122 protein-coding genes and 1 tRNA gene (2 of these 123 only partly in view) are annotated in these 111,269 nt (G+C 56.7%); 68 read left to right on the top strand and 55 right to left on the bottom strand.

Annotated elements, in window-relative coordinates; translation table 11 throughout:
• Positions 1–73: the 3' portion of a DUF1328 domain-containing protein gene (locus SADFL11_RS18925; protein ID WP_040451105.1), read on the top strand. It extends 98 nt beyond the left edge of the window; 73 of the gene's 171 nt are visible here — the last part of the coding sequence; its start codon lies off the left edge, out of view; it ends in the stop codon at positions 71–73.
• Between the two features lie 49 nt (positions 74–122).
• On the opposite strand, the gene SADFL11_RS18920 is transcribed toward SADFL11_RS18925, so the two are convergent.
• From SADFL11_RS18920 to SADFL11_RS18905, 4 genes are read right to left on the bottom strand one after another with little or no spacing between them, the layout of a single operon-like run.
• The gene (locus SADFL11_RS18920) at positions 123–1,424 is read right to left on the bottom strand and encodes a DUF2254 domain-containing protein (protein WP_008196768.1); all 1,302 of its coding nucleotides are present in this window, start codon (positions 1,422–1,424) and stop codon (positions 123–125) included.
• Positions 1,425–1,441: 17 nt separating this feature from the next.
• Entirely contained in the window at positions 1,442–2,323 is an 882-nt protein-coding gene (locus SADFL11_RS18915) for a formate/nitrite transporter family protein (RefSeq protein WP_008189079.1), read from the bottom strand.
• 47 nt (positions 2,324–2,370) lie between these two features.
• On the bottom strand, positions 2,371–2,931 hold the full coding sequence (locus SADFL11_RS18910; RefSeq protein ID WP_008191501.1) for a sigma-70 family RNA polymerase sigma factor: 561 nt from the start codon (positions 2,929–2,931) through the stop codon (positions 2,371–2,373).
• On the bottom strand, positions 2,928–3,149 hold the full coding sequence (locus tag SADFL11_RS18905; RefSeq protein WP_040451106.1) for a NepR family anti-sigma factor: 222 nt from the start codon (positions 3,147–3,149) through the stop codon (positions 2,928–2,930). Before SADFL11_RS18905 ends, SADFL11_RS18910 begins: the two co-directional genes overlap by 4 nt.
• Before the next feature lie 179 nt (positions 3,150–3,328).
• Between SADFL11_RS18905 and SADFL11_RS18900 the strand changes: the two genes are divergently transcribed.
• Positions 3,329–4,132, top strand: coding sequence for a response regulator (locus SADFL11_RS18900; protein ID WP_008193302.1), 804 nt, complete (start codon positions 3,329–3,331; stop codon positions 4,130–4,132).
• 53 nt (positions 4,133–4,185) lie between these two features.
• Here the strand turns inward: SADFL11_RS18900 and SADFL11_RS18895 are convergent, their stop codons facing one another.
• Positions 4,186–4,383 carry a CsbD family protein gene (locus tag SADFL11_RS18895; RefSeq protein WP_008189145.1) on the bottom strand — a complete coding sequence of 66 codons (198 nt, stop codon included), beginning with the start codon at positions 4,381–4,383 and terminating at the stop codon, positions 4,186–4,188.
• 172 nt (positions 4,384–4,555) lie between these two features.
• Here SADFL11_RS18895 and SADFL11_RS18890 point away from each other — a divergent pair, with 172 nt between their 5' ends.
• On the top strand, positions 4,556–6,358 hold the full coding sequence (locus SADFL11_RS18890; RefSeq protein WP_008193896.1) for a sensor histidine kinase: 1,803 nt from the start codon (positions 4,556–4,558) through the stop codon (positions 6,356–6,358).
• 50 nt (positions 6,359–6,408) lie between these two features.
• On the opposite strand, the gene SADFL11_RS18885 is transcribed toward SADFL11_RS18890, so the two are convergent.
• The 3 genes from SADFL11_RS18885 to SADFL11_RS18875 form a co-directional block, all read right to left on the bottom strand.
• Complete coding sequence (locus SADFL11_RS18885; protein ID WP_040451107.1) at positions 6,409–6,615, bottom strand: hypothetical protein; 207 nt, start codon at positions 6,613–6,615, stop codon at positions 6,409–6,411.
• 97 nt (positions 6,616–6,712) lie between these two features.
• Positions 6,713–7,222 carry a Dps family protein gene (locus tag SADFL11_RS18880; RefSeq protein WP_008197215.1) on the bottom strand — a complete coding sequence of 170 codons (510 nt, stop codon included), beginning with the start codon at positions 7,220–7,222 and terminating at the stop codon, positions 6,713–6,715.
• A gap of 54 nt (positions 7,223–7,276) precedes the next feature.
• A complete protein-coding gene (locus tag SADFL11_RS18875; protein WP_040451108.1) occupies positions 7,277–7,462 on the bottom strand; it encodes a hypothetical protein in 186 nt (61 codons plus the stop codon).
• Positions 7,463–7,705: 243 nt separating this feature from the next.
• Here SADFL11_RS18875 and gdhA point away from each other — a divergent pair, with 243 nt between their 5' ends.
• The 7 genes from gdhA (at position 7,706) to SADFL11_RS18840 (ending at position 12,514) form a co-directional block, all read left to right on the top strand.
• Positions 7,706–9,037: an NADP-specific glutamate dehydrogenase gene (gene gdhA / locus SADFL11_RS18870; RefSeq protein WP_228198221.1), complete on the top strand. Its 1,332-nt coding sequence runs from the start codon at positions 7,706–7,708 to the stop codon at positions 9,035–9,037.
• A gap of 32 nt (positions 9,038–9,069) precedes the next feature.
• Positions 9,070–9,315: a hypervirulence associated TUDOR domain-containing protein gene (locus tag SADFL11_RS18865; RefSeq protein WP_008194153.1), complete on the top strand. Its 246-nt coding sequence runs from the start codon at positions 9,070–9,072 to the stop codon at positions 9,313–9,315.
• On the top strand, positions 9,312–9,572 hold the full coding sequence (locus SADFL11_RS18860) for a DUF7218 family protein (RefSeq protein WP_008193915.1): 261 nt from the start codon (positions 9,312–9,314) through the stop codon (positions 9,570–9,572). The genes SADFL11_RS18865 and SADFL11_RS18860 overlap by 4 nt, the downstream gene beginning before the upstream one ends.
• A gap of 184 nt (positions 9,573–9,756) precedes the next feature.
• The gene (locus tag SADFL11_RS18855; RefSeq protein WP_008190377.1) at positions 9,757–10,101 is read left to right on the top strand and encodes an ElaB/YgaM/YqjD family protein; all 345 of its coding nucleotides are present in this window, start codon (positions 9,757–9,759) and stop codon (positions 10,099–10,101) included.
• A 2-nt stretch (positions 10,102–10,103) separates the two neighbouring features.
• Positions 10,104–10,523, top strand: coding sequence for a hypothetical protein (locus tag SADFL11_RS18850; RefSeq protein ID WP_008195700.1), 420 nt, complete (start codon positions 10,104–10,106; stop codon positions 10,521–10,523).
• Positions 10,510–11,595, top strand: coding sequence for an AI-2E family transporter (locus SADFL11_RS18845; RefSeq protein ID WP_209002654.1), 1,086 nt, complete (start codon positions 10,510–10,512; stop codon positions 11,593–11,595). Before SADFL11_RS18850 ends, SADFL11_RS18845 begins: the two co-directional genes overlap by 14 nt.
• Positions 11,596–12,145: 550 nt before the next feature.
• Positions 12,146–12,514, top strand: a complete 369-nt coding sequence (locus SADFL11_RS18840; RefSeq protein ID WP_008196080.1) for a response regulator — start codon at positions 12,146–12,148, stop codon at positions 12,512–12,514.
• A 24-nt stretch (positions 12,515–12,538) separates the two neighbouring features.
• On the opposite strand, the gene SADFL11_RS18835 is transcribed toward SADFL11_RS18840, so the two are convergent.
• Positions 12,539–13,285, bottom strand: coding sequence for a Crp/Fnr family transcriptional regulator (locus SADFL11_RS18835; protein WP_008193037.1), 747 nt, complete (start codon positions 13,283–13,285; stop codon positions 12,539–12,541).
• A 254-nt stretch (positions 13,286–13,539) separates the two neighbouring features.
• Here SADFL11_RS18835 and SADFL11_RS18830 point away from each other — a divergent pair, with 254 nt between their 5' ends.
• The 3 genes from SADFL11_RS18830 to SADFL11_RS18820 all read left to right on the top strand — a co-directional run bounded on the left by SADFL11_RS18830 (position 13,540) and on the right by SADFL11_RS18820 (position 15,956).
• Positions 13,540–14,502, top strand: coding sequence for an amidoligase family protein (locus SADFL11_RS18830; RefSeq protein WP_167579001.1), 963 nt, complete (start codon positions 13,540–13,542; stop codon positions 14,500–14,502).
• Entirely contained in the window at positions 14,499–15,197 is a 699-nt protein-coding gene (locus tag SADFL11_RS18825; protein WP_008193631.1) for a gamma-glutamyl-gamma-aminobutyrate hydrolase family protein, read from the top strand. Before SADFL11_RS18830 ends, SADFL11_RS18825 begins: the two co-directional genes overlap by 4 nt.
• Before the next feature lie 93 nt (positions 15,198–15,290).
• Entirely contained in the window at positions 15,291–15,956 is a 666-nt protein-coding gene (locus tag SADFL11_RS18820; RefSeq protein ID WP_008189530.1) for an FAD-binding oxidoreductase, read from the top strand.
• 151 nt (positions 15,957–16,107) lie between these two features.
• Here SADFL11_RS18820 and SADFL11_RS18815 read toward each other — a convergent pair whose 3' ends face one another.
• Positions 16,108–18,117, bottom strand: a complete 2,010-nt coding sequence (locus SADFL11_RS18815) for a metallophosphoesterase family protein (RefSeq protein ID WP_008194126.1) — start codon at positions 18,115–18,117, stop codon at positions 16,108–16,110.
• A 135-nt stretch (positions 18,118–18,252) separates the two neighbouring features.
• A complete protein-coding gene (locus SADFL11_RS18810) occupies positions 18,253–19,248 on the bottom strand; it encodes a LacI family DNA-binding transcriptional regulator (RefSeq protein ID WP_228198220.1) in 996 nt (331 codons plus the stop codon).
• Between the two features lie 175 nt (positions 19,249–19,423).
• Here SADFL11_RS18810 and SADFL11_RS25330 point away from each other — a divergent pair, with 175 nt between their 5' ends.
• The 12 genes from SADFL11_RS25330 to SADFL11_RS18755 all read left to right on the top strand — a co-directional run bounded on the left by SADFL11_RS25330 (position 19,424) and on the right by SADFL11_RS18755 (position 29,619).
• Positions 19,424–19,591: a hypothetical protein gene (locus SADFL11_RS25330; protein WP_008189389.1), complete on the top strand. Its 168-nt coding sequence runs from the start codon at positions 19,424–19,426 to the stop codon at positions 19,589–19,591.
• Between the two features lie 42 nt (positions 19,592–19,633).
• The gene (locus SADFL11_RS18805; RefSeq protein WP_040451112.1) at positions 19,634–20,776 is read left to right on the top strand and encodes a TRAP transporter substrate-binding protein; all 1,143 of its coding nucleotides are present in this window, start codon (positions 19,634–19,636) and stop codon (positions 20,774–20,776) included.
• A gap of 123 nt (positions 20,777–20,899) precedes the next feature.
• Positions 20,900–21,415, top strand: a complete 516-nt coding sequence (locus tag SADFL11_RS18800) for a TRAP transporter small permease (RefSeq protein WP_008191393.1) — start codon at positions 20,900–20,902, stop codon at positions 21,413–21,415.
• A 10-nt stretch (positions 21,416–21,425) separates the two neighbouring features.
• A complete protein-coding gene (locus SADFL11_RS18795; RefSeq protein WP_040451113.1) occupies positions 21,426–22,757 on the top strand; it encodes a TRAP transporter large permease in 1,332 nt (443 codons plus the stop codon).
• Positions 22,758–22,765: 8 nt separating this feature from the next.
• Positions 22,766–24,079 (top strand): histidinol dehydrogenase, encoded by a 1,314-nt coding sequence (hisD, locus tag SADFL11_RS18790; RefSeq protein WP_008191179.1) that lies wholly within the window; start codon positions 22,766–22,768, stop codon positions 24,077–24,079.
• 4 nt (positions 24,080–24,083) lie between these two features.
• Positions 24,084–24,836, top strand: coding sequence for an SDR family NAD(P)-dependent oxidoreductase (locus SADFL11_RS18785; RefSeq protein WP_008193920.1), 753 nt, complete (start codon positions 24,084–24,086; stop codon positions 24,834–24,836).
• Entirely contained in the window at positions 24,833–25,828 is a 996-nt protein-coding gene (locus SADFL11_RS18780) for a zinc-dependent alcohol dehydrogenase (RefSeq protein ID WP_008189460.1), read from the top strand. Before SADFL11_RS18785 ends, SADFL11_RS18780 begins: the two co-directional genes overlap by 4 nt.
• Positions 25,829–25,838: 10 nt before the next feature.
• Complete coding sequence (locus SADFL11_RS18775) at positions 25,839–26,129, top strand: UxaA family hydrolase (RefSeq protein WP_008197157.1); 291 nt, start codon at positions 25,839–25,841, stop codon at positions 26,127–26,129.
• Positions 26,130–26,142: 13 nt separating this feature from the next.
• Positions 26,143–27,324, top strand: coding sequence for a UxaA family hydrolase (locus tag SADFL11_RS18770; protein ID WP_040451114.1), 1,182 nt, complete (start codon positions 26,143–26,145; stop codon positions 27,322–27,324).
• A gap of 107 nt (positions 27,325–27,431) precedes the next feature.
• On the top strand, positions 27,432–28,460 hold the full coding sequence (locus tag SADFL11_RS18765) for an Ldh family oxidoreductase (RefSeq protein WP_228198219.1): 1,029 nt from the start codon (positions 27,432–27,434) through the stop codon (positions 28,458–28,460).
• A gap of 64 nt (positions 28,461–28,524) precedes the next feature.
• Positions 28,525–28,935 carry a universal stress protein gene (locus SADFL11_RS18760; protein WP_008197179.1) on the top strand — a complete coding sequence of 137 codons (411 nt, stop codon included), beginning with the start codon at positions 28,525–28,527 and terminating at the stop codon, positions 28,933–28,935.
• Positions 28,936–29,028: 93 nt separating this feature from the next.
• The gene (locus tag SADFL11_RS18755) at positions 29,029–29,619 is read left to right on the top strand and encodes a glutathione peroxidase (protein WP_008192548.1); all 591 of its coding nucleotides are present in this window, start codon (positions 29,029–29,031) and stop codon (positions 29,617–29,619) included.
• A gap of 7 nt (positions 29,620–29,626) precedes the next feature.
• On the opposite strand, the gene SADFL11_RS18750 is transcribed toward SADFL11_RS18755, so the two are convergent.
• From SADFL11_RS18750 to SADFL11_RS18740, 3 genes are all read right to left on the bottom strand, one after another.
• On the bottom strand, positions 29,627–29,995 hold the full coding sequence (locus tag SADFL11_RS18750) for a thiol-disulfide oxidoreductase DCC family protein (protein WP_040451117.1): 369 nt from the start codon (positions 29,993–29,995) through the stop codon (positions 29,627–29,629).
• A 95-nt stretch (positions 29,996–30,090) separates the two neighbouring features.
• A complete protein-coding gene (locus tag SADFL11_RS18745; RefSeq protein ID WP_134853082.1) occupies positions 30,091–31,056 on the bottom strand; it encodes an isopenicillin N synthase family dioxygenase in 966 nt (321 codons plus the stop codon).
• A 92-nt stretch (positions 31,057–31,148) separates the two neighbouring features.
• On the bottom strand, positions 31,149–31,886 hold the full coding sequence (locus SADFL11_RS18740) for a FadR/GntR family transcriptional regulator (protein WP_134853081.1): 738 nt from the start codon (positions 31,884–31,886) through the stop codon (positions 31,149–31,151).
• A 162-nt stretch (positions 31,887–32,048) separates the two neighbouring features.
• Here SADFL11_RS18740 and SADFL11_RS18735 point away from each other — a divergent pair, with 162 nt between their 5' ends.
• From SADFL11_RS18735 to SADFL11_RS18715, 5 genes are read left to right on the top strand one after another with little or no spacing between them, the layout of a single operon-like run.
• Positions 32,049–32,837 carry a DUF2182 domain-containing protein gene (locus tag SADFL11_RS18735; protein WP_209002651.1) on the top strand — a complete coding sequence of 263 codons (789 nt, stop codon included), beginning with the start codon at positions 32,049–32,051 and terminating at the stop codon, positions 32,835–32,837.
• An 11-nt stretch (positions 32,838–32,848) separates the two neighbouring features.
• Complete coding sequence (locus tag SADFL11_RS18730) at positions 32,849–33,475, top strand: DUF1326 domain-containing protein (RefSeq protein ID WP_008190577.1); 627 nt, start codon at positions 32,849–32,851, stop codon at positions 33,473–33,475.
• Positions 33,476–33,487: 12 nt separating this feature from the next.
• Entirely contained in the window at positions 33,488–34,615 is a 1,128-nt protein-coding gene (locus SADFL11_RS18725; RefSeq protein WP_008197071.1) for a dimethylsulfoniopropionate demethylase, read from the top strand.
• Positions 34,612–36,246, top strand: coding sequence for an acyl-CoA synthetase (locus SADFL11_RS18720; RefSeq protein ID WP_008194388.1), 1,635 nt, complete (start codon positions 34,612–34,614; stop codon positions 36,244–36,246). The genes SADFL11_RS18725 and SADFL11_RS18720 overlap by 4 nt, the downstream gene beginning before the upstream one ends.
• Positions 36,247–36,260: 14 nt before the next feature.
• The gene (locus tag SADFL11_RS18715; RefSeq protein WP_008190280.1) at positions 36,261–37,253 is read left to right on the top strand and encodes an MDR family oxidoreductase; all 993 of its coding nucleotides are present in this window, start codon (positions 36,261–36,263) and stop codon (positions 37,251–37,253) included.
• 371 nt (positions 37,254–37,624) lie between these two features.
• On the opposite strand, the gene SADFL11_RS18705 is transcribed toward SADFL11_RS18715, so the two are convergent.
• A complete protein-coding gene (locus SADFL11_RS18705) occupies positions 37,625–38,254 on the bottom strand; it encodes a hypothetical protein (protein WP_008194249.1) in 630 nt (209 codons plus the stop codon).
• Between the two features lie 472 nt (positions 38,255–38,726).
• On the opposite strand from SADFL11_RS18705, the gene rpmI reads away from it, so the two are divergent.
• Positions 38,727–38,924, top strand: coding sequence for a 50S ribosomal protein L35 (gene rpmI / locus SADFL11_RS18700; protein ID WP_040452644.1), 198 nt, complete (start codon positions 38,727–38,729; stop codon positions 38,922–38,924).
• A gap of 26 nt (positions 38,925–38,950) precedes the next feature.
• Entirely contained in the window at positions 38,951–39,310 is a 360-nt protein-coding gene (gene rplT / locus SADFL11_RS18695; RefSeq protein ID WP_008190886.1) for a 50S ribosomal protein L20, read from the top strand.
• A gap of 178 nt (positions 39,311–39,488) precedes the next feature.
• Here rplT and cysK read toward each other — a convergent pair whose 3' ends face one another.
• From cysK to dut, 3 genes are all read right to left on the bottom strand, one after another.
• On the bottom strand, positions 39,489–40,448 hold the full coding sequence (cysK, locus tag SADFL11_RS18690; RefSeq protein ID WP_008191271.1) for a cysteine synthase A: 960 nt from the start codon (positions 40,446–40,448) through the stop codon (positions 39,489–39,491).
• A gap of 142 nt (positions 40,449–40,590) precedes the next feature.
• Positions 40,591–41,250 (bottom strand): HAD family hydrolase, encoded by a 660-nt coding sequence (locus tag SADFL11_RS18685; RefSeq protein ID WP_008189468.1) that lies wholly within the window; start codon positions 41,248–41,250, stop codon positions 40,591–40,593.
• 24 nt (positions 41,251–41,274) lie between these two features.
• Positions 41,275–41,724: a dUTP diphosphatase gene (gene dut / locus SADFL11_RS18680; RefSeq protein ID WP_008193513.1), complete on the bottom strand. Its 450-nt coding sequence runs from the start codon at positions 41,722–41,724 to the stop codon at positions 41,275–41,277.
• A gap of 174 nt (positions 41,725–41,898) precedes the next feature.
• On the opposite strand from dut, the gene SADFL11_RS18675 reads away from it, so the two are divergent.
• From SADFL11_RS18675 to SADFL11_RS18660, 4 genes are all read left to right on the top strand, one after another.
• Positions 41,899–42,318, top strand: coding sequence for a hypothetical protein (locus SADFL11_RS18675; RefSeq protein ID WP_208981284.1), 420 nt, complete (start codon positions 41,899–41,901; stop codon positions 42,316–42,318).
• A gap of 21 nt (positions 42,319–42,339) precedes the next feature.
• Complete coding sequence (locus SADFL11_RS18670) at positions 42,340–42,921, top strand: OmpA family protein (protein WP_008189386.1); 582 nt, start codon at positions 42,340–42,342, stop codon at positions 42,919–42,921.
• A 204-nt stretch (positions 42,922–43,125) separates the two neighbouring features.
• Positions 43,126–43,911, top strand: coding sequence for a DODA-type extradiol aromatic ring-opening family dioxygenase (locus tag SADFL11_RS18665; protein WP_008189089.1), 786 nt, complete (start codon positions 43,126–43,128; stop codon positions 43,909–43,911).
• A gap of 86 nt (positions 43,912–43,997) precedes the next feature.
• Entirely contained in the window at positions 43,998–44,552 is a 555-nt protein-coding gene (locus SADFL11_RS18660; RefSeq protein WP_008193672.1) for an AAA family ATPase, read from the top strand.
• Between the two features lie 9 nt (positions 44,553–44,561).
• Here SADFL11_RS18660 and coaBC read toward each other — a convergent pair whose 3' ends face one another.
• Entirely contained in the window at positions 44,562–45,794 is a 1,233-nt protein-coding gene (gene coaBC / locus SADFL11_RS18655) for a bifunctional phosphopantothenoylcysteine decarboxylase/phosphopantothenate--cysteine ligase CoaBC (RefSeq protein WP_008191022.1), read from the bottom strand.
• A 30-nt stretch (positions 45,795–45,824) separates the two neighbouring features.
• Entirely contained in the window at positions 45,825–47,042 is a 1,218-nt protein-coding gene (locus SADFL11_RS18650; protein ID WP_134853080.1) for a penicillin-binding protein activator, read from the bottom strand.
• Between the two features lie 191 nt (positions 47,043–47,233).
• On the opposite strand from SADFL11_RS18650, the gene rsmI reads away from it, so the two are divergent.
• The 3 genes from rsmI to gshB all read left to right on the top strand — a co-directional run bounded on the left by rsmI (position 47,234) and on the right by gshB (position 49,588).
• Complete coding sequence (gene rsmI / locus SADFL11_RS18645) at positions 47,234–48,145, top strand: 16S rRNA (cytidine(1402)-2'-O)-methyltransferase (RefSeq protein WP_040451120.1); 912 nt, start codon at positions 47,234–47,236, stop codon at positions 48,143–48,145.
• Positions 48,146–48,147: 2 nt separating this feature from the next.
• The gene (locus tag SADFL11_RS18640; RefSeq protein ID WP_008190595.1) at positions 48,148–48,534 is read left to right on the top strand and encodes a YraN family protein; all 387 of its coding nucleotides are present in this window, start codon (positions 48,148–48,150) and stop codon (positions 48,532–48,534) included.
• Between the two features lie 109 nt (positions 48,535–48,643).
• On the top strand, positions 48,644–49,588 hold the full coding sequence (gene gshB, locus SADFL11_RS18635) for a glutathione synthase (RefSeq protein WP_008190200.1): 945 nt from the start codon (positions 48,644–48,646) through the stop codon (positions 49,586–49,588).
• Between the two features lie 89 nt (positions 49,589–49,677).
• Here the strand turns inward: gshB and hppD are convergent, their stop codons facing one another.
• Positions 49,678–50,790 carry a 4-hydroxyphenylpyruvate dioxygenase gene (hppD, locus tag SADFL11_RS18630; RefSeq protein ID WP_040451146.1) on the bottom strand — a complete coding sequence of 371 codons (1,113 nt, stop codon included), beginning with the start codon at positions 50,788–50,790 and terminating at the stop codon, positions 49,678–49,680.
• Between the two features lie 127 nt (positions 50,791–50,917).
• Here hppD and SADFL11_RS18625 point away from each other — a divergent pair, with 127 nt between their 5' ends.
• Entirely contained in the window at positions 50,918–51,385 is a 468-nt protein-coding gene (locus SADFL11_RS18625; RefSeq protein ID WP_008197323.1) for an Lrp/AsnC family transcriptional regulator, read from the top strand.
• 136 nt (positions 51,386–51,521) lie between these two features.
• Complete coding sequence (locus SADFL11_RS18620; RefSeq protein ID WP_008196490.1) at positions 51,522–52,277, top strand: tellurite resistance TerB family protein; 756 nt, start codon at positions 51,522–51,524, stop codon at positions 52,275–52,277.
• Between the two features lie 33 nt (positions 52,278–52,310).
• Here the strand turns inward: SADFL11_RS18620 and SADFL11_RS18615 are convergent, their stop codons facing one another.
• The 3 genes from SADFL11_RS18615 to gloB all read right to left on the bottom strand — a co-directional run bounded on the left by SADFL11_RS18615 (position 52,311) and on the right by gloB (position 53,986).
• On the bottom strand, positions 52,311–52,754 hold the full coding sequence (locus SADFL11_RS18615; RefSeq protein ID WP_008195422.1) for a cupin domain-containing protein: 444 nt from the start codon (positions 52,752–52,754) through the stop codon (positions 52,311–52,313).
• Between the two features lie 90 nt (positions 52,755–52,844).
• Positions 52,845–53,063, bottom strand: coding sequence for a hypothetical protein (locus tag SADFL11_RS18610; protein WP_008194329.1), 219 nt, complete (start codon positions 53,061–53,063; stop codon positions 52,845–52,847).
• A 140-nt stretch (positions 53,064–53,203) separates the two neighbouring features.
• Positions 53,204–53,986, bottom strand: a complete 783-nt coding sequence (gene gloB, locus SADFL11_RS18605) for a hydroxyacylglutathione hydrolase (protein ID WP_008193618.1) — start codon at positions 53,984–53,986, stop codon at positions 53,204–53,206.
• Between the two features lie 160 nt (positions 53,987–54,146).
• Here gloB and SADFL11_RS18600 point away from each other — a divergent pair, with 160 nt between their 5' ends.
• From SADFL11_RS18600 to SADFL11_RS18585, 4 genes are all read left to right on the top strand, one after another.
• Positions 54,147–54,914, top strand: a complete 768-nt coding sequence (locus SADFL11_RS18600; protein ID WP_008194810.1) for a class I SAM-dependent methyltransferase — start codon at positions 54,147–54,149, stop codon at positions 54,912–54,914.
• An 89-nt stretch (positions 54,915–55,003) separates the two neighbouring features.
• Positions 55,004–55,876, top strand: a complete 873-nt coding sequence (locus SADFL11_RS18595; protein WP_008188663.1) for a chorismate mutase — start codon at positions 55,004–55,006, stop codon at positions 55,874–55,876.
• Positions 55,873–57,015: a histidinol-phosphate transaminase gene (hisC, locus tag SADFL11_RS18590; RefSeq protein ID WP_008192169.1), complete on the top strand. Its 1,143-nt coding sequence runs from the start codon at positions 55,873–55,875 to the stop codon at positions 57,013–57,015. Before SADFL11_RS18595 ends, hisC begins: the two co-directional genes overlap by 4 nt.
• A gap of 14 nt (positions 57,016–57,029) precedes the next feature.
• Positions 57,030–57,953, top strand: a complete 924-nt coding sequence (locus tag SADFL11_RS18585; protein ID WP_040451148.1) for a prephenate/arogenate dehydrogenase family protein — start codon at positions 57,030–57,032, stop codon at positions 57,951–57,953.
• A gap of 11 nt (positions 57,954–57,964) precedes the next feature.
• On the opposite strand, the gene SADFL11_RS18580 is transcribed toward SADFL11_RS18585, so the two are convergent.
• Positions 57,965–58,870, bottom strand: coding sequence for a polyprenyl synthetase family protein (locus tag SADFL11_RS18580; protein WP_008193606.1), 906 nt, complete (start codon positions 58,868–58,870; stop codon positions 57,965–57,967).
• Between the two features lie 144 nt (positions 58,871–59,014).
• On the opposite strand from SADFL11_RS18580, the gene SADFL11_RS18575 reads away from it, so the two are divergent.
• The 4 genes from SADFL11_RS18575 to SADFL11_RS18560 all read left to right on the top strand — a co-directional run bounded on the left by SADFL11_RS18575 (position 59,015) and on the right by SADFL11_RS18560 (position 62,184).
• Positions 59,015–60,235, top strand: a complete 1,221-nt coding sequence (locus tag SADFL11_RS18575; protein ID WP_040451150.1) for an SAM-dependent methyltransferase — start codon at positions 59,015–59,017, stop codon at positions 60,233–60,235.
• The gene (mtgA, locus tag SADFL11_RS18570; protein WP_008196931.1) at positions 60,222–60,953 is read left to right on the top strand and encodes a monofunctional biosynthetic peptidoglycan transglycosylase; all 732 of its coding nucleotides are present in this window, start codon (positions 60,222–60,224) and stop codon (positions 60,951–60,953) included. The genes SADFL11_RS18575 and mtgA overlap by 14 nt, the downstream gene beginning before the upstream one ends.
• 181 nt (positions 60,954–61,134) lie before the next feature.
• Positions 61,135–61,320: a 50S ribosomal protein L32 gene (gene rpmF / locus SADFL11_RS18565; RefSeq protein WP_008193743.1), complete on the top strand. Its 186-nt coding sequence runs from the start codon at positions 61,135–61,137 to the stop codon at positions 61,318–61,320.
• A gap of 441 nt (positions 61,321–61,761) precedes the next feature.
• Positions 61,762–62,184 carry a hypothetical protein gene (locus SADFL11_RS18560; protein WP_008188924.1) on the top strand — a complete coding sequence of 141 codons (423 nt, stop codon included), beginning with the start codon at positions 61,762–61,764 and terminating at the stop codon, positions 62,182–62,184.
• A 36-nt stretch (positions 62,185–62,220) separates the two neighbouring features.
• On the opposite strand, the gene SADFL11_RS18555 is transcribed toward SADFL11_RS18560, so the two are convergent.
• Both SADFL11_RS18555 and SADFL11_RS18550 read right to left on the bottom strand, forming a co-directional pair.
• The gene (locus SADFL11_RS18555) at positions 62,221–62,862 is read right to left on the bottom strand and encodes a septation protein A (protein WP_008194357.1); all 642 of its coding nucleotides are present in this window, start codon (positions 62,860–62,862) and stop codon (positions 62,221–62,223) included.
• Positions 62,863–62,968: 106 nt separating this feature from the next.
• Entirely contained in the window at positions 62,969–63,793 is an 825-nt protein-coding gene (locus tag SADFL11_RS18550; RefSeq protein WP_008190422.1) for a methyltransferase domain-containing protein, read from the bottom strand.
• Positions 63,794–63,868: 75 nt separating this feature from the next.
• Here SADFL11_RS18550 and SADFL11_RS18545 point away from each other — a divergent pair, with 75 nt between their 5' ends.
• The gene (locus SADFL11_RS18545) at positions 63,869–64,612 is read left to right on the top strand and encodes a DUF3299 domain-containing protein (protein WP_040451151.1); all 744 of its coding nucleotides are present in this window, start codon (positions 63,869–63,871) and stop codon (positions 64,610–64,612) included.
• Positions 64,613–64,668: 56 nt separating this feature from the next.
• On the opposite strand, the gene phbB is transcribed toward SADFL11_RS18545, so the two are convergent.
• Both phbB and SADFL11_RS18535 read right to left on the bottom strand, forming a co-directional pair.
• Positions 64,669–65,391, bottom strand: coding sequence for an acetoacetyl-CoA reductase (gene phbB / locus SADFL11_RS18540; RefSeq protein WP_008197257.1), 723 nt, complete (start codon positions 65,389–65,391; stop codon positions 64,669–64,671).
• 157 nt (positions 65,392–65,548) lie between these two features.
• Entirely contained in the window at positions 65,549–66,730 is a 1,182-nt protein-coding gene (locus SADFL11_RS18535) for an acetyl-CoA C-acetyltransferase (protein ID WP_008192106.1), read from the bottom strand.
• A 314-nt stretch (positions 66,731–67,044) separates the two neighbouring features.
• Here SADFL11_RS18535 and phaR point away from each other — a divergent pair, with 314 nt between their 5' ends.
• Complete coding sequence (gene phaR / locus SADFL11_RS18530) at positions 67,045–67,629, top strand: polyhydroxyalkanoate synthesis repressor PhaR (protein ID WP_050776162.1); 585 nt, start codon at positions 67,045–67,047, stop codon at positions 67,627–67,629.
• Between the two features lie 64 nt (positions 67,630–67,693).
• On the opposite strand, the gene SADFL11_RS18525 is transcribed toward phaR, so the two are convergent.
• Positions 67,694–68,125 (bottom strand): GlcG/HbpS family heme-binding protein, encoded by a 432-nt coding sequence (locus SADFL11_RS18525; RefSeq protein WP_008193308.1) that lies wholly within the window; start codon positions 68,123–68,125, stop codon positions 67,694–67,696.
• Between the two features lie 136 nt (positions 68,126–68,261).
• Here SADFL11_RS18525 and ggt (SADFL11_RS18520) point away from each other — a divergent pair, with 136 nt between their 5' ends.
• Together ggt (SADFL11_RS18520) and SADFL11_RS18515 are read left to right on the top strand one after the other, a co-directional pair.
• Entirely contained in the window at positions 68,262–69,857 is a 1,596-nt protein-coding gene (gene ggt / locus SADFL11_RS18520) for a gamma-glutamyltransferase (protein ID WP_008190779.1), read from the top strand.
• A gap of 108 nt (positions 69,858–69,965) precedes the next feature.
• Positions 69,966–71,351, top strand: coding sequence for a multicopper oxidase family protein (locus SADFL11_RS18515; protein ID WP_008195019.1), 1,386 nt, complete (start codon positions 69,966–69,968; stop codon positions 71,349–71,351).
• A 12-nt stretch (positions 71,352–71,363) separates the two neighbouring features.
• On the opposite strand, the gene SADFL11_RS18510 is transcribed toward SADFL11_RS18515, so the two are convergent.
• The 3 genes from SADFL11_RS18510 to SADFL11_RS18500 all read right to left on the bottom strand — a co-directional run bounded on the left by SADFL11_RS18510 (position 71,364) and on the right by SADFL11_RS18500 (position 73,506).
• Positions 71,364–71,678, bottom strand: a complete 315-nt coding sequence (locus tag SADFL11_RS18510) for a hypothetical protein (RefSeq protein WP_008193111.1) — start codon at positions 71,676–71,678, stop codon at positions 71,364–71,366.
• Between the two features lie 225 nt (positions 71,679–71,903).
• Positions 71,904–72,236: a hypothetical protein gene (locus SADFL11_RS18505; protein ID WP_209002649.1), complete on the bottom strand. Its 333-nt coding sequence runs from the start codon at positions 72,234–72,236 to the stop codon at positions 71,904–71,906.
• A 313-nt stretch (positions 72,237–72,549) separates the two neighbouring features.
• Entirely contained in the window at positions 72,550–73,506 is a 957-nt protein-coding gene (locus SADFL11_RS18500) for a GlxA family transcriptional regulator (protein ID WP_008196871.1), read from the bottom strand.
• 79 nt (positions 73,507–73,585) lie between these two features.
• Here SADFL11_RS18500 and SADFL11_RS18495 point away from each other — a divergent pair, with 79 nt between their 5' ends.
• Together SADFL11_RS18495 and SADFL11_RS18490 are read left to right on the top strand one after the other, a co-directional pair.
• A complete protein-coding gene (locus tag SADFL11_RS18495; protein ID WP_040452648.1) occupies positions 73,586–74,254 on the top strand; it encodes a DJ-1/PfpI family protein in 669 nt (222 codons plus the stop codon).
• 537 nt (positions 74,255–74,791) lie between these two features.
• Positions 74,792–75,619, top strand: a complete 828-nt coding sequence (locus SADFL11_RS18490) for a lytic murein transglycosylase (protein WP_040452649.1) — start codon at positions 74,792–74,794, stop codon at positions 75,617–75,619.
• 120 nt (positions 75,620–75,739) lie between these two features.
• Here the strand turns inward: SADFL11_RS18490 and acnA are convergent, their stop codons facing one another.
• Both acnA and trmD read right to left on the bottom strand, forming a co-directional pair.
• A complete protein-coding gene (gene acnA, locus SADFL11_RS18485; protein WP_008195505.1) occupies positions 75,740–78,484 on the bottom strand; it encodes an aconitate hydratase AcnA in 2,745 nt (914 codons plus the stop codon).
• A gap of 394 nt (positions 78,485–78,878) precedes the next feature.
• On the bottom strand, positions 78,879–79,589 hold the full coding sequence (gene trmD / locus SADFL11_RS18480; RefSeq protein ID WP_008193612.1) for a tRNA (guanosine(37)-N1)-methyltransferase TrmD: 711 nt from the start codon (positions 79,587–79,589) through the stop codon (positions 78,879–78,881).
• Positions 79,590–79,763: 174 nt separating this feature from the next.
• Here trmD and SADFL11_RS18475 point away from each other — a divergent pair, with 174 nt between their 5' ends.
• Positions 79,764–80,288, top strand: a complete 525-nt coding sequence (locus tag SADFL11_RS18475) for a VanZ family protein (protein WP_040451154.1) — start codon at positions 79,764–79,766, stop codon at positions 80,286–80,288.
• On the opposite strand, the gene rimM is transcribed toward SADFL11_RS18475, so the two are convergent.
• From rimM to rplS, 5 genes are all read right to left on the bottom strand, one after another.
• On the bottom strand, positions 80,231–80,791 hold the full coding sequence (gene rimM / locus SADFL11_RS18470) for a ribosome maturation factor RimM (protein ID WP_008196803.1): 561 nt from the start codon (positions 80,789–80,791) through the stop codon (positions 80,231–80,233). The genes SADFL11_RS18475 and rimM overlap by 58 nt on opposite strands.
• 44 nt (positions 80,792–80,835) lie before the next feature.
• Positions 80,836–81,222 carry a 30S ribosomal protein S16 gene (rpsP, locus tag SADFL11_RS18465; RefSeq protein ID WP_008196794.1) on the bottom strand — a complete coding sequence of 129 codons (387 nt, stop codon included), beginning with the start codon at positions 81,220–81,222 and terminating at the stop codon, positions 80,836–80,838.
• A 19-nt stretch (positions 81,223–81,241) separates the two neighbouring features.
• Positions 81,242–81,565 carry a chorismate mutase gene (locus SADFL11_RS18460; RefSeq protein ID WP_008192608.1) on the bottom strand — a complete coding sequence of 108 codons (324 nt, stop codon included), beginning with the start codon at positions 81,563–81,565 and terminating at the stop codon, positions 81,242–81,244.
• Positions 81,562–83,097: a signal recognition particle protein gene (gene ffh / locus SADFL11_RS18455; protein WP_008188932.1), complete on the bottom strand. Its 1,536-nt coding sequence runs from the start codon at positions 83,095–83,097 to the stop codon at positions 81,562–81,564. The genes SADFL11_RS18460 and ffh overlap by 4 nt, the downstream gene beginning before the upstream one ends.
• Before the next feature lie 412 nt (positions 83,098–83,509).
• Positions 83,510–83,986 (bottom strand): 50S ribosomal protein L19, encoded by a 477-nt coding sequence (rplS, locus tag SADFL11_RS18450; RefSeq protein WP_008194724.1) that lies wholly within the window; start codon positions 83,984–83,986, stop codon positions 83,510–83,512.
• Between the two features lie 528 nt (positions 83,987–84,514).
• On the opposite strand from rplS, the gene SADFL11_RS18445 reads away from it, so the two are divergent.
• From SADFL11_RS18445 to SADFL11_RS18435, 3 genes are read left to right on the top strand one after another with little or no spacing between them, the layout of a single operon-like run.
• Complete coding sequence (locus SADFL11_RS18445; protein ID WP_008195512.1) at positions 84,515–85,504, top strand: ImuA family protein; 990 nt, start codon at positions 84,515–84,517, stop codon at positions 85,502–85,504.
• Entirely contained in the window at positions 85,386–87,092 is a 1,707-nt protein-coding gene (locus SADFL11_RS18440) for a Y-family DNA polymerase (protein WP_081450521.1), read from the top strand. Before SADFL11_RS18445 ends, SADFL11_RS18440 begins: the two co-directional genes overlap by 119 nt.
• The gene (locus tag SADFL11_RS18435) at positions 87,089–90,481 is read left to right on the top strand and encodes an error-prone DNA polymerase (protein ID WP_008189181.1); all 3,393 of its coding nucleotides are present in this window, start codon (positions 87,089–87,091) and stop codon (positions 90,479–90,481) included. Before SADFL11_RS18440 ends, SADFL11_RS18435 begins: the two co-directional genes overlap by 4 nt.
• Position 90,482: 1 nt before the next feature.
• Here SADFL11_RS18435 and SADFL11_RS18430 read toward each other — a convergent pair whose 3' ends face one another.
• The 3 genes from SADFL11_RS18430 to SADFL11_RS18420 form a co-directional block, all read right to left on the bottom strand.
• Positions 90,483–93,626: an efflux RND transporter permease subunit gene (locus SADFL11_RS18430; RefSeq protein WP_008188997.1), complete on the bottom strand. Its 3,144-nt coding sequence runs from the start codon at positions 93,624–93,626 to the stop codon at positions 90,483–90,485.
• Between the two features lie 14 nt (positions 93,627–93,640).
• On the bottom strand, positions 93,641–94,735 hold the full coding sequence (locus SADFL11_RS18425; protein WP_008197212.1) for an efflux RND transporter periplasmic adaptor subunit: 1,095 nt from the start codon (positions 94,733–94,735) through the stop codon (positions 93,641–93,643).
• 123 nt (positions 94,736–94,858) lie between these two features.
• Positions 94,859–95,422 carry a TetR/AcrR family transcriptional regulator gene (locus tag SADFL11_RS18420; protein WP_040451155.1) on the bottom strand — a complete coding sequence of 188 codons (564 nt, stop codon included), beginning with the start codon at positions 95,420–95,422 and terminating at the stop codon, positions 94,859–94,861.
• A gap of 115 nt (positions 95,423–95,537) precedes the next feature.
• Here SADFL11_RS18420 and SADFL11_RS18415 point away from each other — a divergent pair, with 115 nt between their 5' ends.
• Positions 95,538–96,305, top strand: a complete 768-nt coding sequence (locus tag SADFL11_RS18415; RefSeq protein WP_008195702.1) for an SDR family NAD(P)-dependent oxidoreductase — start codon at positions 95,538–95,540, stop codon at positions 96,303–96,305.
• Between the two features lie 47 nt (positions 96,306–96,352).
• Here SADFL11_RS18415 and SADFL11_RS18410 read toward each other — a convergent pair whose 3' ends face one another.
• The gene (locus SADFL11_RS18410; protein WP_040451156.1) at positions 96,353–96,745 is read right to left on the bottom strand and encodes a YchJ family protein; all 393 of its coding nucleotides are present in this window, start codon (positions 96,743–96,745) and stop codon (positions 96,353–96,355) included.
• Positions 96,746–96,850: 105 nt separating this feature from the next.
• On the opposite strand from SADFL11_RS18410, the gene SADFL11_RS18405 reads away from it, so the two are divergent.
• Positions 96,851–97,825: an endonuclease/exonuclease/phosphatase family protein gene (locus SADFL11_RS18405; protein ID WP_008197127.1), complete on the top strand. Its 975-nt coding sequence runs from the start codon at positions 96,851–96,853 to the stop codon at positions 97,823–97,825.
• 9 nt (positions 97,826–97,834) lie between these two features.
• Here the strand turns inward: SADFL11_RS18405 and SADFL11_RS18400 are convergent, their stop codons facing one another.
• Positions 97,835–98,182, bottom strand: coding sequence for a c-type cytochrome (locus tag SADFL11_RS18400; RefSeq protein ID WP_228198218.1), 348 nt, complete (start codon positions 98,180–98,182; stop codon positions 97,835–97,837).
• A 183-nt stretch (positions 98,183–98,365) separates the two neighbouring features.
• Here SADFL11_RS18400 and ggt (SADFL11_RS18395) point away from each other — a divergent pair, with 183 nt between their 5' ends.
• Positions 98,366–100,114 carry a gamma-glutamyltransferase gene (ggt, locus tag SADFL11_RS18395; RefSeq protein WP_008192935.1) on the top strand — a complete coding sequence of 583 codons (1,749 nt, stop codon included), beginning with the start codon at positions 98,366–98,368 and terminating at the stop codon, positions 100,112–100,114.
• Positions 100,115–100,183: 69 nt separating this feature from the next.
• On the opposite strand, the gene SADFL11_RS18390 is transcribed toward ggt (SADFL11_RS18395), so the two are convergent.
• The 4 genes from SADFL11_RS18390 to SADFL11_RS18375 all read right to left on the bottom strand — a co-directional run bounded on the left by SADFL11_RS18390 (position 100,184) and on the right by SADFL11_RS18375 (position 102,177).
• Positions 100,184–100,693 (bottom strand): hypothetical protein, encoded by a 510-nt coding sequence (locus SADFL11_RS18390; protein WP_008189889.1) that lies wholly within the window; start codon positions 100,691–100,693, stop codon positions 100,184–100,186.
• Between the two features lie 131 nt (positions 100,694–100,824).
• A complete protein-coding gene (locus SADFL11_RS18385; RefSeq protein ID WP_008191176.1) occupies positions 100,825–101,385 on the bottom strand; it encodes a TetR/AcrR family transcriptional regulator in 561 nt (186 codons plus the stop codon).
• Entirely contained in the window at positions 101,382–101,753 is a 372-nt protein-coding gene (locus SADFL11_RS18380; protein WP_040451158.1) for a hypothetical protein, read from the bottom strand. The genes SADFL11_RS18385 and SADFL11_RS18380 overlap by 4 nt, the downstream gene beginning before the upstream one ends.
• A gap of 349 nt (positions 101,754–102,102) precedes the next feature.
• Positions 102,103–102,177: transfer RNA gene (locus tag SADFL11_RS18375), tRNA-Gly, on the bottom strand.
• A 241-nt stretch (positions 102,178–102,418) separates the two neighbouring features.
• Here SADFL11_RS18375 and SADFL11_RS18370 point away from each other — a divergent pair.
• From SADFL11_RS18370 to SADFL11_RS18355, 4 genes are all read left to right on the top strand, one after another.
• Positions 102,419–102,946, top strand: coding sequence for a prolyl-tRNA synthetase associated domain-containing protein (locus SADFL11_RS18370; protein WP_008192597.1), 528 nt, complete (start codon positions 102,419–102,421; stop codon positions 102,944–102,946).
• Positions 102,947–103,107: 161 nt separating this feature from the next.
• On the top strand, positions 103,108–104,052 hold the full coding sequence (trxA, locus tag SADFL11_RS18365; protein WP_008189844.1) for a thioredoxin: 945 nt from the start codon (positions 103,108–103,110) through the stop codon (positions 104,050–104,052).
• Between the two features lie 88 nt (positions 104,053–104,140).
• Positions 104,141–104,818 (top strand): LON peptidase substrate-binding domain-containing protein, encoded by a 678-nt coding sequence (locus SADFL11_RS18360; protein ID WP_008191472.1) that lies wholly within the window; start codon positions 104,141–104,143, stop codon positions 104,816–104,818.
• A gap of 25 nt (positions 104,819–104,843) precedes the next feature.
• Entirely contained in the window at positions 104,844–105,035 is a 192-nt protein-coding gene (locus SADFL11_RS18355; protein WP_008195305.1) for a Trm112 family protein, read from the top strand.
• Between the two features lie 42 nt (positions 105,036–105,077).
• On the opposite strand, the gene SADFL11_RS18350 is transcribed toward SADFL11_RS18355, so the two are convergent.
• On the bottom strand, positions 105,078–105,374 hold the full coding sequence (locus tag SADFL11_RS18350; protein ID WP_040451160.1) for a YggT family protein: 297 nt from the start codon (positions 105,372–105,374) through the stop codon (positions 105,078–105,080).
• A gap of 226 nt (positions 105,375–105,600) precedes the next feature.
• On the opposite strand from SADFL11_RS18350, the gene SADFL11_RS18345 reads away from it, so the two are divergent.
• Complete coding sequence (locus tag SADFL11_RS18345; protein ID WP_040451161.1) at positions 105,601–106,404, top strand: MipA/OmpV family protein; 804 nt, start codon at positions 105,601–105,603, stop codon at positions 106,402–106,404.
• Positions 106,405–106,629: 225 nt separating this feature from the next.
• Complete coding sequence (locus tag SADFL11_RS18340) at positions 106,630–106,911, top strand: SCP2 sterol-binding domain-containing protein (protein WP_008190927.1); 282 nt, start codon at positions 106,630–106,632, stop codon at positions 106,909–106,911.
• A 100-nt stretch (positions 106,912–107,011) separates the two neighbouring features.
• Here SADFL11_RS18340 and SADFL11_RS18335 read toward each other — a convergent pair whose 3' ends face one another.
• From SADFL11_RS18335 to modC, 5 genes are all read right to left on the bottom strand, one after another.
• Complete coding sequence (locus tag SADFL11_RS18335; RefSeq protein ID WP_040451163.1) at positions 107,012–107,659, bottom strand: MSMEG_1061 family FMN-dependent PPOX-type flavoprotein; 648 nt, start codon at positions 107,657–107,659, stop codon at positions 107,012–107,014.
• A 101-nt stretch (positions 107,660–107,760) separates the two neighbouring features.
• Positions 107,761–108,768 carry a DctP family TRAP transporter solute-binding subunit gene (locus SADFL11_RS18330; RefSeq protein WP_008191414.1) on the bottom strand — a complete coding sequence of 336 codons (1,008 nt, stop codon included), beginning with the start codon at positions 108,766–108,768 and terminating at the stop codon, positions 107,761–107,763.
• Positions 108,769–108,887: 119 nt separating this feature from the next.
• On the bottom strand, positions 108,888–109,811 hold the full coding sequence (sigJ, locus tag SADFL11_RS18325) for an RNA polymerase sigma factor SigJ (RefSeq protein ID WP_008190994.1): 924 nt from the start codon (positions 109,809–109,811) through the stop codon (positions 108,888–108,890).
• A gap of 1 nt (position 109,812) precedes the next feature.
• Positions 109,813–110,247 carry a carboxymuconolactone decarboxylase family protein gene (locus SADFL11_RS18320; protein ID WP_040452654.1) on the bottom strand — a complete coding sequence of 145 codons (435 nt, stop codon included), beginning with the start codon at positions 110,245–110,247 and terminating at the stop codon, positions 109,813–109,815.
• A 124-nt stretch (positions 110,248–110,371) separates the two neighbouring features.
• Positions 110,372–111,269, bottom strand: partial view of a molybdenum ABC transporter ATP-binding protein gene (gene modC, locus SADFL11_RS18315; RefSeq protein ID WP_008188654.1) — the 3' portion only. It continues 194 nt past the right edge of the window; the window shows 898 of its 1,092 coding nt (coding positions 195–1,092); its start codon lies beyond the right edge, outside the window; it ends in the stop codon at positions 110,372–110,374.

Genomic DNA, 111,269 nt, shown 5'->3' with positions numbered 1-111,269 from the left:
TATATTCTTTGTTGCGATCGCACTATTTGTGATCTCCGCGATCATGCACGTGGTTCGCGGCAGAAGCGTTTAAGCAAAAACTGGGCGTCAATGGCGCCCTTTTTTGTGCCGTTTTATGATCCTCAAGAAACACTCTGGCTGAGCTGCTGTGCTCGCCAGAGGCTGTTTGCAATCTGGGATCTGTCGGCAGGGCTGCTCAACTCAAGATTTGCATCCCGGGCAATATCATAGAGCTGGCTCTTGATGAGAGCCTTGTGCTCTGGACGGCAGACGATAGCCATTTTCCCAAGCGCTGAAATGAGATGGTCCAGAACCAGGACGTTGGATCTTGCGCATTGGCGCAGCGGGGCCATCGCAGTGTGCAGGATGTCCTTCACCGAAATCAGATCCAGCCACACACGCGGAGCGCCATCCTCATCGCATAAAAGGGAACTTGGGGCACCGCGTTGCAGGATACGCGCAAAACTCGCCGACAAGTGGTCGATCGCGCTGATTGCCGTGTAGGAATCATTGATGCCGGGAGACAACGCCCTCAGGCCAATTTCCACCAACAAATGAACTGAGAACTGAATATCTCCCTCCGGGGCCCGGGCTTTGGCGAATTGAAACGCCAAAAGAACGGGATCGGTGTCACAGCCGTCCTCCTGACATCTCACCTCGGCGATCGGCATGCCCTCGATCACAAATGCTCCGGGCGTCACAAGCACCTCAATGAACCCATCGTAATGCTTGGCTGTTTCGATCAGATAATCGATGTCAATCGCAGTCACATAACCGCTTCGTTTGCCGTGCACCTTGGTCACCGGCAAGTCCGGGATTTCCTGACGGTCTGATGGTTTTTCAGGTGGCTCATGGGCAAGAAGAGCGTCAATGGACTGGCGCAACGATGTTTGAATACGCCCAATCTCGGCATCCACCCGGATGCGGCCTGCCACGTCATTTACAAAGTAAACCAGCCAGAAAAAGCTCGCCGCCGCCAGGAAAATTGACACACCGACGGAAAATCGAACTTCTTTTCCATCCTCAACAACGAATAGTACAAGCAAGGCGTACAAAAAGGTAGCGCCCAGAAGACCGATGGTGATCTGGGTTGTGCGGTTGCTGGCAAATGTCTCCAGCAAGCGGGGGGCAATGTTGCCGGCCGCCAGTGTGAAGACCACCAGGGTCAGCGAATAGACCAAGCTGATGACCGACATCATCGCGCCGGCAATTGTCGAAAGAACGCTCCGCGCTCCTTCGACACTCAGTGTATTGTACCGGAGACTATCGAAGACTTTGGCAAGCAGCTCGTTATCGTCGATAAACAAGGTGATTGGGGCAAGCACTGCGCCCAGAAGTGCAATGCAGACCGGTATGAAAAGAAACCCTTTGATCAGGCGATAAAGCGCCTGCTCCTTCGCGTTATTCTGGTAAGCAAGCGCCAAGCGATGTGCTCCTGATGTCAGATTTCTTTTCGGACCTGCGCATGCGCAATCAAGGCAAAGAGCGCTGTTCCACCAACGATGTTACCCAAGAGCGTCGGGATCAGGAAAGCTGCAACATCCAAAACACTGGAATGACCGATCCAGACGGCAAACACTGCCTCCACCGATCCGGCGACCACGTGTGTGAGATCAAGGGCTGCGATCAGCCATGCCATGAGAAGGATGATGGCGACCTGCGAGTTTTCAGCGCTTGGCAGCAGCCAGACCAAGGTTGCGACAATCCACCCGGCCAGTATGCCACGCAGGAACATTTCATGGTGCGGGATTTCCATCATGTGTATGGAAAGAGATCCAACCGCGTCATAAACCTCGGGCGGCAGAAAAAAGCGGCTTGCGATCGCGGAGCCGAAGACAAAGGTCCCGATCATATTCGCACAGAATACGATGGCCCACAGACGAGCAACGCACAGATAGGTGTGACGTTTGCCTGTGCTGATTGCCGGCAGGACCGCAGTTAGCGTGTTTTCGGTAAAGAGTTGCTGTCTGGCGAGGATAACGATTAGAAATCCAACGCCATACCCGAGATTTTCGACCAAATGGCGCCAAGGAGAATCAGGCAGATAGGCCCGGAACAATGCTTCGCCGAGCACGGAAAACCCGATCGAGAGTCCGGCTGCAATGCCCGACCACCACAGACTTTTCGGTCCGCGCGCGAGCTCTTCTTCGCCTTCTTGACGGATAATTTCGTAAACAACGGCGGCTTTCAAACGAAGCCGGTCATCTACCTCGGCAAGATCGTCCGAGGTGAGCCGCGTGCCTTCGTTGTCGAGCCTCTCTTCGGTAATCGGGCTTTTATTGTCTGCCTTTTCGCCGGCAACACGCTCCGGTTGGCGAGCCATAGCTTTCCTCCTGTCCGTAGCGCGAAACTGAGAGAATTTTTTTGAAGTTAGGGTTGGGCCGAGAGAGCGTTTTGGATCAGTTCGGCAGATTCAGCGACCGCGAGCTCCGAGCGCTCAAAGCTCTCCTGACCGCTCATCAGTTCCTCTAACCGAGCACGTGCCCGTGAGACCCGGCTTTTGACTGTGCCTGGCTTCACACCCAAGATGTCCGCCGCTTCTTCATATGAGAAGCCGCTCGCCCCAATCAGAATGAGGGCCTCGCGCTGATCATCGGGCAGGACCTGCAATGCACTCAGGAAGTCCTTCATCTCCAAATGGCCTGCCTGCTGCGGCTTTGATTCAAGGCTTGCGGCATGTTCGCCATCGGGATCAGCGACCTCGCGCTGCATTTTCCGGCCAACCGAATAATACTGGTTGCGCAAGATGGTAATCAGCCAAGCCGTCAGGTTCGTGCCTTCGGTGAACTTGTCTTTGTTGGCAATCGCTTTGGCCAGAGTTTCCTGGACCAGGTCGTCTGCGCGGTCCCGGTTGCCACTGATGGAACGGGCAAACGCTCTGAGGCGCGGAATAGTGTCAACCAGGTCCTGTTTGAACTTTGCATTGTTCATCCCTGCGCCTCCCCACCGGAGTTGCCATCAGACTGATCGGCATCATCAAGCGCGGACAGGAGCTCAAGCATGTCATCGGGAACGTCTTCCGAAAGGGCTTCGTCGTAGACCTGTTTCAGCTGATTACCGATCCAGTCTTCCTTGGTCTTTGCGCCCATGTTCGGCCGGATGATACCAGAGCCGGCAAGCGCCTGATCCGGTAAGTTTTTGGTTGGCATGGCTAATTCCCGATATTTGCAGCTTCAGTGGCATGTGAATTGTAGCAGAAACGTGTCAGGCAAAAAAAAGTTCCATCTGGCTGGAACTTTTTTTTGCCTGGCGCATTTTCTGGTTAAGGGGACGGTCCACGTCATCTGGATGGCCGCGCAGATGCGGCATTTCATTAAGGAAAAAATGAATGGCCACGAGTCTTTCTCAAGATGTTGCACCTTTGCTGCCCTACCTCCGCCGCTATGCTCGCGCGCTCGCAGGAACCCAGCAAAGCGGAGATGCTTATGTTCGCGCATGCTTGCAGGCATTGGTTTCGGATCAAAACATCATCGACACAGGTGATGGCGTGAAGATTGGCCTCTACAGGCTGTTCCATGTTCTTTGGAATGCGTCCGTCGTTCCGCCTCCAACCACAGACGGCGCGGCATCAATTTTCGAACAGACCGCACAACAGCGCCTTGCCAGCATGGCGCCGGAAAGCCGGCAGACCTTGTTATTGACAACACTCGAGGGTTTCTCGGTGCCCGAAGCCGCGCGGATTATTCAGAAAAGCCCGGAAGAGGTCACTGAACTGATTAAAGACGCCGTTGCTGAAATTGATCGGCAAACGAAAACAAATGTCTTGATTATTGAAGACGAGCCTTTGATCTCGATGGACCTCACCCAGATCGTTGAGTCGCTTGGCCACACTGTCCAAGGTGTTTCGCGGACCGCAGACGACGCCATAAAGGCAGCGAAGGCCAACGCTCCGGGGTTGGTGCTTGCCGATATTCAGTTGGCGGATGGCTCGTCCGGGATTGATGCGGTCAAGGCCATCCTGGGCGAGATGTCGGTCCCGGTTATCTTCATTACATCGTTCCCTGAACGCCTGTTGACCGGAGAACGGCCGGAGCCGACGTTCCTCATTACCAAGCCGTTTAATCCCAATACCGTGAAAGCGGGCATCAGCCAGGCTCTGTTTTTCAAAGGAACAGATGCGGTTGCAGCCTAGGGCGGAATTTATGGAAGACAAAGGCGGGGAGTGTCCCCGCCTTGTCGAAGGGCTCAGTGCTTGGACATCCATTGGTCGACTTCGCGCTCAGCCTCTTCCCGTGTTTTGCCGTACTTCTGCTGAATCAGACCTGCCAATTCGGTTCGACGGCCGTCAACCCGGTCAATCTCGTCATCGGTCAGCTTGCCCCACTGAGCTTGAGCCTTCCCTTTAAATTCTTTCCAATTGCCTTCGATTTGATCCCAATTCATCTTTTGAAACTCCTTTTGGTGTCAGACAACTAGAAAACGAATTTCAGCTTGGTTGGTTCCCGAAGAAATCTGCCAACTGCTCCAAAACAGCACATGGCTGCGGCCGGTGTAGATCAAAAAGTTCACAAGCCGGCGCTCCAGAAACATCCGGTGAATAAAACGGAAGCCCGACATGCAGGACATCATCAACTATCTTTTTGGGGCCGCATCCTTCATGCCTCATGGATATTGCCTCTTATGGCGGCCTGACCTGGTCGCACTGCATGCGATTTCCGATGGTCTGATCGCCTTGGCCTATATCGCTATTCCAATGGCGATTTTGACGTTCTTGCGGCAACGGCCGGATATCATGGGAACACCGCGCAAAACCGCCTATCTCTTCGTTGCGTTTATCTTGGCCTGCGCACTGACACATCTCACCGCTCTGGCAACGCTTTGGGTTCCGGCCTATGGCGCTCAAGGGCTCATAAAAGCGACAACAGCCATCATTTCCGTAGCGACAGCATTTGTAGTGTGGCGTTTGCTGAGCCAGTTGATCGACATGCCCTCGGTCAAACTGCTGGAACAAGCAAACGAACTGCTCGCAAAAGAAAATCGAGCACTCAACACTGCCGTCGGCCGGACTAAGGCTGAGATTGCCCGAACCAACGAGCTCTTCGAAACGGCACTTACCGGAAGCAATATCTCGGTTTTCTCCCAGGACCGGGACCTCAAGTATACGTGGATCCACAATCCGCGTTTCGGGCTTGAGAAGTCCGACATTCTTGGCAAATCAGATGTTGATGTGTTGCCGGATGCAGCTGCCGACCAAGTCGTGCCCGTAAAACGCCGGGTCGTCGAAACAGGCGAACCCTCTTCAACCTATATCGGCATAGAGCGGGAAGACACTGAGCCCCTTTACTTCGACCTGATCGTCCACCCAACCTTTGGTGAGGACGGCAAAGTAGACGGCGTGTTGTGCACGGCCGTGGACATGACAGAGAAGAATTTTTACGAGATCCGGCTTGCGTCCATGGCCGCGCAATTGGCGGAAGCAAATAAACGGTTCGAAACAGCCTTGGATGGCTCAATCATCACCGTTTTCGAGCAGGATCGCGACCTCAAGTACGTTCATATGGTCAATCCACCGAACGGATTGAAAGAAGACGTTTTCATCGGCAAGACAGATGACGAGATCTTCAACGAAGACGATCAGCTCAAACTTATTCCGGTCAAGAAAAAGGTGCTGGAAACCGGAGAAAGCGCCGTTGTTGAAGTTGATATCGCGATGAACGGAACCGCGAAGTTCTACAATGTACGCTTCGATCCGGCGCGGGATGCAGAAGGAACAATAACGGGCGTGATCGGCACAGCCGTCGACCTGACCTACAAGAGGGACAATGAACGCCAGATGCACTTGGTCATGCGGGAGTTGACTCACCGGTCCAAGAACCTGCTTGCCGTCATTCAGGCGATGGCCCGGCAAACTGCCGCGAGATCCGATAATCCTGACGAATTCGTCGAAGTGTTCTCTGCGCGCCTTCAGGCCATGGCCGCAAGCCACGATCTATTGGTTTCACAGTCCTGGTATGGGGCGGATTTGAAAGAATTGATTGTCGCGCATCTTTCTCAATCCATAGATCCGCAAAGCCCGCAAATAATTCTTGAAGGCCCTGGAAAATCCATTACGGCGGATGCCGCTCAAAATCTGGGATTGGCCCTGCACGAACTAACCACAAATGCTGCGAAATACGGAGCTTTGTCAGTGCTGGATGGGAAGCTGAAAGTGACCTGGGCTGAAAATGACGGTGTGGTCGAACTCAAATGGGAAGAGACTGGCGGCCCGGAAGTTGTGCCCCCAAAGCGGAATGGGTTCGGCCGTATGCTGCTGGAACAACTCGTTGGGCCTGCGCTGGATGGGGAAGTTAAAGTCGAGTTTGCCCCGGACGGTGTAAAATGCACCATCACCTTCCCTGCCAAACAACTTGTCAATTGAAGTAACGAGCCGATTATGCTGACGCTGACGGCTTGGGCCGACTTACAGACCTACGTCTTCAGCTGCTGAAGCGCGTCCTCGATATCGTGCAGTTTTGCCTGACGGTCTGCGGCACCTTCAGTCATGTTGGGGGATTGCAGGAGTCGGGTCCGCCAAGACAAAAGCGCTGATTTCTTTTGCGCTCGGTTCAATCCCGGATCGTTCAGAAGGCCTTCGACAGACCGGAAACCGGCGAAACGTTGGGGAACTGAATTCATAACATCGCACATTTGTTTGCAGTTCTAAACCGGGCCTGCCGCCACCCGGAAAACGGATGGCGGCAGCGTTTTGACTCGTTCTATCTGAACGCACAGTTTATTCGGTGATGAGTGCCCTCAGCATCCAAGCCGCCTTTTCGTGGAACGTAATCCGCTCCGTTAGAAGGTCTTCAGTGACAACATCACCATTGTCGCCGGCGTAAGCCGCCATATCCCGCATCTCCGCGGAGATCGTTTCATGGCTCTCGACAAGGTCGGCGATCATGTCATGAGCGTTTGGCATACCGCCTGATGGCAACTGAATGGTGAGTTTTAGTTTGCCATCCTGCACATTAACCGGTGCCCGGTGCCCAAGCGCACGGACCCTTTCGGCGAGCTCGTCGGTGGCCGCAAACATGTTTTCGTAGTGGTCTTCCGTTAGGTCGTGGATTGACTTGAAGAGGGGACCGACAACGTTCCAGTGATAAAGATGAGACTTCACGGTCAGCATGTAAGTTTCCGCCAGCATTACAGACAAATGTTTGGCAAGTTGAGCGCGTACGTCAGCGGAAACGCCGGTTTTGATGGGTTCGCTCTTCGGTGTTTCAACTTTCAATACGTTAGACATTAGATTTCCTTTTGAATTTCAGTGTTCAAATCAAGACCGAAGCGTTTATGCGCCTTAGTATTTTTCGGGCGACTCAATGGCGCCGATTGTCGGAACCACACCCGCGGTCTGAAGAATCCCAAGTCCGGCAAACGCCACAACAGCCAGGAATAGGCTTACGGCGAGCACTTTCACGACCGGCCGCCCGCGTTCACCCTGACGGGCTTCTTCTGCAGTTCGCTTTGTGTTTTCTGTGACCATCTCGATCACCTCCTACGCGTAAATTTCAAGAATGGGCTCGAGGTGTAAATGCAAAGACACGAAAAGCGTTCCGGAAAAAATCTGAAGTGTTCTTAAATTCATATGAAAAAATATAGCTAGTTCGCATCGAAAGAAGACGGTATCAGCTGCGAATTACACAACATAGACGCCGTCTCATTTAATGGAGATACGGAACCGGAAACAACTTCGCGCGTTCTTATATTCAAACGCATGGAGGTTAGATTGACGAAAAACAGTGTGATTGATGATTTGTTAGATGAAATTACTAGCGCAAATCCTGACCAGCCAGAGTTTCTGCAGGCTATAGACGAGATGGCTCAGTCCATCGGTGGCTGGTACGGAAAGCAAAAAGACTTTCGAAAATCACGAGTCTTTCAACGGCTCGCGGAACCGGACCGCGTCATTTCGTTTCGCGTTTCCTGGCGCGATGACAAAGGCGTGCTCCAGCATAACAGGGGCTGGCGTGTCCAGTTTTCTCATATTCTCGGCCCCTATAAGGGCGGATTGCGGTTCGCGCCGAGCGTTACGGAAAGTGTTCTGAAGTTTCTCGGCTACGAGCAAATTTTTAAGAACGCCTTGACCGGTCTGCCAATGGGTGGGGCGAAGGGCGGCTCAAACTTCGATCCCAAAGGAAAAAACCCGGCCGAAATCGAACGTTTCTGCCAATCCTTCATGACGGAGCTATCACGTCACATCGGCCCGGACATCGATGTGCCGGCGGGCGATATCGGCGTAGGTCAACGGGAAATTAGCCTGCTCTACGGCCACTATCTCCGCCTTTCCAACACATGGCATGGCGCTTTGACTGGGAAAGGCTGCAATTTCGGCGGTAGCGCTGTTCGAACGGAAGCGACAGGCTACGGCTGTGTCTACTTTTGCTGTGAGATGCTGTCCCACAACGATATGGAAATCGAGGGCAAGAGGATAGCCATCAGTGGCTCTGGCAACGTCGCGCTTCATGCTGCGGAAAAGGCCATCGATATGGACGCCACGGTATTGAGTGTGAGCGACTCCGATGGGGTGCTGGAATTCAAGGACGGCCTGACAAAAAAAGATCTCGGCAAGGTCAAAACCCTCAAAGGCAAGGGTGGACACTTGTCGGATCTGTCTATTGGCCAGTTCCACAAAGGCAAAACACCTTGGAACCTTGAATGCGACATTGCCATGCCCTGCGCAACACAGAACGAGTTGGACGAAGACGCGGCCAAAACACTCGTAGAGGCCGGCGTTTCAGCTGTCTGCGAAGGTGCCAACATGCCTTTGACTGCAAAAGCTTCGGAGATCTTTCGACAAAAACGAATCCTCCACGCGCCAGGCAAGGCAGCAAACGCGGGCGGTGTCGCCGTCAGTGGTTTGGAGCAGAGCCAGAATGCGATGCGGCAAAGCTGGAGCGCGGAAAAGGTCGATCAGGAGCTTCGGGACATCATGAAAAAGATCCACAGCGAGATCGTTTCTGCAGACACGGGCAAAAAGCAGCTCAGCTACGTCGACGGAGCCAATCTGGCTGCATTCAAACGTGTCGCACATGCGTTCCATTCATTCGGAAGTTTCTGACCCGGTGCTGCTGTGAAAAGGAGAGTGAAAAAATGACTGAAAAGCGAGAACCGTTCAGCAAGGGAGACCGGGTCGCTTGGAACTGGGGTGAGGGAACGGGTGAGGCCACGGTGGTCGACACGCACACTGAGGACGTCAGTCTCAACATCAAGGGCACGGATGTAAAGCGCCTCGCAACCCCGGAAGACCCCGCCTACACGCTGCGACAGGATGATGGGGACAGGGTCCTCAAATCCGCGAGTGAACTGACGCTGATCAAGACAGGAAATGGAAAATGAGCAGCAAGGATCGGCCGAGTATCAAGGACGAAGAAACCTATGACGCCTTGCGGCGTGAGGGCTACGGAAAGTCAAAAGCGGCTCGTATCGCCAACGCACAGGCGAATGAAGACCAATCGCCTTCGAAAAAAGATGGGTCGCAGCCACCTTATGAGGATTGGACCAAGGAGGAGCTCTACGAGCGGGCGAGAGAACTGGAAATCGAAGGCCGGTCAGAAATGTCCAAAGACGAATTGACTGGCGCCCTTCGGGACTGATTGGTGTTTCCAGTTGAATTTTCCTAAGTGCCGGGAACTTTTGTCTGCCTTTCAAGTTTACAGAGCGTTGGACCCATTCGCTCCAGCCCCAATCGAGCAGCACGGAGCTGCTTCTATACAACACTTTCAACCGGCGGTTCGGGGATATCCCCTCGGGTTCTCCGGAGCATATTGGAGGCATTTCATGGCGACTGCCAAAAGCACTTCCACTTCTTCGACCAAGGCTGCAAATGACGCGATGAATGCCAGTGATATTGAAGCCGACATTCAGCGCATCCGCGAGGACATTGCCGCGCTTGCCGGCTCACTCAAAAATTACGGGTCTGGTAAAAGTCAGGAATACAAATCGCGTGCGACCGCGGCAGGTGAAGATCTGACGCAAATGTCTCAGGACGCGCTCGATGATTTAACCCGCGAATTGAAAACTTACGAGCGGGCCCTGACCGATGAGGTCCGCCGCCACCCCTTGCAGTCCCTGGGAATTGCAGCCGGCGTCGGCTTCCTTATTGCAGCATTGATCCGCCGTTGATCATGCGGTCTGTCCCCCTTGCCGTCTCGGCGGCATCCCGCGATCTGCGCGGGATGGTTCGCCGGACGAAGCGCAACATCGTTTTAATCGCGATTGCTGCCGCGTCTTTTGGCACAGCCTATCTGGCAGGTCTTGCAGCACTTGGCATTTATCTTTCTGAACAGCTCGGAGCCTTGGGCGCTGCTTTGGTCATCGCCCTGGGAATGATTGGCGTCGGTCTCGGACTTCTCATTGTTTTAGCGGTCTTGAAGAAAATCGATGAACGGCGCAGCGCGAAACGCCGCGCGGCTCAAAGGCTGGCCATAGCAGCAGCAGTTTCAGTCCTCCCACAACTGACCAATCGAAAGAGCATCATCGCCCTTGCCGCACTTGGCGGACTTGCGTTTTTTGCAGCGCGGGGCGGCGGAGATGACGGGACCTGATATGGCACACCACGCTCCACCCGAAGCTCACGTAAGTGTATCAACCTCACCAATAGCGATTGCAGATCCAGCCACGCGTATGTCCCTCGTCATACTTGCGTGTCTGGCTCTTGTGTTTGCGCTAGATGTGGGCAAGGTCATTCTTGCGCCGGTCTGTTTGTCGATCGTGGTCGGTTCTTTGTTCGGACCTGCGGCGGATCGTCTTGGCCGTCTTGGCATACCGTCATGGGTGTCGGCGGCCTTAATGGTGGTTTTGTTTATCTTGCTCATCACGACCGCCGGCGCAGCATTTATGGTACCGTTGTCTGACTGGCTCGATAAACTGCCGTTGATCTGGGCCAAACTGCAAAGCCAGCTCGTTTCCTGGCAGGGGTTGTTTGCCTCCATCAGCAGTCTGCAGGAAGAACTCCGCAATGCGATGGGCCAATCCGGAAACATGCAGGTTAGCGTCGATGAAACGTCGCCGGTGGAGAGCGTTTTCTACTTCGCCCCGACATTCATGGCACAGATAATATTGTTTCTCGCCAGCCTTTATTTCTTCGTCCTGACCCGGCCGCGAGTTTTCCGATCGACTGTCGATTGGTCAACTCCGGCAACAAAACGGTATCGCATGGCAATTGCGTTTCAACGGATCGAAAAGCGGCTCTCGACCTACCTGTTATCCATTACTTGCGTGAATGTCGGTCTGGCAGCCGCCGTTTCAGCGGCTCTTTGGCTGATCGGTGTGCCGTCACCGATCTTGTGGGGCGTTTTGGCAGGTGTGCTTAACTATGTAGTTTACATCGGCCCGGCCATCATGGTGCTGATCATGACAGGTGTGGGGCTGTCAATCGGCAACTCGATTCCGGAAATTCTCCTGCCGCCACTGGTTTATCTGCTCCTCAATCTTTTTGAGGCGCAGTTCGTCACGCCAACGGTTCTCGGCCGGACAACGACGCTCAACCCGTTTCTCGTATTTTTGACAATCGCATTTTGGATTTGGCTTTGGGGTCCAATCGGCGCGTTCATTGCCGTTCCGGCCCTTTTGGCAGGGGTAACGCTATATGAAATTTCGAATGATGCGTCTGATTGACGGGCGGGTCGTTGCGATAAAAAAAAAGCCGCCCGGACTTATCCGGGCGGCTGTTTTTATGCGGTGTGCCCGCAAATCAATCTGAGTTTAGCGCAATCATACCATTTGCAAGCGGCCAGCCGGTACATGTTGTCTGCTGCATGCTGGACACACAGCGGACCGGGCGTTTGTGAACATCGTCGAGGGACATCTTCAAGTCACCTTTCCCGCTAGAGAACGTGTCTTGCACCTCTGCAACTGCCGTAACTGGCTTTGTATCGACACCCTCGTCCTCATACAGATATTCTGTAGCAGCAAGAGCACTGGTGAATAGAGTTCCCACGATAATTACAGGTGTACTGAGCGTAAGAACTCGCTTGCGAAAAGTAATCATATCACTACCTCCGCTTAGTAAACGCACAACTTAAGAAAAAGTTTCACTCAGATCACTCTGACACGCCATAAGTGGAAAAGAGGTGATTTATCAAGCGCATATAACTTATGTTAATGCGCGATATGAGGCATTGTGCAACGTTGCTGTCTTGGTAGCGGGCGTATGGCGAGCACATGAATGACCAATGAAATGATAGCACCTGACGTAAAGCCGAGCGGTGCAGCGTTGATTGTTGAAGACAATCCAATCATCGCGCTCGACACCCAAATGATGCTGGAAGAAATCGGCTTTGCGCCTGTGGTTGTGTTGAATAAATTGTCTGATGGATTGGACGCGCTGACAGGCAACCTTTTCAGCTTCGTTATCCTTGACGTGCGTATGGGCGACGAAACGAGCCTAAAATTCGCCCGGCTATTGATTGAACGCGGGACGCGATTTGTTTTCGCCAGCGGCTACGGCGATACTGATACTCTGCCACATGAGTTCAAAAGCCACGCTCTTCTCAGCAAGCCCTACACAAAGGAACAAATTCTGGAATTGCTGTAGGGGAAAGCTACTCGGGCCATTATGTTAAATCAACGGCCGGAGTGTTTTGACATCGCGTTCATAGGCAGCAAGATCCTCCAAGCCTTCCCTGTTCAGAATACGGATCCGGTTCTGTTTCCAGCTGAAATAGTTTTCGCTTTGTAATGTTCGGATGGTTCTGTTGGTGTGGACCGGTGTAATACCGAGTGCATCTGAAAGGTGTGCCTGCGTAAAGGGTGCATCAAACGACTGGTTCTGAGCGTATCCGACTGTTTCTGCACGGTCGTGGAGATGCAGGAGCAAATAGGCGAGCCGTTCTTGAGCGTTGCGGCGACCAAGGCTCAGAAGGTGGCCGTCAATCAGCTGTTCTTCGCGCGATGCCATCCAGGTCATGGAAAATGCAAGGCCGGGATAATCCTTGAAAACCGACCAGACCTTGTCCTTTTGAAAGACACACAATGTCGTGTCAGTCAGCGCTGTAACCGTGTGCTGCATTTCATTCAATACAGCGAGCTGTAGTCCGAGAAGGTCACCTGGCAGGGCAAAGTTCAACACTTGGCGCCGTCCGTCTGCAAGCGATGTGTGGCGGAAGGCCCACCCTTCAAGGAGGGTGTATATGTGGGGCGTCTTGTTGTCTTCCAAAATGATGGTTGAACCGGCCTCGACCTGAAGTTCACCCGTTTTGAACTTGGCTACGAAGTCAAGTTCTCTATCTTCGAATTGCCGGAAAACGTCTTTCTGCCTGAGCGGGCATGCATGGCACTTTGTTTTAAAATTCATGCTGTCCGTCATTGGTTGGTCTCCGCTTCCCGTGTGTCGCGCCCCCACACCTGTTTAAGAACCTTGACGGGTGTACGGCGCAGCCGGGATTGCGAATGGTTGAGTTAAACACCTGAAGAAACGGTCGGAAAGCATAACCGTTCCGAATTTATTCATCGGCAATACCCAAAGGCCACACCTTTGACACCGCATAAATCCAAGTCTCTTTGGAACCGAAGCCGTACTCGCACGTTATCATTCATATGACGAAAGCGATGATGACAGATATGCAAAACCAAGATGTTCATGACGCACGGGCTGTTTTTTCCGAGTTAAATGCATCTGACCGCCGGGTCGGTGTTGAGATTGAGTTCGGTGGCTTGTCGGCTTCAAAGGCTGCGAGCGTGGTTCACGAGATTGTCGGTGGAGAGACTAAAGAAGTCGATGCTCATCGATACAAAATCCACGGAACGTCTCTCGGCAGCGTCACAATCGAACTCGACAGCAAGTATGTTCACACCGACAACGACGATACGGACGTTCAGAAAAAGGCGCGCCAGATCGCTGGCGACCTCGGCGCGTCAATTGTGCCGACTGAGCTTATAACCGCGCCCATTTTTCTGTCCGATTTGGGCACCGTGGATACGCTTGTACGGGCTCTCGCAGACGCCGGCGCGATTGGGAATGAACAGCCCCATCTGGCTTGCGGCTTGCACCTGAATATCGAATGGAAGAGCAAATCCATCGACGCCATCTTGAGGGTCCTGCAAGCATACCTGCTTATGGCCCCGAAGTTGCGCGACGAGATTGAGCCGGATCCGACCCGGAAGCTTTTGCCGTTCATTGCGAGGTTCCCGTCTGACTATGAGCGGACTGTTCTTGATCCGGCGTATGAGCCGGATTCGAAAACATTCATTCGTGACTACTGTTCGGCCAATCCCAACAAAAACAGAGAGTTGGATCTTTTACCGCTGCTGGCTTCGCTTGATAGCGACTGCGTTGAAGAAGCACTTGGAAAACATCCCGGTGCTGTCCGTCCAGCATTCCACTACCGGTTGCCTGATGCACGCATCGAAGACGCCTCATGGTCCGTAGCCGAGGAGTGGAAACGATGGGAACGCGTCGAAGACCTCGCAGCCAACCCGAAGGAACTCTTGGACCAAATCGAAAATTGGCGCGCCAACAACGAGCGGCCGGAAGGGCTTCTGGGGGCGGCAAAACGATTGATCAACCGGGTGAAGAGCTCATGAAACCACTGATCGGCGTATCGACATCAGCAACCGGCGGCTGGCGGTCTTACCTTGCCATTTCCTTCGCGATACGGCGGGCCGGCGGGCGGTCTCGGCGTATCACACCGAAAACCGGGTATTCGATCACAGAGCTGGACGGCGTGATTGCCGGTGGCGGCGATGACATCAGCGCCTCTGTCTATGGTGGAGAATTGCTTCCGAATGTGCGGCTTGATCCGGAACGCGACGCTTTGGAGACAGAGCTCATCCCCGAGGCTGTGAGACTGGAGATCCCGATCCTTGGCATTTGCCGCGGCGCGCAAATGATCAATGTGAGCCTGGGCGGGACACTGCATACCGACATTTGGGAAGTATTCGAGAATGCTCCCAAACTCCGTACTGTGCTGCCTCGGAAGGAAATTCGTGTTGCGGCAGATGCGTGGCTTTCATCGGTCCTTCAAACGCGGAAGTGCCGGGTCAATGCGCTCCATCATCAGTCCATCAAGGAAACAGGTCGTAGTCTGCGGGTTTCTGCCTTGGACGACCACGAGATCGTGCAAGCGATCGAAACCAGATCCGGAAAGCCAGTTCTTGGTGTCCAATGGCATCCGGAATTGATGCCGTTTTCAAAAACACAGCAACGGCTGTTCCAATGGCTCGTTGAGGCCGCAAAGAACCGGAAAGATACCGGCGAATATTTCGAACTCGCGGCCTGACAGGCGTGCTTTATCTGCCGGCAAACCATCTGAAACGAAACAAACACCTGCCTGGACCAGACCCAATCTGGCCCGGCACAGAAGGGGAAATTAATGACCGACAAGGTTGAAATCCTGGAGAAAACCAAAGTCACTCATGATGTTTGGGCAATCACGACAGCCCGCCCTGATGGGTTCTCATTTGAACCCGGTCAGGCGACGGAAGTGCGGATTGACCGGGAAAAATGGCGGCAAGAACCGCGGCCGTTCACCTTCACCTCCTTGCCGGATGACGACGTTCTGGAATTCACAATCAAGGCGTACCGGGACCATGATGGTGTGACCAACAAGCTGGATGAAGTAAAGGTCGGTGAAACACTCCTGGTTGATGACCCATGGGGCGCAATTACCTACAAGGGGCCGGGGACATTCATTGCTGGCGGGGCAGGAATTACACCGTTCCTGGCGATCCTCCGGGACCTAAAGAAAAAGGGCCAACTGTCCGGCCATCGTCTGTTGTTCGGCAACAAGACGTCCGATGATATCATCTTGAGGGATGAACTGGATGATATGGCCGGTCTTGAGATCATTTATGCCCTGAGTGACGAGAACAAAGACGGCATGCGTGAAGGGCACTTTGATAATGCCGCCTTGAAGGACATCCTGGGAACCACGGATCAAGTGTTCTATGTCTGCGGCCCTCAAAAAATGGTCGACGGCGTTATCAAAAACTTGAAAGCACTCGGCGTCTCCGCTGACATGATCGTCACAGAAGACTGACGGTCGGCCGCTGCGATATTGCTTGGCTAATAACGCGCTGCCGCCAGAGCACTTGCTTGTCGGCCAGAGCTTCTGATCTGCTGAGGTAAATTGCACAAATCGTTGGTAGCAATATAAAATCCGGTCGCTAGCTGAGGCAAAGTGTTTTGCCTCAGCCGTAATGCACTTCGTCTTCCCGCCGTTCAAAATTGTAGATTTCGCCAGTTGAGGCCAGCTGGCTGATCCGAACCGGCGCCCCGTCGTCACTGAGTTCTACCAAACCGATCCCAGGGGCGTTCAAAATGCGGCGCCCGTGCGGTGTTCCTTCCGGCTTGCGCGGGATGATGCGCATGCCTCGGCGCTTTGTCAGCCAGTTGAGGGGTGAGCGCGGTGCAAACGCCCAGCGGTTTCCATGATCCAGGACCGCCAGAAGCCGGTCCGGCCATTTGTTCTTGATCCCGCTGGAACAGATTTGCCAGATCTCCGGGTTCTGACCGGATTGCCGGGTGCGCGATTGCCGCCCGTTGCGCAACTCCACGTCATAGACAAACGAGTAGTGAACATCTCCGGACAGAATGACGAAATGTTTCGGCGTGTTCCGATGCTGAAAAATATTGAGGATCGCGCTCGCCGTCCCTGGATGGGCCATCCAGTATTCCGCATCCACCATCAGCGGTTTGCCGAGGAGCGTAAACAGTTTTTGGACGGATTCGATCAGTTTCACCCCGAAGATCGGCGCAGCCGACACGAGCAACACCGCATCCTTGTTCCGAAGCCGGGCCTGCAATTCCGTCGCCGCTTCCCAGTCGAGAAGACCGGACGGGAAATGGCTGTTGCGTTCAGACCGCCATCTGCGGGTCCGCGTATCCAGCGCGATCAAGGGCGGATCGGTCGGCCACTCGAAATCCCACTTCTCATAATCCAGAATATGGTCGATTGCAGCTTCATGGTCTTCGGACCCAGGCCGCTGCAGGGCAGCTTCGAATACGGTCTTCAGATCTTCCCGAATGGTTTTCGGTCGATTGCCCCAGCCCTGATTGATGCCATAGGCAATGAGCGCATTGCCGATCACCCGGCGCGCCAGCGGATGCCCGTAGGCCGCCTCTTCCCAGGCAAGCGAGAGGTTCCAGTCGTCTGTGACATCGTGATCGTCGAAAATCATGGCTGTCGGAATGTGGGCCAGCAATCGGCGAACGTTGGCAAGCCCGCTTACAAATTCATCAATATCCGGGACTTCCCGGTCATACATCCGCTGGTCTTTGTCTGAGAGATCGCCCGGTGCCTTGCGCTCCGGCAGAACAGCCCAACAGGCCGGTGACCAGACAAGCAGGTACATCGCCAGCATTTCAGCCAGGGTCATCAGGTGATTTCTGGCGTGCAGGGATGTGAAGATCGGTTTTTGCGTCCCGCCAAACATGACATCGAAGACCGAGGCATTCTGATCGATCTTCGGCAAGAGCTGGTCCCGCTTGTACAAAAAGCCGCCGGCATCCCGCAATGCTGTTCCACTTGCCGGCGCCCCATGCTCTATCCCGGGCAGGTTCTCATCCGGGAGGCCCAAGACGTCTACCAGCGCGGTGATTGCCTGCACCATCGGACCAGCAGCATCGTCCACATAGACCTGGTCTCCGCTCAGGACCAGCAACTCCGGCATGGGGTGTTGCGCCTCGTTGTCAGAAATCGCCTGCTCGACAGCCCGGTCGGCAGCAACCAGCCCGTCAGCACAGGAGCTGTGCGGCTTCCTGCATGAGCCGTGCATGACCGAAGAGACTTTCTTCGGGATCCGAATGAACGGGAGATCACGGCCGGGATAACAAAGATCCTTTGCCCAATGCGTGTGGTCTTCCCATCGACCCCCGTCCCCCACTGGCTTTTCAACAAAAAGGCTTAGCCGGTAGGGTATCAACACCTCTTCCGGCAAGGGGTCAGACAGGACGAGATCGACAAGAAGATAACTGAGTTGTTCTCCGGCCCTCAGCCAAAGCAACTCTGGTGCTGTCGGGTCCAACTCGATGCTTCGCGCGTCCATCTCTGGCGGGAAAAGCTCAAGTCTGACCGGGCCCTGCACCCGAACTGCGAGCCAGATCGCCAAACGGTCTGATTGAATACGGCGGATGATGGGTCCGGCTAATACCGTGGGAAGCACATCAGATTTTTGCGACTTCGGATCGCTCAACAACATTCTCCAAACTGGCCGCCATTCCGTTTGCAACGCGCTGGCACGTTCTACACACAGACTGGACAGTTAGGGCTGCAGGCAAGGTTTTACAAATGCCAGCATAACTATTTGGAAACACGTGAGATTTGCTAACCGGAGTTACAAGGTGTTGCGATGGCGGACTTCCGTCGGCAGTTCGACGCTCTCCGGCGACCGGCCGTGTAATGCTTCAATCAGCGCGCGGGCCGCCAATTGTCCCATTCGCCGATGCGGGACATGGACTGTGGTTAGCGGGACGGGTGCAACGAAAGCCAGCTCGATGTTATCAAAGCCTGTGATTGCGACATCATCGGGAACCTTAAGCCCAAGGTCGGCAGCGGCCCTTAGGGCGCCAACAGCCAAAACATCGTTGCCGCACATAACCGCGGTCGGAGGATTGGCGCCGGACATCAATTGTTGAAACGCCGCCTCGCCGTTTTCGATCGAATATGCCGTCTCGACAACTTGCAGAGTGTCTGGCTCAAGACCGGCATCCCGCATTGCGGCCCAAATGCCTTCCACGCGCTCCCGTGCCCTGTCGTTGGTCGCGGTATCTGCAGATATGCAGCCGATTGTCCGGTGCCCCTTGCCAATGACGTCTGTGGCAAGCTCCTTCATGGCCTTGCGGTTGTCAAAGCCGACGGACAGAAAATTCTGCGAAGGCTCAGATGCCCAGGTCAGAACGGCCGGAATTTTGCGCTTTTTCAAAAACTCGTAGATCTGCGGGTCCCGCTGATAACCGATCAAAAGCAAGGCGTCCGCGCCACGGGCGGTCAGTGTCCGGATTTGCTCTTCTTCAAGATCTTGTCTGTAGGAAGAGCTGGCAACGAGAAGCGTGCAACCGTTCTTTTGCAGCTCTTCCTGAAAGGCCTGGATGCCACGCGCAAAAATGGCGTTTTCCATTGTCGGTATGATAGCGCCGATCATATTTGTCCGGCCGGCAGCGAGTGCCCGGGCACTGTAGTTCGGCGCATAGCCAAGGTGATTTACGGCATCCATGACAGTTTTGAGCGTCTTTTCCGTAACGCGGTCCGGTGTGTTCAGGCACCGGGAGACGGTCGCAGTCGACACGCCGGCTCTCGCTGCAACATCGGCAAGCGTGGGCACGTCAGACACAGGCGATTTTGATATTTCTTCCATTGGTCGAAGCGCTCGGAAACCGTTTGGCCATTGAACCTTGGAACCGCCTTACAAGGCTTCCAGATTAAACAAAACCATTTTTATGCTTGCAATGGAAAATGTAAGCGCTTACATTTTCCAAACCGAGTGAACTGATCGTTGGGAGGTGATCATGCTTTTGGCTTTGGCAGGCGGTCTCTTTGCCGTCTTCGTGATCAATGTGTCGATCGGTTCCTTTGGCGGAACACCTTTTTTCGGAAATGTCGGAGAAATGCTTTGCTTGTTCGCTGTTTCGGCAGCGTTCACCGCGGCTGTGCTCAAAAGGGAAGCAAAAAAGTAGCCGGCATCATTGGATCCATACCGGATTTCTTGGGAGGAAATCATGAAAAAGACCGAAGACTTGGCCTCACATGAGCGCCGTAATTTCTTGAAATTGACCAGCAAGGGTGCTTTCACGGCAGCCGTCGTGGCCGGTGCAGCCGGAACCCTTTGGTCTGACGAGGCCGTTGCCCAGACCGCGCAGGAAGAACGGGCGCGTGAGCAGGCTGCTGACCACACCATGACCCTGGCGACCGCTTACGTACTGGGTGCATCCCGCAGCTATCCGATCATGCAGCTGGACCTGAAAGAAAACATCCAGAACGCTACGAACGGCAAAGTCTACGTCAAACTCGCACCTGGCGGACAGCTCGGCGCCGGTGGGGCACTCGCCCAGGCAGTTCAGGGTGGGACCATTCAGGCAGCTCAGCACTCCCTATCCAACTTTGCACCGTTTGCATCCGCCGTTGACCTGATCAACATGCCGTATTTCTGCGGTTCCAATCAGCGCTTCACCAATCTCGTGACGTCGGACGCCTGGAAAAAGGAAGTCCACCCGAAGATCGAAGCATCCGGCTTCAAGGCCCTTTTCTACGTGGTCATTGACCCGCGCGTTGTTGCAGTCCGCAAGGGTGGAAACAAAGTCATCACACCGGCTGATCTCGATGGCGTGAAATTCCGCGTACCGGGATCCGCAATGCTGCAGCAATATTACCGCATGGTTGGCGCCAACCCGACACCGGTTGCCTGGGGTGAGACACCATCTGCGATCAAGCAGGGCGTGGCAGATGCACTCGATCCGTCCGTCGGTGCGCTCTATGTGTTCGGCTTCAAGGACATTTTGAGCCATGTGACGTTCACACAGGCCGTGCCGGACAGTCAGGTCTACTCCATGAACCTCGAGTGGTTTAACTCCTTGCCTGCCGATGTTCAGCAGGGCATCGAGTTCGCAGGCGAAATCACGGCTCAGCAGAACCTTGCGAAAGTTCCAGCCGCACGCTCCTATGCGATGGCAGAACTGGCCAAATCCGGCGTGGAATTCCACTCGCTCACGGACGACCAGCTAGCCGAATGGCAGGCTGCCGGCGGATATCAGCGCGAGGAATGGGACCAGTTCAAGGTTGAGCTGGCGGGGTCCATGGACGCCTTTGGCCGTCTCGAAGAAGCGGCCAACACACAGGGCCGACTTTACGTTCACGACGCCTAAGTTAAGAAAGCCGGCCGGCGCCACCAAGAGCGCCGGCGGCCCACACTGTGCGCTTTCCAACTCCCTGTTCACGCGACCACCGCATCAGGCATGCCGTCTGATGGGAACGGTCGAGGAGTGCCAATGTCATCTGTCCTTCAAGCTGTAGACAAGAACGGCGAACGCTGGCTGCTTCTTCTGTTCTACGTCATGCTGGTGCTGACCATGTTCATCGAAGTGGTCCGGCGCGAAGTCTTCGCCTACTCGTCGATCTGGGGCGAGGAGATTGTTCGCTATTCCTTCATTTACCTCGCCTGGATCGGTGCGGCGGCTGCGGTCAAGGAACGCGGACACATCCGGATCGACGTCCTGATGCAGTATGTCGGCCCGAAAGCGAAGGCATTGCTCTACATTCTCGGCGATATTGTCATGGCTGTCGTGGCAGTCATTGCGTTCTATTGGTCGCTCGAAACCGTACTTGTCTCTGCGAAGTTCGGATCGGTGACCCACGGTCTGCGCATCTCGCAAGTCTGGTTCCTCAGTGCTGTACCTCTTGGCTTCGCGCTGATCCTTTTCCGTCTCGCCCAGTCGTTCCTGCGCGATATCCGCGATCTTCGTGACGGCAAACCCGTCTACGAAGGCGACAAACTGTTCGACTAAGGGGGCGGCTATGCTTTGGCAACATATGCAACCGCAAACAATTGAGCTTGGTTGGGATTTTTACGGCCCGGTTCTGCTGTTTGTACTACTTGTGGCGCTTGCAGTGCCGGTTTGGGCGGCCATCGGCGCTGCCGCGAGCCTCATGCTTGTCTGGTCCGGCGCGCTTCCGCTGTCGCTGGTCGGCGAAAAGCTATTCAGCGGCATCGACGCCTTCGCACTGACCGCTGTGCCGCTGTTTATTTTGACCGGCGATGCGCTCGTTCGAACGGGTCTCAGTCGAAAATTTCTCGACGTGGCGGAAGCGCTCACGCAGTTCGCCAAGGGTGGCTTTGGCTCCGCCACCGTTCTTGTTTGCGGCATGTTTGCAGCCATTTCAGGCTCGGATGCAGCGGGCGCAGCCGCTGTCGGCCGGATGACCATCGACCGTTTGGTGGAAAGCGGCTACCCGCGTCCCTATGCATGTGCGCTTGTCGCAGCTGGTGCCTGTACCGGCATCCTGATCCCGCCTTCGATCGCCTACATCATTATTGGATTGGTGCTGGGCATCTCCGCATCGACCCTGTTCCTGGCGGCCGTTATCCCGGGGATCGCCATCCTTGTGTCGATCCTCGCGACGAACATCATCATGAACCGGCTCTATGGCTGGGAAGGCGGTGGCAACATCAGCATGGGTGAATACTTCTCCCAGCTTTGGGTTGCCATCAAATCGGGTTGGTACGCCTTCATCGTTCCAATAATCATCTTCTACGGCATCTTTTCCGGCCGTTTGACCCCAACGGAAGCCGGCGCCACCGCTGTCGTGGTGACAATCGCCATGGGCTTTATCCTGGGGACTATGAGGCTGTCAGACTTCCCGGCCATGCTGGTAAGTTCAGCCAAGGTCAATGGTGTGATCATCCCGATCATCGCGTTTTCGATACCCTTGGCCGAAGCCCTTGCCATCATTGGTGTGCCGCAAGGTTTTGTGGCCGTCGCCACCGGCATCAGCGATGAGCCGTGGGTGCTCATCATGATGATGATCCTGGTCTTGATCGCGGCAGGCTGCGTCATGGAAACCACACCGAACATCGTGATCCTGGCGCCAATCCTGAAACCACTCGCCGACAACATCGGCATGAACGAGATCCAGTTCTGCATCATGATGATCACCGCACTCGGTGTCGGTTTCATCACGCCGCCGCTCGGTCTCAATCTGTTCGTCGTCTCAGGCCTGACGGGTGAATCGATATTGAAAATCGCCGCCCGGGCCATTCCTTTCGTCCTCTTCATGCTCGCCGTGACCTTGCTGATTGCCTATGTGCCGGCAATCTCGACCACGCTGCTGCCTGAAATTTACAAGTAGGCTCTGCCATGACTGTTGAATATCTGAAGAAAGCAGATCTGACCTCCAAGACCGATGCGTCCGAGACCACAAAGGTCGTTCAGGAGATCCTCGATACGATTGAAGCCGGTGGCGACGCCGCTGCGATGGAGTATGCCGCCAAGTTCGACAAGTATGACGGCGAAATCATCCTGAACGATGCCGAGATCGAGGCCGCAAGCGCCAAGGTTCCCGAAAAACTGAAGCGCGACATCGAGTTTGCCCACGCCAACGTCAGGCGCTTTGCCGAGGCCCAACGCGAGACCTGCCAGAACATCGAGGTTGAGGTCGTTCCGGGCCTCATCGCCGGCCAAAAGAGCATCCCCGTTAATACAGCCGGCTGCTACATCCCCGGCGGCCGCTATAGCCACATCGCCAGCGCAATCATGACTGTTACCACCGCCAAGGTGGCGGGCTGTGAGAACATTGTTGCCTGCTCGCCGCCAAGGCCTGGCATTGGCATCAACCCGGCAATCATTTATGCGGCCCATGTCTGCGGCGCCGACAAGATCGTCGCCATGGGCGGGGTCCAGGGTGTGGCCGCCATGACATTCGGTCTGTTCGACCTGCCAAAAGCCAACATTCTTGTCGGTCCGGGCAACCAGTTCGTCGCCGAAGCCAAACGCATTTTGTTCGGCCGCGTCGGGATTGACATGTTCGCAGGGCCTACCGACAGCTTGATCCTTGCCGACAAGACAGCGGATCCGGAAGTGGTCGCTGCCGATCTCGTTGGTCAGGCGGAGCACGGTTACAATTCACCGGTCTGGCTCGTCACCGACACCCGGTCACTGGCTGAAGAAGTCATGGCACTCGTGCCAAAACTCATTGACGATCTGCCGGAGGTGAACAGTCAAAACGCAGCTGCGGCCTGGCGTGACTATGCCGAGGTGATCCTTTGCGACACCCGAGAGGAGATGGCGGCTACATCTGACGCCTACGCACCCGAGCATTTAACTGTTCAGGCCGAAGATCTGGATTGGTGGCTGAACCGCTTGTCCTGCTACGGGTCCCTCTTCCTCGGAGAAGAAACAACTGTTGCCTTCGGCGACAAGGCCTCGGGCACCAACCATGTGCTGCCGACATCCGGAGCTGCGTCCTACACAGGCGGCTTGTCGGTCCACAAATTCATGAAGATCGTCACCTGGCAGCGGGCCACCCGCGACGGCGCCAAGCCTGTCGCCGAAGCAACGGCGCGTATCTCCCGCCTGGAAGGCATGGAAGGGCACGCCCGCACCGCCGACATCCGGCTGCGGAAGTATTTCCCCGGTGAAAACTTCGACTTGAGCGCAGAGGCGGCAGAGTAAGGCCATGTCCGGTCTGTTTGATGTATCCGGAAAAGTTGCTTGCGTGACCGGGGCCAGTTCAGGTCTCGGGCGGCGCGCTGCCACGGTACTCGCTCAGGCGGGAGCGTCCGTGGTCGGCGTTGCCCGCCGTGCGGCTGACCTTGATGAGTGGCAGCAGGAGGCCGGCGGCTCGACCGCAGCCGTGGCGGCCGATTTGAGCGATCGCGAGCGTCTTGCCAGCATTGTAGAGAGTATCGCCGAGCCATTCGGCCCACCTCAAATTCTGATACATGCGGCCGGGATCAACACTCGGGAACCCGCAGATGATGTGACGGATGCCGGTTGGGACATCACCATGTTGCTCAATCTGACGGTGCCGTTTTTCCTGAGCAAGGCCTTTGCGCCTGCCATGAAAGAGAAAGGTTGGGGCCGGATCGTCAATTTCGCTTCGCTTCAGACAACACGGGCGTTCCCGGGCGGTATTGCTTACGGAGCCTCCAAGGGCGGTATCGGTCAATTGACCCGAGCCATGGCCGAGGCCTGGTCGAAGGACGGCATCACGGCAAACGCAATCGGCCCGGGCTTCTTCCCGACAGAGCTTACAGCTGCCGTCTTTGGCGATGAAGAACGGGCGCAGCGCAACGCTGCCCAGACCTGTATCGGCCGCAACGGAGCGCTTGACGATATTGACGGACCAATCCTGTTCCTGTGTTCCGATGCGTCCCGCTATGTCACGGGCCAAGTCCTCATGGTCGACGGAGGGTTCACTGCAAAATGAAAGCCCTTGTTTACACCGGCCCGGAAACGCAGGCTTACAGGGAAGTTGCTGATCCAAATCCTTCGGCAAACGATGCGCTCATCAAGGTGGCCCATACCGGGATCTGCGGTTCCGACATGCACGCCTTTCTCGGCCATGACGAACGGCGCCCGGCACCACTTATTCTCGGACATGAAGTTGCAGGAACCGTTGTATCGGGCCCGCTCGAGGGAAAAAGGGTGACCGTCAACCCGCTGGTCACGTGCGGCACATGTGAGGCCTGCCGGTCTGGCCGGGACAATCTTTGCCCGGACCGGCAAATCATCTCCATGCCGCCGCGCGAAGGCGGGTTTGCCGACTATCTTGCAATGCCGGAGGGCAATCTGGTCGTAGTGCCGGACAACATTACCGATGCCCAGGCCGCCCTTGCCGAACCGATTGCCTGTGGTTGGCATGCCGTGCGGCTAGCCAAACGGGCCCTCATGTCCGACCCGGCCGAAGCACGGGCGCTTGTCATCGGCGGCGGAGCAATCGGCCTCGGTGCGGCTCTTTCCTTGAAGGCACAAGGGATCCAGCACGTTCGCCTGGTCGAACCCAATCAGGAACGCGCGCAATTTCTCAAGTCCTCCTGTGGGATCGAGGTCCTGACACCGGATCAGGCGGAGACGAGCGGGCAGTATGATCTGATCGTCGACGGCGTCGGTTATGCCGCAACACGGGCAACGGCAACCAAACTGGCCAAGCCAGGGGGGGTTATCAGCCATATTGGACTTGGGTCCTCTGATGGCGGTCTGGATATCCGGCGTATGACGCTGCAGGAAATCACCTTCATCGGGACCTACACATACACCGCCGAAGATTTCCGCGAGACAGCCAAGGCCATGTTCGATGGCCGGTTGGGCGCGCTGGACTGGACCGAAATCCGGCCGCTGTCCGACGGCCTCAAAGCTTTCAACGACTTGCGCAAAGGCGCGGTTGCTGTTCCGAAAATTCTACTCACACCAGATACTTGAGGAGACAATTATGTCTGAAATTCCCCATCTTCTCGTCCACGAACATGCCGACAATGTCGGTGTGGTGGTTGTGGAAGGGCTGACTGCCGGCACCGACATGCTGTGCTGTGTCACCCATGACAATTCCACATTCCGTCTTACAGCCGGAGCAGATGTGCCGATCGGTCACAAGATCGCACTGAAAGACCTCGCAGATGGCGACACGGCCATCAAATATGGCGAGGACATCGGCAAAATTATCGCCGAAATTCCGAAGGGCGCCCACGTCCACACGCACAATTGCAAAACCAAGCGCTGGTAAGGAGCTGCCCGAAATGTCTACCAAATATTCAAATATGACGGTGAAGGCCTACCGGCGCGAAAACGGCAGGGTCGGGGTCCGCAACCACGTACTCATTCTGCCCGTCGACGATATTTCCAACGCGGCCTGTGAGGCTGTTGCCAACAACGTCAAGGGCACGCTGGCCATCCCACATGCCTATGGCCGTCTGCAATTCGGTGAAGATCTTGAGCTGCATTTCCGCACTATGATCGGTACCGGGGCAAACCCGAATGTCGCGGCGGTCGTTGTTATCGGCATCGAGCCGGGCTGGACCAAACGGATTGCCGATGGCATTCGCGAAACGGGTAAGCCTGTTGCCGAGTTCTCTATCGAACAGAACGGTGATTTTGAAACCATCCGCCGCGCATCCTGGGCCGCGAAGGACTTCGTTCACAAGACTTCGGAATACCAACGCGAAGAGTGCTCCATCTCCGAGCTCTGGGTCTCCACCAAATGCGGTGAGAGCGACACAACCACCGGTCTCGGCTCCTGCCCGACTGTCGGCAACATGTACGACAAGCTGCTGCCGGAAGGCATCACCGGGTTCTTCGGTGAAACGTCTGAAATCACCGGTGCGGAACACATCTGCCAAAAACGTGCGATCAACGAGGAAGTCGGCGAACGCTGGTACAAAATGTGGAAGGCTTATCAGGATGATGTGATCTTCGCGCACCAGACCGATGACCTGTCCGACAGCCAGCCGACCAAGGGCAACATCGAGGGTGGTCTCACCACCATCGAGGAAAAGGCCCTCGGGAACCTGGAAAAAATCGGCCGGACATCGCAGTACATCGATATTCTCGATCCTGCCGAAGCGCCGAAGTCGGGCAATGGCCTCTATTTCATGGACTCATCGTCCGCAGCCGCGGAATGCGTGACCTTGATGGCCGCCGGCGGAGCCGTGATCCACACCTTCCCGACAGGACAGGGCAATGTGGTTGGCAACCCGATTGTGCCGGTGATCAAGATCACGGCCAATCCGCGCACGGTTCGCACGATGAGTGAACACGTGGACGTTGATGTCTCCGGCATTTTGCGCCGGGAAATGACCATCGATGAGGCCGGCGATGCGTTGATTGAAATGATCTGCCGCACCGCCAATGGCCGGAACACGGCTGCGGAAGCACTTGGTCACCGTGAATTCTCGATGACCAAACTCTACCGTAGCGCTTAAAACCAACTGGTCTGGTGGCTGGAAACCAGCCACCAGATACTCAGCCTTACAGCTAGGGCATCGCCAAGCCCCAAAATTTGAAATAAGTGTCGGCGATCTGTTGTCTTTTGAAAGCACACACACCGATGGAAGCGACCGAACGCCTCAGCCTTTGTAATGCAGAACTTTTGATCAAGTCCGCCTTCCTGGCCGTGGGAGTGCCAGACCTAGCCGCGCAGTCCGTTGCAAATGCCCTTGTGGCCGCAGAAGCGGAAGGTCAGGTAGGGCACGGATTTTCGCGGGTGGAGGACTACGCCGCTCAAGTCCAGTCCGGCAAAATCGCTGCCGCGGCAGAAGTTATAATTTCTCACAAGGGAATAAGCAGCCTCCTCGCAGATGCCGGTTTCGGATTTGCCTATCCCGCACTTGATGCGGTCATTGAGAAAGGCTCTGAAGTCGCGCTGGAACACGGCTGCGCAACCATGGGCATTACGCGGTCGCATCACTGCGGCGCGCTCTCGGTTCAGGTCGAAAAGCTCGCCAAACAGGGATTGATGGCGATCATGGTGGCCAACGCACCGGCGGCGATGGCACCGTTCGGGGCCAAGGATCCCGTTTTTGGAACCAACCCGATTGCCTTTGCAGCGCCCCGGCCCGGTAAGGATCCGCTTGTGGTGGATCTCTCCCTGTCACGGGTGGCCCGCGGCAAGGTAATGAATGCACGCAAAGCCGGTAAAGACATCCCAGAGGGCTGGGCGCTCGACAAAGACGGCAACCCGACCACAAGTGCCGAAGCTGCGCTCGAAGGCACAATGCTGCCGATTGGCGAAGCCAAGGGCACAGCGCTGGCACTGATGGTGGAGATCCTGGCCTCGGTCATGACGGGCGCATCTAAAAGCACCGAAGCATCCTCGTTCTTTTCCGCCGATGGACCACCTCCCGGAGTTGGTCAATTCCTGATCGCCATGAAGCCGATGGATACGGAGCATTTCGCTGCTCGCATCGACACTCTGCTCAGCCTTATCGAAACAATGGAGGGCGCGCGCCTGCCCGGCAGCCGCCGCGCTGCCACAATCGCCAAGGCCAGAGTGGAAGGCATTGATGTACCGGTCCGCTATGTCGATGCGGTCCGAAAGCTTGCAGAAGGTCATGCCTGACGCCGAGTGATAACCGGGCAAGGCGCGGCCAGATGAGTTTCAAAATTGGGAGGATTTAGATCCGATGTACAAACATGTCCTGATACCGGTCGCTCTTGATCATGAAACATTGATCGCCCGAAAGCTGGAAAACGCCCGCCACCTTATCGCAGGCGGAGGCCGGATCACCTTGCTGACCGTTCTTGAAAGCATCCCGGGTTTTGTGTCCGAATTCGTCACCATGAAAGTCGACAATCATCTGACAACAAAGGTCGAAAACAAGCTGCGCGAAGCGGCTGGTGGCGATGACAGCATCCAGTGCAAGGTTGTGAGCGGAAAGCCGGGGGTGCAGATTGCAGCCTTTGCCGAAGACAATGGTGTCGATCTCATCATTGTCGGCTCCCACCACCCGAGCGCCCAGGATTACTTCCTCGGATCAACCGCATCGCGCGTCGTGCGCCGGGCCGGATGTTCCGTCTTTGTGGTTCGCGATTAGGGTGCCCGCAACGTCAGACCGGCAAGCTGAACAGTGAACTGTTAAACGATCACCTCCGTAAACAACAAAAGCAAATTGCTTCGGAGATCTGTAATGACGCGTTTCGCTCCTGCCGCTGTTTTCATTTCCGGTATCCTCGCGGCAACCGGCCAAGCTGTCGCCGCTGATCCTGCGACACAGACGGGCAGCGCCCATGATTTCAGCTTTGAACTCGCAAACGGCCTTTCCCTGCCAATGAAGGAATACGAGGGCAAGGTGGTCCTTGTGGTGAATACGGCAACGGCCTGCGGGTTCAGTGGCCAGTTGTCCGGACTTCAAGAGCTGCATGAGAGATACGCTGAACAAGGCCTTGTCGTGCTCGGCGTTCCATCAAATGACTTTGGCGGTCAGGAACCACGCAAAGACGGCGAAATTGCCGCCTATTGTGAAGCTAAATACGGCGCAACCTTCCAGATGACCGCGAAGACGTCCGTGCGTGGGGACACTGCCCACCCGTTCTATCAATGGGCTGTTGAGGAATTTGGCTCGCTCGCGCGGCCGAACTGGAACTTCCACAAGTACCTCGTTGGGCCGGACGGGTCCTTAGTGTCCTGGTTTGGAACTCCGGCCAAACCGACGTCCAAGGCCGTCGTGGCCGAAATCGAGAAGTATCTCGACCAACTGCCGGCTGATCAAAGTTCCTAACGCCGGGTCACGCTTCTTCCAAACTCGCTTGGCAATGCGGGTAACGGTTGAAGCGCACCTTTGCAAACATGCGATAAAGCAGGCCCGCAAGCTGGTATATCCCCGGAAGGGAAACAAACCAGCTGAGGAGCGACCACCCGGAGAATTGGCGCCAAAGTGCGATAAAGGCGTCAACTTCTGTCCGCATCACCCCCTCCGCATCTCGAACGTGCATGAACATCAGGGCTTCTGCCTGGGAAACGCCCGTGCCTTCCAGCTGCGCAGGATCGTTGGCGATGTCGTGCCACAAGATTGGATGCTTCGGGGTCCGCCGCTTGAAGAAATTGATTTCCTTGGAACACAATCCGCATTTGCCGTCGTAATAGACCGAGATCACCAAACCACTCCTTGTTTCTGGCTGATCTGTCTACGAGCGGAAAAACGGGATGGATTGGGTTTGGCACGGGGCTCCGCCACCTGTGCGGATTCGTCTCAGCTGCCCTTCTTTGCCTGTTCGTAGGTGGCATCCAGACGAGACCAGAGATACTCAGCGCCGGAAACCGGCGCGTACCGGGGTGCCCTGTCTGCGCTCACGCACCCGGGAAGACAAGAGACTTCGGCATCCGGGTTCGGGTCGAGGAAGAACGCGATCGAATACCGCTCGCGGCCACTGTCGTTCACGACGCGATGCGGCGTAGAGACATAAACGTCGTTGGTCCAGCGCATCAAGCAGTCGCCAATATTGCAGATGAACGTGCCGTCAACAGTTGGGGCTTGGATCCATTCACCGTCTCGGCGCCGAACCTCCAGTCCGCCAACCTCGTCAGGGAGCAAAATGGTGATGTTGCCATAGTCTGTATGGGTTCCAGCCCCAATTTGACCTGCCGCCGCATTGGCAGGCTGGGGCGGATAATGAAGCAGGCGCAGGGTTGCCATTGGCGCGTCAAGCTTGTCTTCGAAAAAATCGGGTGCTGCTTTCAGATCAAGCGCGATGGCCCTGTGAATCGTCCGGCCAAGCCCCCAAACAGCATTGAAGTATTTGAGGACCGTGTCCCGCCATCCCGGTATATGCGGCCATTGGTTTAGTGCTCGGAACGGTTCTCCCGCCAAAATGCGCGGATCATCCGAAGCAAGTTCAAGGCCGACATTAAAAGCTTCCTTCAGATCCGCCGGTTTGGATGGATCAAGGTTTTCCCCCTCCATCGGAACATAGCCACGGTTGGTCGTGTGGAAGTCCTTCGTCAGTGCCAGTTTATCGACGTCAGGCAAAGCAAAAACGGCGTGGGCAGCCACATTGATTGCGGCAATCAGGTCCGCATCAATGCCATGGTTCTTTAAATAGAAGAACCCGGCCTCGCGTGCAGCTTCGCCGATCTTTTGTGCGGCTTGTTCAAGCCCGCCGGGCGCACCTCCCACCAAACCGCCCAAGTCGATGATTGGAATATGCGCGTTGCCCAAGAGAACGTCCTTTCAGGAAATCGGCATGCCGGCGGCACGTCCCGTTCCCTGAACTTCCAACTCTGGCTCAACCTTCGTCAAGGGTATTCCGGTCAGTTTGCCGGATCTTCCTTTGGAGCGCGGCGCAGCTCCGCCAGCTGGCGCGTGTAGGCAGCGATTTCCTCCAATACCGTCTGCGCCGCCACACTATCCCGATGGCCCAGCGCTTCGCGAAGGCGGTCATGAAGGCCGGCAATGTGCTTTTTGTCTCGAAGCCGGTAGACCAGCATGTTCATCAAAGGCTGCATGGCCTCGATCGCACCCGAGACCTGAAACATTAGCAACGGGTTTCCGGTTGCCTTGGCAATGACCGAGTGAAACCGGACATCAGAATCGCAGAAGTGTTCGTCCGACAGATCCCCGCTTTGAAGGCTGATCTCCCGGGCCATCGCCGTCAGATCGTCTTCGCTGCGGTTTTCGCAAGCAAGTGCAAGACATGAGGATTCAAGCAGGTAACGGGCTTCGATGGCATCTTCGAACGGGATGTTGTTCATGCCGATGAGAAGCCGGGTCGTGCCCACCAGATCGCCGCGAGCTTCATCAAACGTGATGCGGTTGACGAAAGCGCCGCCGGACGCGCCCCTTTCTGAGCGAATGAGGTTCTGGGCCGCAAGACGCTTCATCGCTTCGCGCACGGTTGCCCGGGACACACCGAACCGATCAGCGAGCTCTGTTTCACTCGGCAAACGCTCTTCAACGCTCAACGCGCCATCGAGAATGGCCTTACGGATCGCATTGGCAATCTGGGTCGACAAACCCTCCTTGCGGATCGCCTGATACTCGATTGCCAATGGTGTCCCCTTTGCACGCACCCGTCCCTGACGCCTCTCTATAAGACTAGGCTCGGCTCTGGAACAGGGTCAATGCAAATATTTTAAATGTCAGACAATTAATTATTTGACTTTTTCAACAGATGCGCCCAGCCTTTTCCCAACGATATGGGAGGACATTGGGTGCAGATCGCCCTTCAATTAATTGACCGGCGCCAGGCCGCCTGGATCGCGTTCTTTGCCGCGGTTCTTGGCGCGTGGACTGCTCTGTTCCTGATGCAACCGGATCTCGATCTGCCTGCAGGATGGCAGGCGCTCGGCCTCGATTACCTTGCATCCCTCTGCCGTCCGGCCGCAGACGCAAGCCTTGCCGGATTGATCGCAATGTGGGGCTTGATGTCCCTTGCCATGATGGCACCGACCATTGCACCCGCGTTGAAAACCTATCTCGATCTTACCCACACGCAAGGCGCCACAATCGCCGGTTTCTCGGCCCTTCTTGCAGGATATCTGCTCGTCTGGATCGGCTTTTCGGTTCCCGCAGCCGTTCTGCAGGCGGCACTGGACACGCAAGGCTGGCTGGACCCCTTCGGCCGCAGTTCCGAAGTCTATTTGACCGCGGGCATTTTGGCGCTCGCCGGAGCATATCAATTCAGCAGACTGAAAGAAGCCTGTCTCAACCAATGCCAGAGCCCGCTGATCTTCTTCATGGGCCAATGGCAAGACGGGCTGTCGGGCTCCTTCCGGATGGGGCTGCACCTCGGCGCGATCTGCCTCGGCTGCTGCTGGGCCCTCATGCTGTTGGCCTTTGTGGCCGGCACTATGAACCTCGCCTTCATGGGCCTCGCGATGGTGCTGATGACCTTTGAAAAACTCCCACAGCTCGGCCGTTACCTGACCATGCCTGTCGGTTTTGCGCTTCTGGGATCTGCCGCTGCAATCCTCATTATCGAACTCATAAAACATCTATAACGGAGACAAGAATGACTGGATGGGCCATCCGTGGGGAATTGATCCTCAACTGCAATTGCACCGTTTTCTGCCCGTGCGTCGTTTCGCTTGGCAAACACGCGCCGACAGAGGGCTACTGCCAGGCCTGGGCCGGTGTCCGGATCGATAAAGGTCATTATATGGGCGAAGACCTGTCCGGTTTGAATGTCGGCCTGGTCCTCGAAATCCCAGGTCTGATGGCCCGCGGGAATTGGAAAGCCGCTGCCTACATCGACGAACGCGCCTCGGAAGCCGCCTATGATGGCCTTTTGAAAATCTTCTCCGGCCAGGCGAAGGGGACAACAGGCCTCTTCAAAGTCCTCGTGAGCGAGTTCCTTGGCGCTGAACGCGCACCGGTGTCTTACGAAAACGAAGGCAAGAAACGCCGCCTGATTGTAGGCAAGGCGATCAAGGGCGAGGTGGTTCCGGTCGGCGGGTCTGATCCGGACCAGGATATCGTGGTCACAAACACCGAATACTGGATGGGCTCGGATATCACGGTCGCCACCGCCACTCAGGGCCGTGTGCGTGCCTATGGCCGTGTTTGGGACTTTGACGGCCGCAGCGCCGAAATCTGTCAGATCGACTGGTCCGGTCCAGCCGCTGAACAGGCCGCATAGGGAGGGCCCGGCATGCAGGTCCCGTCTCTGTCCATCTCCCGGCGCACGCGCAAGACACCCTTCTCGCGCCGTGTCCAGGAAGCCGGTGTCAAAGCCTACACCGTCTACAACCATATGCTTCTTCCGACAGTGTTTGAGTCGGTGGAAGAGGACTATAAGCATCTGAAATCCAAAGTTCAGATCTGGGACGTGTCCTGCGAACGCCAGGTCGAACTCTGGGGACCGGATGCCGGGCGTCTGGCACAAATGCTGACGCCTCGGGACCTGTCGGACATGGCACTCAACCGGTGCTACTACACACCGATGGTCGATGAGACCGGCGGAATGTTGAACGATCCGGTGACGACCAAACTTGCGGAAGACAAGTATTGGGTTTCGGTTGCCGACAGCGACCTGCTTTTCTGGATCAAGGGCCTTGCGCACGCGTTTCGCTTGGAAGTTGATGTCGATGAGCCGGACGTTTCCCCTTTTGCCATCCAGGGCCCTCAAGCTGAGGACCTGGTCGCCCGGGTCTTCGGCGAACGCATACGGTCTATCCGGTTCTTTCACTATGACTATGTGGAATTTGAGGGGCAGCGCATGGTGCTGGCGCGCTCCGGATACTCGAAGCAGGGTGGATTTGAGCTTTATGTCGACGGCAGCAAATGGGGCGAACCCGTCTGGGATGCCTTCATGGAGGCCGGAGCAGACATGGATGTCCGGGCCGGGTGTCCCAACCTGATTGAGCGGATCGAGGGGCAATTGCTGTCCTACGGCAACGATATGACCCGCAACAACACGCCGCACGAGTGTGGACTCGGCAAGTTCTGTCAGACACAGCAAGCGATCGGTTGTGTCGGCCGGGACGCGCTGCTCCGTGTTGCGGTCGAAGGACCTGTCCGCCAGATCCGCAGTGTGGCGATCGATGGCGATCCCGTCCCGCCCTGCAACGAGTTATGGCCCATCATCGGCGGTGGCCGGCAGGTTGGAACCATCAGCTCGGCTGCATACTCACCGGATTTCAGAACCAATGTCGCCATCGGCATGGTCCGCATGACACATTGGGACGACGGTACGAAGGTCCAGGTCGACACACCGCACGGTATGCGCAGCGCAACCGTTTGGGAAACCCCGTTCTGCAACCAGGGGGGGCCAGAGTGAGAGACCATTACGAGGCTCTGCCGCCGCAAACCGCCAACCACGTGCCGCTATCACCGCTCTCTTTTCTGGAGCGGACAGCGGCACTGTTCCCGGACCGGCTGGCTGTTGTCTATAATGAGCGCCACTACACCTGGTCCAACGTTCTGGAGCGGGTGCGCCGGATCGCTTCGAGCCTCAAACAGCGTGGCATCGGGCCTGGCGACACGGTTTCTGTGATGGCGGCGAACACACCGGAACTGTTTGAGCTTCACTATGCGGTTCCGCTGACCGGCGCGGTACTCAACACGATCAACACCCGCCTCGAACCGGAGACGGTCGCCTACATCCTTGAGCACAGTGATGCCAAACTGGTGATCGCGGACACCGCCTTTTCCGGCGTGATCTCTCAAGCATTCGACATCAACGGCAAGCCTCTGCCGGTCATCAACATTGCCGACCCAGACGGCCCCGGCGGCAATCTGATCGGCGACGAGGTATTCGAAGGTCTGGTGAGCAGCGGCGATCCTGACTTTCCCTGGCAAGGGCCAGCAGATGAATGGCAAGCCCTCGCGCTGAACTATACCTCCGGCACGTCAGGCCGGCCGAAGGGCGTCGTCTATCACCATCGCGGCGCTTATCTCATGGCGATGGGTACGCCAATCGCGTGGGAGCTACCGCGCCATCCGGTCTATCTCTATTCCGTGCCCATGTTCCACTGCAACGGCTGGTGTCATGCCTGGACGATGACCTTGATGGCCGGCACGATCATTTGCATCCGGCAGGTGACTGGCGCCGCCGTGTTCGACCTCATCGCCAAGCATCAGGTGACCCATTTGGGCGGTGCGCCCATCGTGCTCTCCATGCTGGTCAACACGCCAGAGGCAGACCGTACATCTTCGCCGGGCAAAGTTAAGATCATGACTGCAGGTGCGCCGCCGCCGGCAGCCGTTCTGGCGGCAACAAAGGCGCTCGGTTTTGAAGTGATGCAGGTCTATGGCCTTACCGAAACCTACGGCCATGTTGCCCAATGCCTGTGGCGCGAGGAATGGGACGACCTTTCCGCCGACGAGCAGGCCGAGCTTCAGTCCTGGCAAGGCGTTGGCTTCCCAATGACCGAGAGCGTTGATGTGATCGACCGGGAAAGCGGCGAGCCTGTGCCCTGGGATGGTGAAACGCAGGGCGAGATCGTCATTCGCGGCAACACCGTCATGAAAGGCTACTACAAAAACCGGGAAGCTACAGATGAAGCGTTTTCCGGTGGCCACTTCCAATCAGGCGACGCGGCTGTTCGGCACGAAAACGGATATGTACAGATCCGCGACCGGCTGAAGGATGTCATCATTTCAGGCGGTGAAAACATCTCTTCCGTAGAGGTTGAGGGGGTGCTGCACCGCCACCCGGATGTAGTCCTCGCCGCCGTGGTCGCCCTGCCCGACGAAAAGTGGGGCGAAGTCCCTTGCGCCTTTGTCGAGCTCAAAGAAGGCAGCCAGGAAACCGAAGACAGCCTGATCGCCTTCTGCCGGCAGAACATGGCCGGTTTCAAGCGGCCGAAGAAAATCGTCTTTACCGAGCTGCCAAAAACGGCAACCGGCAAAATCCAGAAATTCGTCCTGCGGCAAGAGGCCCGGACACTCTCAAGTGAAACCGCATAACAGGGATATTTCACATGACTTTCAAAGCACTTGTTGTCGACAAGAACGAAGAAGGCAAAACCAGCGCCGCCGTCAAGGAAATCGACGAAAACCAGTTGCCGGACGGCAATGTTACGGTTGCGGTTGAATACTCGACCTTGAACTACAAGGACGGCCTTTGTGTTGGACCGGGTGGCGGTCTGGTCAAGGACTATCCGCATGTCCCCGGCATCGATTTCGCCGGCACCGTCGATGAGTCCTCTGACGAATGGTACAAGCCGGGCGATAAGGTCGTTTTAACCGGCTGGCGCGTCGGAGAAGTCTGGTGGGGCGGCTATGCCCAGAAGGCAAGCGTCAAGGGCGAATGGCTTGTGCCGTTGCCGGATGGCCTCACCACACGCGATGCAATGGCGGTCGGTACAGCCGGTTTCACAGCGATGCTTGCCGTTATGGCACTTGAAGATCATGGCTTGAAACCGGAAAACGGTCCGGTTCTGGTCACAGGTGCTGCGGGCGGTGTTGGCTCAGTCGCCGTCGCCATTCTCGCAAACCTTGGCTATGAGGTGCATGCAGTCACCGGCCGCGAAAGCACTTGGGACTACCTGAAATCCTTGGGCGCCCGTGCCATCGTTCCGCGGGATGACGTTGCCGAAACCATCAAGCGTCCACTGGAGAAAGAGGTCTGGGCCGGCGCGATTGATGCCGTTGGCGGTGACATGCTCGCCCGCATCCTCGGACAGATGAAGTACGGCTGCTCGGTCGCCACTATCGGTCTTGCCGGTGGAGCGAACCTTCCAGCCAGCGTCATCCCGTTCATCCTGCGCGGCGTGAACCTCCTCGGCATCGACAGCGTCATGCGTCCTTATGACGACCGTGTCCGTGCGTGGCAGCGGATCGCCAAGGACCTGCCGCTCGACAAGCTGCACGGCATGATCCACCCGGCGACCCTCGAAGACCTGCCAGGCCTTGGCAAGGACATCCTGAAAGGCCAGGTCAAAGGCCGTGTTGTCGTCGACGTGAACGCCTAAACGACATCGGGCGGCTAGCTTACTGGCCGCCCATATTTCTCCCTTAGAAAGTCGATCATCGCCCGAACCTTTTGCGGCAGGTACGAGCGGCTCGGGTAAACCAACCAGGCCGCGGTTTCAAAAGATGCTGCCGCGCAAGCATAGTCAGGAAATAGATCAATTAGGCTCCCGCGCTTCAAATCTCTTGCAACGAGCACTCCCGGCGATGTCGAAGACCGATTGAACAACGCCAAGATGCCACGCAGCGTACTGTCTAAAACCCAAGCTGGTCTCAGGTCTGCAACAATTCTTCACAGTAATTGCTTCTTTTTGGAAAGTCGCAGGAATAAGAGCAAACTCTCAGTTTCCTGCTGACGTCTAGCCCTTTCACCTCAGGCGGCAAGTTTTTGAGTATCCATGAATTCGTCATATGGTTTCGGCCGATACCCAAAGAAGAAATAGTCAGCTTTGAAGTGGTTCACTAGATACCAGTACAGATCTTCTTCAAGCTCAACCAGCTCTGAGTTCTTGCCCGAATTTTCCCAAGGGAAGGGATCGGAAATGCTAAAACGGTCGGCGATCTCGCTTACATCCAGATCTTCGACTCGCAAAACATAGTCTGGCTCTTTGTTCGATCCAAAATGATGAGTGTACTTGTATTGCTTGGCTAGAAACAGTCGCTGACGGGCCATAATCGTGGTGAAAAAAGTTAGCGGATCATAGGAATGGATGTCAGGGAACGCTTTCAACATTGTTCCCTGATACGATTCATGCGTCATAAATTTATAGAGTGACAATGCACGTTTTATCGGTTCACGGACGCATACAATAACTGTGTATTCGTCCCAAAGATTGACCGGTGTGTCATAACTCGGAAACCCATGATTTATTCGGCCCTCAAAGCCCAACCACTTTCGAAAACTTTTCCCCGCGGCCTTCGGGTTATGGACAAAAATCAGTTTTCGTTTGTCACAGATGTTTGGATTTCGGAGTGATTTAAAAGCAAGTGTTGGTTGCGACATATCTATGAAACACCGATTTGATCAACATGCGTATAAAATACAGTTAAACTCTACTCATGATAGATTTTTACGGCAATATAAACAACTTATAGAGGAAAAAATATTCTAATATTGATATTAATAGCAATATCACTAAATATCTGTAAGCTCGTTCTTTTCAACTATGTGTAGATTTCTACTTTCCGATTTGGCTATCGCCAGTCTCTTTCTATGAATAGTTCGGGCCGGGGTACCTGACTGCGATGGTTTAAAAAGTCGTCACCGGACTTGCGAAAACAGCACCCCTTTCCGGTTGCTTTTGCCCAAAACCTCCCATATAAGCGCCCGGTCCAGAGTCGTCCGGCTCGTTTTGGACTGGATTTTTGCGTTCCGGCGCAGGACCATTCAAAACAACCAAGGGCATGCCGTGTCGGCTCTGAATGCACCAACAATGAAGTGCCCGCTTGCGGGCACGCCAAAGAAAGGATGCAAAATGCCCAAGCTGAAGACGAAATCCGGCGCTAAAAAGCGCTTTAAAGTGACTGCAGGCGGCAAGGTGAAATGCGCCCAGGCCGGCAAGCGTCATGGCATGATCAAACGCTCGAACAAGTTCATCCGCAACGCCCGTGGCACAACCACGTTGAGCGATCAGGATGCCAAGGTCGTGAAACAGTTCCTGCCCTACGCATAACGCCAGCCCCTTAAGGAGATCACCTAATGTCACGCGTCAAAAGGGGCGTTACCGCCCACGCTCGTCACAAGAAAGTTTTGAAGGCTGCCAAAGGTTACTATGGCCGCCGCAAGAACACTATCCGCGTTGCCAAGCAGGCCGTCGAAAAAGCGGGTCAATACGCTTATCGCGACCGCAAGGCCAAGAAGCGTAATTTCCGCTCTTTGTGGATCCAGCGCATCAACGCGGCAACCCGCCAGCACGGCATGACCTACGGCACCTTCATCAACGGCCTGAACAAGGCCGGTATCGAAGTCGACCGCAAGGTTCTGTCCGACCTCGCCATCAGCCAGCCGGATGCGTTCAAGGCTCTGGTTGACCAGGCGCAAGGTGCCCTGGCTGCTTAAGTTCTTCTGAACTTAACCGGAATTAAAAAAGCGCGGTCTTTCGGGACCGCGCTTTTCTTTTGAGGATCAGTCTCATTCCGGTCCGCGCCATCCTCGTCTTTAGGTCATGGGCACATGTTTTGGATAACTTATGGACCTTCGGAACAAGTCCGAACATGACGCCGAGACGGAACTACGCTCAAAGCCCTTCAAAAAGCGCAGTTGAGAGATAGCGTTCTGCAAATGAGGGGATGATGACAACAATGGTTTTGCCCGCCATCTCATCCCGCTGACCAGCCTTGATCGCTGCAGAGAGAGCCGCGCCAGAAGAGATGCCGACGGGAATTCCCTCTGTTTTCGCAACTTCGCGCGCCATGGCAAAGGCATCTTCATTGCTCACTTTGGCAATTTCATCGAAGACACCTGTATCCAGCACACCCGGTACAAATCCCGCACCGATGCCCTGGATCTTGTGCGGACCCGGCTGGCCTCCGGAGAGAATCGGGCTGTCTTCCGGCTCAACAGCCACCACATGCAGGTCCGGCTTGCGGTCTTTCAAAACCTGCGAAACGCCGGTGATGGTGCCACCAGTTCCAATGCCGGATACAAACACATCAACTGCACCGCTGGTATCGTTCCAGATCTCTTCCGCTGTGGTGTTGCGGTGAATTTCCGGATTGGCCGGGTTTTCAAACTGTTGTGGCATCACGGCGCCGTCAATCTCGCCAAGAAGCGCTTCTGCACGGGCGATCGCGCCCTTCATGCCCTTGGCCCCTTCCGTCAGTTCCAGCTCTGCACCCAGGATCTTGAACATCTTGCGGCGTTCCACGGACATCGTTTCCGGCATAACAAGAATGAGGCGATATCCCTTGGCCGCCGCCACAAAGGCGAGCGCGATCCCGGTGTTGCCGGATGTCGGCTCCACAAGGGTCGTCTTGCCCGCTTCAATCTTGCCGTCACGTTCCATGGCATCGATCATGGCAACGCCAATACGGTCCTTGACGCTTGCGATCGGATTGAAGAATTCAAGCTTGCCGAGAAGGGTCGCTTTCACACCATGAGCATTCGCCAGACGATCCAAACGAACCAGTGGTGTATCGCCAATGGTGTCCGTGATCGAGGAGTAGATCTTGCCGCGCCCGTGCGTCTTGATTGTCATTGAAGTCTCCCAGCTAAAACGAATGCAGTGCCAATCGCACCTTTCTAAATTGTGACTTCAAGATAGTACGGCACCGCGGGAGATATAAGGGGAAGAACCCCTAGAGAGCGCGCCCTTCGTAAAATGCCTTTTCGCAAAATGCTCAAGGCTTAGAAAACAGCAAACCTGGTAACGCAGCCATATTGTCAAAGAGGTATGCACCCGCATCTGCAAGCGCTTCACGGTCGCAGGCCGGATCTTCGACATACGCATAAACAGCCATACCGGCAGACCGCGCAGCCTGCACCCCGGGCAGACTGTCTTCAATGACCGTACAGTCTTCCGGCCGATATCCCATCGACTTGGCAGCGAGAAGAAAAACGTCGGGCGCCGGCTTGCCATTGGCGCAGTCTTCTGCAGAGAAAAGCTTGCCCTGAAGGCGAGGCAGCAAGCCCGAGCTGCCAAGTGTAGTCCGCATCTTGGCGTACTTGCCGGACGAACCGACACAATAAGGCACGTTGCGCCGGTCAAGTTCATCCAAAACATCAGCAATGCCAGTAATGGCGGGTACGCCAGCTGCGAACACTTCCAGATCGCGTTTCCGAACCTGATCCGGCCAGTCGTTCGGAAGGGTCCGGCCGGTCAACGCCTCGACCATCTCTTTAACGTTTTCGAGGGTCCGGCCCATGAAGCGCTGCTGACACTCTGGCCCAGCGATTGGATAGCCGAGCTCAGTCACCATTTCTGCGAGACTGGCATTGACCATCCGTTCGGTGTCCACCAGAACGCCGTCGCAATCGAAAATGACAAGTTTCGGATCCATAGAAAAACCCTTTGTGCTCAGGCCTTAGCGCTGTCCAGTAGATCCAAACCCGCCGGTTCCCCGGCTTGTTTCAGACAGGATTTCGACTTCCTCGATCTCAGCCTGCAGCACCGGCGCAATCACCATCTGGGCAATGCGATCGCCACGGGAGATTTCAAAGGCCGTATCACCGAGATTAATCAGGATCACTTTAACTTCGCCGCGATAGTCCGCATCGATCGTACCAGGCGTATTAAGCACTGTGACGCCGTGTTTCGCGGCAAGGCCCGAACGCGGCCGCACTTGGGCCTCGTAACCTGCCGGCAACGCCATCGCCAAGCCGGTAGGCACCAGCGCCCGGCTTCCAGGTTGCAGCGTCAGACCGTCGTCCACAGCTGCAAGCAGATCGAGGCCTGCGGCCAAATCGCTTTGGTAGGCAGGCAAAGGCAAGTCGCGCCCATTGTCGAGGCGTTTGAGTTCAAGTTTGATGGTCATAAGGCCGTCCCGGTCCGTTTTAGAACGGTTGACGACATTCGAGAGAACCTGTCAAGCGCAACGCGGCCATGAACCGGATATGCGAAAAATATCAAAAGGCTACTTGCAGCAGCCACGTTGTCCTGAAACTATCTGCCGTATCGGAAAGTTCTTCGAGCTGGGAGACCCTAAGAAATGAAATATTTGCTAAGCGCTGTTGCGGCGGGAATGATTTTCGCTGCCGGCATGACGGCACAGGCGCAGACCGTCGGGTTTGCCGATGCCATCAAGATCCTCGCAGGGAGTTGCGGTTCAGACATCGACAAGTATTGCAAATCAGCCACTCTCGCCAATAACGGCATTGGTCAGTGCCTCGATCAAAACCAGGCCAAGGTTTCGCAGAAATGCAATGCAGACCGCGTCGTTGTAGCAAACTTGATTGCCGAACGTCTCGCAGCTCAAAAGGCAGCGCCGGATCTGTGCGCTCGAGACGCCACCCAATTCTGCAAAGGCGTCAAACCTGGTGCCGGTCACATCCTGCGATGCCTCCTGAAGGCGCAGCCGTCGGTCAGCGCAAAATGCAACACTGCGATTGACCTCGCTGGATACCGCTAAGCCGGGTTAAGGAGACTTTTTATGAAAAACCTGTTTTTTGCCAGCGCTGCCGCATGTGCACTTTGCTTCTCTACAACACTTGCCAGCGCCCAAACTGAACTGAGCCGCAATCAGATCATCAACTCACTACAAGGCGCTCAGGAAAAAGTGGAAGTAAGCGCGGATGCGCTGCAGCGCGCCGCTCTGGAAAACATTCAGAAGTATCCGGGCGCCGATTCGCCGCAAACCATTCCGATGTATCAGCAGCTCGCGTCCTTGCGCCAGTTCAACATCGAAATCACGTTTGACTTCGATTCAGCGCGCATCCGGCCAGAGTCCTATGAAGCCGTTGGCTTGATCGCCGATGCACTTCACACACCCTACCTTCAAGGCCAGACGTTCTTCATCGTCGGTCATACCGACGCCAAGGGAGACCGGACATACAATCTGGAACTGTCGCAACGGCGCGCCCAAGCCATTCGTGAGGCCCTGGTGACGACTTTCCAGGTGCCGGGCTCCACCCTCTTCTCGGTTGGTCTTGGCGAAGAGCAATTGCGCGATCCGGCCGACCCGTTTGCCGCCGTAAACCGTCGGGTACAACTCATCAATATGGGCTATAACTAAGTTATTGTGGTGCGGGTGCTGAGCGCCCGCACTACCATGTGTCACACGTCAGATTACGTCACCCAAAATAGCCAATTTTGATATGTTCGCACTCGTTGTTTAACCTCATTGAACAATGTGTCAAACAGCTCTGATCTTCAGAAAAACCCCGAACGGTTTATTTCTATGATGAGGCCCACTTGGCCGTAAGCATGGAGTAGACCAATGCCGGATCATCAAACGCCAATTCCTCCTGTTTTCTTTGCCCATGGCGCGCCGACACTGGCCGTGCGGGACACACCGGCGAGCCGTTTTTTGAAACATTTCGGCAAGGATATGGAGCAGCCACGCTTCATTTTGATCTTGTCCGCTCATTGGGAAACAGAAGGACTGAAGATCTCGGCTCCAGGCCCTTTGCGCACATATCACGACTTCCGAGGTTTCCCAGACGAACTCTATGAAATCTCCTACCCCGCTTCGGCAGACGCAAGTGCAGTTCAAGAGGTGGTTTCAATTCTAAGCGCTGCCGGACTGGATCCTGAACAAGATGCTGACTGGGGTCTTGATCATGGGGCCTGGGTGCCTTTGTCACTGGCCTTCCCGGACGCAGACATCCCGGTTGTTCAAATTTCGCTCCCAAACAACAGCTCTCCGGAAACGATCTACGCACTCGGAGCAGCTGTGGCACCGTTGTCGGAAAAAGGTGTCCTGATCGCCGGCTCTGGCAGCACCACCCACAATTTAAGAGCCATTGGGCCGGATGGATCGCAAGTTCCGGCCTGGGCAACGGGGTTCGATGCCTGGCTAGACACGGGACTGGACACTGGGCAACTGAACTACTTCGACAACCTGGAAGCTGCCCCCGACTTTCGCCAGAACCACCCGACAGAAGAGCACCTGTTGCCGCTGTTCTTTCCCTTTGGCGCTGCAGGCAGTGGGAAAAAGCCCGAGCTCCTGCACCGGAGCTACGAATACGGCTCAATAAGCATGAGTTACTATCGGTTCCAGTAACTGCCTCTGACTGCTGTGCGTGTCACTCACCGCTGGACCAAAGGCCGTGTCTTTGATATCGCGCTTTTGTTGGCAGAGGGCACAAAATGCGAATTGCAGTGACCGGAACACATGGAACCGGCAAGACAACACTCATCGAAGATTTCGCTGCCCTGAAGCCGGAGTACCATCCTGTTCCGGAGCCCTACTTCGAGCTTCTTCAGAAAGGGCATAGCTTTTCGGACCCGCCAACGATCGACGACTTTTCAAGCCAGCTCGATCAAAACATCCGTACGGTGCTCGAGACAAAATCTGACGACAAAGTGCTCTTCGACCGCTGCCCATTTGATCTGATCGCATATTTGGAGGTCTTGAGTGAACAGGGCGGCGAAGAGTGGGTGCCATCAGGACGCTTGCTTCAAAAGATTGAAGCGGCTCTCCAGTCTCTGGATCTGATCGTATTTCTTCCTATCGGCTCACCCGATGGGACGGGGCAAAATGCAGAAATGCAACAGCTGCGGAGCGCGGTCGACGAACAATTGAAACAGATCCTGCAAGAGGATTCTCTGGGATTGATTACAGAGGCGCTGGCCATTCTGGAACTGACAGGCTCACCACAGGACCGGCTTCAGGCACTCGCCGGCCACTGCACGCACCGGTGAGACGGGCTGTTACGATTTATCTCTGCTGAGCATCTCTGCAGCCCGGGCAATCAGTTGGCGGGCAACGTCTTTCTTGTCCATCGCAGGCCAGTCTTCCACGCCATTGGCGCTGACCAGCCTTATGGTGTTGGCGTCGCCGCCCATGATGCCCGTTGCAGGGCTTACATCGTTGGCGACAATCCAGTCGGCCCGTTTTCGCTCCAACTTCGCGGCCGCATTTTTGATGAGGTCCTGAGTTTCGGCGGCAAAGCCGATCAGGAGAGATGGTCTCAGTGTTTTGTGGTGGCCGATGGTTCTTAGAATGTCTGGATTCTCGGTGAGTTCCAAGCCAGGCGGTTTGCCGCTGCCGTCTTTCTTGATCTTCTGATCACCTTCCGAGACAACGCGCCAGTCAGCAACAGCTGCGGCCATGATTGCGATATCCGCGGGCAGGTTCTGCTCAACAGCTGCCATCATCTCTGCCGCAGATTCAACGTGGATCGTCGTGACATGGTCCGGGTCGGGGATCGTCACCGGACCGGAAACCAGTGTCACCCGCGCACCCGCCGCAAACGCTGCTTCGGCAAGGGCATGGCCTTGCTTGCCGGAAGACCGGTTGGCGATATAGCGCACCGGGTCGATCGGCTCATGGGTCGGACCGGATGTGATCAAGACATGCTTCCCGGCCATCGGCAGCTTCCCTGCTGCTATCGCCTGATCCCGCAAAAGGCGTTCGGCTGCCCCGGCAATGTCCAAAGGCTCGCTCATGCGGCCAACCCCGGCTTCGCCTTTTTCCGCCATTTCACCGCTGGCAGGCCCGATGAATGCAATGCCGCGCTGACGCAAGATGTCCAAATTTTTCAGTGTTGCCGGGTTTTGCCACATCTTCGGATTCATTGCCGGGGCCAGCAGAACCGGTTTGTCAGTTGCAAGCAAAACGGCCGTCGCAAGATCATCGGCAATGCCATGGGCCATCTTGGCCATCAGATTGGCCGTTGCAGGCGCGACAAGGATCAGATCATGATCCCGGGCAAGGCGGATGTGACCCACATCATGCTCCGCTTCCCGGTCGAACAGGTTGGTGAACACCTTTTCAGCGCTCAAGGCACCCACCGCCAGCGGCGTGATGAACTCCTGTGCACCATCCGTCATGATCGGGACAACCCGTGCGCCCCGTTCCTTGAGCCGCCGGATCAGGTCCAGAGATTTGTAAGCAGCGATGCCGCCGCTAATGATCAGGACAATCTCTTTGCCGGCAAGCATCGGAAATATACTCCCAAGAGGCGATGGAGGTCAGAAACCGGAACGGAAATCGCGCGGAGCAGCGGACACAACCTGACTGCCGGAGCCCGTGACCTGATACACCGCAAGTCCGCGTTCATTGAGACCATTCGGCTTGAAGCGGAACAAGCCGTCAATTCCAAGGAATCCATCGCGGTTGGTCAAAATGCTCTGTTGGAACCTTTGAGGTCCGGCGGAGCGGATCAGGCCGGCTGCCAGTGTAACGCCGTCATAAACAAGGCTGGCATTGCGCGGCGGAGGCGCACCATAAGTTTGTTGATAGCGCTGCGCAAACCCGCGGAACCCACTGTCTTCGGGACCTGCGAACCAAGAGCCTGTCAGGGTCGGATTGTTCTTCACCTGCGGCGTGTCCCACTGACCCGAGCCGAGCAGCTTGATGTTGCCGATCTCGGCATTCAGCCCCATCAAGGTTTGCATCACGAGGCCAGGCACAGGTCCGCCAGCGGGGACAAACAAAGCGTCGATGCTGGTCAAAGACGACTGAAGCGCATTGGCCTTGACCACCAGGTCGGACGTGTCCGAACCACTGACGTTATAGCGCTGAATAGTTGCGATCCGTCCGCCCGTACGGCCGACTTCCTGACGGAACGCGGCCTCAACCACACTGCCATAAGAATCGTTCGGAAGGAGAGCAGCGTAGGATCGCTTCTGCTGGCTGCTCGCATATCCGATGATGCGCTTCACATCGCTTTCCGGAAGGAAGCTCAACAGGTAGATGCCGCGTGCGGCGACAGATGTATCGGTCGAAAACGCTATCACCGGAACACCTGCCGCCCTTGCAGCTGAACCGGCGCCCGATACTGCCGGGGCAAAGACAGGTCCGAGGATCAGCTCGGCGCCTTCAGAGATCGCCTGCTGCGCGGCCGCACGGCCCCCTTCCGTGGTCCCTCCGGTGTCTTTCACCAGAAGCTGCACATCCGAATTTGGAAAGTTTTGAAGCGCCAGCGCAGCGGAGTTTTTGAAAACGGTTCCGATCGACGCATTGCCCCCACTTGAAGAAAGCGGAAGCATAAGTCCGACCCGAACCGCCCCTGTGCCGATTGTTTCACCGGTCACCTGCGGTTGGGCGCCCGGCTGGATCTGTTCGCCAGGCATCGTTCCAAGGGATGAGCCCAGGCAGCCCCCAAGCGCCAGCGTACTGGCACCGGCCAAAGCGGTTTTCAAGAATGTGCGTCTTCGATGCCGAACAATGGCGTCCGTTTCGTCCATGTGTCTGATTTCCATCCACCCTTTGCCCCAGACTTAAGGATTAACGAATGCGCTGTCCAGTTTTCAGCCGCGCAACGCGGCATGAATAGTGGATTTGCCTTGCATTGCGTCTTTCTGACAGGTAGCGCAAGAAAATCGGGACGTCCTTGAGATCGGAACCGAGGATTTGAATTGAGGTGAAGGGATCCGTGATGACAGAGCCAAGCGGCGAACAGACAGGTTCCAAAAACCGTTACAGCTTGTCGGAACACGCCTTTACGGCGCCCAATCTGGAACCCGCGCTCTATATTGTCTCCACGCCGATCGGAAACCTCGGCGACATCACCGTGCGCGCGCTGGAAACGCTCGCGGCCGCGAGCATGATCGCGTGTGAAGATACGCGGATAACATCAACGCTTACGCAGAAATTCGGCCTCAAGACCCCGCTTCTTCCTTACCACGAACACAACGCGGATAAGCAGCGGCCAAAAATTCTCGGAGAACTCGAAGCCGGCAATGCGGTTGCCCTTGTATCCGATGCCGGCACGCCGCTGGTGTCTGATCCGGGCTACAGGCTGGTCCGGGACGTTGTGGCAGCCGGATACAAGGTGTTCCCGATCCCTGGCGCCTCCGCCCCGCTCGCAGGTCTGGTTGCGTCCGGGCTTCCCAGCGACACGGTTTTGTTTGCCGGATTTCTGCCGCAAAAGGGTGGCCCCAAGACCAAGCGTCTTGAAGAACTCGCCAAAATTCCGGCCACGCTGATTTTCTTTGAATCGCCTCATCGGACAGCGGCAACCCTGGAACTTATGGCAGCGGTTTTTGGCGAAACGCGAGAAGCCGTGGTCGCCCGCGAGCTCACCAAACGATTCGAGACATTCGAGCGGGGAACGCTGGCAGAACTCAGCAACCGGTTCGCAGATCAAACGGTGAAGGGCGAAATTGTCATCCTGGTGGAGCCGCCCGAAGAAAAACCGGAAGCAGATGCGAAAGACCTCGACACCCTGCTTCGGGAAGCGCTGTCAGATATGCCCGTCAGCGCAGCCGCAAAACAGGTTTCAAAGGCAACGGGTCTCGATCGCAGCGAAGTCTATAAACGCGCGCTCGAACTCAAGGCAGGTGGCTGACCATGGCAAAAGGCGACGGCCAGACAACCGAACGCCGCCGCAAGGCGCATATCCGTGGTCTGTCTGCCGAAAATTTTGCTGCCTGGTACTTGCGGCTAACCGGCTGGCGCATCCTGAAGCAACGCTACAAGACAAAGGCAGGCGAAATTGACCTGATCGTCAAGAAACGCAAGACCGTCGCCTTTATCGAGGTCAAGGCGCGTAAATCCCGGCAAGCCGCGCTTGAAGCCGTGAGCCCTGCAAGCCAAAAGCGAATCGTCCGGGCCGCAAAGATCTTCGTTGCCGAGCATCCGAAAGCCGGCTTTTTCACGCTCCGGTTTGACGTGATGATCATTCGCCCGTGGGCCCTTCCTGAGCGGATCGTGAACGCCTTTGAGGCGAGAGACTGAAACGCTACCTCTGGACAAACCCTGTCCCGGACCGCATATCTGCGGCGAACAGTCTTTCGCCCCAAGCGCACCGTTTCAAACGGATGGCGCCCCCGCCGGGAGTGGCCTTATGCCGATAAAAGTCGCGGTCCAGATGGACCACATCGAATCCATCAACATTGCCGGCGACAGCGCCTTTGCGATGATGTTGGAGGCACAAAAGCGCGGCCACGAGCTCTATCACTACACACCGGACCGGCTGGCACTGCGCGGGGATGAGGTCTTCTGCGCGTTGGAACCCGTTACGGTCCGCGACGAAAAGGGCAACCACTTCACGCTCGGTGAGCGGACGCGCACCGACATGCGCGAGATTGATGTGGTGTTGATGCGGCAGGACCCGCCGTTCGACCTTTCCTATATCGCAGCGACGCATATCTTGGATAAGATCCACCCGGACACTCTGGTGGTCAACGATCCAACGGAAGTGCGCAATGCGCCGGAAAAACTGTTCGTCACCGAATTTCCGGATTTGATGCCGCCGACCCTGATCACCAAGGACCGGGCAGAAATCGACCTCTTCCGGGAAGAATACGGTGATATCGTCATGAAGCCGCTTTTCGGCCATGGCGGCGCGGCGGTGTTCCGGATCACAAAAGATGACCTGAACTACGGCTCACTGTACGACTTCTTTGCCGCCACCTTCCGCGAGCCCTGGGTGATTCAGCAGTTCCTGCCGAATGTAAAACACGGCGACAAGCGCATTCTCCTTGTCAACGGAGAGTTTGCCGGCGCGGTGAACCGCGTCCCGGCCGCCGGAGATCTGCGTTCCAACATGGTGCGTGGCGGCGCGCCGACGGACAGCGATCTGACAGAACGGGAACGCGAAATCTGCGCCCGCCTCGGGCCGTCCCTTCGTGAAAAAGGTCTGATCCTGGTCGGAATCGATGTCATCGACGGCATGCTGACGGAAATCAACGTGACCGCGCCAACTGGCATTCGCGCCATCCAGAACCTCGGTGGCCCGGATGTCGCGGCAAAGGTCTGGGATGTCCTGGAGCAAAAAATCAAGGACTGAACTGCAGTCCGGGGCTACAGCAACCAAAAAAGACCCTCACACCAAGGTGTGAGGGCTCAAGTGTGTGCTTAGACAATGCAATAGAGGGCCTATTCAGCAGCCTCTGTATTTAAAACACCCCGGCGGATCTGATCTTCCTCGATCGATTCAAAAAGTGCCCGGAAATTTCCTTCGCCGAAGCCCTCATCGCCTTTTCTTTGAATGAATTCAAAGAAGATAGGCCCAATGACGGTTTTAGAAAAAATTTGCAGAAGGATCTTGGTCATGCCGCCGTCGATGACGCCTTCGCCATCAATCAGGATGCCGTGAAGCTTCATCCGCTCGATCGGTTCATCATGACCATGCACCCGGTCACGAGACATCTCGTAGTAAGTGTCCGGCGGGCCCGGCATGAATTTCAGCTCGTTGTCCGCCAGCTTGTCCGTGCTGGTATAGATGTCGTCCGAGCCAACCGCGATGTGCTGAATCCCTTCGCCCTTGTACTTGCGCAAGTACTCTTCGATCTGGCTGGTGTCATCCTTGGATTCGTTCAGCGGAATTCGGATCTTGCCGCAGGGCGACGTGATCGCCCGGCTGACAAGACCGGTGATCCGGCCGTCGATGTCGAAGAAATGGATCTGTTTGAAGTTAAAGAGGTCGCGGTAAAAATCCCACCACTTGTCCATATTGCCGCGGTAGACGTTGTGCGTCAGGTGATCGAGGTAATAGAAGCCGACCCCTTCCGGTTTCGGATCCACATCCCCAAGCCAATTAAATTCCGCCGAATAAGCTGACCCCTTGTCGCCGTAGGCTTCAATGAAATACAGCAGCGAGCCGCCGATGCCCTTGATGGCGGGAACGTTCAGGGTCTTGTCATTATCCGCATAAGGCTCCGCCCCTTTTGAAATGGCGTGGTCATAGGCCTTTTGAGCATCCACCACGCGCCAAGCCATGGACGGCGCACACGGTCCATGATCTTCAACGAAACGCATGGCATGGCTGCCCGGCTCCGCATTCAGAACATAGGTAATGTCACCCTGGCGGTAGAGCGTGATCTCTTTGGTCTTGTGTTTCGCGACCGGCACATACCCCATCTTGCGGAACAAGGCATCGAGCTTCTCCGGCTCCGGATGGGCAAACTCGACAAACTCAAAACCGTCCGTACCGGCCGGGTTCTGCGGGGTGATTTGCGCTGGCGGCGCATCGTGCGGGAATGGTCCCATGGCTGATCCTCCTGAAAAGTCCAAACTTTCTGTCTAGAATGCCCGGGACCGCGCGCAGGGTGTGTGCAATCTGCGTGATTTACCGTATAGTGACGCGTTTTTCGTGCGCAAATAGAGAAAAATTAGCATGCAAATTGCACTGGACAGCTTTGACGTGAAGTTGCTCGCCGCCCTTCAGGAAAACTCCGCCGCGACCAATGCGGAAATCGGCGAAACGATCGGCTTGTCCGCAAGCCAGGTCTCCCGGCGCCGGCAGAAACTGGAGGACAACGGCATCATCCGCCGGTACCGGGCTGCCCTTAATCCCGAGGCCCTGGGCTTTACCGTGACAGCCTTTGTTGGGGTGACCTTGGGCGCCCATAGCCGGGAAAACGCCCGCAAGTTTCGCAACATGGTCACCGCCATGCCGGAAGTTCAGGAGGCCCATACGCTTACCGGCGATGTCGATTACATGCTGAAAGTGGTCGTCCGGGACCTGAAAGCTCTCAGCCGGATCGTAAACGACGAGCTCTTGCCCCAAGAAGCTGTCCAGCACGTGAAGTCCTCCATTGCGATGGACACGTTGAAGGACGACAACTTGTTACCTTTGGCGTGAATATCGACACGACGGCCGCAGACCCAAACTGTTTGATGAAAAACCGTCATGAATCACGGCATAACCTTGCGACCGGGCGCAAAAATCCCATCTGAAGAACGATGATTTCGTCCTCGGCGGACATAGGGAGCCAAACATGTTTGATGCAAAATCCTTGCTGGATCAGTTTTTGGGAAGCCAGGGCGGCGCCCCCGGTGGGCAAGGCGGCCAATATCCTGGTCAGAACCAGCGTGCCGGATCCGGTGATCTTCTCTCCCAGGGCAAGGATTTTCTGTCCTCACAAGGTGGCGGCCTGGCGCTTGGCAGCCTTGCAGGTTTGATGCTTGGCTCAAAGTCCGGACGGAAAATGGGCAAAAAAGCGGTCACTTATGGCGGCTTGGCGCTGGTCGCAGGTCTTGCCTACAAAGCTTATCAGGGCCATCAGGCCAACAAGCAAAACGCACCACGCCCGCACTATCCGCAAGACGAGCCGATCCCGCTGGAAGCCCCGCGCGGCACCGCCTTTGACCCGGCACAGCAGCCGGGCGGCGAAAATCAGTTCGCAGTCAACCTTCTCACTGCCATGATTTCAGCCGCCAAGGCTGACGGCCATATCGACCGGGACGAGCAGGACCGGATCTTTGAGAAGATTGATGAGGCCGGTCTCGACAGCGAAGCCAAGGCATTTCTGATGGATGAGCTGCGTTCGCCGCTTGATCTCGACAAGGTCGTTGCCAGCGCAACTTGTCCGGAAACGGCCGCCGAGATCTACGCCGCGTCCCGGCTCGCCATTGACCCGGACCATCCGGCGGAAAAAGCCTATCTGCAGATGCTGGCCGCCCGGCTTGGTCTTGAAGAAGGTCTGGTGCAGGAAATTGAAATGGCGGTCCGTGAAGCGGAGATGGCCGGTTAAGACCTTAAGTCGCTGGGGGATCCGGGACGTGCGTTACGCCCCCGGCTCCCACTCTTCGGGCGCCATTTCAAATCCTTCGAACTGAAATCCAGGTGCGACGGTGCAGCCGACGAGAGTCCACACTCCGAGCGAGCGGGCTTGTTGCCAGGCCTCGCGCGGCACGATGCCCTGCGGGCGCTCTCCCGCAGCCAAATCGTTGCCAAGCTGGAACACCTGCTTGTCGTTGCCACCCGTGCTGATGGACAGTTCCAGCGCCGCACCGGCATACCAATGCCAGGTCTCCACGGCGTCCACCTTGTGCCAGCGCGACACCACGCCGTCCGGCAACAGGAAATAGATCAGCGTGGAGGCTGCACGCCCCTGCGCGTCCGTCACATCATCGCGAAAGGTTTCTGCATAGAACCCGCCCTCCGGATGCGGCTGCATCTTCAGAAGGTCGACGATGTCATCGGCGGAAAGAGTTTGATCAACCGGCATACCTGTCCCGTGGTCTAAGGCGATTGGAACACCTGAGTAACAGGTGCTTCCAATCCGTGCCGGATAAATATTGGAAATTGGACCATAATGTCAGTGATTGGGTTTGGTATCGGTGCAAAACGCAATGTCATCGACGGTTTCCCGCAAGGCGGCGACAATTTCTTCGTAGAGCACTTGCATATCGAGGCGGTGGCCACCGCCTTGGGTGAGTGGAATGGGTTCAGCCTGGCTTGCAATTCTTTGCACCGCATCCTGGGCGCGCTGTTCCGGGGTCCGTCCGGATGGGTCTAAAGACCGGTCAATCGTCATGGTTTCTGCCCCTTACAGGATCATAACGAGTTGGATATAGGAGCGGTTGGCCTGTGTTTTTAGCGGTCCAGTGAAAGTTTCTTGATCGAGCCGCACCATCAGGCGGGTGGTGAATGCAGCGTCAAGACACTGCACCACGATCAGGCATTGTCTTTGCGCGTACGGATTTCAGCGAATACAGCCTCTGCAGGCTGTCCTGCCATGCCCAGCGCGTCTGCGACAGACGCTTCTCCTGCCCGAAGAAACGGGTTGGTTGCCTTTTCAGCGGCCATTGTGGTCGGCAGTGTCGGTTTGCCCAGAGCGCGGATGTCGGCAATCTCCTTGGCGCGTGCCTGCAAGGCTTCATTGCCCGGCTCGATGGTCACGGCGAACTTCGCATTGGCCTCGGTGTATTCATGCCCGCAATAGATTGTGGTGTCATCTGGCAGCCGGTGCATCAGATGGGAGAGCGAGGCCCACATCATCTCCTTGTCGCCTTCAAATACCCGGCCGCAGCCCAGCGCAAACAGTGTATCCCCCGTGTGGGCGACCTTGATTGAGGGGATGTACCAGGAGATCTGATCGAGCGTGTGGCCGGGCGTTGCAATCGCCTTGACCTCATAGGGACCGCACAAGACATCGTCGCCGTCCTCGACAGTCCGATCGAGCTCGGAAATCTTTTGGCGTGACCGCTCCGGACCGATCACCACCGCACCGGTTTTGGTCTTCAGCTCTCCCAGCCCCTGCACGTGATCCCAATGATGGTGGGTGATCAGGATATGACTGAGTTTCCAGCCGGTTTCCGCCAAGACCGCCTCATAGGCTGCGGCATCCGGCACATCGACAGCCACGGTCGTACCGCTCTCGCGGTCATGAATGAGAACACCAAAATTATCGTCCAGGCAGGCAAACTGATGGATTTCGGTGGTGTCGCTTAAGGACATGAGAAACTCCTCGGCCGGGGATCGGAATACGCGCCACAGTGGCAAAGACCGGCGCTGCGGGCAAGCCATTGAGGTGTATTCGCTTAGCTGGATTTCAAGTCTTGCGCTCCCGGGCAGTTCCCTGTTCAATCGCCGTCCAAGCTTCCATCAGGCGAATTTTATGTATCTTGACGTCGTTCATTTGCGAGCCTTTTACGATCTTCCACTTGGGCAGTTGCTGCGAGGCTTGATCGGCGCACCGGTCGCGCAGATGTGGCCGGATATTCAAGGGCAAAGCCTGTTGGGTCTCGGGTATGCCGGACCGTTCATGCGCCGGTATCACGGATCGGCCGAACGGGTGATCTCTGCGATGCCAGCCCCCCAAGGCGCCATCCACTGGCCGCGGGAACATGCCAATTCATGCGCCTTGGTCGAAGATGAGGCTTTACCGTTTTCTGATGCGACGTTCGACCGGATCATGCTGGTCCACGCGCTTGATCATTGCTCCGATCCATCCGCGATGCTGCGGGAAGTCTGGCGTGTGCTCGCGCCAGGCGGCCGTGTGATCGTTGTTGTGCCCAACCGACGCGGTTTATGGGCCCGCTCTGAGCTCTCCCCGTTTGGTTATGGCCGGCCGTACTCGGGAAGCCAGCTGAAGGAACTCATGAAGAATTGCCAGTTCAACGTCCTGAGCGATTCTGAAGCGCTCTTCATGCCACCATCGCGGGCAGTCAGCATTCAGCGGACAGCACGGACCTGGGAGAACCTTGGACGCCGCTTCTGGCCGGCATTCGCCGGCATCCTCATCCTGGAAGCGGAAAAGCTGGTGTTCAGGAGCTTGCCCGTCGATGGCAAGAAGAGCCGCCTTCGGGTTCTGCGGCCGGTTTTCATTCCAGATGGCGCAGCGACAGGGCTGAAGCCTGTGCGGCAGGAACGGTCGGAGCAGTAGCGCTAGGTCCGGAATTCTTTTGCCTTTTTGCGACCAGATACATATGACTAGGCCGCGCTTGCACACGCTTGTTTTTGAGGAAATTTTGTATGACCCGGAGCCCGGATAACGGCGCATCAATCGATACCGCCCGCGCCCGTCTCGCCGAAATCGATGCGCGCATTTACGATGCGCTGGTGGAACGTCACCAAACAGAGACCGATCTCGCCGCTTTGCACGAGAGCGCGGACGCATCCTCACAAACTCAAGATTATGACCGTGACACCGACCTCATCCGGTCATTGGCAGAGCTCAATCAAGGCGCATTGCCACTGGTTGCCCTTGAAGAAATCTGGCGCGCAATCCTCGCAACCAGCGCAGAACGGCCCGCCGGATCTGCGATCCATCTGGACGGCAGCGGTGATCTTGTCGGCATGCTGGATCTTGCCCGTTACTATTTCAGCTTTTCGGCAGAGCTAGTGCCGGGAAGCGATGCCGCGGATGTTGCCGGCGCCGTAAGCGATGCGGTTTCCGACATTGGGCTGGTGGCCTTGAGCGACCGGGCAGATCTGCCTTGGTGGCGCGGGCTGAATGAGAGCGGTGCTCAGATCCGGGCCCGCTTGCCGCTTGTTCTCGTTGATGAACGGCCTGCAGATTTGCCGGCACTGGTTCTTGCCAAATCCGACAGGATTGTCGACAAGCCGGAAATTGCGGTTTATGACGCGCGTTGGTCTGACCGTTTGCCTGGCAAATTGATGGACCAGGGGATCGAAGTTCTGAGCTTCTACCGCTCGGCGACCGGTGTGGATGCACTGCTTGCCGTATCCGGCGATCTGCCGGAGGACGCTGTCCTGGCAGCTTGCCTGGAAGCCGGTGCCGCACCAGACGTCTTGAGAGCAGTTGGCGGTTATGCAGCGCCAATTGACGGGGCCGGCGATCCAGATGATGTGTTTGACCCTGCAGATGCAGGGGACTTGGGATGAATGACATGACGATTGCAGTGACTGAAGTCGATCAGACGGCCGTTCAGAGCCGCCCGCAGCCGAAACAAGGCGTGTTGGATATTGCCCCCTATGTGCCGGGCAAATCCAAGGGCTCTAATGGCAAGACGCTTCATAAACTCTCGTCAAATGAAACGCCGCTTGGTTTCAGCGACGCAGTGTCCGCAGCAATCGAAGGCGTTGCGAAGTCTCTGGAGCTCTATCCGGACGGCGGGGCGACTGAATTGCGGGCCGCCATCGGGGATGTTTACGGCCTCAATCCGGATCGCATCATTTGCGGCGCAGGATCAGATGAAATCCTGAGCATGCTCGCCAACACCTATCTCGATGAAGGTGATGAGGCGATCTATTCCGAACATGGCTTCCTCGTTTATGAGATCGCAATCCGCGCCGCGGGGGCAACACCGGTTGTCGCGCCGGAAAAAGACTTCACTACCGATGTCGATGCGATCCTGGAACGGGTGACCAGCAGAACGAAGATGGTTTTCCTCGCCAATCCGAACAATCCGACCGGGACCTACATCCCGTTTGAGGAGGTCAAGCGCCTGCATCAGGCTCTGCCGCCGCATGTTCTTCTGGTGCTGGATGCCGCTTACGGTGAGTATGTCCGCCGGAACGATTATGAGAGCGGAATCGAGCTGGCGGCGACTGCCGACAACGTTGTCATGACCCGGACCTTTTCGAAGATCTACGGCCTTGCCAACCTTCGTCTCGGTTGGGGCTTCGGCCCGGCGCATGTGATTGACGCGATGAACCGCATCCGCGGCCCGTTCAACGTCTCCGGTGTTGCGATTGCCGCAGGCGCAGCGGCTGTCCGCGACCGGTCCTTCGTAACCGCATCGGTTGAGCACAATGAAAAATGGTTGCCTTGGGTGACTGCAGAGCTGGAAAAGCTTGGCCTAACCGTAACTCCAAGTGTCGGCAATTTCGTTCTGGTCCATTTCCCGGACGTTGACGGCAAACGGGCAACAGATGCGGATACGTATCTTCTGGAGCGCGGCTGCGTTCTGCGCTTGGTGGGCAATTACGGCCTGCCGAACGCGATCCGTATGACCATTGGCAGCGAAGAGGCCAACCGCACCGTGGTTGCGCATCTGAAGGATTTTCTGGCGCAAGCCTAAAACAAAAAGACCTTATGACCAACGCCCCCATTTTTGAGCGCATGGCCCTGATCGGGATTGGCCTGATCGGGTCATCCCTTGCCCAGGCCGCCCGCCAGCGCGGCCTTGTGAAAGAAATCGCCATCTCCACCCGCTCCGAAGCGACGCTTCGGCGGGCTGAGGAGTTGGGGCTGGGCGACAGCTATTCGGTCGATGCCGCTGTTGCGGTCGAAGGGGCAGATCTTGTCATCCTCTGCGTGCCGGTTGGGGCAAATGAAGCGATCGCAAAGTGGATTGCTCCCGCATTGAAAAAGGGTGCGATTCTGACAGACGCCGGCTCGACCAAAGGGTCCGTTGTCGCGCAGGTCGCGCCGCATGTGCCGGAAGGTGTGCATTTCATCCCGGGCCATCCGATCGCGGGCACCGAACAGTCCGGCCCGGATGCTGGCTTTCCAACCCTGTTTGACCAGCGCTGGTGCATTCTGACACCGCCGGAAAACACCGACCCGGACGCGCTGGAAAAGCTAAAGGCTTTCTGGCAAGGCTGCGGCTCTGACGTCGATCTGATGGACCCCAAGCACCACGACCTCGTGCTCGCGATCGTGTCTCACCTGCCGCATGTCATTGCCTACAATATCGTTGGCACGGCCGACGATCTGGAAGCGGTCACGAAATCGGAGGTGATCAAGTATTCGGCCTCCGGTTTCCGCGACTTCACCCGTCTAGCTGCGTCTGACCCGATCATGTGGCGGGATGTGTGCCTCAATAACAAGGACGCAATCCTTGAGATGCTGGCACGGTTTTCCGAAGACCTGTCAGCCCTGCAAAGGGCCATCCGCTGGGGGGACGGCGACAAGCTGTTCGAGATGTTCACCCGAACACGCAGCATCCGACGCTCGATCATCGAGGCCGGTCAGGAAACCGATGCGCCAGACTTCGGCCGCCATTCGGGCGATTGATAGGACTTCCACTAATTTGAGCGTGTGACGACATAGTCCGCCAATGCGTTGAGTGCAGCGGCTTTGCTCCCGTAAGGGGCCATCAAATCATGCGCTTCCTCAAGAAGCGCCTGCAGCTCTGCGCGGGTCCTGTCTATGCCCATCAGACCAACGAGCGTTGCCTTGCCGGCTTCTGCGTCCTTGCCTGTTGCCTTGCCCATGGCTTCCGGACTTGCTTCCACGTCAAGAAGATCATCTGCCAGCTGAAAGGCGAGGCCGATGATTTCTCCAAACCGGGTCAAGCGCTCCACATCGGCATCTGAAGCATCGCCCAGAATGGCACCGGCCCGGCACGCATAGCGCAAGAGCGCGCCGGTCTTCATTGATTGAAGGTGCCGTATCTCAGCCTCGGACCGGTCCCGGTGCTCCGATTCCAAATCCAGCATTTGCCCCCCGGCCATGCCGCCAATGCCCGACGCCCGGGCAAGCTCCCGGCATAATCTCAGGCGGATTCCTGCCTCAGGATGCACCGCCTCATCGGTAATGACATCAAAAGCCAGCGTCAAAAGTGCATCGCCTGCAAGAATGGCGGTCGCATCATCATAAGCCTTGTGCACCGTCGGTTGACCACGGCGCAGATCATCATCATCCATGGCTGGCAGGTCATCATGAACCAACGAGTAACAATGAATGAGTTCCAGGGCACAACCCGCTTGCACCACCCCGTCATCTGCCCGGCCGAAAAGCCCTGCCGCATCCATCACCAGCACCGGGCGCAGACGTTTGCCGCCGTTAAGCGCGCCATGACGCATGGCATTGATCAACCGCTCCGGACGGGAAATTTCGCCATCCCTTTCCGTTTCCTTCAGGAGGCTGGTCAGAGCCGTCTCGATGCGTCCGGCCTGCGCCGCCAGATGGGATTTCAGGTCAAATGTCACACGAGGGCTCCAGAGCTGGGTTTACAGTCTTTGGTATAGGGGTTTCCCTGAAGCGATTTCGCTGTATCGTCAAGGCCTGTCTTAGGAATTTATCTGCTTTTGCCTGCCTGCCTTACCAGCTGCAATCTCTTGGAGAATTGACATATGAAGTTGCTGTCCAGCCTGCTCCGAGCCTTCATCAAGAACGGACGGATGCGTGTCCTCGATGTTTCCGGTGGCTTGCATGAATTCGGGTCCGGCGAGAACGGGCCAACGGTCACGATCCGGCTTCACGACAAGAAGCTCTATACATCGCTGTTTCTCAATCCGGAGCTGGCAGCGGGCGAAGCCTATATGGACGGCACGCTCACCATGGAGGAAGGCTCGACGTGCTACGATTTTCTGTTTCTATTTTCGATCAACCGCGCTCCGCTGGGAGCCCACCCGGTGCAAGGGCTGCTCCGCAAGAGCTGGAAGGCCTTCCGGCGCCGTCAGCAAGCCAACAGCGTGGACCGGGCAAAGAAACAGGCGCGTCATCACTATGACCTCTCAACGGACCTCTACCGCCTGTTTCTCGATGACGGGCTGAACTACTCCTGCGCCTATTACACAAGCCCGGACGACAGCCTTGAGGACGCCCAGGCGGCCAAACTGACCCACCTGGTCGCAAAGCTCGACTTGAAACCGGGCATGGAGGTTCTCGAAATCGGTGGCGGCTGGGGCTCGCTTGCGATCCAAATGGCGAAAGCCGGCGCCAAGGTCACCTCGCTGAACGTGTCACCTGAACAGGTAAAGATCGCCGAGGAACGTGTTCGCGAAGCCGGCGTTGAAGACAAGGTCACGTTTGTCCTCAAGGATTACCGGGAATTTGAAGGCCAGTTCGACCGGGTGATTTCCGTCGGCATGATGGAGCATGTCGGGATCGGTCACCAAGACGAATATTTCGCCAAGGTGAAGGAGTGCCTGACCGAGAATGGCTTTGCCGTGATCCACTCGATCGGCCGCATGACCCCTCCAGGAACGACCGGTCCGTTCTTCCGCAAATACATTTTCCCCGGCGGCTATGTGCCCGCGCTCTCGGAAGTCTTTGCATCGACCGAACGCCTTGGGCTATGGGTGTGCGACGCAGAAATCCTGCGCCTGCATTACTATTACACCTGCCGGGACTGGCGGGTGCGGTTCCTGGACAAGTGGCAGGAGGCAGCCGATCTTTATGATGAACGCTTCTGCCGGATGTGGGAATTCTATCTGTGTGCGGCGGAGCTCGGGTTCCTGCACGGATCGAACATGGTGATGCAGTTGCTTTTGTCGAAAGAGCGCGACGCCGTGCCGATCATCCGGGACTTTATCGTCGACAACGAACGGGAAATGAATGCCACGGGCTGAGGCCAAAACGGACAAGACCCTAAGGTCCAAACATGGGATCTTGACCTGGACGGGGTTCCGCAGGCGGCTGGTGCAGCTTCTCGTGGTCCTCTTATTGGTGCCGCCGATCCTGACCGTGATCTACTCTGTTGTGCCACCGGTCAGCACCTTGATGCTCGCCCGTTATGTGCAATTTCTCTGGGTGGACAGGCAATGGGTTCCGCTGGAAGACATATCGCCCAATCTGATCCGCTCGGTCATTGCGTCCGAGGACGGCAGGTTTTGCATCAGTCACGGGGTGGACTGGGGCGCCTTGCGGGAACAGGTCGAAGCCCTGAGTGAGGGTGAGCGTCCACGCGGGGCCAGCACCATCACCATGCAGACCGCCAAAAACCTCTTTTTGTGGAATGACCGGTCCTACATCCGGAAAGGCATGGAAATCCCGCTCGCGCTCATGTTGGACGCACTCCTGACCAAGAAACGGATATTGGAAATCTATTTGAATGTCGCCGAGTGGGGTGAAGGCATCTTTGGGGCCGAAGCAGCCGCCCAAGCCTGGTTTGGCAAACCCGCCAAAGACTTGAGCAGCCGGGAGGCAGCAAGGCTGGCCACGGCTCTGCCCAATCCGCTCGGCCGCAACCCGGCAAAACCGTCGGCAGGACACCAGCGTCTGGCGTCCAAGAACGTCGCCCGCGTCCGCAGCGCCGGGCCAATTTTCGAATGTGTTCTGGGGAAATAATCACAAGCCCCTGTCCGCTGGCCGGCATTCCGCTTATCAGGCGAAAAGAAAATTTCATCAATGGGGTGGCAAAACGCCGGAGTTGCCTGTATAACGCCGCGCATTCGAACACCTGCGTGCAGCCACGCCCCGGGCTTTCCCGGTCCGGGCCGCATGGGTATGGACCACGGAGAAAAACAAAATGGCCGTTCCAAAGAGAAAAACCTCGCGCATGAAGCGCGGTTTTCGCCGTTCTTCGGACGCCCTGAAACAGCCGACCTACGTCGAAGACAAGGATTCGGGCGAACTTCGCCGTCCGCATCACGTTGATCTGAAGACTGGCATGTACCGGGGCCGTCAGATCCTGTCCGCTAAGGACGACGCCTAAGACCGGCATGCTTTCGGGCTGGACCTGAAAGCAGCCGTGATCAGGCTGGATCGCCGTATGGCAAAACAAGATTGAGGCTGACCTTGTTCCGACAGGTCGGCCTTTCTCTTTTTTGGGTCATTCCGCAAAAGACACTAGAGTGCCGCTGTGGCGGCGCAAAATCGGTGGTGCCAGCCAAATGCGGCCGCGAGGGGTCACGTCCTCCCGCCACACCCTCGAGTTTCTATCTGGCTCGTTTTACAACAAACACCAAAAGATGCTCCACCACTTGAAAAGCGATCTGCTTCGCCCGGGACGACAACAATGCTGTTGGCGACTTCTTGTTGAGTACAGCGCTAACCAACTGAAACAGGCGTGCCCACAGAGTTCCACAGAGACTTTCCCGGCCGAACTTGCTAGACCTTCTGCGAGAATCTTCTTGTTTCGCTCCGGAGTCGCCTGATGCGCCTGTTATCCGCTCTTCCGTTCACGCTATTCGCTCTTTTGATCTACAACGGCTTTGCGTTCACCGCGGGTGCGGCAGACCCGAATTTCTGGTCAACGCCGATTCTCTCGATTGCCATGGTCTCCGGCGCAGACTTTCAGCTGCTCGCCAGCGATCTCCTGATCACGGCGGGCTTGTTCTTCTTGTTTATCGAAATCCTGAAAGCCACACGGATCGGCAAGGCCGCCGTCGTCGATCACATGCTGTCTGTACTGGTGTTCGTTGCCTTCCTCGTAGAATTCCTGATCATTCCGCAGGCGGCAACGTCCGTGTTCTTCATCCTGATGGTGATTGCCCTGATCGATGTCATCGCAGGCTTTTCGATCTCGATCACCGGCGCCCGCCGCGACGTCGCCTTCGGCCACGGCGAGATGCATTAATTCAACAAGAAACAGCAGCCATCATCGAAGGCTTGATCAAGCCTCTTCTTCGTCCTCGACAATTGCATGTTTCTGGATCAGAGGAAGCTGGGTGAGGGTGAAAATCAGGGTGATCGGCATGACCCCGAAAACCTTGAAGCTGACCCAGAAATCGGTCGAAAAACTGCGCCAGACAATCTCGTTGATCGCCGCCAGGACAAAGAAAAATACGCCCCAGCGGAAGGTCAGCTTGCGCCAGCCTTCGTCAGTCAATTTGAACGCGCTGTCGAACACATAACCGAGCAGGGCCTTGCCGAAGAACAGACCACCGAGAAGGATGGCCCCGAACAGGCTGTTGACGATGGTGGGCTTCAACTTGATGAAAAGCTCATCGTGGAGCCACAAGGTCAACGCGCCGAACACGATCACAACGACGCCGGAGACCAGCGGCATGATCGGCAAACGCTTCGTCAGATAGAGGGATGCAACAAGCGAGATGGTGATCGCCACCATGAATGCGGCTGTTGCCAGAAAGATCGGCTCGCCCACCGCTTTGAGGACCGGAAAACTCTCCGCGATTTGTTCGCCTCTTGAGTTGAAGAGAAAGAAAACGCCGAGCGGTCCCAACTCCAAGGCCAGCTTCAAGAGCGGCGACAGTTCCTTGCGGGACGGGTCATTCGGGGCGCGTTCCAATTCCATAAAGTCTCTCCGGTGCTCAGCTGTCCCGGAAATAGGGATAACCAGGGCGGCCGGTCAAGGCTTGGCGCGCGATAAAGCGCTCAAACCGTCTTGAAAGACGACTTCATCAAGGCTTTCGCCCCGAAACCAAATGGATATTCAAGTTGGCAAAACACCGGCCAGCACGGTCCCGCTCTTCAAGGTCCTGCCAGAACCTTGCGTTTTCCGATGACGTGATGACGCCTGCTTCAACGCTGCGGGCCGTTATATCGCCAAGGACACACATTCGGTTGAGGTCGGCCAAACTCTTGAACAACAGCGAATGCACACTGTGGTGGGTTAGCTCCGTTTGCGTTCCGATCAGATCCACAAGGTCCCGGCCGATACGCGGATTGACCAGGGCACAGGCGTAAACGGCAGCAACCTTTGTTGCGATCTCCGGTGTGCTCGAGGCAATCACGAAACTTCCCCAATCCGGTTCCGCCGCGCAGATGATGCCGCCGGGCCTGACAATCCGGAGCATCTCGGCAATCGCCACCTCGGGCTCCGGGATATGCTGCAGAGACCGGTCAATGCGAACGGCATCAAAGGCACCTGTGTCAGCGTCTAAAGCCTTGATGTCACTCTGCAGGAAGTGGATGGAGGCATCAGCACCGCCCGCAGCGGCCTGAATGCGCGCTTTTGCTGAGGCAAGAAACTTGGCACTTAGGTCAAACCCCGTAACGGATCCCCTTGGAACAAGGGCCTTCAAATGCGGAAGATCAAAACCGAGGCCGCAGGCGACATCGGCGGCATGGCTGTCGGGCGAGAGCTCCAGAAGCTTGTACGAGGCTTCTTTATAGGCCTGAAACCCTGGATGCGCAGCCATCAGGTGTAAGAGGCCTTCCAGATTTTCCAACTCCGAACCGGAAAAGGCGTCTGCATTCTGGTAAGCTTGCGCAAGGAACTTCATAAATCACCGCCGCCCTTAAAATGTACAAGGCAATCATTGCAAGTGAGAGTTGAGCGCGCAAGAGATTATCTTCTTATGGCTGGGAGCACGCCAATAGGTTTGCGCCGCGCTGCAACTGCTTTTGTCTACGCGGCGCTGACCTTTGCGATTGCTGCCGGACCAGCAGCGGCCATCACACCGATTGACTGGCCTGATCTCAAGGACCCGGCTGCCTCCCAGTATGAAGACCCCTTCGAAGCACTCTACCTCTCAGAACTCAGGTCACTTGCCGCAGTTTACAGGATCCGCAATGGACTGAAGAGCGGCGGGCTGACCCTTGAGGAGCGCACCAGGCTGGAGCGCCGCCTGAATGATGAGGAGGCCAAACTTGCCGCCGCGGGGATCCAGACCGATCAGCTTCTCGCCCAGCGCGATATGGTCGCGAGAAGAAGAGCCGAAGCGCGTTTGAAGGGCAATTCGGATCTCGCAGGCAAAGATGTTGCGATTACCGGCTACGTGATCCCGGTCCTGGATGAAACAGGCGCTGCAAAATACGGCTATCTCGTCTCTGGCTATGGCATGTGCAGTCATGTCCCGGCACCAGCGCCCAACCAGATCATCTTCTACAGGCTCGAAGAAGAATGGGCGGAGGCTGAACTCTACAAACCCGTTCTTTTGCAGGGCCGCCTGGATCTCAATGTTTCAAGACAAACGATTAATCTTCTGGATGGCGATGTGACGATCACCGCGTCGTTCGGCATGGACGTCACCGATATCCGGGCGCTGGAGCCGCAGAAAAGTGATGTCAGGGGCCGTGGCTTCCGCTCCTTCACACGATAGCCTTAACAGCAAAAAGGCGCCCGCAGGCGCCTTCTCATCAGATTGAACCAGAGGCTTTAAGCCATGTACTGGCCACCGTTGATGGTCATAACCGCACCGGTCATGAACCCGGCCTTGTCGGAAGCCAAGTAGACAACTGTCTCTGCAATTTCTTCTGGTTTGCCAAGCCGGCCAACCGGGATGCCACCAACGATGGATTCCAGAACCTTCTCTGGCATGGCAGCAACCATGTCGGTGCCGATGTAACCCGGGCACACGCAGTTGACGGTGATGCCCTTGAAGGCGTTTTCCTGAGCCAGCGCCTTTGTAAAGCCAATCACACCGGCTTTTGCAGCCGAATAGTTGGTCTGACCCATCTGGCCCTTTTGGCCATTAATGGACGAGATGTTGATGATCCGGCCAGAGCCCCGGCTGCGCATGCCGTTGATCACCGGGTGCGTCATGGTGAACATGGAATCAAGGTTGGTGGACATCACGGCCCGCCATTGATCGAAGTCCATCTTGTGGAACATGCCATCACGCGTGATACCGGCGTTGTTGACCAGAACTTCAACTGGGCCGAGATCGCTCTCCACCTGGGCAATGCCGGCAGCGCAAGCGTCCGGATCGGAAACGTCCCACTTGTAAACATGAATATCGGTCTCGGCTTTAAAGGCCTCAGCCTTCTCGGTGTTGCCGGCGTAAGTGGCCGCCACGGTGTAACCCGCTTCTTTCAATCCGCGTGAGATTGCCTCACCAATACCGCGGGTGCCTCCGGTAACCAATGCCACCTTGCTCATGTATTCCCCTCCTGGTTTCCCCTCTACGGCCTTTCCGGCACGTTTGAGTTCATTACAAGTCTATTTCGGGATGTAGTCATGGCAGGGCGCCTCCTGCCCAACCATGACCAATGTCAAAGAAAGCTCTCTATGACTTCAGACTTTCGGGTAAGCCGCCTTAGCGCTCCAGGCACATGGCGACGCCCATGCCGCCGCCGATGCAGAGCGTGGCGAGGCCTTTCTTGGCGTCGCGGCGAACCATCTCGTGCAGCAAGGTGCAGAGAATGCGGGCACCGGACGCTCCGATCGGGTGACCGATCGCGATGGCACCGCCATTGACGTTGACGATGTCCGGGTTCCAGCCCATGTCCTTGTTGACCGCGCACGCCTGCGCAGCGAAGGCTTCGTTGGCTTCCACCAGATCCAGTTCTTCTGCAGACCAGCCGGCTTTTTCCAGCGCTTTGCGCGATGCCGGGATCGGACCGGAGCCCATGATGGTCGGGTCAACGCCAGCCGTTGCCCAGGACGCAATACGCGCCAGCGGCTTGAGGCCACGCTTTTCAGCTTCCTCAGCACTCATAACCACCAGCGCTGCTGCGCCGTCATTGATGCCGGAGGCATTTGCGGCCGTTACAGTGCCTTCCTTGTTGAAGGCCGGGCGAAGCTTTTGCATCGCTTCCATTGTTGCCCCATGACGAATGTACTCGTCATCCTCAACCACAATATCGCCCTTGCGGGTCTTCACCGTGAACGGGGTGATCTCATCCTTGAACTTGCCGGCTTTTTGGGCAGCCTCTGCCTTGTTCTGAGAGGCAACGGCGAACTCGTCCTGCTGCTCACGCGTGATCTGCCACTTCTCGGCAACGTTCTCTGCGGTCTGGCCCATATGGTAGCCGTTGAACGCGTCCCACAGGCCGTCCTTGATCATGGTGTCGACCATCTTGTAGTCGCCCATTTTGTAGCCCGCACGCATCGGAGCACAGTGCGGCGACTGGGTCATATTTTCCTGACCACCTGCGATCATGACGGTCGCATCGCCGGTCTGGATTTGCTGCGCTGCAATCGCAACGGTGCGAAGACCCGAACCGCACACCTGGTTGAGGCCCCACGCTGTTGCCCCGTCAGGAATGCCAGCGGCAATCGCAGCCTGCCGCGCCGGGTTTTGGCCCTGTCCCGCGGTCAAGACCTGTCCGAATACAACCTCATCAACATCCGCGCCATCAACCTTGGCCTGCTCCAAAGCAGCCTTGATGACATGCGCTCCAAGCTCATGTGCTGGCGTGTTTGCGAAAGATCCATTGAAAGACCCAACCGGGGTGCGGGTCGCACTGACAATAACAACGTCGGTGGAAGCGCTCATATTACTCTCCAAACTTCTGGCCGTCTGATGGCCTTGGATGGGTGACCTCTTTCACGGCCTCCCTGAACCGTGAATATGAGTGGACTAGAACTTGCAGCGGGAAGTGTGTCAACCGTGACAACCCCTATGCGGCGCTGTTTTCGCTGTTGCGGCATTATCCTTTCGTCACTGCACATAAAAAGGCTGGCACGAGACAATACGATTGGCTTAGTCTCATAGTTGGAGGAGATGACAAGTCTGCGAAGGCCTTGTCGTCAAATGATAAACAGCCACTGCAGGCACGCAGCTGCGGAATGAAAAGGCGGAACCATCTGATGGCCAAGACCAGTGAGCCGACAATCATCAAGAAATACGCCAACCGGCGGCTCTACAACACCGGCACCAGCACTTATGTGACCCTCGAAGATCTCGCGGTGATGGTGAAGGGGGAGGAAGACTTTGTCGTTTATGATGCCAAGTCCGGCGACGACATCACCCGGTCTGTTCTGACCCAGATCATTTTTGAGCAGGAAGCAAAAGGAACGAACCTTCTGCCCGTGTCGTTTCTTCGGCAACTGATCGGCTTTTACGGAGACAGTATGCAGGGTCTCGTACCCAGCTATCTGGAATACTCCATGACATCGCTGACCAAGGAACAAGAAAAGCTCCGCGCCCAGATGACCGATGCTTTCGGCGCGACCGCCTTCGACGCCATAGAAGACCAGGTCAAGCGCAACACGGAAATGTTTGAACGGGCCATGAAAATGTTCATGCCGTTCCCGACCGGGGAAGGCGCGGCAGCTGCCGCGCCGGGTTCAGAGAAGAAAACCGCACAGCCGGAGGCCAGCGACCTGGACGACATGAAACGGCAGCTGGAAGAAATGCAGAAGACCATCAGCAAATTGACTGACAAGCCCTGATCGGGTCTCTTTCTGAAACAAAAAAGCGGCGGCCCATCTGGACTGCCGCTTTTTGCTCATCTGATCAGCCGCAGTCTGCGACGAGATTGACAGCCTCAACACCTGCGACAGCACAAGCCTCATCATTGTCTGACGTATCGCCGGTGATGCCGACGGCGCCGAGGGTTTCGCCCTCTTCGTTTTTCACCAGCACGCCACCCGGCACCGGAATGATCGCTCCGCCGGAAGCTCCATTCAGGGCGTTGACGAAGTGCGGACGGGTTTCCGCATTGGCGTTGAGCCAGCGTGTACCTGTGCCCACCGCCAGTGCACCAACCGCTTTGCCGGTTGCGATCTGCGGACGCATGATGGAAGACCCGTCCTGGCGCTTCAGGGCAATCGCATGACCGCCCGCATCCAAAACCACCACCGTCAATGGTTTCAGGCTAAGTTCTGCTGCTTTTTCGTATGCGGCAGAAATGATGGTCTCTGCGGTTGAAAGTGTGAGTTTGCGCATTGAGCTGGTTCTCCTTAAGGTGCGGGCCAAGATTGCCAGCTTGCTAACAGAGCAGCCCGGCATGGAATAGAGTGTTTATTCAACAATCATTTGCGGCCAATAGGAAACAATCGCCAGCCGCCATGGGGGGAATTCAGTGAAGCGGGACTTTCAGGCACCAGGCAGATCACCGGTATTTGCACGCGAAGCTGCTGTTGCGACCTCCCATCCGCTGGCGACAAGCGCCGCGATCGAAGTGCTGCAAGATGGCGGAAATGCCGTCGATGCAGCCATTGCCGCTGCGGCCGTACAAGCTGTTGTTGAACCGCATATGACCGGTATTGGCGGTGATTGCTTTGCGCTGGTCACCGAGCCGGACGGCCGGCTCACCGGCTTCAACGGTTCTGGCGCGGCGCCGCGCGCAGCCAGCCCTGAAAAACTTGCAGAGCTGGGCGTTTCTGAAATCACCGACACCTCGCCGCATGCAGTCACGGTACCGGGCGCAATCCGGGCTTGGGAAACGCTGCTGAAAGCCCACGGCACCCGCCAATTCAAACCTCTGTTCAAACGCGCGATCGATTATGCGCGGGATGGCTTCCCCGTCGCACCGCGTGTTGCAAACGACTGGCTAAAGAACGTGGACAAGCTGGCCGCTGATCCGGTCTCCGGAGCCAGGTATCTGGTCAGGGGAGCCGCGCCTGAAATTGGCCAGGTAATGAAGTTCCCGCATCTTGCGGCAACACTCGAAGCCATCGGCGATGAAGGGGCTGACGCCTTCTATTCCGGCGCGATTGCGGAAGATATCGTTGGCGCACTGGCCGCCAAGGGCGGGATCATGACAACCGATGACCTTGCCGCCTGCCACACAACAGCTGTTTCTCCGGTTGTCCGCGAGTACAAGGGGCACGCGGTTGCAGAGCTGCCGCCCAACGGTCAGGGTGTGATTGCGCTAATCATGCTGGGCATTCTAGAGCGCTTTCATCTTGAGAATCTCGACCCGTTTGGCGCCGAGAGGTTTCATCTGGAAATGGAGGCAGCCCGCCTCGCCTACGCGGTGCGCGATCACTATGTGACCGACCCAGGCTATATGGACATCTGCCATACCCGATTGATCGGTGAAGACTACATCGATCAGCTTGCGCAGCGTATTTCCATCGACAAACGGCAGACAGACATCGCTGAGACGAGCCTCGCGCCGCAGACTGACACGATCTACCTGAGCATCGTCGACAAGGACGGATTGTCGGTCTCGTTCATCAATTCCCTTTTCAGCGATTTCGGCAGCGGCATTGTTGCGCCGGAAAGCGGTGTGCTTTTGCATTGCCGTGGCCGCTCGTTCAAGGCGCAACCGGGCTTTGCGAACTCCATCGCCGGCGGCAAGCGCCCGATGCACACGATCATTCCAGCCGTGGCCTTGAAAAACGGCGCTCCGTGGCTCTCGTTCGGCGTCATGGGCGGCCATTATCAAGCCTGCGGTCATGCGCATTTGCTGACCAACATCATCGATTACGGCATGGATGTGCAGGCGGCGATTGATTTCCCGCGCATGTTCTTCGATCTGGAAACCCATGCATTGCAGGCTGAACGCCTTGTGCCGCCGTCCACGATTGATGGCTTGAAAGCACTTGGTCACACGGTTGTGCCGGCCCAGGGCGCCATAGGCGGCAGTCAGGCGATCATGATCGACAAGGCGCGCCATGTGCTCACCGCAGGATCCGATCCGCGGAAAGACGGCCACGCGGCGGGGTATTGATCCAGAGCATGTCTCTGAACGGCCTGCGTCAGTAAATCTCCTTGAGCGAAACACGGTCCGGGTGCAGAACTGCACCTGGACGCGCCGATGACTTTTGGAGAATTGAAGATGTTGGGACTTTCCCGGCGCGAGCTGCTGCTTGGATCAGCGGCGGCAGGTGCAGCCTTTGCAACCGGCGGACTGGCAGCGCGCGCTGCCAACAGCCCAGATCACACGCTGACCATCTCCCCATATGAACACGGCCTTCTGCCGGGAACTATCACCCGCGACATGATGAGTTTCGCTCCAGATGACCCGCCGCCTGTCTTGCGGATGAGACGGGGCGAGAAGGCCTTAATTGACGTCCAGAACACTTTGGATGAGGCAAGCGTGGTTCACTGGCACGGCCTCAGGATCGCCAACGCGATGGACGGTGTGCCGTATCTTACCCAACATCCGATCGAAGCGGGTCAGTCCTTTCGATATGCGTTTACCCCGCCGGATGCGGGCACCTTCTGGTACCACCCGCATTGCAACACATTGGAGCAAATGGGCCGTGGCCTGACAGGTGTACTGATCGTTGACGAAGACGAAGACCCGGGGTTCGATCTGGATGTACCGCTCAATATCCGGGACTTCCGTCTTGGCGGCGATGGTCAATTCATTGAAATGTTCAAGGCCCGCAACGCCGCCCGCGGCGGCACATACGGCACTGTCTCAACGGTGAATTGGCAGATTGGTCCGGTTTATGAGGTGCCAGCAGGCGGTCTGGTCCGGCTCAGATTGGCCTTAACCGATGTCACGCGGGTCGGGACATTCGGCGTTGAAGGCGGTGTGTCTCAAGTGATAGCGCTCGATTCCAATCCGCTCCCCGGACCGATGTCCGCAGGAAATATACTGTTGTCTCCCGGTCAGCGGGCCGACGTCGCCTTGCGGGTTCCTGATGACGACGGCGAAGAGGTGACGCTCTTCCTGCGGCGGCCAAATGGAGACAAAGCACTGGCGCGCTTCAAGGCAACCGGCGCAAGCGCAAACCGCCAACTGGCAGATCTCAAACCTCTTCCAGCCAATCCGGTCCCGAAACCGGACCTTCGCAATGCAGAGGTGATCGACTTTGTCTTTGGCTGGTCACCAGAAGGGGATGCCCCTCAAGCCAGTATTTGCGGATCTCTTGGCTATACGTTCTGGTCAATCAACCGCAAGGCCTGGCCAGGTGATGTGCCGGGACCGCTTGATCCGCTGGCCCGGATGAAACTCGGCAAATCCTATATTCTTAGATTGCGCAACGAATCGCCCAATGCCCATCCGATTCACCTTCACGGTGTTTCATTCCAGTTGCTTCGATCCAACAAGCGCAAACTGCCACCGCTCGTGACAGATACGGCTCTGTTGCTCGAAGAAGAAACGATGGAGGTAGCGCTGGTAGCGGACAATCCCGGCGACTGGGCCTTTCATTGCCACGTGATCGAACACCAGAAAACCGGCCTTGCTGGTTTCTTGAGAATTGAAAGCTAGATCAGAAAAGCATCAGACAGAAAACGAGATGCTCGGCACCGAATGCACGGAGCGGTTGGCGGATGCATAGCTTTCCATCTGGTTCGACCGGTCAAGCGCTGTTTGCGCGTATGCCTGATGGGTAATCAGCAGATGCGCAGTGCGCTCGGAATAAGCATGGGGCTTAGTTTCGACCGGTGAAGCAACAGCCGCTGGCGTGGCTTCTGTGCTGGTTGGAACAAACTCCGGCTGCGAGCGGGGCTCGCTATCGCCAGCCGGGGGAACATCAGCCGCCGGACGCTGACGGATTTTCGGCGGCCGGATGGCGATGATCGGTTGAACTTGCATTTACGTCTTCTCCGGTTTGGGCCAGTCCATGGCCAATCTGTTCGGAGGTCCGGCATCTGTCCGGAACCAAGATCACAATAGCTCTTGTTCCGAAATGAAACTGTGTTTTCAGTCACAGTTCGCCGTTCTGCTGAGATCCACACGCATGCGCCTCAAAAACGAAAAAGGCCCGAAGCAAAAGCTCCGGGCCAAGGTGTCCAGTGGTACGTCTGGAAACGTCAAACCTCACCGCTCCGTCTTCAGGACGTGACCGGCCCCCCGCTGGCGGGGAAGGGCAGCGGTCGCCCGGTAGGTGTTGACCCCGGTGAGGGGTTCTGTCTGCCTGCCGGACCTTGCCTGAAGCTCACCATCGCGGGTGGCGATCAAGTGGGCGAGAAAAATCGAATTCGGGCGATACCGGCCCGCAAATGCATCCTGCTTGCGTTCAAGAACCGGCTCGAGCGGGACCGGCAAATGCGAAGAAAAGGCCGGTCTGCGTTCGCTCTCCGTCTCACCGACAGAGGGACGCTTGCGCCTCACATTGGCACGGCCGGTTGATGTAACAGGGTTCACTCGCACGTTTTAACGCCTCATTGTGTCAGAATGGCACGCTTGTCGCGGCTCTCCCTCTGACCTCGCAACTCATGTGCCAGTTTAACGAGGCGTTAACCTTTTGTCCGCAGAAATCGGCCATTTCCGCCCTCAAAAAGTTAACAGATTGATCAAATTTAGGACATTTCAGGCAAAAACCGGGGATAGTGGTGGAAACATCAATCCCGTCTTGAAACTTTGCGTTTCAATTTTCCGGCAGTGATTCCCATGTTGGAAAACCCTGTGTTTGCCAAGTTCTCCCGGTAGCGTTTCCGAGGCAGTGACCAAAGCGTCCAATCGGCTAGCCCGAAAAACGCTCCCGGTAGGCCTGGGGACTGACACCAAACCGGCGCTGGAACGCCTGCCGTAAGGTTTCTTCCGTGCCGAACCCGCTGCGGCTTGCAGCTTGCGCAACCGGGCGGTCCTGCTCAAGGAGTTGACGGGCCTGATCGAGCCGCAACTCTTCGAGTGTGCGCATCGGGCTGCGGCCGGTTTCTTTCTTGTAGTGACGGGACAGTGTGCGCGGGCTCATGACCGCCTGTTCGGCCATGTCATTCAAGGTTATGGGGTTCTGGAGATTCTCGATCATCCAGGCATGCAGCTGATCAAAGCGGCCGCTGTCGTTTTGAAGTGTCAACGCGGCACTGAATTGGGATTGCCCGCCGGGACGTTTTAAAAAAACGACAAGCTGCCGGGCAACCTGCAGCGCCAGTTCCCGGCCGAGATCTTCTTGAACCAGAGCAAGGGCAAGATCTATTCCGGCCGTCACGCCCGCAGACGTCCAAAGACTGCCGTCTTGAACATAGATCGGATCGGCTTTCAACCGGACTTCCGGAAACCTACGTTTGAATTCGGCACAGCGCTGCCAATGCGTTGCGGCCTGTTTGCCATCCAGAAACCCGGCTGTCGCCAGCAGAAACGCACCGCTGCACACAGAAGCAATCCGCCGGGCATTTGTGGCCCGTGCAGTCAGCCAGCCGAGAATTTCCGCATCTTCACACAGGCGGTCGATCCCGTACCCACCTGGAACCAGGAGAGTATCGATGACGCTATCATCGTTCGGCAAGGGACCTGCGAGAAGCGCAAGGCCGCTGGAACTCTTCACCGGAGAAAGCGCCGACACCGTTTCAATCTCATAGGCAGCGGTTTTTCCAGCCGCGATCAACTGTTCATTGGCCGAGGCAAACACCTGCATCGGCCCAGTGATGTCCAGCACCTGGACCGCGTCATAAGTAAGAATTTCAATACGGCGTGTCATTTGGCTTAAATTTTGGGGTAATTGTCCAGATCGCCAGATGGTGGGCTGCTATCACGGGCCTGTCAATATGGAGGTTCTCATGACACTGTCTTTCGGAATTCTGATCTTTCCAAATGTCCAGCTGCTTGATGTTGCCGGACCGAACGATGCATTTGCAGCCGTGCCGGGCGCGAAGGTTCATTTGATCTGGAAGAACCGCGACCTGGTTACAACGACCAGCGGCATGGAAATCCACGCAAATACAACGTTTTCAGAGTGTCCGAAGCTCGATGTCCTGTGCATCCCGGGCGGCGGAGGTGTCAATCCGCTTTTGCGAGACGATGAGGTACTGGAGTTCGTTCGCCGCGCGGCGGCAAGCGCTAGGTATGTAACTTCCGTGTGCACCGGATCGCTGGTTCTTGGCCGCGCCGGGCTGTTGAATGGCAAACGCGCGACCAGCCACTGGAACGCTGTCGACTTCCTGCCGCAACTGGGCGCCATACCGGTCCAGGAGCGGGTGGTGAAAGACGGCACTCTCTATACGGCCGGCGGCATCACATCCGGCATCGATTTCGGACTGGAAATCCTTGCTGATCTTCTGGGAAAAGAAGAGGCAAAAACCGTCCAACTCGCGCTTGAATATGCCCCGGCCCCACCGTTCTCATCCGGCACCCCGGAAGACGCGGCACCCGAGATCATCGCCGAAGCACGACGGCGCATGGCGCACTCCCGCCAGGAACGGCTGGCCCTGTTCGGTGCGCCGGTTTGAAGCCTCTGCCGCCACCAAACGAATGCAACATCTGTAGATGCCGTCCCGGACTTGATCCGGGATCTGCATCCCACTGAATTGGCCTGGCTCTAGGCCGGAACATCAGCTTTACCACCGTATCACCCGGCCAACTCTCTCCTCAGTGACAATCCTGTCCCGACGCGATCGCAGACATACAATCCGATTCGCTTCACATTCTGAGAGTTGTTGCGTTGGAGTAGCGGTATGGATCCCAAGACCTGGACCTGAGAGGTCAACGCGTGGACCAGCGCCGAGCGATTTCCAATGGCGTCATCACGGCTTTGTAAAATTGCGGTAAGTATCTGTATAAACTGGACTGATCAGAACGTGTTTAGGCTGCGCGCATCTGCTTTGCGACGCTTTTTGGGTTTTGCAATCAAATGATCACGGACTGTCTAAAGCCGGACTTGGGTAAGCCAGCTCCAAGTATGGTGTATGGTATCAGTGATTATTGTAAGGTGACGTACATGTGTTTGGCAGTTTGACCTTGGACCATTCGGATTGATGGAGATTGATATGACACCAAGACGGGCCGCGCTGCGAATGGTGGCGATTGTTGCCGGTACGATGATGGCAACACCGGCTTTGGCCGCATCTTGTATCACCAGCAAGGGACAGTTTGGGGCCTATAAACAGCAGCTCGCGCAACAGGCCTCAGCGTCCGGTGTCCGGCAACGCGGTCTGCAGGCGCTGCAACAGGCTAAACTCTCTGGTATCACGTGGCGGTTTGAATCAAACCCGGCGTCTCAATCCAGCATGCGCTATCGCAGTCCGGAACAGTTTTTAAAGAGCCGCTTTTCCAGCGTGAATACATTTGTCTCCGGTGCGAAACGCAAACTCAAGCAGAACGCCAGACTGTTTCAGTCCATTGAAAAACGCTATGGCGTGCCCGGCTCGATCCTTGTGGCCATTTGGGGATATGAGACCAATTGGGGCGGGTATACCGGCAACACCCGTATTGTGAGCGGTGCCGTCACCTTGGCTTCCTATTGCCGCCGTCATCCGCGCTTTGAAGACGATGCGATTGCCGCCCTGCAACTGGTCGACCGGGGTCTGATCACCGGCAACAGCCGCGGCGGCCCATCAGGTGAACTCGGGCACATGCAGTTTTTGGCGGGCAACTGGGTGCGGTTTGCCGTCGACGGCAATCGTGACGGCCGTGCGGACCCCAACAATGCAGCAGATGCGCTTGCGACAGCGGCAAACATGCTTCGCCGCAACGGTTGGCGGGCTGGACGGTCTTTCGCGGACGGGTCAGCCAATTTCCGGGTTCTCTCGACCTGGAACGACAGCGGCAACTATCAGCGCGCCATCGCCTACGCTGCCGGATTGATCGACCAATAAGATCAGCTCGCAAGAACAGCAGGTCCTGGAATGAAGAAAAACGGGCGTCTCGAGGCGCCCGTTTTGTTTCTATATCAAAGAGCATCGAGGTTTCCTGAGACCACCCCTGCCCGCTTGAACTCAGTTCGTCACAAGGTTCCGAAGCACATAGTGCAGGATACCGCCTGCCTTGATGTATTCCAGCTCATCTTCGGTATCGACGCGGCACAGGCACTCGATGGTTTTGGTGGTGCCGTCCTCGTAGGTAACCTCCACATCCATCATCTGCCGCGGCTGGATGTCGGCAATGCCCTTGATGGTCACGCTTTCCTTGCCGGTGATGTTGTGCGACTGCCAGCTTTCTCCCTCCTTGAAGGTCAACGGGATGACGCCCATGCCGACAAGGTTTGACCGGTGAATGCGTTCGAACGATTGTGCGATGACGGCACGCACACCCAACAGCTTGGTGCCTTTCGCAGCCCAGTCGCGGGACGAGCCGGTGCCGTATTCCTTGCCCGCGAACACCACGAGCGGGCGGCCCGCTTCCAGGTATTCCATGCAGGCGTCGTAGATCCACTTTTCCTGGCCATCCTTCATGGTGACGCCACCTTCAACACCCGGAACCATCTGGTTCTTGATACGGATATTGGCGAAGGTGCCACGCATCATGACCTGGTGGTTGCCGCGCCGCGAACCGTAGGAGTTGAAGTCCTTGCGGGCGACCTGATGCTCGGAAAGGTACTGACCTGCCGGGCTGTTTTCCTTGATGGCCCCCGCCGGAGAGATGTGGTCTGTGGTGATTGAGTCCAGGAACAGGCCCATGACCGCCGCGTTCTCGATATCCTCGAGCGGCTTCGGTTCCATGGTCATGCCTTCGAAATAAGGCGGGTTTTGAACGTATGTGGATCCGGCCGGCCAGCCGTAGGTCATGCCACCTTCCACCTTGATACCCTGCCAATGCTCATCGCCCTTGAAAACGTCGGAATAGCGTTCGCGGAACATTTCTTCGGTGATAGACGAGCGGATCAGCGCGCTGATCTCTTCAGTGGTCGGCCACAGGTCCTTCAGGTAGACCGGGTTGCCATCGCGGTCTTCGCCTAGCGGATCTTCGGCCACATTGATGTGCATGGATCCGGCGAGCGCATAGGCAACCACCAGCGGCGGCGAGGCCAGATAGTTGGCGCGCACATCCGGGTTGACCCGGCCCTCAAAGTTCCGGTTGCCGGACAGCACCGAACAGGCGACCAGATCATTGTCGTTTATGGTCTTGGAAATCGCTGGATCGAGCGGGCCGGAATTGCCAATGCAGGTGGTGCAGCCATAGCCCGTCAGGTTGAAGCCCAGCGCATCGAGATCCTTCTGGACATCCGCCTTTTCCAGATAGTCGGTCACGACCTGCGAGCCCGGGGCTAGCGAGGTTTTTACCCACGGCTTGACCTTGAGACCCTTTTCCAGCGCTTTTCTGGCAACCAGCCCCGCGCCGATCAGAACGGAAGGGTTGGAGGTGTTGGTGCAGGAGGTGATCGCGGCAATCACCACATCGCCATCGGCCAGGCCATGGTCGCGGCCGTCAACGGCATAGCGCTGGTGAACCTTATCGAGAACACCCGTTGCGCCTTCATCGACAAACCGGGACTCGGGTGTTGAATCCGGCACCGCGCCAGCGCCGCCCGTTCCCTTGATCTCTTTGAGCGCCTTGGCGAATTCCGGCGCGGCTTCAGACAAGGTGACACGGTCTTGAGGGCGTTTCGGGCCGGCCAGCGACGGCACGACAGTCGAGATGTCTAGTTCCAATGTGTCGGTGAACGCCGGTTCTTCAGATCCCTCGCGGAACATGCCCTGCGCCTTGGCGTAGTTTTCCACCAACGCAATGCGGTCCTTGTCACGGCCGGTCGCTTCCAGATATTTCAGCGTGTCACTGTCTACGGGGAAGAAGCCGCAAGTCGCACCGTATTCAGGGGCCATGTTGGCAATCGTCGCCGCATCCTCGAGCGACAGATTGTCGAGGCCCGGTCCATAGAACTCGACAAACTTGCCGACAACACCCTTGGCACGCAGCATCTGCACCACGGTCAGAACCAGATCGGTGGCGGTGATGCCTTCGTTCAGCTTGCCGGTCAGCTTGAACCCGATGACCTCAGGGATCAGCATGGAGATCGGCTGGCCGAGCATGGCCGCTTCTGCCTCGATACCGCCAACACCCCAGCCGAGCACGGCAAGACCGTTCACCATGGTGGTGTGACTGTCTGTGCCGACCAATGTGTCCGGATAGGCAATTTCCTCGCCGTTTTCCTGTTTGGACCAGACGGTCTGGGCGAGATATTCCAGGTTCACCTGGTGGCAAATGCCGGTTCCCGGCGGCACTGCACGGAAATTGTCAAACGCGGACTGGCCCCAGCGCAGGAACTCATAGCGTTCGCCGTTGCGCTCATATTCCAGTTCCACGTTTTTCTTGAACGCATCGCCGGTACCGAAATAGTCGACCATCACGGAGTGGTCGATCACCAGATCCACCGGCACCTGCGGGTTCACCTTTTGCGGATCCCCGCCGAGCTTCACCGCCGCATCGCGCATGGCGGCCAGATCAACAACGGCCGGGACGCCGGTAAAGTCCTGCATCAGGACGCGCGCTGGCCGGTAGGAGATTTCATGTGTGGATTTGCGCGTCTTTAACCACTCGGCGCAGGCCATAATGTCGTCTTTGGTCACCGTGCGCCCGTCTTCGAAACGCAGCAGGTTCTCCAAGACAACCTTCAGTGAAAACGGCAACTTGGAAACACCCTCAAGACCGTTCTTCTCAGCCTCGGGAATGGAAAAATAGGTGTAGGTCTTGCCACCGGCAGTGAGGGTTTTCTTACAGTTGAAACTGTCGAGGGACTGGGTCACGACGTGTGGTCTCCTTCGCATCCATGGCAGCCTCGCCGCGTCTTGCCGGCCGCCGGTCTACACATTTCGCGGGCTTTTTGGAAAGAAAAGCCATTTCATCCCAAAAGGTTCCGCAATGGACGTGAACAGAGCCTCTCCCCCATTCTTGTCCCTAAGAAACTCGCGAGAGTCCTATACAAAATTCCGAGCGGTTTCACCAGAACAGGTGCAACACCCAAGGCAAAAGACGGCTTCAAAAATGCATTATCTCCGCCCGGCAGGCCCATTAAGGAAGCAGGACCTCGTTTCCGATGGAGATGTATATTAATTACGAAATTACAAGGGCTTCTGCACCGAAGGGTGACTTGTGGCATCTATCGGCAGACACCGTTGACTTGTCCTTTGGAAGCACCAATCAATCCACGTCGTCGTCGTCCGCCATATAGGCATACCATAGATCCGACCGCCGTTCGCGAGTCAAGCGTTCGGCTTCGGCGAGACGCCATTCGTGGATTTTCTTGTGATTGCCGGATGTCAGGACATCCGGAATGGTCAGGCCCTCGAACTCCGCCGGGCGTGTGTAATGGGGATGTTCGAGAAGACCAGTTTCGAAGCTTTCCGTATCGGCGCTTTCCATGTTGCCCATGACACCCGGGATCAGGCGAACGATCGCATCCAGCATGGTGATGGCACCGATCTCACCGCCCGACAGGATGTAATCCCCGATGGAGATCTCCTCCAGCTGGCGCGTTTCGATCACCCGCTGATCGACGCCTTCAAACCGGCCACATACGATAACCGCACCCGGCCCCTCGGCCAGTTGATGTGCTTTTGCTTGCGTAAACGGTTTTCCGCGGGGGCTCATCAGAATACGGGGACGCGGATCTTCAACCGGAGCCGCGGCATCAATAGCTTTCGCCAGAATGTCCGCCCGCAGCACCATGCCAGCACCACCGCCTGCCGGGGTGTCGTCGACAGACCGGTGTTTATCGGCCGCAAAATCCCGGATCTGGCTGGTTTCAATATCCCACAGACCTTTCTCCAACGCACGGCCGGACAGGCTTTGTCCGAGTGGCCCTGGAAACATGTCAGGGTAGAGCGTGAGAATGGTTGCCTTGAAGGCCATGGGAGCACCGCCTGTTTGCCGCAGTAGGCCAAGTTAATGCCGGGCCAGCCTTAACGATCCATTTACCAAGTAAATTGGTAATTCTGTTGCTGTTTACCCGCTTTAGGAGTTTGAAAGCTCTGATTAATCGTCCTTGTGCTAAGTGACAAGGAGATAACAGTCAGGTGGTCTGTCGTGCGCCGTTTCCCGAGGATAAAATTCAAGCTTCCAGACATCTTTCTTCTTCGGGAAGATCCGCATTTTATTGAGCTGTCTATAGGCCGGATTCTTCCTCTTGCGGCCTTGATTGGTTTTGGTGTTCTTGTCGGCCTCGTTTTTGAGACCGGCGTTAGCCACCCCTACGACAAAGTTCTCCATATCGCGTTTTTCGCGCTTTTGACCCTATCGATCCATGCCTTGTTTTGCTGCCGGTTGCGGATCTCCGCTTTCATCGCGATGAGCCTCGGCGTCCTCGGCGAAATCGTACAAGGCATGCTGCCGCATCACCAAATGTCGGTGCCGGACATCGTCGCAAACGCAATCGGCGTGTCGCTCGTGATTGCTCTGATCGCGCTGATACGTTCGGAAACCCGGCAGGCGTTGAGTGACGAAACTAATAACATTGATCTTGGGGAAATGGGTTTGAAACCCGTGCCGACCCGTTATCTGTCCGGCGAATCGGTCGATGATTCCGGATCCGGCTTTTCATCCGACAAATAGTCTTCCGGAAGATCAGCAACCACAAAGCCGCTGTCCAGATTGATCGTTGGAACAAATTCCTTGGTGAAGGGAATATAGAAGGTTTTGCCGCGTTTCGGCCGGATCTCAAAGAGATCGCCCGCACCAAAGTCCTGAACCGCCACGATCTTGCCGAGCAGTTCACCCTGCGGGTCCTTCACATCCAGTCCGTTCAGGTCGGAATAGTAGAACTCGTCTTCGTCTGTCTCAGGCAGCTGGTCCCGGTCGATATAGAGCTCGGTCCCGTTGAGTTCTTCTGCCCTGTTGCGGTCGGTCACTTCCTTGAATTTCGTGACGACAACCGTCTTTTGCACCCGCGCACTCACCACTTCGAAGGACTGCTTGCCGTCCTTTGTCGTCAGCACACCATAATCGGTGAAGGAAAGCGGGTCATCGCCAAACGGCTTGACCCGCACTTCCCCGCGAACGCCATGCGCCGCGCCGATTTTGGCCATCAGCACCTTTTGTGTCTCTTTGGAGCTCATTTCAAAAGGCCCTCAAGCCGGATATCTATGCGGCGTATGCAGTCTTACTCGGCAGCAGCTTCTTCTGTAGCTTCAGCAGCAGCGGCAGCAGCTTCTTCTTCAGCAGCCTTCTTCTCGTCGAGACGCTCTTGCGCCTTACGGCCGAGCTGGGCCTTTTTCGGGTTGTTGCGCGCTTCACGCTTCAGGAGACCGGCAGCATCCAGGAAACGGTGCACGCGATCGGTCGGCTGTGCGCCGTTGCCGAGCCAGTACTGGATCCGCTCAACGTTCAACTGAACGCGCTCTTCGGAATCCTTCGGCAGCATCGGGTTGTAGGAACCGACTTTTTCGATGAAACGGCCATCACGCGGAGCGCGGATGTCAGCAACAACGATGCGGTAGAACGGGCGCTTCTTGGAACCGCCACGTGCAAGGCGAATTTTCGTAGACATTTTATTTCTCCAGTTTGTTTCAATTGCCGGCTTCAGCGGCAATGGCTTCATGGTGCCGGATCACTTCATGAACGATGAAGTTCAGAAATTTCTCGGCAAAGTCAGGATCGAGATTGGCGTCGGCTGCGAGTTTCCGCAGCCGCTCGATCTGAATTTTTTCCCGCGCCGGATCAGCCGGCGGCAGGTCGTTGGTGGCTTTCAAAACACCTACTTTTTGGGTGCATTTGAAGCGCTCTGCGAGCATGTGAATGAGCGCTGCGTCGATGTTGTCGATTGAACCGCGCAGCGATGTCAGCTCATCGAGAGCTGCGCTTTGGCCCAATTGGATTTCAGCCTGGCTCAACGTTTCTTACCTTTCCCCATGCCGGGAAGACCGGGCATCTTGGGGCCTCCAAGGCCTGGCAATCCTGGCGGCAACCCCGGACCGCCAAGACCCGGCATGCCGCCCGGCAGACCTTTTGGCAGGTCCATGCCGCTCGGCATCTGGCCGGACTTGGCCATCTCTTCCAGCTGCTGCGCATCGACATCCGGCATGCCGCCGCCCATGCCGCCCATCAGCTTTCCGAGAATGCCTTTGCCCTTGCCCATCTTCTTCATCATGTCCGCCATCTGGCGGTGCATCTTCAAAAGCTTGTTGACCTCGGCCACCTGCACACCGGAGCCGGCGGCAATGCGCTTCTTGCGGCTGGCTTTCAAAAGGTCTGGCTTCTTGCGCTCGGTCGGGGTCATCGACTGGATGATCGCGACCTGACGTTTGAACATCTTGTCGTCGAGACCCGCTGCGTCGATCTGCTTTTTCATTTTGCCGACGCCCGGCAGCATGCCCATCATGCCGGACATACCGCCCAGCTTTTCCATCTGCTTGAGCTGCTCGGCGAGATCTTCCAGGTCGAAATGACCCTTCTGCATCTTCTTCGCCATCTTTGCGGCCTGTTCCGCATCAATGGCTTCGGCCGCTTTTTCGACGAGCGAAACAATATCGCCCATGCCGAGGATCCGGTCGGCGATCCTTTTCGGGTGAAAGTCTTCCAGTGCGTCGGATTTTTCACCTGTACCGATCAGCTTGACCGGTTTTCCGGTGACCGCCTGCATGGACAGGGCCGCACCGCCGCGCCCGTCACCGTCCATACGGGTCAGAGCAATACCGGTGATGCCAACGCGCTCGTCAAAGCTTTGCGCCAGATTGACGGCGTCCTGACCGGTCAAACTGTCGGCAACAAGAATGATTTCATGCGGGTTGGCGGCGGCCTTGACCTCGGCCATCTCCACCATCAGCGGTTCGTCGATATGGATCCGGCCGGCGGTGTCGAGGAGAACCACGTCATAGCCGCCGAGCTTGGCAGCGGACATCGCACGGCTGGCAATCTCGACCGGGCCCTGGCCTTCGATGATCGGCAGGGTGTCGACATCGTTTTGCTCGCCCAGGATTTTCAACTGCTCTTGCGCGGCCGGACGGCGGGTGTCGAGCGAGGCCATCAGCACCTTGCGCTTGTCGCGCTGGGTGAAACGGCGGGCAATCTTGGCGGTGGTTGTGGTCTTACCGGAACCTTGAAGGCCGACCATCATGATCGCGACCGGCGCCGGTGCATTCAGATCAATCGGCTGAGCGTCCTCACCAAGCATTTCGATCAGCTGGTCATGGACAATCTTGACGACCATCTGGCCGGGCGTAACCGACTTGACGACTTCCGCGCCAACAGCCCGATGGCGAACCTTGTCGGTGAAAGACCGGACGATCGGCAGGGCAACGTCGGCCTCGATCAGCGCGCGGCGGATTTCGCGCATCGCTTCATTGACGTCATTTTCCGACAGCGCACCGCGGCCGGTGAGCTTGTCAAAAACGCCGCTTAATCGATCGGACAGGCTTTCAAACATCAAAGGGTCCTTGGCTCAAATTTTCCGGGAATTCTCCCGAACCATATGGGGAACCGGCCTTTAAATCCAACCGAATGCGAGAACGCAAAGCAGTTTGACACCCGAGGGCGCATCGCGCTGTCGGATGTGAACCTCCGGGAACTCTTTACACCTTTGCGGGTCCCGGTCGGCGGATTGAAATGTCAGTCACTCATATGGAGTTCGCGGGCTTATGCCGGAAAGGGGGGAGAGAGTCAAGGATGGCTGCCGATTTCTGGTCGTTATAGCATCAAATGCAAACCCTGTTTCCGGTATTCAGCCGGCGCGCGCCGGGAAACACCATTCAAACATATCGGTTTGACCACCCTTAAAACAACAAAACGGCCCCCGGATCACTCCAGGAGCCGCCTTGAAAAACTGATGTGAGAGCTGCTTATTCTGCAGCGGTCTCTGCAGCTGCTGCTTCTGCTTCGGCCTTCTTGGCTTCAGCTTTAGCGGCCTTGACGGCAGCGGCTTCCGCACGGGCGCCTTCGTTGAGGCGCTTGGAGCGGGCGTTGGTGTTCTCTGTGATACGGGCAGACTTACCGCGGCGGTCGCGCAGGTAGTAGAGCTTCGCACGGCGGACTTTACCGCGGCGGACAACCTCTACGCCTTCCAGCATCGGAGAGTAGATCGGGAACACACGCTCAACGCCTTCGCCGTAGGAAATCTTGCGAACGGTGAAGCTTTCGTTGATGCCGCCGCCGGAACGCGCAATGCATACGCCTTCATAAGCCTGTGTACGGGTCCGGCTACCTTCGGTGACCTTCACCAGAACGCGGACGGTGTCGCCCGGAGAAAATTCAGGAAGCTTACGTTGAGCTTCGATTTTCGCCATTTCTTCAGCGTTAAGCTGCTCGATGATATTCATGGCATGTTTCCCTTTTCAATTACAAAGCGGTCAGAGCGTCCTTGGGATCACAGGTGCCAAGAACGGGTTCACCAGCTTTGGGCCATGTTGTATATCCGCCGGATTTTTATGGAGTTCGGCGCCCGGTAAAAGACATCGACCAGAACACAAAGCTTCCTGCCGGAAGATAAGCATTCATCCAACTTGGGCGGGCGTATACAGGATTTTCGGGCCGTTGTCATGCGGATTCTTGCGGTTTATCTGAGAAGAAGCTCGCAGAGGTCTGCACTTCGTCCGCCTGAGGAACCGTCTGTCCGGAATACGCGATCTTTGGTGACCACATTTCAGGATCACTCACGGCTCGACAATGCCGAGGCACTAACTTGCGTGTTTCCGAGCCTCCAGAACAACACAACCTGCTGAAAACTAACGCAAGGTCAAAAGACTCGCGCAGCTTTTTAAAAAGCCGCTTGACTCTCTACCCGTTCTCCGGAATCAATAAGAACAAATAGAGAACAAAAACCAGCGTGATTGGAATCAACGTGCACAATGTCCGCCGCATCCGAACATAGCACATCTCTTGCCGAGCTGCGTCGCCGCATTGCGGATCTTGAGGGTCGCCTCCCCTTTAAGGCGCAGTTTGGTCCGGCCCCTGCGACCGCCGCCAACCCGCAGGGGCCGGACAGTTTTTTGAAAGACCGTCCGCCGGACGGAAGGGCACAGGCTGAGGGCTTCGAAGCTGAGCCACCCGGAAAGGGTGGATCAGACGATCTGGCCGCCCGGTGCCCCTTGGGGCTGGAGACACTCGATCGGCTGTTTCAGTCCGGCAACAGCTTGTCGGGCAGCGGACTGAAAGTGGGTGCCTTACATGAGGTGGTCAGCTCCGAAAGCCGCAATGCCGGGGCGCTCAGCGGCTTCGGCCTTGCGCTTCTTGCACGGCTTCTGGCCATAAGGCCCGGGCCGGTTCTGGTGGTCCAGGATATCCGCGCCACTCAGGAATCCGGCCAGTTTCACGGCGCCGGACTGCTGGACTTCGGCATTGATCCGGCCCGGTTGATCGTGGTGCGGGCGAGAAAGCTGGAAGACGTTCTGTGGTGCCTTGAGGAAGGCGCGTCCTGCAGTGCCCTTGCCGCCGTTGCCGGCGAAATCCAGGGCGGGGAGCGTCTCGTGGATCTCACGGCAAGCCGCCGTATTTCCCTGCGGGCCAGCCGCAGCACGGTCCCGGTCATCTTGCTCCGTCATGGGGCAGCACAAGAACCGACCGCAGCCGTCACCCGCTGGCAGATTTCTCCGGCCGCCTCAAAGGCTCCGGAGTTCTTGGAAAAAGCACCCCATGCGGGCCTTGGAGCGCCAGCATGGCACATTGACCTGACGCGGAACCGGGAGGGCCGTCCCGGCCGCCTGACCGTGGAGTGGGACCATGCGAGACAAACATTTGCCGCACCAGCGCATTCTCTCGCTCTGGATCGCGGATCTTCCCTGCGACCGGATCCTGCGCCGGCTGCGGGTCAGCTCCACACCCTCCGCCCGGCAGGCTGAACCGCCGCTCGCCGTTTTGGAAAAAATCCGGGGAGCCCGCCGAATTGTCTCCATGAATGACACCGCAAGGGCCTGCGGCTTGCGCCTCGGCGAGGCGGAAGCCGATGCCCGCGCCCGGATCCCGCATCTTTTGTGTGAAGACGCCGATCCGGAAAAGGATACCGCCCTATTGGGCGCGGTCGCGGACTGGTGCGCCCGCTACACGCCTTTGGTGGCCCTCGACGGCAAGGATGGGTTGTTTCTCGACATCACGGGCTGCGCACATCTCTTCAAAGGAGAAGAGGCCCTTTTAAAAGATGCCTTGGAACGGCTTCACCGGCAGGGGTTTTGCGTTGCCGGTGCGATCGCTGGAACCGCAGGGGCGGCCTGGGCGCTCGCCCGCTACGGTTCCGGCGGCGTCTTGGCGGACAGCCAAGAACGGCAAGCCCTTGCCCCCTTGCCCCTTGCAGCTCTTCGGGTCTCCTCTGAAGCCGTCTCCGGCCTGAACCAGGTTGGCTTGAAAACCATTGGTCAGCTGTATGACCGACCGCGTGCACCGCTCACAAACCGCCTTGGCGCAGACCTCATCCTCCGGCTTGATCAGGCGTTGGGGTGGCAAGGAGAAGCGATTTCTCCCCGGTTCGAAGCTCCGCTGATTTCCGCAGAGCGGCGGTTCTTCGATCCCATCTCACAGCTGGACGACGTCAAGGCAGTCGCCCTCTCCCTGGCCGGTCAGGCCGCCAAGGCTCTGGAACGCCGGGTCGAAGGCGGCCGCGTCTTCGAATTGAGCCTGTTCCGGGTCGATGGCGCGGTTCAAAAATTCCGCGTCGGCACCAGCAGCCCATTGCGCGACCCAAAGCGCGTCCTCCGCCTGTTTGCCGAAAAACTGAAGGCCGATGAAGGGGCAATCGATGCCGGCTTTGGCTACGACCTTGTCCGCCTGGATGTTCTGGTCGCCGACAAGGCCCCGGCCGTTCAATCGGCGCTGACAGCGAACGGCGCGGTGGAAGCCAATGCCAGCCTGGACGATCTGGTGGACCGGCTGGGCGCCCGCTTGGGCTCTGAGCGTGTCACCCGGCTTTTGCCGGTCGACCGGCACCTGCCGGAAAGCCAAACCGGGTATGTGCCCGCCGCCTTCGCCCGGCAAGACGCCCTCGTCTGGTCCGGATTTTTAAAAAGCGCAGCTGCTCCCGATCTTCACCGCGCGCGCCCCTCAGCCAATCCTCAACTCGGGTTTGCCGAAGACACCCGTCCGGCCGAGGAGGCAAAGCCTTCCAGCTGGCAGGAGGGCCTGATGACACGTCCCTTGCGGCTGATCGAACCGGCAGAAGAAGTCGAGGCTCTGGCCATGGTTCCGAACGGACCGCCGCTGAGGTTCCGCTGGCGCCGTAGCATCTACCAGGTCGTCCGCTCAGAAGGTCCGGAACGCATTGCTCCGCCCTGGTGGATTGGCGCGAGCGACCGGCCCTCGGAGGCCAAGGAGGGCGTAACCCGGGATTATTTCCGCATTGAAGACACCGAAGGCCGGCGGTTTTGGCTCTACCGGGAAGGTCTTTATGAACGGGAGACAAGTCGCCCGCGCTGGTATCTGCAGGGTCTGTTCGCATGACACGGCGCCCTTCAATCACGGAACCGCCCGCTTATGCGGAACTGTGCGCTGCGACCAATTTTTCCTTTCTTCATGGCGCCTCACATCCGGAAGAACTGGTGCTTCAAGGCGCACACTTGCAGCTGGCCGCACTTGGCATTTGTGACCGCAATTCCATGGCCGGTGTGGTCCGGGCGCATATGGCGGCGAAAGAGACCGGTTTGAAGTTCGTGCCCGGTTGCCGTCTGGCGTTTCTCGACGGCAAACCTGACCTTCTGTACTGGCCGAAAGACCGTGGGGCCTATGGCACCTTGACCCGGCTTTTGACCATCGGCAACCGGCGGGCGGAAAAGGGCGCCTGTCATCTGACCCTGGATGACGTGAGCCTGCTCTGCCCGGGCTCTCCGGCCGCCCTGATCCTGCCGCCGGGCCTGCCGGATCCAGATCCGGTCCTTAAGGTGCTGGAGAAGCTGAAAAGCCGCTTTGAAGGCACCCTCCGCCTTGCCGTCGCCCTCCACCGCAAGGCGGAAGACCGGCGGCGGCTCGCTCTTGCCCGCAACATCACGCATACGGCAGGTGTGCCGATGCTGGCCATCAACGACACGCTCTATCATGCGCCGGACCGGCGCCCCTTACAGGATGTTCTAACCTGCATCCGCTTGCACGAGCGGCTGGAGACCGCCGGCCGGCAACTGCAGCAAAATGCCGAACGCCACTTGAAGCCGGCAGAGGAAATCCTGCGTCTTTTTGAAAGCGATCCGGCGCCATTGCATGAAAGCCTGAAGATCCTCCAAGAGGTCCAGTTCTCGCTGGATGACCTTCGATATGAATACCCGGAGGAACCGGCCGGGGAGAGTGCCAGCCCGCAGGCCGAACTGGAGCGGTTGACCTTGGAAGGTGCCAAACGGCGCTACCCGGAAGGAGTTCCAAACAAGATCCGATCGACCATAGATCATGAACTGAAACTGGTCGCAGACCTCGACTATGCACCGTATTTTTTGACCGTCTACGACATTGTCCGGTTTGCCCGCACACGCGGCATCCTGTGCCAGGGCCGGGGATCGGCCGCCAACTCCGTTGTCTGCTTCTGCCTTGGCATCACCGAGGTTGATCCAACCAGAGCAGATCTCCTGTTTGAGCGCTTCATTTCACCCGAACGGCGCGAGCCGCCGGACATCGATGTCGACTTCGAGCACGAGCGGCGGGAAGAGGTCATCCAGTACATCTATGCCAAATACGGCCGCGAACGCGCCGGGCTTGCGGCCACCGTCATCACCTACCGGTCCCGCTCCGCCCTTCGGGAGGTCGGTAAGGTGTTCGGCCTTTCCGAAGACGCGATTGCGTCCCTTGCCGGGACGGTCTGGGGGCGCGCGTCGGCCGGAACCGAAGAGGCCCAGGTGCGCGAGGCCGGGCTGGACCCGTCAGACCCTCTGATCACACAAATGCTGGAACTTGCCCGCACGCTGATCGGCTTTCCCCGGCATCTGTCTCAGCATGTTGGCGGCTTTGTCATCACCCGTGGCCGGCTCGACGAGGTCATTCCGATCCAGAACGCGGCCATGGAAGACCGCACTGTGGTGGAATGGGACAAGGATGATCTGGATGCGCTCGGGATCCTGAAAATCGACATCCTTGCGCTTGGCATGCTGACAGCAATCCGTAAGGCCCTCACAATGCTGTCGGAAAACTATGGCCAGGATCTCACCATCTCCACCATCCCGGCTGAGGAGAAACCCGTCTACGACATGCTATGCCGGGCCGATTCTGTCGGCGTTTTCCAGGTTGAAAGCCGGGCCCAGATGACCATGCTGCCCCGGCTCAGACCTGAAAAATTCTATGATCTCGTCATCGAGGTTGCCATCGTCCGGCCCGGCCCGATTCAGGGTGACATGGTGCACCCTTACCTGCGCCGCCGGCAGGGCAAGGAACGTGTCAGTTACCCGAGCAAGGAGCTCGAAGCCGTGCTTGGCAAGACCATGGGTGTGCCGCTGTTTCAGGAACAGGCAATGAAGATCGCCATTGTGGCCGCCGGGTTCACGCCCGGCGAAGCCGACAAGCTGCGCCGCGCGATGGCGACCTTCCGAAGGGTCGGCACAATCGGCACGTTCCAGACCAAGATGATCGAGGGTATGGCGAAAAACGGCTACGACCGGGACTTTGCCGAACGCTGCTTCCGCCAGATCGAGGGCTTTGGCGAATACGGGTTTCCCGAAAGCCATGCGGCAAGTTTTGCGCTCCTCGTTTATGCCTCGTCCTGGATCAAGGCCTATTACCCGGATGTCTTTTGCGCAGCACTTTTGAATTCCCAGCCCATGGGGTTTTACGCCCCCGGACAATTGGTCCGCGATGCGCGCGAGCATGGTGTGGATGTGCGCGAGGTTGATATCAACCTGTCAGACTGGGATGCGAAACTGGAACCTGGCTGGCAGGCGGCCCGGCATCTTCACCCCCGCCACCGGGAGATGAAGGAGATCGTGCGTACCGATCATGCGGTCCGGCTCGGCTTCCGGACCGTCAAAGGCCTCAAGCAGGACGATATGGACAAGCTGATCGTGCATCGCGGCGACGGCTATGACAGCATCCGGGATCTCTGGCTGAGATCCGGCCTCAGCCGCCCGGTGATCCTGCGCCTTGCCGAGGCCGATGCGTTCCGCTCACTTGGTCTTGACCGGCGTGCGGCGGTCTGGGCGGCGCAAGGTCTGGAAGCCGGCAATCAACGCGACCGGCTGCCGCTGTTTGATGTTGCTGATTTTGGGGACTTGCGGCCAGAACCAGACGCAGACCTGCCGCCGATGTTGCCAGGCGCCCATGTCATGGCCGATTACCAAAGCCTGAGCCTGTCCTTGAAAGCCCATCCGGTTGCTTTTGCCCGGCCTGCGCTCGCTGGTCAGCGCGTTGTTCCGTGCATGAACCTGCCGGATGTCCGCCAGGGCCGACAGGTTTCCGTGGCCGGACTGGTGCTGGTCCGCCAACGGCCCGGCTCGGCCAAGGGCGTCATTTTTCTAACGTTGGAGGATGAAGGCGGCATCGCCAACATTATTGTTTGGCCGAAGGTGTTTGAAAAATACCGGCCACTGGTGATGGGGGCCCGCTTCTTGAAGGTTTCAGGGCGCGTACAAAATGAAGCCGGGGTCATTCATGTAGTGGCAGATCATGTCGAGGACGTCACCGCGCTGCTTTCCGATCTGTCCGACAAGTCCCTGGACGATGCAGGCCTTGCCCGTGCGGATGAGGTTAAACGGCCCGTGATTGAATTGACCGAAAAGATCAAGCCCGCCAGCCGCCTGGTCCAGCTGATCCGCGATGTTCCGGAACTTCGAAAGGATGTCGCACAGATCAAACCGCACAAGGCCGCCGCACTTGAACGGCAAACAGTGAAAGCTCTGCCCGGCGGGCGGAATTTCCACTAGATCAGGCTGGTTCCTTTTTTATCGAAGGCTTGCCGCGAAATCCTGCGATCCGCTCACTGATCAACTGGAAGACAGCATAAAGAACCGGGATCATCAAAAGCCCGAGGGTGCTGTCGATGATCATCCCCACGAACACAGGAAAGCCGATCGACACCCGTCCGGCGGCTCCCGCGCCGCTTGCCAGAACCAGCGGAAGAACACCCAGAATGAAACACAGCCCCGTCATGGTCACAGGCCGGAAACGCATGTGAGCTGCCTCAATCGCGGCCTCCTGAATGCTGTGCCCTTCTTCCCGAAGGTTTTTGGCAAATTCAACCACCATGATTGCCTTCTTCGCAGCCAACCCGATCAGCAACACCATCCCGATCTGGGCGTAGATGTTGTTGTTCAAGTTCGGGATAAATTGCAGCGGGATCAATGCACCGAACACTGCAAACACGGTCGATGCCATGACAGACAGAGGCAGCACCCAGCTTTCATATTGGGCCACCAGGCAGAGATAGGCGAAAATCACCGCCAGTATCAGGATGTAGGTGACCAAACCACCGGCATCGACCTCCTGAAGCGTGATGTCCGTCCAGTCAAAACCATAGCCGTCCGGCAAGGTTGATTGAGCCACCTCTGAGAATTTCTGGATGCCAGTACCGGAACTGAAGCCCGGTTGGAGCTGGGCGTTGATCGAAGCCGAAGTGAAGAGGTTATATCGGTAGATCGTCTGGGCACCCAACACAGGTTCCGCCGTAATGAAGGTCCTCAGCGGCAACGCTTCACCGGCAGCATTCTTGACGTAAATGCCCCGGACCTGACTGGTGGTCTGCCTAAACTGCGCATCGGCCGACATCACCACCCAGTAAACGCGGCCGTCCTTGACGAAATTGTTCACATAGAGCGAGCCGAAGCTTGCCTGCAACGCGGTAAAGATGTCGCTGACCTTGACCTGCAGGGCTTCGGCCCGGTCGCGATCTATCGTCAAACTGTATTGCGGGGCCGTGGCCGAAAAGCTGCTGAAGGCCGACTGGAATTCAGGTTCCTTCATCAGCGCCGACAGGAATGCTGTCTTTACAGCGTCGAAATCCTCTATCTTGTTGGCTTTGTAATCCAACAACTGCGCGGACAAGCCGCCGCTTGAACCAACGCCCTGGATCGTCGGCAACGGGAACACAAATGATGTTGCTTCCGGGATCGCGGCCAAGGACCGGTTCAAGGACATCATGATGGCCCACCACTGGGTCTCGCGCGTCTTGCGTTGATCCCAAGGGTCCAGCAACAACACCAGAATCCCGACATTCGACCTATTCCCGGCGAGCAAACTGAAGCCGGCCACAGACGTAATAGCTCCAATGCCCGGGTGCTTTTGAACCTCTGCGCTGATGTTTTGCACCACCTCTTGGGTCCGCTGGAGCGAGGCGCCATCCGGCAGCTCAATGCTGACAAACAACACGCCATTGTCCTCCGGGGGAATGAAGCCGGTCGGCGTGGTTTCAAACATGTAGATCGTGGCAGCGATCACCCCCGCAAACACTGCCAAAGAGACCGGAATAAACCGGAGCATGAGCCTGACAACCGCCACATAACCATCCCGGAGCTTGTCAATCAGCATCGGAATAAGGCGGAAAAGACCTTTTGGATGCCCGGTCCGGCGCGACAGGAACAACGAACACAGCACCGGGCCAAGCGTCAGTGCATTGATGGCTGACAGAGCGAAGGCAAATGTGATCGTCAACGCGAACTGAAGATAGATTTCGCCCGTGATCCCGGGGAAAAAACAAACCGGGACAAACACCGCCGCCAGAACGAATGTGGTCGCGATGATCGGCCGCGTCACCTGGCTCATCGCTTTCAACGTGGCTTCGCGCGGTTCAAACCCGTCTTCTTCCATGATCCGTTCGGTGTTTTCGATGATGACGATCGCATCATCGACCACCAGCGTGATCGCAAGCACGATGGCAAAAAGCGTGATCATGTTGGCGCTGAATCCGATCACGTAGATAAGCGCCATGGTCCCAAGCAATGAGACAGGAATTGCGATCGCCGGGATCAAGGTTGCCCGGATACTAAGGAGAAAGAAAAAGGTGACCGAGATGACCAGGGCCGCCGTAATCGCCAGGGTCGATGCGATCTCTTCGATTGATTTTCGAACCGCCGTGGTTACGTCATAGGCAAGGACATATTCCATGTCCTCAGGGAACTGTTTTGAGAGCTCCTCCATTTGGGAGCGGACGGCGTCCGCAACATCCAGGGCGTTTGCTCCGCTTTCCTCAAAAATCGCAATGATCGCAGACGGTTCGCCGTTGTAGAATGATGTCGCAGCATAACTCTCAGCGCCAAGCTCCACCCGCGCAATATCCTTCAACCGGATGAAAGAACCGTCGTCCTGCGCTCCCAGGATGATTTGCTCAAACTGCTCTGCGGTCTCCAGCAGTCCTTGAGCGTCCAGTGTGAATTGAAAAGACGTCTGCGCGTCGCTGAAAGGTGGGGCTCCGATCTGACCTGCGGCGGCTTCGACATTTTGCGCCTCGATGGCCGAGGAGACATCCGACGCGGACAAGTTCAGTGCCGCCATTTTTTCAGGATCGAGCCACACCCGCATGCTGTAGTTCAACGGCCCAAACTGGTTTACGAGCCCGACACCATCAATCCGGCTGAGCGGATCTTGAATGAAATCTGCGGCATAGTTGCTCAAGTAGAGCTGACTGAACGTCTTGTTCGGTGACAGCAGATTGATCACCTGAAGCATGTCGCTGTTCTGCTTCGACGTGGAAATGCCAAGCTTTGTGACGGCTTCGGGCAGCAGAGGCGTGGCGAGCGCTACACGGTTCTGGACATTGACCGCAGCAATATCGGGATCCGTGCCGATTTCGAATGTGACGGTCAGCTGATAGGTGCCTTCACTGGATGACTGGGACGACATGTAAATCATCCCATCGACACCATTCACCTGTTCCTCGATCGGTGTTGCGACGGCATTTTGAATGAGGGCTGCATTCGCGCCCGGGAAACTCGCAGTCACCTGAATTTGCGGAGGCGCAATGTTCGGAAACTGGGCGATCGGCACAAACCGGATGGCGAGTGCGCCAACCAGGACCGTGAGGACCGCAATGACGATGGCAAAGTTGGGCCGATCGATAAAGAATCTTGCAAGCATCGGACCGCCCCGGTTCAGGATTGCGTTTCAGTCGGGCTGACTTTGACGCCCTCATGGATCTTTTGCAGTCCCTGGATGACCACCGGATCACCGGCCTGCAGGCCTTTGCTGACGACCCAATCCCGACCGATTTGATTGCCAAGGGTCACGTCCCGACGTTCAACGACGTTGTCTTTCCCAACAACAAAAACGAAGTGCCCCTTTGCATCGAGCTGAATTGCCGTCTGCGGCACGACAACCACTTCGCTTGCATTCGGATCCTCGAATGTCACGGTAACCACTTGGCCGGGCACGAGAAGTGCTTCCTTGTTATCAAACGCAGCGCGCATTTCGACCGTGTCGGTCGCTGTTTCGACTTCGTTGCTGATGTAGTCGATTTTCCCGGAAGCCGGATAGCTCGCGCCATCTGAGAGCTGCAATTTCACATCAAGTGTCGAAGAGTTTTCTGAGACGAGCCCTTCCTGACGCTTCAAGATCAAGTCCCGCTCGCTGATAAAAAACTTCACATGGATCGGGTCTATGCTGGTGATCGTCGCGAGAACGCCGGTGTTCGACGTTATGAGGTTGCCCACATCGACGGGCGAGTCGGAGATCCGGCCGTCGATCGGACTTGTGATGGTCGTGAAGCCCAGATTGATATTGGCTGTATCGAGATCCGCCTGCGCCTGTCCCACGGCGGCTTGATCAGCCTTGTAATCCGCTTCGGCTGAATCGTAGACCGCCTGCGAAACATCGCCCCGATCCAGCAGCTGTTTTTGCCGGTCTAGGTTGATTTTGCCATTCAGCGCCGTGGCTTTCGCACCGTCCAAGGTCGCCTGTGCCTTGTCAGCACTTGCCTGATAGAGATCCTTTTCGATCTGGAAGAGCACATCGCCCTTTTTCACGAGACCCCCATCAGTGAATTTCTGGCTTTCCAGAACGCCTTCGACCCGCGCCTCCACTTTGACGGTGCTTACGGCTGCGACACGGCCAACATAAACATCAGCCATTCCAGGCTTGGTGTTGGACGCCCGCTCCACCAGGACTGCCGGTGCCGGATCGTCGGCGTGAGCCGGGATTAAACCAATTGCGGAAATAAAAAAAACGAAAGCTGAGGGGAAAAACTTCATGAAGTCAGGCTCCTGCCGTTGAGCGGCTTGAACCTAGACTTGCACCCAATTGCGGACCGGTCAAATGAACGATTTTGGAAACACCGCGGAACTACTGGGCGGGCCCACCATCCATCTCAATGATCACCTTGCGAGCTGCGGTCTCAGCGTTGTCAGGAGTGCCGGGTCATTTCGAACCCGTGCAATGATCATGCCTCCCTCAAGAAGTGCCAGAGCTGACAAGGCCTCTGCCTTAATCTCTACTTCTGACCGGTTTTCGGCCCATTCGGTTCTGCTCAGGCTCACGGTCATCCACTCTGAAACACGGTCAAAAAACGACTTGGCCTCGGTGACAACGCTTTCCGGGAGACCAGCAGATTCTGCTGCCAGAATTCCGCAGAGACACATTTGCCCATCTGAACCAAGCGCGGAGACAAACAGGCCGTGAAGCTTTTTAACTATTTCAGACGCGGTCGCTGGCCCATCTTCAGGATCACCGAGCGCGTTTAAGAAACCGTCCGTATAGCGGCGCGCCACCTTCGCGCCGAGATCTTCTTTCGTCGGGAAATAATAATGGACACTTGAGCTCTTCACCCCAACGCCGGACGCCAGGTCGCGGAAACTCACACCGTTATAACCGTTCTTGCGAATGAGGCTTTCGGCGAGGTCCAAAATTTTTCCTTCTGTTTCGGCAGCATTCCGGCTCATGACACCCTCATTATCTATCAATCAGTAGATAGGCCTTGACACAAGCTTCTGCAATCCCGATATCCCGGTTATCGTAATCTACCTATCAGTAGATAGATATCATGGAGAAGCTGAAATGACAGAGACCGTAGCAATCATTCAAGGCGGAACGTCCGGTATGGGGCTTGCCACTGCGAAACGGCTGGCCGCCAGGAACGTGCCCCTTGTTCTTATCGGGCGGAACGCTGACAAACTCTCAACCGCAAAGGCAGAGATTGAGGATGCATACAAAGTCAGCGTTCAAACATGGCAAGCCGATGTGACCGATCAAAAGGACGTTGCCGACCTTGTCGAGCGCATTGCGGGTCTGCAAGCACCGATCGGATATCTGGTCAATGCAGCTGGTGCCTTCAGTCCGAAACCGTTCCTCGACCACACACCGGAGGACTACGACCTCTATCACGCGTTCAACCGCGGCACGTTTCAGATCACTCAGGCCATTGCGCGGAAAATGGTGGAGCGGGCAGCCGGATCTATCGTCAATCTCGGCTCGATGTGGGCACACCAGGCTGTGAAGGCGACGCCGTCTTCCGCCTACTCCATGGCAAAGGCCGGCTTGCACGCTCTCACACAGCATTTGGCCATGGAGCTTGGAGATTATGGGGTCCGGGTTAATGCCGTTGCCCCGTCTGTTGTCGAAACGCCGATTTATGGCGCGTTTATCCCGGAGGACCAGATCACGCAAACTCTGAAGGACGGCTTCGACGCATTCCATCCGATCGGACGGATCGGCACGGCGGACGATGTTGCCGCGACCGTAGACTTTCTGCTCTCCGATCAGGCCGGTTGGGTGACCGGAGCAGTCTGGGATGTTGACGGCGGTGTTATGGCCGGCCGGTGCTAAGCGTCAACTGAAACACAAGGGGCCGCCCAAATCGGGTGGCCCTGTTTTCAAATCGCTTCCACATAATACCAGCGGCCGGATTTTTTCCTGAACCGACTGTTTTCCCGGTGGGTGTGCAGTGTTCCGCCGGACAGATACTTCGCCTCAAAGAACACCGTCCCGTCGCGATCGGCTTCGCTTCCTTTGCCGGTCTCAAGAACGCTCAAGCCCGTCCAGTGGTTTTCCGACGCCCATCGGGCCGTCGCCGCAAAATCGAACCCTGCCTGATGTTTCGGCCAAAGTGTCTCTTGCAGATACGCAATGTTCTCTCGCACATATGCTGAGTAACGCGACCGCATCAAAGCCTCTGCGGTCTTTGGTGTTTGGCGTCCCTCCAAATAAGGACCGCAACAGGCCGAAAATGCAGCGCCAGATCCACAGGGGCAATCCGTATCCGCCATATCCAAGTTCCGTTCCAATTCACTCTTTAGATCGCAGTCTCTATCACCACCTATAACGGGACGCTATGCTGCTCCCAACTTGATCAGATCGACTGCGACGGCGGCATGAAACTTGCGACCTTTAACCTGGAATCTTTTGGCACAGACAGGATCGATGAAGATCTGCTGGCCCGGCGGATCGACGCGCTCAGGCCAAAGCTTCTAGAGCTCGAGGCTGACATCTTATGCCTTCAGGAAGTCAACGCCCAAAAAATCAAGGGCCAATCCAGCCGGCAGTTTCACGATCTGAAGCGTCTGATTGAAGGCACGCCTTATCAGGACTTTTTCATGTCCGGCAGCTTGCGCCCATCCGGCAAAGGGCCTGGCGACCGGCACAATCTTGTTGTGCTTTCGAGGTATCCGGTTCTTTCGGGAGAGAGCCTTTATCACCGCCACGCGGAGCCGCCACTTTGGCGGCCGGGAACTGCCGATCCAGGATATGACGAGCCACAGGCAACCGCTTTCGACCGGCCGGTTCAGCAGCTTCAAATCGACTTGGGCACGGGGCGCCCCTTGCACGTGTTCAACGTGCATCTGCGCGCGCCCATTGCAGCCCAAATCCGGGGCGGGAAGGATGCGGAGCACAATTGGGCCTCTGTCTCTGCCTGGGCAGAGGGGTATCATTTGTCGGTCCTGAAACAGACAGCGCAAGCACTTGAACTCAGGCTCGGGGCGGAAGCGCTCTTTGACGAAGATCCCGAGGCTCAGATCATCCTGACCGGAGATTTCAACGCGACCGGCGAAACCCGGGCGCTGCGGCTATTGCGGGCGGACCCGCACGATACCGGCGTCCCGGACCTTGGCTACCGGCAGCTTTATCAACTGGATGCAGCCCTTCCTTTGGAGCAACGGAAAACCGTACTTCACAAAGGCCGGGCCCAAACCCTGGACCATGTGCTTGCGAGCCGCTCCATGACGGACCGGGTTGCGCACATCAAGGTCTTCAACGCGGCTCTGCCGGATGAGATCCTCGAAGGTGACGATCCCGATTATGCCGGCTCCTACCACGCCGCAATGTGCGTGGACTTCGACATGTCGTAAGAGTTTCGGTTATTCGTTTGCCAATGACTGAATATACCCGGCGAGATTGGCAATCTCGATGTTGCCGAGTGTCATGTTTGGCATTTGCGGATGGGGATTGGCGAGAAAGGTCGCCAGTTTCGATGCATCCCAACTCTGATCCTTGGCCATGTCATAAAAACTCGGCAACGACACACTGGACGCCGTCGCCTGATCGTTGGAGACGAGATGGCAGGACGCACACCATTGAAGCGCCAGATCTTTTCCCGCGGCGACATCGGCAGCAACCGCCGACGACACAGGAGCGACGGCCGTTAGGCTGAAGCCCAAAACGAGCGCTCGAAAACCTCTCCGCCACATTTTGGACCGTTCAACCATTTTCGCTGTCTCCACATCTCAATCACGGTTCGCAGTCTGTCTGATCGAACCGGCCTCTTCCTTGTCCTGCATCAAATCATGCTCATGAGCCTGTCTGCAACTTTTCAGAAAACGCCATTGCCGCATCCGGCATCCTCGTCCACAGTCTAAAGTTGAAAAACCGCAAGATAATCGGAGATCTGGATGATTCACCAATGCCTGATCCGCGCGGCGACGGCGGTAAGCCTGAGCTTTGCGTTGGCCATTGGCGCGGGCGCGCCGACAGTTGCTCAAGAAACGCCGATCTATTCCGGAAAGGACCGGTTTCACCCGGTCACGGCTGCCAACGGTATGGTGGCGAGCCAGGAAGCTGTCGCCACCCGGGTGGGGGTCGGTATTCTTGAAAAAGGCGGCAACGCCGTCGATGCTGCGATCGCGACCGGTTTTGCCCTGGCGGTGACCTTGCCACGTGCTGGCAATCTTGGTGGCGGCGGCTTCATGATAATCCACAAGGCTGACACCGGCGAAACCGAAGCGCTGGATTACCGGGAAAGAGCACCGGCTGGCGCAACCCGCGACATGTTCTTGGGAGCGGACGGCGAACCGGATAACGACAAGTCCCGTTTTTCGGGATTGGCCATAGGGGTTCCTGGCACGGTGGCCGGCTTCGCGGCTGCATTTGAAAAACACGGCAGCGGAAATGTGACCTGGGAAGACCTGGTTGCACCCGCAATTGCGCTCGCAGAAGACGGCATAGCAGTGACACCGGACCTGTCGGCCTCTTTGGCCGCCCGGATCACCCGGCTGAGCAAAGACCCGGCGACCGCTGCCATTTTCTTCAAGGCCGGCCTGATCCCTTATGTGCCGGGCGAAACGCTAAAACAGACAGATCTGGCGGCAACGCTCCGGTTGATCGCCAACAAGGGCGCTGCGGGATTTTATCTGGGCGATGTTGCCGAGAAGATCGCAGCCAAGGTTCAAGAAGCTGGCGGAAGCATGACGATAGCCGACCTTGCCGACTACAAACCCGTCTGGCGGGATCCGGTGACCGGCAGCTATCGCGGATATGAGATCGCCTCCATGCCGCCCCCCTCCTCCGGCGGCGTTCACATCGTACAAATCTTGAACATGCTGGAGGCCTACCCGATGGCCGATTTCGGCCCCAACTCTGCCGATGCAATTCATGTAATGGCCGAAGCCAAACGCCGCGCTTACGCCGACCGATCTAAATATCTTGGAGACCCGGATTTTGCTAAGGTTCCGGTAAAAGGCCTGACCGATCCGGCCTATGCAGCAAGCCTCGCAGAAACCATCGACATGAAGACCGCAACCGATTCAAAGGACGTTGCTCCCGGCAACCCAATTCCCTACGAAAGCAATGAAACGACTCACTACTCCGTTGTCGACAAGGACGGCAATGCAGTCTCGAACACCTACACGCTGAACTTTTCCTACGGCGTTGGCCTCACCGCCGACGGCACCGGCGTTCTTTTGAACAACGAATTGGACGATTTCTCCGCAAAACCCGGCGCACCGAATGCCTATGGGTTGATTGGGGGAACAGCGAACGCGGTTGAGGGTGGCAAACGGCCTCTTTCGTCCATGAGCCCGACACTTGTGTTCAAGGACGGCGACCTGTTCCTCGTCACCGGCTCGCCGGGCGGCAGCCGGATCATCACGACGACATTGCAGGTCATCCTGAATGCAATCGATCACCAAATGAACATCGCCGAGGCAACGGCCGCACCGCGCGTCCACCATCAATGGTTCCCGGATGAAATTCGAATTGAGGAAGGTTTGTCCCCGGACACGATCCGTCTTTTGGAAGCGCGTGGCCACAAGGTCGAGGTCAAGAACGTGATGGGCTCGACCCAATCGATCATGAAAGTGGGCGGTCTTCTGGCCGGGGCTTCCGATCCGCGCCAGCAAGGCGCACTGACAGCGGGCCACTGATACGGGGATAAGGGAGACCGATGGCATTCCATTGGTCTCGCCTTTCAGGCCCGTGCCGGTTTAGGCGGTTCAGTTCAGCTCTGGTGGATAGCGGCGGTTGATCGTGCTGTTGCTGTCCAGATCCTTGAGGTGCTGGAAGAAACTTTCGGCGGCGACCGCAAGGAAGGAAACCAGCAGGACGCCAACATATGTCGAGTGCTCCAGCAGCTCGGCCCTGTCGCCAACGACCACATCGAAGATTGCAAACCCGAGAAAAACGGCAATCGACACAGCAATCGCTAAATCAGTCCGGTAGGCAACACCCGGCTGGTTTTTTACAAGCCGGATCCCGGCCACCAAAAACAGAGCGGCCGCAAAAAACTCGACGATGCCTGCGAATATGAGCGTCGCCGTTACGAAACCAGGATCGATGTCCAGGCGATCAAAATACATGGTGAATTTTTCGACGCGGTGATTGCCCCACCAATGGACAAAACCGATGTCTTGGCGGGCAAAAAACTTGTCGAGACCGTTCAAGAGCCAAAAGCAAAACCAGAAAGCGATCACGACGGCGGTAACGGGTTGGCGCAAAATAGCCATATCTATCTTCTGTTTTGAATGTCGGAACTATCGTCAATTCATACAGGGCGAGTCCTTGAAAACTGGTTACACTCAACGCTCAAAACCGGTCCGTAAATCCACTTATCAAAGAACGCTTAAGGCAAGCCGCACTATTTGTGAGGCTGTTTTGTGCCGCGAGAGACAAGGTCAGCAAATTTTTGATCTAGTCTGAGACGCTCTTCGGCTGTCATCTCCGGCCAGATGATCTGAGCGCCAACAAAGGCAGCGTATTCAATTTTCGCAATGCTGTTGGCAGTGGCATCATCCAACCCTTGCGCACGATACAGCGCAACAATGAACTGGGTTCGAAGATCATCGACCTCGCGTACGGTTTGCCGGGCCGTCTGGTTGAGTTGTGCAAACTGGCGCATAGCACGGTCCAAGTCATGATCGAGTTGAGCCGCCTTCAGCGCCAGCGTGCGCGCCTGGTCTTCGGGCGCACTCGCAAGTGTTTCTTCGGCAACATCAAGTGTGTTCTGTTTTTTCCAGGCATGAGCCAAAGCCGTCAGGAAAGCTTCATGATCCTTGAAGTGATGATAAAAAGAGCCTTTGGTGCGTGACGCCGTTTGGCACAGCGCTTCAAGGGTCAGGCCCCCGATGCCCTCTTTGACCAGTTGCCCAAATCCGAGCGTGATCCAGTCCTCTTTGCCAAGCCGTTTCTTCTCGCTCATAGGCTCCCGCCCAACGCGCCGAGGATGACGATCGGCAGGAACAACCACCCTTGCGGCATATCCTTGAATGTCTGGTTCTTGAAAACCGGGACGGCTAGGCCGAGCACGCAGTAGCCAAACGTCAAGATCGTCGCAACCCACCCGAGATCCGTTCCGCCGGCAAAGAGCGCTGCATAGCCGAACATCCCGGCAATGACTGCAAGTGTGATGGTGACGATATGCCAACAATAATAGGTCGTGAGCTTGGGAACGGGATGCAGCCCGGGCGCGTTCAAAAGCGGCTCGGCAATCGCCCTGCCTCCCAAGAAGGTATGGATCAGGCACACAATGGCGGCCAGTCCTCCAGCACTCGCAAAAAAAATGTTCATTTCAATCTCCAAATATACATACCATACCTTATGGTATGTTTTAATATCTGAAATAACAAGTGACGATTCCTGTGCCTTTCAAGGGAGCCCAAAGTCACAAAAAAACAGCGGAACCTGATGGTCCCGCTGGAAAAGTCACTGAAGCAGTCGCAATCGCGTCTTGGGGCGAAATATTGATAATTTCGCCATCCGCAGTTTGCACAGGTAGATTACCCGCCGGTCTATAACGCTAATATAAGGTTGTGACGCTGATTTATTTCAATCATAGGGAAAATTGTCGCAAACGGTCAGCGCAACAAAAAAGCCAGCTGCTTTTCTGCAACTGGCTTTCAGCACCATTCGGTGGAATTGGAGCGGGCGATGGGATTCGAACCCACGACCCCAACCTTGGCAAGGTTGTGCTCTACCCCTGAGCTACACCCGCATAGTGTTCCAACTCGGCGGCGGCTGCCTCGTCGTTGGTGGCGCAGTATATGAACTAAGCCGAAACAGAATGCAACACCGAAAATGCATAAATCTTTTTAGCTGTCTTTTTGTGGATTTCACAACTTCAACACCTCCAAAAACGGCAGAAAATAGCCGCTCCATAGGCAACACTCGCCTTGCGGATCAGCATCAAAACACGCTAGAGAGCTGCAAACAGTCAAATTTTTTCAGGAAAAGTCATGCCAGCCAGCCGCGACGAGCTCATGGGCTTCTTTCAGGATCTGGGGATCTCTGTCACCACTGTGGATCATGATCCGGTGTTCACGGTCGCCGAATCCGGCGACCTGCACGACCGCATTCCAGGTGGCCACACCAAGAACCTGTTCGTCAAAGACAAGAAGGGCCGGTTGTTTCTGATTACCACCCTGCACGATGCCGAGATTGATCTTAAAAAAGTGCATCAGGTGATTGGCGCTCAGGGACGGGTATCATTTGGCAACGCGGATCTTTTGATGGAAGTGCTTGGGGTTGAGCCCGGGTCTGTCACCCCGTTTTCCCTGATCAATGACCGGGAAGCGCAACGTGTCACACCCGTTTTCGATGCCGCGATGATGGCCCATGACGTCCTGAACTATCACCCGTTGAAGAATGACGCGACGACAGCGATTACTTCCAGCGATTTACTCAAGTTCGCGAAGGCGTGCGGCCATGAACCACAAGTGCTGGCAGTCAGTGCGCAGGCTCAGGCAAGCGAAGTGCAGGGTTGAGAATTGTAATCCGATTGTAGCCGCGCCATGTTAGGTGCGGTTTTTCCAGAGAGACGGCCAACGAGGCCAACCTTCACAGCGGCCGAACAGCAAGAGGCAGATTTATGAGCAACGGCGACTACAGCATTGGCGGTCAAGTCGGTGGCGGTTTCGGCGCCAGCATGGGCGGCGGATATGGCGGCCAAGGCGGCGGTTTCGGCGGCGGTGGCGGCAACGGCTCTGGCGGCGCGCCGGATGGCGACCTGATTTTCGACGTCACCACACAGACATTTATGGCTGATGTGATGGAGGCCTCCCGCCAGCAGCCGGTGCTCGTGGATTTCTGGGCGCCGTGGTGCGGCCCCTGCAAGCAGCTGACACCACTGATCGAAGACGCTGTGAAAGCGGCTGGTGGTGCTGTGAAGCTCGCCAAAATGAACATTGACGACCACCCGGAAATTGCCGGCCAAATGGGCATTCAATCCATCCCGGCCGTGATTGCCTTCAAGGACGGTCAGCCTGTCGACGGTTTTATGGGGGCTCAGCCAGAAAGCCAGATCAAGGCGTTCATCGAAAAGGTTGGTGGCCCCGCTCCAGCCAATCCTGCCGAAGCCTACCTGGAACAAGCAACCGCGTTGTTGGCTGACAAGGATTATGGGCAAGCCGCACAGCTGTTCGGGGCATTGATGCAGGCGGAACCTGATAATGTTCAGGCCGTTGCGGGATTGGCTCAATGCTATCTTGGCGCCGACGACTTGGAACGTGCCAAACAGGCACTGGAGCTCGTACCGGAAGAAAAACGCGCGGATGAAGTCTATTTGGCAGCCAAAGCTGCCGTGGACCTTGCCGAACAAGCGGCCTCTCTTGGAGATCTGGCAGGCTTTGAAGAGCGCATTGCCCAGAACCCGGACGATCATCAGGCCCGCTTTGATCTTGCCCTTGGGCTGAATTCAAAGGGTGCCAAAACAGCGGCCGTGGACCAGCTCATAGAGATCGTCCGCCGCGACCGCGAATGGAACGAAGACGGCGCCCGCAAACAATTGCTGCAGTTCTTTGAAGCCTGGGGTTTCAAGGATGAAGCAAGTGCATATGGCCGACGCAAACTGTCTGCCGTGTTGTTTTCTTGACGATAGGCCACTCGCGCCACACATACCCAGTTATGCGGTACAACCGCACAAAGCGGTTGGTCGAGAACAACAACACAAAGGCCCACTCATGCAGGCTGGTAACGCCATTTACGAGACGATTGCTGATCTTCCTCCGGTCTTGCCTGTGTTCCCCTTGTCCGGCGCGTTGCTGCTTCCCAGAACGCAGCTCCCGCTGAACATTTTTGAGCAGCGCTACATCGACATGATTGATAGCGCCTTGGCGGGCAACCGTCTCATTGGGATGGTGCAACCGTCAGGACGGCAGAACACGGAAGACCCTGATCAACCCTTGCTGGAAGGGGTTGGCTGCGCTGGCCGCTTAACCGGCTTTCAAGAAACCGGCGACGGCCGGTACCTCATCACACTCCAGGGTGTGACACGCTTCCGGGTAGCGCAGGAACTCACCGCGTTGACGCGTTTCCGGCAGGCGGAAGTCGATTTTGCCCCGTTCGCCGCGGACCTGAGATGCGGCCAGGGCGAAGACGATGTCGATCGCAATGGACTGCTGACAACCTTGCGGGCTTATCTGGACGCCAACAATCTGGAAGCGGATTGGGACAGCGTCAAAGAGGCTGAGACGGAAGTTCTTGTAAACGCGCTTTGCATGATGTGCCCCTACGGTCCTCAGGAGAAACAGGCTTTGCTGGAAGCGCAGGATCTAAAAACCCGTGCCGAAACCCTCATTGCCATTACCGAGATGGATCTTGCCCGAAACGACAATGACGGCGGCGCAACCCTTCAATAAGCCAAAACTGGCGGAAGACTTACGAATGAGCGAAACAACAGACCGGCCGATTGACCGGAAGCTTCTTGAACTACTGGTGTGCCCGGTAACAAAAGCAACATTGGAATATGACGCTGAGGCTCAAGAGCTGATTTCCCGGACGGCCAAGCTGGCATATCCGATCCGAAACGGAATTCCCATCATGCTGCCGGATGAGGCGAGAAAACTCGAAGATTGAAACTAAAAAACCCGGGCCGAAACCCGGGTTTCTTTTTGCCTTTTAGAGGCCGCGGAACATCGGCATCAAATTGTTCTGAATGATCATTTGAATGAAAATGATACCGAGCAGCAAAACCACCGGAGAAATGTCGACACCGCCCAGATCCGGCATGAACCGCCGGATGGGCCGGAGCACCGGTTCTGTTAGGTTATAAAGGACCTGTCCGATCATCCCGATGATCTGGTTTTTCGGATTGACGATGTTGAAGGCATAGAGCCAGGAAAAAATCGCGCTCGCGATAACCACATAGGTATAGAGTTGCAGCGCGATGAGAATCACTGTGAAAAGGGCTGTCATTGTGCGGTCCGTTGCCTTTGGAAGCAGTTGTTGTACTTCATGTAGCTTTCTGAACCGCCGCCTGCAACCCGCAGCGAACAGGCGGTGATCAACTCAGGTAAATCTGCTATCATTTACGCAGGTGCGAAAATGCAACAGTCTGGCAAAACCCGACTCCGTTAGTCTTTGCGTTACCTGTGTTCATGCTATCTTCGCGTTCAACAATTTCCGGTATAATGTGGGCCTCATGAAAAAACTCATCTCGCGCGCCGCAGTCGCGCTCTTGGCCGGATCCCTTTCCGGCGCAGCGTTTGCGCAGGGCGGCAGCCTTTCTGCGGAAGATGCGACAAAGCAATTCGTGATAGACCTCGGCGTCGGCGCGATGGTGAAGCCGCGCTATGAGGCCTCGGACTCCTACCTCGTTTATCCGTTCCCGCTGATCCAGATGGGCCGCTTTTATGTTCCTGGTCTTGGCCAGGTGGTTGAGGGCCGCGGGCGGACTGGCGTGTTCTTCTACCCGTCCTTCGGTTTCGTCGGCGAGCGGAAGGCCAGCGACACGACCGATCTGACCGGGACAAACAAAATCGATTGGGCCCTAGAACTCGGTCTAGGCGGTGGCTTTCGGACACAGCATTGGCGCGCTTTCGGCGAAATCCGTCAGGGCATCAATGGTCACAACGGGCAGGTCGGCCAAGTCGGCTTTGATGGCATCATGTATCCCGGAGAAAAGTGGGAGCTGAGCTTCGGTCCGCGTGCGGAATTTGCATCTGGCGATTACATGGACACCTATTTCGGCGTCACGTCCACCGAAGCCTCTGCCAGCGGCGGTCAATTGAGCGAATACAATCCAAGTGCCGGTTTCAAGTCGGTCGGTCTTGCAGCGCGCGTCAGCTATGATCTCAATGACGATGTCCGTCTGCACCTGCAAGGTGGCTATGATCGCCTCGTTGGGGACGCAGCCGATAGCCCTATCGCGAAGGTCGGTAGTGAAAACCAGTTCAATGTCGGCCTGGGTTTTACATACCGGTTCGCGTTTGACGTCTTCAAGTAGGACTGTCCTACCTTTTTCCGGGAATTCCATGACACGGGGCCCATTCGGGCCTCGTGTTTTCAGTTTTTCATCATGAAATGGTCTGGAATCTAAATTCCGGCTTTCCGAAGACCAAAAACGATTGATGAAACCACACGACTGCGCATTTAGTCTTGACGATTACGTAAAGGGCATGCTTCAAAGAGGCAACAACGGCTTTGGCCTTATTCAATGGGAGAAAACATAATGTCCTTGGAACAGCTTACCAACGATATCCGTGACAAGGTTTCTGGCGGCGGTATCGAAGAAAGCGTGAAGTTCGATCTTGGCGAAGACGGTACAATCTTCTTGCAGGGCTCTGAAGTCAGCAACGAAGACGCCGATGCAGACTGCACGATTAAGATGTCCGCTGAGGACCTGTCCGACATGCTGTCTGGCGACTTGAACCCGACGGCAGCCTTCATGGGCGGTAAAATGCAGGTTGAAGGCGACATGAGCGTTGCCATGAAGCTTGGCAGCGTCGTCTGATTACATCTCTTCCCAAAGAAGAAGATACCTCGCGACCGGCCTTTTCGGAGGCCGGTTTTTTTGTGAGCGATGACCCGGGCTCACACCAGGAGGCGACCCATCACCAAAGATCGAGCTCACCTTTTTCCTTAAGTGTTTCGAACCACTCCTCCGGACTAAGCGCGATTTTGGCATGCTTGACCATCGCTTCATTCATGGCCGCCATGCCCTCGGTGTCCGGCCAGGCATCCGGCTGCCATAACCCGGACCGGAAGACACATTTCGGACAGTGCATGAAAGCGGAATGGACTTGAACTGCTAGAGCGAGTTTTGGGAACCGGCCCTGAACTGACAGGCTCTCAAGCAGCTTTGGATCGGTCGTCAGACGGCCCTCGCCGCGGATCCGCAAGGTTTCTCCTCGCCCGGGAATCAGAAACAAAAGACCAATGCGCGGGTCTTTCAAAAGGTTATGGAACGTATCGAGACGGCGGTTGCCGGGCCGGTCGGGGATCGCCAGAAGGCTTGGGGCCAAAACCTTTACAAATCCAGCGGGATCGCCCTTCGGTGACACATCGATATGACCGTCAGGATTCGCAGATGCGACAAAGCAAAAGGGCGCATTTGAAATGAAATCCCGGCAGATATCATCAAGCGCCGGCAACTCCTTTGCCGCAATCTGCGGCAATGGATGTCCGCAAACGGAATCAAGCTCTTCTTCAGTGGTAATGAACCCAGAAAGAGCTTCAAATGGATCAGAAACAGACGGCATCAGCAACTCACCAAACCAGACCAAACAACCGCACTATCCGCCGATTTCCATGTAATTGCGACGCTTTTTGGCATTCTGCCGAACAAATGCGCGGAGCGGAATCAACGGGCCTTGTTGGATGCAATCGCAGCATCAATGACATCGGCCCCAATATCATCCCGAAACATGTCCCAGACAGGCTTCATGATGGTGATCCAATCATCGCGCTGATCCAGGGTTAACGCCCGCACAACTCCGCCGTTTTCAATGATGCTTTGCTTGCTGTCTTCATTGATCGCGTTTGACCGTGCGTTGTAGTCTTCCGAGACCTCGGTGAAGATGGTCATGAACTGGTTGCGGACATCTTCATCAAGGCTGTTCAACCATTCCCGGGATGTTACCGCGAGATATGCCAGAAGCTGGTGATTGGTCTCCGTTGTGCCGTCCTGTACCTCAAAGAATCTTTGGGTGTAGATGTTGGACCAAGTGTTTTCCTGTCCATCCACAACGCCCATTTGAAGGGCCTCAAAAACATCCTTGAATGCCAGTTTTTGCGCAGTGCCACCCATGGCTTCGACCATGGCAACCGCAACATCGGAGGGCTGGACACGGAACCTCAAGCCCTTGGCATCGTCCGGCACGATCAAGGGTCTATTCGCCGAAAACTGTTTGAGACCGTTGAATAGGTAACCAAGGCCAACAAAGCCGTAGTCGGACATCGCACCCAGAAGCTCTTGTCCCTTTTTGCCTTCAGTGAAAGCAGTCACAGCGTCCATGTTAGAGAAAACGAACGGCAGATCGAACACCCGATATTTCAAGGTGTATGCTTCGAATTTTGAAAGCGATGGGGCTGCCAGCTGAACGTCCCCTAACAAAAGCGCTTCCATCACCTGATTGTCGTCAAAGAGCTGCGATGATGGAAACACCTGCATGCAGGCAGTACCGTTCATCTCAGCATTGACCCGGTCCGCTAGCGCGCTTGCCATTTCCCCTTTGGGATGGCCTTCCGCTGCGACGACGTGACTGAACTTGATGACGATTTCGTCCTCATCGCAGGCAGCAAAGGCATGCGACGCGCTGAACAGGAAGGAGGACAAAACCGCAGCGGTGAGGCCGGCGATCTTTTTCATATGTGCTCCTCCCAGGCTTTCATGAACAGCATTACGTGTGTCTAACGGCATTGACCGTAACCCAATGCCTATTGCCGAACTTTAAACGCACGCGGGAAAACCCTTTGTTGAAACTACGATCAGTTGGGCTGCAGAGCACCGCTTCCAGTGTCGTGCCGAATCGACTGCGTCATGCCGCGCAGCTTTTCCGGGTTTCGCATGATGAAGATCTGATCAATCATGCCGTCTGCGCTGTACCCAAAAGTAACGACTGAAACCAGGTGTTCCGCCTCATAAAGCGCCAAGCCTTCGATCCCGTTTATGACCCTGCGCTCCAACGTTCCGCCTGAGCCAGTCCAGAGCCGTGACATGATCTTTGCGACATACTTGGAAACGTCCACACTGCCGGACAGAACTCGGCCGAGCGCCGTTACTTTGCCGCCCCCATCCGATTGGAACTGAACACTCTCCGACAGAAGACCGGCCAATTGTTCCGTCGACCCCGAGGTCACTGCATCGAGAAAAGCGGTCAGCATCTTTTCCTGGTGATCTGCGGCAGGGATAAATCGGGCGTTCGGCCCCTGAACGTTGCGGCTGGCCCGGGAAACGAGCTGACGGGAGGCAGATTCACTCATTCCGAGAACACCTGCGACCTGTCTGTGCGATTGGCCGAACACCGAATGTAGCAAGAACGCAGCCCGTTCTTTTGGCGACAGGCGTTCCATCATGTGCAGGAATGCAATCGTGAGAGATTCAGCCCGCTCAATATCGCCTTCCGGTGTTTCCCCGGCTTCAATATGCAGCGGCTCCGGGATCCAGGGACCGACATAATCGACGCGTTTGTTGTGCGCGGATTTCAACAAATCAAGACAACGGTTGGTGCAAGCGGTCGTCAACCATCCATCCGGATTCAGGATCGCGGCACCATCGGTGCCCTGCCAGCACAGAAACGTATCCTGCACAGCATCTTCGGCATCCGCCCAGGTGCCGAGCAGGCGGTAGGCCAGCCCCAAAAGACGGGGTCTGGCCTGCTCAAATGTTTCGAGTTTCGACTGCTCGCTCATATCAGTAATTCGAGATCTGAACCCGGTTCCAGAGGTTGATCATGCCTATCGCCGCGGTCAACAAGCTGATCTCGGCTTCGGTAAAGTGCCTTCTGAGTTCCGCGCGCAGCGGTCCGTAGCTTTGCTCCGACTTCATGTAGGTCAGCGCTTCAGCATACGCCAACGCGGCCTTTTCTTTCTCGCTGAAATCATCCACATGCCGCCAGACAATCAAGCGTTCCAGACGTTCACTGTATTCACCTGCTGCCAGTGCTTCCTTGATATGCATCTTCACGCAAAACGCGCATTGATTGATCTGTGAAACACGCAGATCGACCAGATGTTGAAGCTTTGGATCCAGTCCTTCCTTGGCAAAGGACGCCGAGACGCCGCCGAGGGTCTGTGCAATTCCAGGGATCTGCTGGTGGTGGTTCACAGGTGCAGTAGTCGCAGTCATTTGAAGTTCCTCGTTCAGAACCTGAATTGGTTCCATACTCAAATGACGACCCAGCTTTTCCGGTTGTGACATGCTCCTGATATTATTTCATCGTCTTACGCGAAAGCGTAGGGATTGCAGATCTTTAACCCGGTACGGGCGCGCGTTGGCGTTTGTCGATGGCGACACTCTTAATGAGGACCGTCACCGTTTTTCCAACTTCCAGGCCAAGATCGGCGACCGATGCCCGCGTGATCCGGGCCCTGATCATTTGCTCTCCGACGCTGCAGAGAATTTCTGCATAAGGTCCGCTCTCTTCCGAAATGCTGCGGATCGTTCCCCCCAGCCTGTTCCGGATCGAAAGCCCTTTGGGAACTTCGGTCGCAAGCGCGACATCTCGTGCCCGGATGCGCAACCGGATCGGTTCGCCTGGCGCAGCTCCAAGATCCGGGATCTGAATGGTCGCACCGCCAATGTTGATATGCGTCAGTCCCCACGCGCTGTCCGTATGGCTCACGGTGCCTTCAAGGAGCGCCCCAGCCTCATGCCGGCCCGTTGCTTTGCCAAGGTCCGTTCTGGCGAGCATCTCGGCAACCGGTCCATAGGCCGGTGTCTGGCCATCTGACAGGATCACCAAGGTCTGAGACAGACGGGCCACTTCTTCGATCGAGTGGCTGACGTAAAGGATCGGGATCCCGGCTTCCGCGCAAAGGCGGTCCAGATAAGGAAGAATGTCATTCCGCCGGGCCTGATCGAGGTTGGCCAATGGCTCGTCCATGATTAGGAGCCGCGGATCCGATAAAAGCGCCCGTCCGATTGCGACCCTCTGACGCTCACCTCCGGACAGCGTTGCGGGTTTGCGGGACAAGAGCGGCTGCAAGCCCAAAAGCTGCACCACCTCGTCCATCGAGCGTGTCGCTTTCCGGCGCCCGGCCCAGCGTGCATAAGACAGATTGGAGCGCACACTCATATGAGGAAACAGGCGCGCATCCTGAAAAACATGCCCGATCCGCCGGTCCTGAACCGCAAGATTTATGTTCTTG

The sequence above is a fragment of the Roseibium alexandrii DFL-11 genome (assembly GCF_000158095.2).
GTDB lineage: Bacteria > Pseudomonadota > Alphaproteobacteria > Rhizobiales > Stappiaceae > Roseibium > Roseibium alexandrii.
The sequence above is the reverse complement of the archived record's forward strand: the minus strand, read 5'-3'. Positions and strand labels throughout refer to the sequence as shown.

Coding starts and splice junctions, on each gene's coding strand:
- SADFL11_RS18915 (WP_008189079.1), bottom strand. CDS start 2,323: ATGGCTCGCCAACCGGAGCGTGTTGCCGGCGAAAAGGCAGACAATAAA.
- SADFL11_RS18910 (WP_008191501.1), bottom strand. CDS start 2,931: ATGAACAATGCAAAGTTCAAACAGGACCTGGTTGACACTATTCCGCGC.
- SADFL11_RS18905 (WP_040451106.1), bottom strand. CDS start 3,149: ATGCCAACCAAAAACTTACCGGATCAGGCGCTTGCCGGCTCTGGTATC.
- SADFL11_RS18900 (WP_008193302.1), top strand. CDS start 3,329: ATGGCCACGAGTCTTTCTCAAGATGTTGCACCTTTGCTGCCCTACCTC.
- SADFL11_RS18895 (WP_008189145.1), bottom strand. CDS start 4,383: ATGAATTGGGATCAAATCGAAGGCAATTGGAAAGAATTTAAAGGGAAG.
- SADFL11_RS18890 (WP_008193896.1), top strand. CDS start 4,556: ATGCAGGACATCATCAACTATCTTTTTGGGGCCGCATCCTTCATGCCT.
- SADFL11_RS18885 (WP_040451107.1), bottom strand. CDS start 6,615: ATGAATTCAGTTCCCCAACGTTTCGCCGGTTTCCGGTCTGTCGAAGGC.
- SADFL11_RS18880 (WP_008197215.1), bottom strand. CDS start 7,222: ATGTCTAACGTATTGAAAGTTGAAACACCGAAGAGCGAACCCATCAAA.
- SADFL11_RS18875 (WP_040451108.1), bottom strand. CDS start 7,462: ATGGTCACAGAAAACACAAAGCGAACTGCAGAAGAAGCCCGTCAGGGT.
- SADFL11_RS18865 (WP_008194153.1), top strand. CDS start 9,070: ATGACTGAAAAGCGAGAACCGTTCAGCAAGGGAGACCGGGTCGCTTGG.
- SADFL11_RS18860 (WP_008193915.1), top strand. CDS start 9,312: ATGAGCAGCAAGGATCGGCCGAGTATCAAGGACGAAGAAACCTATGAC.
- SADFL11_RS18855 (WP_008190377.1), top strand. CDS start 9,757: ATGGCGACTGCCAAAAGCACTTCCACTTCTTCGACCAAGGCTGCAAAT.
- SADFL11_RS18850 (WP_008195700.1), top strand. CDS start 10,104: ATGCGGTCTGTCCCCCTTGCCGTCTCGGCGGCATCCCGCGATCTGCGC.
- SADFL11_RS18845 (WP_209002654.1), top strand. CDS start 10,510: ATGACGGGACCTGATATGGCACACCACGCTCCACCCGAAGCTCACGTA.
- SADFL11_RS18840 (WP_008196080.1), top strand. CDS start 12,146: ATGACCAATGAAATGATAGCACCTGACGTAAAGCCGAGCGGTGCAGCG.
- SADFL11_RS18835 (WP_008193037.1), bottom strand. CDS start 13,285: ATGACGGACAGCATGAATTTTAAAACAAAGTGCCATGCATGCCCGCTC.
- SADFL11_RS18830 (WP_167579001.1), top strand. CDS start 13,540: ATGCAAAACCAAGATGTTCATGACGCACGGGCTGTTTTTTCCGAGTTA.
- SADFL11_RS18825 (WP_008193631.1), top strand. CDS start 14,499: ATGAAACCACTGATCGGCGTATCGACATCAGCAACCGGCGGCTGGCGG.
- SADFL11_RS18820 (WP_008189530.1), top strand. CDS start 15,291: ATGACCGACAAGGTTGAAATCCTGGAGAAAACCAAAGTCACTCATGAT.
- SADFL11_RS18815 (WP_008194126.1), bottom strand. CDS start 18,117: ATGTTGTTGAGCGATCCGAAGTCGCAAAAATCTGATGTGCTTCCCACG.
- SADFL11_RS25330 (WP_008189389.1), top strand. CDS start 19,424: ATGCTTTTGGCTTTGGCAGGCGGTCTCTTTGCCGTCTTCGTGATCAAT.
- SADFL11_RS18805 (WP_040451112.1), top strand. CDS start 19,634: ATGAAAAAGACCGAAGACTTGGCCTCACATGAGCGCCGTAATTTCTTG.
- SADFL11_RS18800 (WP_008191393.1), top strand. CDS start 20,900: ATGTCATCTGTCCTTCAAGCTGTAGACAAGAACGGCGAACGCTGGCTG.
- SADFL11_RS18795 (WP_040451113.1), top strand. CDS start 21,426: ATGCTTTGGCAACATATGCAACCGCAAACAATTGAGCTTGGTTGGGAT.
- hisD (WP_008191179.1), top strand. CDS start 22,766: ATGACTGTTGAATATCTGAAGAAAGCAGATCTGACCTCCAAGACCGAT.
- SADFL11_RS18785 (WP_008193920.1), top strand. CDS start 24,084: ATGTCCGGTCTGTTTGATGTATCCGGAAAAGTTGCTTGCGTGACCGGG.
- SADFL11_RS18780 (WP_008189460.1), top strand. CDS start 24,833: ATGAAAGCCCTTGTTTACACCGGCCCGGAAACGCAGGCTTACAGGGAA.
- SADFL11_RS18775 (WP_008197157.1), top strand. CDS start 25,839: ATGTCTGAAATTCCCCATCTTCTCGTCCACGAACATGCCGACAATGTC.
- SADFL11_RS18770 (WP_040451114.1), top strand. CDS start 26,143: ATGTCTACCAAATATTCAAATATGACGGTGAAGGCCTACCGGCGCGAA.
- SADFL11_RS18760 (WP_008197179.1), top strand. CDS start 28,525: ATGTACAAACATGTCCTGATACCGGTCGCTCTTGATCATGAAACATTG.
- SADFL11_RS18755 (WP_008192548.1), top strand. CDS start 29,029: ATGACGCGTTTCGCTCCTGCCGCTGTTTTCATTTCCGGTATCCTCGCG.
- SADFL11_RS18730 (WP_008190577.1), top strand. CDS start 32,849: ATGACTGGATGGGCCATCCGTGGGGAATTGATCCTCAACTGCAATTGC.
- SADFL11_RS18725 (WP_008197071.1), top strand. CDS start 33,488: ATGCAGGTCCCGTCTCTGTCCATCTCCCGGCGCACGCGCAAGACACCC.
- SADFL11_RS18715 (WP_008190280.1), top strand. CDS start 36,261: ATGACTTTCAAAGCACTTGTTGTCGACAAGAACGAAGAAGGCAAAACC.
- SADFL11_RS18705 (WP_008194249.1), bottom strand. CDS start 38,254: ATGTCGCAACCAACACTTGCTTTTAAATCACTCCGAAATCCAAACATC.
- rpmI (WP_040452644.1), top strand. CDS start 38,727: ATGCCCAAGCTGAAGACGAAATCCGGCGCTAAAAAGCGCTTTAAAGTG.
- rplT (WP_008190886.1), top strand. CDS start 38,951: ATGTCACGCGTCAAAAGGGGCGTTACCGCCCACGCTCGTCACAAGAAA.
- cysK (WP_008191271.1), bottom strand. CDS start 40,448: ATGACAATCAAGACGCACGGGCGCGGCAAGATCTACTCCTCGATCACG.
- SADFL11_RS18685 (WP_008189468.1), bottom strand. CDS start 41,250: ATGGATCCGAAACTTGTCATTTTCGATTGCGACGGCGTTCTGGTGGAC.
- dut (WP_008193513.1), bottom strand. CDS start 41,724: ATGACCATCAAACTTGAACTCAAACGCCTCGACAATGGGCGCGACTTG.
- SADFL11_RS18675 (WP_208981284.1), top strand. CDS start 41,899: ATGAAATATTTGCTAAGCGCTGTTGCGGCGGGAATGATTTTCGCTGCC.
- SADFL11_RS18670 (WP_008189386.1), top strand. CDS start 42,340: ATGAAAAACCTGTTTTTTGCCAGCGCTGCCGCATGTGCACTTTGCTTC.
- SADFL11_RS18665 (WP_008189089.1), top strand. CDS start 43,126: ATGCCGGATCATCAAACGCCAATTCCTCCTGTTTTCTTTGCCCATGGC.
- SADFL11_RS18660 (WP_008193672.1), top strand. CDS start 43,998: ATGCGAATTGCAGTGACCGGAACACATGGAACCGGCAAGACAACACTC.
- coaBC (WP_008191022.1), bottom strand. CDS start 45,794: ATGCTTGCCGGCAAAGAGATTGTCCTGATCATTAGCGGCGGCATCGCT.
- SADFL11_RS18650 (WP_134853080.1), bottom strand. CDS start 47,042: ATGGACGAAACGGACGCCATTGTTCGGCATCGAAGACGCACATTCTTG.
- rsmI (WP_040451120.1), top strand. CDS start 47,234: ATGACAGAGCCAAGCGGCGAACAGACAGGTTCCAAAAACCGTTACAGC.
- SADFL11_RS18640 (WP_008190595.1), top strand. CDS start 48,148: ATGGCAAAAGGCGACGGCCAGACAACCGAACGCCGCCGCAAGGCGCAT.
- gshB (WP_008190200.1), top strand. CDS start 48,644: ATGCCGATAAAAGTCGCGGTCCAGATGGACCACATCGAATCCATCAAC.
- hppD (WP_040451146.1), bottom strand. CDS start 50,790: ATGGGACCATTCCCGCACGATGCGCCGCCAGCGCAAATCACCCCGCAG.
- SADFL11_RS18625 (WP_008197323.1), top strand. CDS start 50,918: ATGCAAATTGCACTGGACAGCTTTGACGTGAAGTTGCTCGCCGCCCTT.
- SADFL11_RS18620 (WP_008196490.1), top strand. CDS start 51,522: ATGTTTGATGCAAAATCCTTGCTGGATCAGTTTTTGGGAAGCCAGGGC.
- SADFL11_RS18615 (WP_008195422.1), bottom strand. CDS start 52,754: ATGCCGGTTGATCAAACTCTTTCCGCCGATGACATCGTCGACCTTCTG.
- SADFL11_RS18610 (WP_008194329.1), bottom strand. CDS start 53,063: ATGACGATTGACCGGTCTTTAGACCCATCCGGACGGACCCCGGAACAG.
- gloB (WP_008193618.1), bottom strand. CDS start 53,986: ATGTCCTTAAGCGACACCACCGAAATCCATCAGTTTGCCTGCCTGGAC.
- SADFL11_RS18600 (WP_008194810.1), top strand. CDS start 54,147: ATGTATCTTGACGTCGTTCATTTGCGAGCCTTTTACGATCTTCCACTT.
- SADFL11_RS18595 (WP_008188663.1), top strand. CDS start 55,004: ATGACCCGGAGCCCGGATAACGGCGCATCAATCGATACCGCCCGCGCC.
- hisC (WP_008192169.1), top strand. CDS start 55,873: ATGAATGACATGACGATTGCAGTGACTGAAGTCGATCAGACGGCCGTT.
- SADFL11_RS18585 (WP_040451148.1), top strand. CDS start 57,030: ATGACCAACGCCCCCATTTTTGAGCGCATGGCCCTGATCGGGATTGGC.
- SADFL11_RS18575 (WP_040451150.1), top strand. CDS start 59,015: ATGAAGTTGCTGTCCAGCCTGCTCCGAGCCTTCATCAAGAACGGACGG.
- mtgA (WP_008196931.1), top strand. CDS start 60,222: ATGCCACGGGCTGAGGCCAAAACGGACAAGACCCTAAGGTCCAAACAT.
- rpmF (WP_008193743.1), top strand. CDS start 61,135: ATGGCCGTTCCAAAGAGAAAAACCTCGCGCATGAAGCGCGGTTTTCGC.
- SADFL11_RS18560 (WP_008188924.1), top strand. CDS start 61,762: ATGCGCCTGTTATCCGCTCTTCCGTTCACGCTATTCGCTCTTTTGATC.
- SADFL11_RS18555 (WP_008194357.1), bottom strand. CDS start 62,862: ATGGAATTGGAACGCGCCCCGAATGACCCGTCCCGCAAGGAACTGTCG.
- SADFL11_RS18550 (WP_008190422.1), bottom strand. CDS start 63,793: ATGAAGTTCCTTGCGCAAGCTTACCAGAATGCAGACGCCTTTTCCGGT.
- SADFL11_RS18545 (WP_040451151.1), top strand. CDS start 63,869: ATGGCTGGGAGCACGCCAATAGGTTTGCGCCGCGCTGCAACTGCTTTT.
- phbB (WP_008197257.1), bottom strand. CDS start 65,391: ATGAGCAAGGTGGCATTGGTTACCGGAGGCACCCGCGGTATTGGTGAG.
- SADFL11_RS18535 (WP_008192106.1), bottom strand. CDS start 66,730: ATGAGCGCTTCCACCGACGTTGTTATTGTCAGTGCGACCCGCACCCCG.
- phaR (WP_050776162.1), top strand. CDS start 67,045: ATGGCCAAGACCAGTGAGCCGACAATCATCAAGAAATACGCCAACCGG.
- SADFL11_RS18525 (WP_008193308.1), bottom strand. CDS start 68,125: ATGCGCAAACTCACACTTTCAACCGCAGAGACCATCATTTCTGCCGCA.
- SADFL11_RS18515 (WP_008195019.1), top strand. CDS start 69,966: ATGTTGGGACTTTCCCGGCGCGAGCTGCTGCTTGGATCAGCGGCGGCA.
- SADFL11_RS18510 (WP_008193111.1), bottom strand. CDS start 71,678: ATGCAAGTTCAACCGATCATCGCCATCCGGCCGCCGAAAATCCGTCAG.
- SADFL11_RS18500 (WP_008196871.1), bottom strand. CDS start 73,506: ATGACACGCCGTATTGAAATTCTTACTTATGACGCGGTCCAGGTGCTG.
- SADFL11_RS18495 (WP_040452648.1), top strand. CDS start 73,586: ATGACACTGTCTTTCGGAATTCTGATCTTTCCAAATGTCCAGCTGCTT.
- SADFL11_RS18490 (WP_040452649.1), top strand. CDS start 74,792: ATGACACCAAGACGGGCCGCGCTGCGAATGGTGGCGATTGTTGCCGGT.
- trmD (WP_008193612.1), bottom strand. CDS start 79,589: ATGGCCTTCAAGGCAACCATTCTCACGCTCTACCCTGACATGTTTCCA.
- rimM (WP_008196803.1), bottom strand. CDS start 80,791: ATGAGCTCCAAAGAGACACAAAAGGTGCTGATGGCCAAAATCGGCGCG.
- rpsP (WP_008196794.1), bottom strand. CDS start 81,222: ATGTCTACGAAAATTCGCCTTGCACGTGGCGGTTCCAAGAAGCGCCCG.
- ffh (WP_008188932.1), bottom strand. CDS start 83,097: ATGTTTGAAAGCCTGTCCGATCGATTAAGCGGCGTTTTTGACAAGCTC.
- rplS (WP_008194724.1), bottom strand. CDS start 83,986: ATGAATATCATCGAGCAGCTTAACGCTGAAGAAATGGCGAAAATCGAA.
- SADFL11_RS18445 (WP_008195512.1), top strand. CDS start 84,515: ATGTCCGCCGCATCCGAACATAGCACATCTCTTGCCGAGCTGCGTCGC.
- SADFL11_RS18440 (WP_081450521.1), top strand. CDS start 85,386: ATGCGAGACAAACATTTGCCGCACCAGCGCATTCTCTCGCTCTGGATC.
- SADFL11_RS18435 (WP_008189181.1), top strand. CDS start 87,089: ATGACACGGCGCCCTTCAATCACGGAACCGCCCGCTTATGCGGAACTG.
- SADFL11_RS18430 (WP_008188997.1), bottom strand. CDS start 93,626: ATGCTTGCAAGATTCTTTATCGATCGGCCCAACTTTGCCATCGTCATT.
- SADFL11_RS18425 (WP_008197212.1), bottom strand. CDS start 94,735: ATGAAGTTTTTCCCCTCAGCTTTCGTTTTTTTTATTTCCGCAATTGGT.
- SADFL11_RS18420 (WP_040451155.1), bottom strand. CDS start 95,422: ATGAGCCGGAATGCTGCCGAAACAGAAGGAAAAATTTTGGACCTCGCC.
- SADFL11_RS18415 (WP_008195702.1), top strand. CDS start 95,538: ATGACAGAGACCGTAGCAATCATTCAAGGCGGAACGTCCGGTATGGGG.
- SADFL11_RS18410 (WP_040451156.1), bottom strand. CDS start 96,745: ATGGCGGATACGGATTGCCCCTGTGGATCTGGCGCTGCATTTTCGGCC.
- SADFL11_RS18405 (WP_008197127.1), top strand. CDS start 96,851: ATGAAACTTGCGACCTTTAACCTGGAATCTTTTGGCACAGACAGGATC.
- SADFL11_RS18400 (WP_228198218.1), bottom strand. CDS start 98,182: ATGGTTGAACGGTCCAAAATGTGGCGGAGAGGTTTTCGAGCGCTCGTT.
- ggt (WP_008192935.1), top strand. CDS start 98,366: ATGATTCACCAATGCCTGATCCGCGCGGCGACGGCGGTAAGCCTGAGC.
- SADFL11_RS18390 (WP_008189889.1), bottom strand. CDS start 100,693: ATGGCTATTTTGCGCCAACCCGTTACCGCCGTCGTGATCGCTTTCTGG.
- SADFL11_RS18385 (WP_008191176.1), bottom strand. CDS start 101,385: ATGAGCGAGAAGAAACGGCTTGGCAAAGAGGACTGGATCACGCTCGGA.
- SADFL11_RS18380 (WP_040451158.1), bottom strand. CDS start 101,753: ATGAACATTTTTTTTGCGAGTGCTGGAGGACTGGCCGCCATTGTGTGC.
- SADFL11_RS18370 (WP_008192597.1), top strand. CDS start 102,419: ATGCCAGCCAGCCGCGACGAGCTCATGGGCTTCTTTCAGGATCTGGGG.
- trxA (WP_008189844.1), top strand. CDS start 103,108: ATGGGCGGCGGATATGGCGGCCAAGGCGGCGGTTTCGGCGGCGGTGGC.
- SADFL11_RS18360 (WP_008191472.1), top strand. CDS start 104,141: ATGCAGGCTGGTAACGCCATTTACGAGACGATTGCTGATCTTCCTCCG.
- SADFL11_RS18355 (WP_008195305.1), top strand. CDS start 104,844: ATGAGCGAAACAACAGACCGGCCGATTGACCGGAAGCTTCTTGAACTA.
- SADFL11_RS18350 (WP_040451160.1), bottom strand. CDS start 105,374: ATGACAGCCCTTTTCACAGTGATTCTCATCGCGCTGCAACTCTATACC.
- SADFL11_RS18345 (WP_040451161.1), top strand. CDS start 105,601: ATGAAAAAACTCATCTCGCGCGCCGCAGTCGCGCTCTTGGCCGGATCC.
- SADFL11_RS18340 (WP_008190927.1), top strand. CDS start 106,630: ATGTCCTTGGAACAGCTTACCAACGATATCCGTGACAAGGTTTCTGGC.
- SADFL11_RS18335 (WP_040451163.1), bottom strand. CDS start 107,659: ATGCCGTCTGTTTCTGATCCATTTGAAGCTCTTTCTGGGTTCATTACC.
- SADFL11_RS18330 (WP_008191414.1), bottom strand. CDS start 108,768: ATGAAAAAGATCGCCGGCCTCACCGCTGCGGTTTTGTCCTCCTTCCTG.
- sigJ (WP_008190994.1), bottom strand. CDS start 109,811: ATGAGCGAGCAGTCGAAACTCGAAACATTTGAGCAGGCCAGACCCCGT.
- SADFL11_RS18320 (WP_040452654.1), bottom strand. CDS start 110,247: ATGACTGCGACTACTGCACCTGTGAACCACCACCAGCAGATCCCTGGA.